General features: G+C 65.0%; 118 protein-coding genes and 1 pseudogene (2 of these 119 running past the window's edge). 65 read left to right on the forward strand and 54 right to left on the reverse strand.

Features of this window, described 5'->3' with window-relative positions; translation table 11 throughout:
• From PD284_RS01955 to PD284_RS01985, 7 genes are all read left to right on the forward strand, one after another.
• Positions 1 to 85: the 3' end of a hypothetical protein gene (locus PD284_RS01955; RefSeq protein WP_274626547.1), read on the forward strand. The gene continues 197 nt to the left of window position 1, outside the view; only the last 85 of its 282 coding nucleotides appear in the window; its start codon lies beyond the left edge, outside the window; it ends in the stop codon at positions 83 to 85.
• 73 nt (positions 86 to 158) lie between these two features.
• Positions 159 to 386: a hypothetical protein gene (locus PD284_RS01960; protein WP_274626548.1), complete on the forward strand. Its 228-nt coding sequence runs from the start codon at positions 159 to 161 to the stop codon at positions 384 to 386.
• Positions 383 to 1,240 carry a helix-turn-helix domain-containing protein gene (locus PD284_RS01965; RefSeq protein WP_274626549.1) on the forward strand — a complete coding sequence of 286 codons (858 nt, stop codon included), beginning with the start codon at positions 383 to 385 and terminating at the stop codon, positions 1,238 to 1,240. The genes PD284_RS01960 and PD284_RS01965 overlap by 4 nt, the downstream gene beginning before the upstream one ends.
• Positions 1,224 to 1,388 (forward strand): hypothetical protein, encoded by a 165-nt coding sequence (locus PD284_RS01970; RefSeq protein WP_274626550.1) that lies wholly within the window; start codon positions 1,224 to 1,226, stop codon positions 1,386 to 1,388. Before PD284_RS01965 ends, PD284_RS01970 begins: the two co-directional genes overlap by 17 nt.
• Positions 1,385 to 1,567 (forward strand): hypothetical protein, encoded by a 183-nt coding sequence (locus PD284_RS01975; protein WP_274626551.1) that lies wholly within the window; start codon positions 1,385 to 1,387, stop codon positions 1,565 to 1,567. Before PD284_RS01970 ends, PD284_RS01975 begins: the two co-directional genes overlap by 4 nt.
• On the forward strand, positions 1,564 to 2,094 hold the full coding sequence (locus PD284_RS01980; RefSeq protein WP_274626552.1) for a hypothetical protein: 531 nt from the start codon (positions 1,564 to 1,566) through the stop codon (positions 2,092 to 2,094). The genes PD284_RS01975 and PD284_RS01980 overlap by 4 nt, the downstream gene beginning before the upstream one ends.
• Complete coding sequence (locus tag PD284_RS01985; protein ID WP_274626553.1) at positions 2,091 to 2,762, forward strand: hypothetical protein; 672 nt, start codon at positions 2,091 to 2,093, stop codon at positions 2,760 to 2,762. The genes PD284_RS01980 and PD284_RS01985 overlap by 4 nt, the downstream gene beginning before the upstream one ends.
• A 116-nt stretch (positions 2,763 to 2,878) precedes the next feature.
• Here the strand turns inward: PD284_RS01985 and PD284_RS01990 are convergent, their stop codons facing one another.
• Complete coding sequence (locus PD284_RS01990) at positions 2,879 to 3,169, reverse strand: DUF982 domain-containing protein (RefSeq protein ID WP_274626554.1); 291 nt, start codon at positions 3,167 to 3,169, stop codon at positions 2,879 to 2,881.
• A 113-nt stretch (positions 3,170 to 3,282) separates the two neighbouring features.
• Here PD284_RS01990 and PD284_RS01995 point away from each other — a divergent pair, with 113 nt between their 5' ends.
• The 3 genes from PD284_RS01995 to PD284_RS02005 are packed head-to-tail and all read left to right on the forward strand — an operon-like array spanning position 3,283 to position 5,754.
• The gene (locus PD284_RS01995) at positions 3,283 to 4,269 is read left to right on the forward strand and encodes a ParB N-terminal domain-containing protein (protein WP_274626555.1); all 987 of its coding nucleotides are present in this window, start codon (positions 3,283 to 3,285) and stop codon (positions 4,267 to 4,269) included.
• The gene (locus PD284_RS02000; protein WP_274626556.1) at positions 4,266 to 5,045 is read left to right on the forward strand and encodes a ribonuclease H family protein; all 780 of its coding nucleotides are present in this window, start codon (positions 4,266 to 4,268) and stop codon (positions 5,043 to 5,045) included. Before PD284_RS01995 ends, PD284_RS02000 begins: the two co-directional genes overlap by 4 nt.
• Before the next feature lie 4 nt (positions 5,046 to 5,049).
• A complete protein-coding gene (locus PD284_RS02005) occupies positions 5,050 to 5,754 on the forward strand; it encodes a DUF6456 domain-containing protein (RefSeq protein WP_274626557.1) in 705 nt (234 codons plus the stop codon).
• A gap of 333 nt (positions 5,755 to 6,087) precedes the next feature.
• On the opposite strand, the gene PD284_RS02010 is transcribed toward PD284_RS02005, so the two are convergent.
• The 3 genes from PD284_RS02010 to PD284_RS02020 form a co-directional block, all read right to left on the reverse strand.
• Positions 6,088 to 6,297, reverse strand: a complete 210-nt coding sequence (locus PD284_RS02010; protein WP_274626558.1) for a hypothetical protein — start codon at positions 6,295 to 6,297, stop codon at positions 6,088 to 6,090.
• A 35-nt stretch (positions 6,298 to 6,332) separates the two neighbouring features.
• The gene (locus tag PD284_RS02015; protein ID WP_274626559.1) at positions 6,333 to 6,542 is read right to left on the reverse strand and encodes a hypothetical protein; all 210 of its coding nucleotides are present in this window, start codon (positions 6,540 to 6,542) and stop codon (positions 6,333 to 6,335) included.
• 145 nt (positions 6,543 to 6,687) lie between these two features.
• A complete protein-coding gene (locus tag PD284_RS02020; protein ID WP_274626560.1) occupies positions 6,688 to 6,939 on the reverse strand; it encodes a hypothetical protein in 252 nt (83 codons plus the stop codon).
• Positions 6,940 to 7,599: 660 nt separating this feature from the next.
• On the opposite strand from PD284_RS02020, the gene PD284_RS02025 reads away from it, so the two are divergent.
• A complete protein-coding gene (locus tag PD284_RS02025) occupies positions 7,600 to 8,229 on the forward strand; it encodes a hypothetical protein (RefSeq protein WP_274626561.1) in 630 nt (209 codons plus the stop codon).
• On the opposite strand, the gene PD284_RS02030 is transcribed toward PD284_RS02025, so the two are convergent.
• A complete protein-coding gene (locus PD284_RS02030) occupies positions 8,226 to 8,807 on the reverse strand; it encodes a hypothetical protein (RefSeq protein WP_274626562.1) in 582 nt (193 codons plus the stop codon). The two genes, PD284_RS02025 and PD284_RS02030, sit on opposite strands and share 4 nt — an antisense overlap.
• Positions 8,808 to 8,994: 187 nt before the next feature.
• Between PD284_RS02030 and PD284_RS02035 the strand changes: the two genes are divergently transcribed.
• The 18 genes from PD284_RS02035 to PD284_RS02120 all read left to right on the forward strand — a co-directional run bounded on the left by PD284_RS02035 (position 8,995) and on the right by PD284_RS02120 (position 23,377).
• A complete protein-coding gene (locus PD284_RS02035) occupies positions 8,995 to 9,438 on the forward strand; it encodes a hypothetical protein (protein WP_274626563.1) in 444 nt (147 codons plus the stop codon).
• Complete coding sequence (locus tag PD284_RS02040; protein WP_274626564.1) at positions 9,419 to 11,218, forward strand: phage terminase large subunit family protein; 1,800 nt, start codon at positions 9,419 to 9,421, stop codon at positions 11,216 to 11,218. The genes PD284_RS02035 and PD284_RS02040 overlap by 20 nt, the downstream gene beginning before the upstream one ends.
• Complete coding sequence (locus tag PD284_RS02045; RefSeq protein WP_274626565.1) at positions 11,215 to 11,427, forward strand: phage head-tail joining protein; 213 nt, start codon at positions 11,215 to 11,217, stop codon at positions 11,425 to 11,427. Before PD284_RS02040 ends, PD284_RS02045 begins: the two co-directional genes overlap by 4 nt.
• Positions 11,427 to 12,932, forward strand: a complete 1,506-nt coding sequence (locus PD284_RS02050) for a phage portal protein (protein ID WP_274626566.1) — start codon at positions 11,427 to 11,429, stop codon at positions 12,930 to 12,932. The genes PD284_RS02045 and PD284_RS02050 overlap by 1 nt, the downstream gene beginning before the upstream one ends.
• 15 nt (positions 12,933 to 12,947) lie before the next feature.
• On the forward strand, positions 12,948 to 14,987 hold the full coding sequence (locus tag PD284_RS02055) for a ClpP-like prohead protease/major capsid protein fusion protein (protein ID WP_274626567.1): 2,040 nt from the start codon (positions 12,948 to 12,950) through the stop codon (positions 14,985 to 14,987).
• Positions 14,988 to 15,031: 44 nt separating this feature from the next.
• The gene (locus tag PD284_RS02060; protein WP_274626568.1) at positions 15,032 to 15,367 is read left to right on the forward strand and encodes a DUF2190 family protein; all 336 of its coding nucleotides are present in this window, start codon (positions 15,032 to 15,034) and stop codon (positions 15,365 to 15,367) included.
• A gap of 4 nt (positions 15,368 to 15,371) precedes the next feature.
• Positions 15,372 to 15,746, forward strand: a complete 375-nt coding sequence (locus PD284_RS02065) for a hypothetical protein (protein WP_274626569.1) — start codon at positions 15,372 to 15,374, stop codon at positions 15,744 to 15,746.
• Positions 15,743 to 16,585 (forward strand): hypothetical protein, encoded by an 843-nt coding sequence (locus tag PD284_RS02070; RefSeq protein WP_274626570.1) that lies wholly within the window; start codon positions 15,743 to 15,745, stop codon positions 16,583 to 16,585. Before PD284_RS02065 ends, PD284_RS02070 begins: the two co-directional genes overlap by 4 nt.
• Positions 16,582 to 17,082, forward strand: a complete 501-nt coding sequence (locus PD284_RS02075) for a baseplate assembly protein (protein WP_274626571.1) — start codon at positions 16,582 to 16,584, stop codon at positions 17,080 to 17,082. The genes PD284_RS02070 and PD284_RS02075 overlap by 4 nt, the downstream gene beginning before the upstream one ends.
• Positions 17,082 to 17,459: a hypothetical protein gene (locus PD284_RS02080; protein ID WP_274626572.1), complete on the forward strand. Its 378-nt coding sequence runs from the start codon at positions 17,082 to 17,084 to the stop codon at positions 17,457 to 17,459. The genes PD284_RS02075 and PD284_RS02080 overlap by 1 nt, the downstream gene beginning before the upstream one ends.
• A gap of 235 nt (positions 17,460 to 17,694) precedes the next feature.
• On the forward strand, positions 17,695 to 18,087 hold the full coding sequence (locus PD284_RS02085) for a GPW/gp25 family protein (RefSeq protein ID WP_274626573.1): 393 nt from the start codon (positions 17,695 to 17,697) through the stop codon (positions 18,085 to 18,087).
• Positions 18,084 to 19,043 (forward strand): baseplate assembly protein, encoded by a 960-nt coding sequence (locus PD284_RS02090; RefSeq protein WP_274626574.1) that lies wholly within the window; start codon positions 18,084 to 18,086, stop codon positions 19,041 to 19,043. Before PD284_RS02085 ends, PD284_RS02090 begins: the two co-directional genes overlap by 4 nt.
• Positions 19,043 to 19,588 (forward strand): phage tail protein I, encoded by a 546-nt coding sequence (locus PD284_RS02095; RefSeq protein ID WP_274626575.1) that lies wholly within the window; start codon positions 19,043 to 19,045, stop codon positions 19,586 to 19,588. The genes PD284_RS02090 and PD284_RS02095 overlap by 1 nt, the downstream gene beginning before the upstream one ends.
• Position 19,589: 1 nt before the next feature.
• Positions 19,590 to 20,087 (forward strand): phage tail protein, encoded by a 498-nt coding sequence (locus PD284_RS02100; protein ID WP_274626576.1) that lies wholly within the window; start codon positions 19,590 to 19,592, stop codon positions 20,085 to 20,087.
• Positions 20,088 to 20,093: 6 nt separating this feature from the next.
• Entirely contained in the window at positions 20,094 to 20,420 is a 327-nt protein-coding gene (locus PD284_RS02105; protein WP_274626577.1) for a hypothetical protein, read from the forward strand.
• Positions 20,420 to 21,151, forward strand: a complete 732-nt coding sequence (locus PD284_RS02110; protein ID WP_274626578.1) for a glycine-rich domain-containing protein — start codon at positions 20,420 to 20,422, stop codon at positions 21,149 to 21,151. Before PD284_RS02105 ends, PD284_RS02110 begins: the two co-directional genes overlap by 1 nt.
• A 12-nt stretch (positions 21,152 to 21,163) precedes the next feature.
• Positions 21,164 to 22,933, forward strand: coding sequence for a hypothetical protein (locus PD284_RS02115; RefSeq protein WP_274626579.1), 1,770 nt, complete (start codon positions 21,164 to 21,166; stop codon positions 22,931 to 22,933).
• A 3-nt stretch (positions 22,934 to 22,936) separates the two neighbouring features.
• Positions 22,937 to 23,377 carry a DUF4376 domain-containing protein gene (locus PD284_RS02120; protein WP_274626580.1) on the forward strand — a complete coding sequence of 147 codons (441 nt, stop codon included), beginning with the start codon at positions 22,937 to 22,939 and terminating at the stop codon, positions 23,375 to 23,377.
• Positions 23,378 to 23,502: 125 nt separating this feature from the next.
• On the opposite strand, the gene PD284_RS02125 is transcribed toward PD284_RS02120, so the two are convergent.
• Positions 23,503 to 24,066, reverse strand: coding sequence for a hypothetical protein (locus PD284_RS02125; protein WP_274626581.1), 564 nt, complete (start codon positions 24,064 to 24,066; stop codon positions 23,503 to 23,505).
• A 233-nt stretch (positions 24,067 to 24,299) separates the two neighbouring features.
• Here PD284_RS02125 and PD284_RS02130 point away from each other — a divergent pair, with 233 nt between their 5' ends.
• From PD284_RS02130 to PD284_RS02160, 7 genes are all read left to right on the forward strand, one after another.
• On the forward strand, positions 24,300 to 25,541 hold the full coding sequence (locus PD284_RS02130) for a phage tail sheath protein (RefSeq protein ID WP_274626582.1): 1,242 nt from the start codon (positions 24,300 to 24,302) through the stop codon (positions 25,539 to 25,541).
• 27 nt (positions 25,542 to 25,568) lie between these two features.
• The gene (locus PD284_RS02135; protein WP_274626583.1) at positions 25,569 to 26,081 is read left to right on the forward strand and encodes a phage major tail tube protein; all 513 of its coding nucleotides are present in this window, start codon (positions 25,569 to 25,571) and stop codon (positions 26,079 to 26,081) included.
• A gap of 2 nt (positions 26,082 to 26,083) precedes the next feature.
• On the forward strand, positions 26,084 to 26,374 hold the full coding sequence (locus PD284_RS02140) for a phage tail assembly protein (protein ID WP_274626584.1): 291 nt from the start codon (positions 26,084 to 26,086) through the stop codon (positions 26,372 to 26,374).
• 102 nt (positions 26,375 to 26,476) lie between these two features.
• A complete protein-coding gene (locus tag PD284_RS02145; RefSeq protein ID WP_274626585.1) occupies positions 26,477 to 28,723 on the forward strand; it encodes a phage tail tape measure protein in 2,247 nt (748 codons plus the stop codon).
• Between the two features lie 6 nt (positions 28,724 to 28,729).
• Positions 28,730 to 29,170, forward strand: a complete 441-nt coding sequence (locus PD284_RS02150) for a phage tail protein (protein WP_274626586.1) — start codon at positions 28,730 to 28,732, stop codon at positions 29,168 to 29,170.
• 1 nt (position 29,171) lies between these two features.
• Positions 29,172 to 29,396 (forward strand): tail protein X, encoded by a 225-nt coding sequence (locus tag PD284_RS02155; protein ID WP_274626587.1) that lies wholly within the window; start codon positions 29,172 to 29,174, stop codon positions 29,394 to 29,396.
• 5 nt (positions 29,397 to 29,401) lie between these two features.
• On the forward strand, positions 29,402 to 30,562 hold the full coding sequence (locus tag PD284_RS02160) for a phage late control D family protein (protein WP_274626588.1): 1,161 nt from the start codon (positions 29,402 to 29,404) through the stop codon (positions 30,560 to 30,562).
• A 130-nt stretch (positions 30,563 to 30,692) separates the two neighbouring features.
• Here the strand turns inward: PD284_RS02160 and PD284_RS02165 are convergent, their stop codons facing one another.
• On the reverse strand, positions 30,693 to 30,821 hold the full coding sequence (locus PD284_RS02165; RefSeq protein WP_274626589.1) for a hypothetical protein: 129 nt from the start codon (positions 30,819 to 30,821) through the stop codon (positions 30,693 to 30,695).
• Positions 30,822 to 30,866: 45 nt separating this feature from the next.
• Here PD284_RS02165 and PD284_RS02170 point away from each other — a divergent pair, with 45 nt between their 5' ends.
• The 5 genes from PD284_RS02170 to PD284_RS02190 all read left to right on the forward strand — a co-directional run bounded on the left by PD284_RS02170 (position 30,867) and on the right by PD284_RS02190 (position 33,272).
• Positions 30,867 to 31,715 carry an N-acetylmuramidase family protein gene (locus PD284_RS02170; RefSeq protein WP_274626590.1) on the forward strand — a complete coding sequence of 283 codons (849 nt, stop codon included), beginning with the start codon at positions 30,867 to 30,869 and terminating at the stop codon, positions 31,713 to 31,715.
• Positions 31,716 to 31,727: 12 nt separating this feature from the next.
• Positions 31,728 to 32,072, forward strand: coding sequence for a hypothetical protein (locus PD284_RS02175; RefSeq protein ID WP_274626591.1), 345 nt, complete (start codon positions 31,728 to 31,730; stop codon positions 32,070 to 32,072).
• A 2-nt stretch (positions 32,073 to 32,074) separates the two neighbouring features.
• Positions 32,075 to 32,296 carry a hypothetical protein gene (locus tag PD284_RS02180; RefSeq protein WP_274626592.1) on the forward strand — a complete coding sequence of 74 codons (222 nt, stop codon included), beginning with the start codon at positions 32,075 to 32,077 and terminating at the stop codon, positions 32,294 to 32,296.
• Positions 32,296 to 32,562 carry a hypothetical protein gene (locus PD284_RS02185; protein WP_274626593.1) on the forward strand — a complete coding sequence of 89 codons (267 nt, stop codon included), beginning with the start codon at positions 32,296 to 32,298 and terminating at the stop codon, positions 32,560 to 32,562. The genes PD284_RS02180 and PD284_RS02185 overlap by 1 nt, the downstream gene beginning before the upstream one ends.
• Before the next feature lie 308 nt (positions 32,563 to 32,870).
• Positions 32,871 to 33,272 (forward strand): DUF1515 family protein, encoded by a 402-nt coding sequence (locus tag PD284_RS02190; protein WP_274626594.1) that lies wholly within the window; start codon positions 32,871 to 32,873, stop codon positions 33,270 to 33,272.
• A gap of 226 nt (positions 33,273 to 33,498) precedes the next feature.
• On the opposite strand, the gene PD284_RS02195 is transcribed toward PD284_RS02190, so the two are convergent.
• The gene (locus PD284_RS02195; protein ID WP_274626595.1) at positions 33,499 to 37,047 is read right to left on the reverse strand and encodes a beta strand repeat-containing protein; all 3,549 of its coding nucleotides are present in this window, start codon (positions 37,045 to 37,047) and stop codon (positions 33,499 to 33,501) included.
• 161 nt (positions 37,048 to 37,208) lie between these two features.
• Here PD284_RS02195 and PD284_RS02200 point away from each other — a divergent pair, with 161 nt between their 5' ends.
• Entirely contained in the window at positions 37,209 to 37,538 is a 330-nt protein-coding gene (locus tag PD284_RS02200) for a helix-turn-helix domain-containing protein (RefSeq protein WP_274626596.1), read from the forward strand.
• Between the two features lie 94 nt (positions 37,539 to 37,632).
• Here PD284_RS02200 and PD284_RS02205 read toward each other — a convergent pair whose 3' ends face one another.
• The 4 genes and pseudogenes from PD284_RS02205 to PD284_RS02220 form a co-directional block, all read right to left on the reverse strand.
• Positions 37,633 to 37,833 (reverse strand): hypothetical protein, encoded by a 201-nt coding sequence (locus PD284_RS02205; protein WP_274626597.1) that lies wholly within the window; start codon positions 37,831 to 37,833, stop codon positions 37,633 to 37,635.
• Between the two features lie 181 nt (positions 37,834 to 38,014).
• The gene (locus tag PD284_RS02210) at positions 38,015 to 38,851 is read right to left on the reverse strand and encodes a universal stress protein (RefSeq protein WP_274626598.1); all 837 of its coding nucleotides are present in this window, start codon (positions 38,849 to 38,851) and stop codon (positions 38,015 to 38,017) included.
• A 52-nt stretch (positions 38,852 to 38,903) separates the two neighbouring features.
• Positions 38,904 to 39,512 (reverse strand): pyridoxamine 5'-phosphate oxidase family protein, encoded by a 609-nt coding sequence (locus PD284_RS02215; protein WP_411956167.1) that lies wholly within the window; start codon positions 39,510 to 39,512, stop codon positions 38,904 to 38,906.
• A 328-nt stretch (positions 39,513 to 39,840) separates the two neighbouring features.
• Positions 39,841 to 40,077, reverse strand: a pseudogene (locus tag PD284_RS02220) (magnesium chelatase domain-containing protein); the annotation flags it as partial.
• 460 nt (positions 40,078 to 40,537) lie between these two features.
• Between PD284_RS02220 and PD284_RS02225 the strand changes: the two are divergent.
• The 3 genes from PD284_RS02225 to PD284_RS02235 all read left to right on the forward strand — a co-directional run bounded on the left by PD284_RS02225 (position 40,538) and on the right by PD284_RS02235 (position 43,876).
• Positions 40,538 to 41,050, forward strand: coding sequence for a MarR family winged helix-turn-helix transcriptional regulator (locus PD284_RS02225; protein ID WP_274626599.1), 513 nt, complete (start codon positions 40,538 to 40,540; stop codon positions 41,048 to 41,050).
• A 1-nt stretch (position 41,051) separates the two neighbouring features.
• The gene (locus tag PD284_RS02230; RefSeq protein WP_274626600.1) at positions 41,052 to 42,245 is read left to right on the forward strand and encodes an HlyD family secretion protein; all 1,194 of its coding nucleotides are present in this window, start codon (positions 41,052 to 41,054) and stop codon (positions 42,243 to 42,245) included.
• 92 nt (positions 42,246 to 42,337) lie between these two features.
• A complete protein-coding gene (locus PD284_RS02235; protein ID WP_274626601.1) occupies positions 42,338 to 43,876 on the forward strand; it encodes a DHA2 family efflux MFS transporter permease subunit in 1,539 nt (512 codons plus the stop codon).
• 24 nt (positions 43,877 to 43,900) lie between these two features.
• Here PD284_RS02235 and PD284_RS02240 read toward each other — a convergent pair whose 3' ends face one another.
• Together PD284_RS02240 and polA are read right to left on the reverse strand one after the other, a co-directional pair.
• Positions 43,901 to 44,527, reverse strand: coding sequence for a LysE family translocator (locus PD284_RS02240; protein WP_274626602.1), 627 nt, complete (start codon positions 44,525 to 44,527; stop codon positions 43,901 to 43,903).
• Complete coding sequence (gene polA / locus PD284_RS02245) at positions 44,528 to 47,503, reverse strand: DNA polymerase I (RefSeq protein ID WP_274626603.1); 2,976 nt, start codon at positions 47,501 to 47,503, stop codon at positions 44,528 to 44,530. It abuts the gene before it with no gap.
• A 484-nt stretch (positions 47,504 to 47,987) separates the two neighbouring features.
• Here polA and cysK point away from each other — a divergent pair, with 484 nt between their 5' ends.
• Both cysK and PD284_RS02255 read left to right on the forward strand, forming a co-directional pair.
• Positions 47,988 to 48,968 carry a cysteine synthase A gene (gene cysK / locus PD284_RS02250; RefSeq protein WP_274626604.1) on the forward strand — a complete coding sequence of 327 codons (981 nt, stop codon included), beginning with the start codon at positions 47,988 to 47,990 and terminating at the stop codon, positions 48,966 to 48,968.
• Between the two features lie 243 nt (positions 48,969 to 49,211).
• A complete protein-coding gene (locus PD284_RS02255; protein WP_274626605.1) occupies positions 49,212 to 49,829 on the forward strand; it encodes a glutathione S-transferase family protein in 618 nt (205 codons plus the stop codon).
• A 3-nt stretch (positions 49,830 to 49,832) separates the two neighbouring features.
• Here PD284_RS02255 and PD284_RS02260 read toward each other — a convergent pair whose 3' ends face one another.
• Together PD284_RS02260 and PD284_RS02265 are read right to left on the reverse strand one after the other, a co-directional pair.
• Positions 49,833 to 51,080, reverse strand: a complete 1,248-nt coding sequence (locus PD284_RS02260; RefSeq protein ID WP_274626606.1) for an RNA polymerase sigma factor — start codon at positions 51,078 to 51,080, stop codon at positions 49,833 to 49,835.
• A 2-nt stretch (positions 51,081 to 51,082) separates the two neighbouring features.
• The gene (locus PD284_RS02265; protein ID WP_274626607.1) at positions 51,083 to 51,436 is read right to left on the reverse strand and encodes a YciI family protein; all 354 of its coding nucleotides are present in this window, start codon (positions 51,434 to 51,436) and stop codon (positions 51,083 to 51,085) included.
• Between the two features lie 264 nt (positions 51,437 to 51,700).
• Here PD284_RS02265 and PD284_RS02270 point away from each other — a divergent pair, with 264 nt between their 5' ends.
• The 3 genes from PD284_RS02270 to PD284_RS02280 all read left to right on the forward strand — a co-directional run bounded on the left by PD284_RS02270 (position 51,701) and on the right by PD284_RS02280 (position 55,534).
• Entirely contained in the window at positions 51,701 to 52,654 is a 954-nt protein-coding gene (locus tag PD284_RS02270; protein ID WP_411956249.1) for a TAXI family TRAP transporter solute-binding subunit, read from the forward strand.
• Between the two features lie 194 nt (positions 52,655 to 52,848).
• Positions 52,849 to 54,939, forward strand: a complete 2,091-nt coding sequence (locus tag PD284_RS02275) for a TRAP transporter permease (RefSeq protein ID WP_274626609.1) — start codon at positions 52,849 to 52,851, stop codon at positions 54,937 to 54,939.
• Between the two features lie 214 nt (positions 54,940 to 55,153).
• Positions 55,154 to 55,534 (forward strand): DUF1850 domain-containing protein, encoded by a 381-nt coding sequence (locus tag PD284_RS02280; protein ID WP_274626610.1) that lies wholly within the window; start codon positions 55,154 to 55,156, stop codon positions 55,532 to 55,534.
• 37 nt (positions 55,535 to 55,571) lie between these two features.
• Here the strand turns inward: PD284_RS02280 and PD284_RS02285 are convergent, their stop codons facing one another.
• The 3 genes from PD284_RS02285 to PD284_RS02295 form a co-directional block, all read right to left on the reverse strand.
• Positions 55,572 to 56,039 carry a thiol-disulfide oxidoreductase DCC family protein gene (locus tag PD284_RS02285; protein ID WP_274626611.1) on the reverse strand — a complete coding sequence of 156 codons (468 nt, stop codon included), beginning with the start codon at positions 56,037 to 56,039 and terminating at the stop codon, positions 55,572 to 55,574.
• A gap of 142 nt (positions 56,040 to 56,181) precedes the next feature.
• Positions 56,182 to 56,337, reverse strand: coding sequence for a hypothetical protein (locus tag PD284_RS02290; RefSeq protein WP_274626612.1), 156 nt, complete (start codon positions 56,335 to 56,337; stop codon positions 56,182 to 56,184).
• Between the two features lie 286 nt (positions 56,338 to 56,623).
• Complete coding sequence (locus PD284_RS02295) at positions 56,624 to 57,469, reverse strand: MurR/RpiR family transcriptional regulator (RefSeq protein ID WP_274626613.1); 846 nt, start codon at positions 57,467 to 57,469, stop codon at positions 56,624 to 56,626.
• A gap of 143 nt (positions 57,470 to 57,612) precedes the next feature.
• Here PD284_RS02295 and PD284_RS02300 point away from each other — a divergent pair, with 143 nt between their 5' ends.
• Positions 57,613 to 58,731 carry a Gfo/Idh/MocA family protein gene (locus tag PD284_RS02300; RefSeq protein ID WP_274626614.1) on the forward strand — a complete coding sequence of 373 codons (1,119 nt, stop codon included), beginning with the start codon at positions 57,613 to 57,615 and terminating at the stop codon, positions 58,729 to 58,731.
• A 35-nt stretch (positions 58,732 to 58,766) separates the two neighbouring features.
• Here the strand turns inward: PD284_RS02300 and PD284_RS02305 are convergent, their stop codons facing one another.
• Positions 58,767 to 59,069 (reverse strand): hypothetical protein, encoded by a 303-nt coding sequence (locus tag PD284_RS02305; protein WP_274626615.1) that lies wholly within the window; start codon positions 59,067 to 59,069, stop codon positions 58,767 to 58,769.
• Between the two features lie 118 nt (positions 59,070 to 59,187).
• Between PD284_RS02305 and hrpB the strand changes: the two genes are divergently transcribed.
• The 3 genes from hrpB to PD284_RS02320 all read left to right on the forward strand — a co-directional run bounded on the left by hrpB (position 59,188) and on the right by PD284_RS02320 (position 63,734).
• Positions 59,188 to 61,749, forward strand: a complete 2,562-nt coding sequence (gene hrpB, locus PD284_RS02310) for an ATP-dependent helicase HrpB (RefSeq protein WP_274626616.1) — start codon at positions 59,188 to 59,190, stop codon at positions 61,747 to 61,749.
• A 37-nt stretch (positions 61,750 to 61,786) separates the two neighbouring features.
• Complete coding sequence (locus PD284_RS02315) at positions 61,787 to 63,106, forward strand: ActS/PrrB/RegB family redox-sensitive histidine kinase (protein ID WP_274626617.1); 1,320 nt, start codon at positions 61,787 to 61,789, stop codon at positions 63,104 to 63,106.
• Between the two features lie 73 nt (positions 63,107 to 63,179).
• A complete protein-coding gene (locus PD284_RS02320) occupies positions 63,180 to 63,734 on the forward strand; it encodes an ActR/PrrA/RegA family redox response regulator transcription factor (RefSeq protein ID WP_274626618.1) in 555 nt (184 codons plus the stop codon).
• Positions 63,735 to 63,839: 105 nt separating this feature from the next.
• On the opposite strand, the gene PD284_RS02325 is transcribed toward PD284_RS02320, so the two are convergent.
• Positions 63,840 to 64,340 carry an MmcB family DNA repair protein gene (locus tag PD284_RS02325; protein ID WP_274626619.1) on the reverse strand — a complete coding sequence of 167 codons (501 nt, stop codon included), beginning with the start codon at positions 64,338 to 64,340 and terminating at the stop codon, positions 63,840 to 63,842.
• 225 nt (positions 64,341 to 64,565) lie between these two features.
• On the opposite strand from PD284_RS02325, the gene PD284_RS02330 reads away from it, so the two are divergent.
• Positions 64,566 to 65,066 (forward strand): hypothetical protein, encoded by a 501-nt coding sequence (locus PD284_RS02330; RefSeq protein WP_274626620.1) that lies wholly within the window; start codon positions 64,566 to 64,568, stop codon positions 65,064 to 65,066.
• Positions 65,067 to 65,105: 39 nt separating this feature from the next.
• Here PD284_RS02330 and cueR read toward each other — a convergent pair whose 3' ends face one another.
• Positions 65,106 to 65,531, reverse strand: a complete 426-nt coding sequence (cueR, locus tag PD284_RS02335) for a Cu(I)-responsive transcriptional regulator (protein ID WP_274626621.1) — start codon at positions 65,529 to 65,531, stop codon at positions 65,106 to 65,108.
• Between the two features lie 222 nt (positions 65,532 to 65,753).
• On the opposite strand from cueR, the gene PD284_RS02340 reads away from it, so the two are divergent.
• Positions 65,754 to 66,374, forward strand: coding sequence for a L,D-transpeptidase (locus PD284_RS02340; protein WP_274626622.1), 621 nt, complete (start codon positions 65,754 to 65,756; stop codon positions 66,372 to 66,374).
• Positions 66,375 to 66,481: 107 nt separating this feature from the next.
• Here PD284_RS02340 and PD284_RS02345 read toward each other — a convergent pair whose 3' ends face one another.
• The 3 genes from PD284_RS02345 to trpS all read right to left on the reverse strand — a co-directional run bounded on the left by PD284_RS02345 (position 66,482) and on the right by trpS (position 68,856).
• Positions 66,482 to 67,054: a NifU family protein gene (locus PD284_RS02345; protein ID WP_274626623.1), complete on the reverse strand. Its 573-nt coding sequence runs from the start codon at positions 67,052 to 67,054 to the stop codon at positions 66,482 to 66,484.
• Positions 67,055 to 67,215: 161 nt separating this feature from the next.
• Entirely contained in the window at positions 67,216 to 67,707 is a 492-nt protein-coding gene (locus PD284_RS02350) for a universal stress protein (protein WP_274626624.1), read from the reverse strand.
• Between the two features lie 81 nt (positions 67,708 to 67,788).
• Entirely contained in the window at positions 67,789 to 68,856 is a 1,068-nt protein-coding gene (trpS, locus tag PD284_RS02355; protein WP_274626625.1) for a tryptophan--tRNA ligase, read from the reverse strand.
• 234 nt (positions 68,857 to 69,090) lie between these two features.
• Between trpS and PD284_RS02360 the strand changes: the two genes are divergently transcribed.
• Entirely contained in the window at positions 69,091 to 69,288 is a 198-nt protein-coding gene (locus PD284_RS02360) for a hypothetical protein (protein ID WP_274626626.1), read from the forward strand.
• A 34-nt stretch (positions 69,289 to 69,322) separates the two neighbouring features.
• Here PD284_RS02360 and PD284_RS02365 read toward each other — a convergent pair whose 3' ends face one another.
• Complete coding sequence (locus PD284_RS02365; protein WP_274626627.1) at positions 69,323 to 69,943, reverse strand: DJ-1/PfpI family protein; 621 nt, start codon at positions 69,941 to 69,943, stop codon at positions 69,323 to 69,325.
• Between the two features lie 146 nt (positions 69,944 to 70,089).
• On the opposite strand from PD284_RS02365, the gene PD284_RS02370 reads away from it, so the two are divergent.
• On the forward strand, positions 70,090 to 70,902 hold the full coding sequence (locus tag PD284_RS02370) for a class I SAM-dependent methyltransferase (RefSeq protein WP_274626628.1): 813 nt from the start codon (positions 70,090 to 70,092) through the stop codon (positions 70,900 to 70,902).
• Positions 70,903 to 70,927: 25 nt separating this feature from the next.
• Here PD284_RS02370 and PD284_RS02375 read toward each other — a convergent pair whose 3' ends face one another.
• From PD284_RS02375 to cysG, 5 genes are all read right to left on the reverse strand, one after another.
• Positions 70,928 to 71,473, reverse strand: coding sequence for a DUF934 domain-containing protein (locus tag PD284_RS02375; protein WP_274630518.1), 546 nt, complete (start codon positions 71,471 to 71,473; stop codon positions 70,928 to 70,930).
• A gap of 85 nt (positions 71,474 to 71,558) precedes the next feature.
• Positions 71,559 to 72,314 carry a phosphoadenylyl-sulfate reductase gene (locus PD284_RS02380; RefSeq protein WP_274626629.1) on the reverse strand — a complete coding sequence of 252 codons (756 nt, stop codon included), beginning with the start codon at positions 72,312 to 72,314 and terminating at the stop codon, positions 71,559 to 71,561.
• Positions 72,289 to 73,959 (reverse strand): nitrite/sulfite reductase, encoded by a 1,671-nt coding sequence (locus PD284_RS02385; RefSeq protein WP_274626630.1) that lies wholly within the window; start codon positions 73,957 to 73,959, stop codon positions 72,289 to 72,291. The genes PD284_RS02380 and PD284_RS02385 overlap by 26 nt, the downstream gene beginning before the upstream one ends.
• 21 nt (positions 73,960 to 73,980) lie before the next feature.
• Positions 73,981 to 74,289: a DUF2849 domain-containing protein gene (locus tag PD284_RS02390; RefSeq protein ID WP_274626631.1), complete on the reverse strand. Its 309-nt coding sequence runs from the start codon at positions 74,287 to 74,289 to the stop codon at positions 73,981 to 73,983.
• The gene (gene cysG / locus PD284_RS02395) at positions 74,286 to 75,728 is read right to left on the reverse strand and encodes a siroheme synthase CysG (protein ID WP_274626632.1); all 1,443 of its coding nucleotides are present in this window, start codon (positions 75,726 to 75,728) and stop codon (positions 74,286 to 74,288) included. The genes PD284_RS02390 and cysG overlap by 4 nt, the downstream gene beginning before the upstream one ends.
• A 253-nt stretch (positions 75,729 to 75,981) precedes the next feature.
• Between cysG and PD284_RS02400 the strand changes: the two genes are divergently transcribed.
• Entirely contained in the window at positions 75,982 to 76,431 is a 450-nt protein-coding gene (locus PD284_RS02400) for a host attachment family protein (RefSeq protein ID WP_274626633.1), read from the forward strand.
• A 265-nt stretch (positions 76,432 to 76,696) separates the two neighbouring features.
• Positions 76,697 to 78,526 (forward strand): cation:proton antiporter domain-containing protein, encoded by a 1,830-nt coding sequence (locus PD284_RS02405; protein ID WP_274626634.1) that lies wholly within the window; start codon positions 76,697 to 76,699, stop codon positions 78,524 to 78,526.
• A 23-nt stretch (positions 78,527 to 78,549) separates the two neighbouring features.
• On the opposite strand, the gene PD284_RS02410 is transcribed toward PD284_RS02405, so the two are convergent.
• Together PD284_RS02410 and PD284_RS02415 are read right to left on the reverse strand one after the other, a co-directional pair.
• The gene (locus tag PD284_RS02410; RefSeq protein WP_274626635.1) at positions 78,550 to 79,299 is read right to left on the reverse strand and encodes an SDR family NAD(P)-dependent oxidoreductase; all 750 of its coding nucleotides are present in this window, start codon (positions 79,297 to 79,299) and stop codon (positions 78,550 to 78,552) included.
• Between the two features lie 100 nt (positions 79,300 to 79,399).
• Positions 79,400 to 81,601: a transglycosylase domain-containing protein gene (locus PD284_RS02415; RefSeq protein ID WP_274626636.1), complete on the reverse strand. Its 2,202-nt coding sequence runs from the start codon at positions 81,599 to 81,601 to the stop codon at positions 79,400 to 79,402.
• A 182-nt stretch (positions 81,602 to 81,783) separates the two neighbouring features.
• On the opposite strand from PD284_RS02415, the gene PD284_RS02420 reads away from it, so the two are divergent.
• Positions 81,784 to 82,149, forward strand: coding sequence for an Imm8 family immunity protein (locus PD284_RS02420; RefSeq protein ID WP_274626637.1), 366 nt, complete (start codon positions 81,784 to 81,786; stop codon positions 82,147 to 82,149).
• Between the two features lie 342 nt (positions 82,150 to 82,491).
• On the opposite strand, the gene PD284_RS02425 is transcribed toward PD284_RS02420, so the two are convergent.
• From PD284_RS02425 to PD284_RS02510, 18 genes are all read right to left on the reverse strand, one after another.
• Positions 82,492 to 83,661: a porin gene (locus PD284_RS02425; protein ID WP_274626638.1), complete on the reverse strand. Its 1,170-nt coding sequence runs from the start codon at positions 83,659 to 83,661 to the stop codon at positions 82,492 to 82,494.
• Positions 83,662 to 84,323: 662 nt separating this feature from the next.
• Positions 84,324 to 84,578 (reverse strand): GlsB/YeaQ/YmgE family stress response membrane protein, encoded by a 255-nt coding sequence (locus tag PD284_RS02430; protein WP_274626639.1) that lies wholly within the window; start codon positions 84,576 to 84,578, stop codon positions 84,324 to 84,326.
• Positions 84,579 to 84,709: 131 nt separating this feature from the next.
• A complete protein-coding gene (locus tag PD284_RS02435) occupies positions 84,710 to 84,925 on the reverse strand; it encodes a hypothetical protein (protein ID WP_274626640.1) in 216 nt (71 codons plus the stop codon).
• Positions 84,926 to 85,005: 80 nt separating this feature from the next.
• Positions 85,006 to 85,623 carry a ribonuclease D gene (locus tag PD284_RS02440; protein ID WP_274626641.1) on the reverse strand — a complete coding sequence of 206 codons (618 nt, stop codon included), beginning with the start codon at positions 85,621 to 85,623 and terminating at the stop codon, positions 85,006 to 85,008.
• Between the two features lie 11 nt (positions 85,624 to 85,634).
• On the reverse strand, positions 85,635 to 87,020 hold the full coding sequence (locus PD284_RS02445; RefSeq protein ID WP_274626642.1) for a M20/M25/M40 family metallo-hydrolase: 1,386 nt from the start codon (positions 87,018 to 87,020) through the stop codon (positions 85,635 to 85,637).
• Between the two features lie 163 nt (positions 87,021 to 87,183).
• Positions 87,184 to 87,801, reverse strand: coding sequence for a LysE family translocator (locus tag PD284_RS02450; protein WP_274626643.1), 618 nt, complete (start codon positions 87,799 to 87,801; stop codon positions 87,184 to 87,186).
• Between the two features lie 127 nt (positions 87,802 to 87,928).
• Positions 87,929 to 88,930: a proline racemase family protein gene (locus tag PD284_RS02455; RefSeq protein WP_274626644.1), complete on the reverse strand. Its 1,002-nt coding sequence runs from the start codon at positions 88,928 to 88,930 to the stop codon at positions 87,929 to 87,931.
• Positions 88,927 to 89,736 (reverse strand): isocitrate lyase/PEP mutase family protein, encoded by an 810-nt coding sequence (locus tag PD284_RS02460; RefSeq protein ID WP_274626645.1) that lies wholly within the window; start codon positions 89,734 to 89,736, stop codon positions 88,927 to 88,929. Before PD284_RS02460 ends, PD284_RS02455 begins: the two co-directional genes overlap by 4 nt.
• A 70-nt stretch (positions 89,737 to 89,806) precedes the next feature.
• A complete protein-coding gene (locus PD284_RS02465; protein ID WP_274626646.1) occupies positions 89,807 to 90,463 on the reverse strand; it encodes an HAD family hydrolase in 657 nt (218 codons plus the stop codon).
• On the reverse strand, positions 90,460 to 90,921 hold the full coding sequence (gene dut, locus PD284_RS02470) for a dUTP diphosphatase (protein WP_274626647.1): 462 nt from the start codon (positions 90,919 to 90,921) through the stop codon (positions 90,460 to 90,462). The genes PD284_RS02465 and dut overlap by 4 nt, the downstream gene beginning before the upstream one ends.
• A gap of 137 nt (positions 90,922 to 91,058) precedes the next feature.
• Positions 91,059 to 92,672: a glycoside hydrolase family 43 protein gene (locus PD284_RS02475; RefSeq protein ID WP_274630519.1), complete on the reverse strand. Its 1,614-nt coding sequence runs from the start codon at positions 92,670 to 92,672 to the stop codon at positions 91,059 to 91,061.
• Positions 92,673 to 92,859: 187 nt separating this feature from the next.
• The gene (gene mgrA / locus PD284_RS02480; RefSeq protein WP_274626648.1) at positions 92,860 to 93,906 is read right to left on the reverse strand and encodes an L-glyceraldehyde 3-phosphate reductase; all 1,047 of its coding nucleotides are present in this window, start codon (positions 93,904 to 93,906) and stop codon (positions 92,860 to 92,862) included.
• A gap of 127 nt (positions 93,907 to 94,033) precedes the next feature.
• A complete protein-coding gene (locus tag PD284_RS02485; protein WP_274626649.1) occupies positions 94,034 to 95,176 on the reverse strand; it encodes a Gfo/Idh/MocA family protein in 1,143 nt (380 codons plus the stop codon).
• Between the two features lie 13 nt (positions 95,177 to 95,189).
• Positions 95,190 to 95,939: a sugar phosphate isomerase/epimerase family protein gene (locus tag PD284_RS02490; RefSeq protein ID WP_274626650.1), complete on the reverse strand. Its 750-nt coding sequence runs from the start codon at positions 95,937 to 95,939 to the stop codon at positions 95,190 to 95,192.
• A 32-nt stretch (positions 95,940 to 95,971) separates the two neighbouring features.
• The gene (locus PD284_RS02495; protein WP_274626651.1) at positions 95,972 to 97,057 is read right to left on the reverse strand and encodes an ABC transporter ATP-binding protein; all 1,086 of its coding nucleotides are present in this window, start codon (positions 97,055 to 97,057) and stop codon (positions 95,972 to 95,974) included.
• A 7-nt stretch (positions 97,058 to 97,064) separates the two neighbouring features.
• Positions 97,065 to 98,006, reverse strand: coding sequence for a carbohydrate ABC transporter permease (locus tag PD284_RS02500; RefSeq protein ID WP_274626652.1), 942 nt, complete (start codon positions 98,004 to 98,006; stop codon positions 97,065 to 97,067).
• A gap of 1 nt (position 98,007) precedes the next feature.
• Complete coding sequence (locus PD284_RS02505; RefSeq protein ID WP_274626653.1) at positions 98,008 to 98,907, reverse strand: carbohydrate ABC transporter permease; 900 nt, start codon at positions 98,905 to 98,907, stop codon at positions 98,008 to 98,010.
• A 74-nt stretch (positions 98,908 to 98,981) separates the two neighbouring features.
• On the reverse strand, positions 98,982 to 100,217 hold the full coding sequence (locus tag PD284_RS02510) for an ABC transporter substrate-binding protein (RefSeq protein WP_274626654.1): 1,236 nt from the start codon (positions 100,215 to 100,217) through the stop codon (positions 98,982 to 98,984).
• A gap of 385 nt (positions 100,218 to 100,602) precedes the next feature.
• Between PD284_RS02510 and PD284_RS02515 the strand changes: the two genes are divergently transcribed.
• Together PD284_RS02515 and PD284_RS02520 are read left to right on the forward strand one after the other, a co-directional pair.
• Positions 100,603 to 101,655 carry a LacI family transcriptional regulator gene (locus tag PD284_RS02515; protein ID WP_274626655.1) on the forward strand — a complete coding sequence of 351 codons (1,053 nt, stop codon included), beginning with the start codon at positions 100,603 to 100,605 and terminating at the stop codon, positions 101,653 to 101,655.
• A 98-nt stretch (positions 101,656 to 101,753) separates the two neighbouring features.
• A complete protein-coding gene (locus tag PD284_RS02520) occupies positions 101,754 to 102,773 on the forward strand; it encodes a LacI family DNA-binding transcriptional regulator (RefSeq protein ID WP_274626656.1) in 1,020 nt (339 codons plus the stop codon).
• A 194-nt stretch (positions 102,774 to 102,967) separates the two neighbouring features.
• Here PD284_RS02520 and gndA read toward each other — a convergent pair whose 3' ends face one another.
• The gene (gene gndA, locus PD284_RS02525; RefSeq protein ID WP_274626657.1) at positions 102,968 to 104,380 is read right to left on the reverse strand and encodes an NADP-dependent phosphogluconate dehydrogenase; all 1,413 of its coding nucleotides are present in this window, start codon (positions 104,378 to 104,380) and stop codon (positions 102,968 to 102,970) included.
• A 278-nt stretch (positions 104,381 to 104,658) separates the two neighbouring features.
• On the opposite strand from gndA, the gene PD284_RS02530 reads away from it, so the two are divergent.
• Both PD284_RS02530 and PD284_RS02535 read left to right on the forward strand, forming a co-directional pair.
• Positions 104,659 to 105,546 (forward strand): DMT family transporter, encoded by an 888-nt coding sequence (locus tag PD284_RS02530; protein ID WP_274626658.1) that lies wholly within the window; start codon positions 104,659 to 104,661, stop codon positions 105,544 to 105,546.
• Positions 105,547 to 105,603: 57 nt separating this feature from the next.
• Positions 105,604 to 107,517 (forward strand): adenylate/guanylate cyclase domain-containing protein, encoded by a 1,914-nt coding sequence (locus PD284_RS02535; protein WP_274626659.1) that lies wholly within the window; start codon positions 105,604 to 105,606, stop codon positions 107,515 to 107,517.
• A 39-nt stretch (positions 107,518 to 107,556) separates the two neighbouring features.
• Here the strand turns inward: PD284_RS02535 and kduI are convergent, their stop codons facing one another.
• Positions 107,557 to 108,387, reverse strand: a complete 831-nt coding sequence (gene kduI, locus PD284_RS02540; RefSeq protein WP_274626660.1) for a 5-dehydro-4-deoxy-D-glucuronate isomerase — start codon at positions 108,385 to 108,387, stop codon at positions 107,557 to 107,559.
• Between the two features lie 109 nt (positions 108,388 to 108,496).
• On the reverse strand, positions 108,497 to 109,195 hold the 3' portion of the coding sequence (locus tag PD284_RS02545) for an ABC transporter ATP-binding protein (protein ID WP_274626661.1). Its footprint extends 417 nt past the window's final position; 699 of the gene's 1,116 nt are visible here — the last part of the coding sequence; its start codon lies beyond the right edge, outside the window — the gene reads right to left on this strand; its stop codon occupies positions 108,497 to 108,499.

A 109,195-nucleotide genomic window follows, 5' to 3' on the forward strand; every position in this document is an offset into this window, starting at 1 on the left:
CTTCGTCTGGAATGACGTGATTGATCGCGCGATTAATCTTGAGCGCGACTTCCTGCAGGCAGCTTACGGGAAGGAGGCGGCATGACCTGGCTCCAGATCTCGCTGCTCGTGTTCGCCGTCCTCTGTCTCTGGCTCGATGTGAGCGAAGGGAGGGACGCATGACGGCCGCGGCTCGAAAAATGTCCGACGCGTCGGACAAATCGCAGCCCAACCGTCCGATAAGTTCGGACAGTTCGATCTTCGCTGCGGCGCTCTGGCTTGCCACAGGCAGCGCCGACCGCACCCGGGCGATCACTCCTCAGCTTCAGCGGAAGTTCAGCCTGACCGTCTCCGATGCGGTGCAGGCGATCCGCGAGGCGAACCTGATCCGCGCGAGGGCGATGTGAGGACCGAAGGCGGCTTCTACTGGATACCGATAATGCCGAGGGCACTGGCAGAGAAAACCAACGGCCCGCGCGTCGATTGGCCCAAGGACGTCGAGGCGGAGTACAACCGCCTTCACACCCAGTTCACAGCGTCAAAGGCTGAGTTTTCGTCATGGGTACGGAAAGACCGCGATGGCAGGATGACTGCGAATGCCAAGCTGATCCTCATCTTCCTGGTCGAGAGCCTCAACTTCAACACCGGGCGGTGCGACCCGGCCCATCAAACAATCGCCGATGAACTTGAGCTCGGGCTGCGCACCGTTCAGCGCTTGATGCCTCAGATCGCCGCCTCTGGATGGATCGAGGTGATCCGCCGCGGGAAGACGACCTCGAATTTCTACAGGCTGCGCGTTCCGTGCGAGAAGGTGCACAGCATCCTCGATCGTGTCGACGGCCTGCGGGAGCGGCGCAGGGAGGAACGGGAAGATCGTCGTCGTCGGATGAGTGAACCGCCAGTAGTGGCGGATCACCCTGACAGTGAACCGCCATTTGAGCGTAGTCATGAACCGCCAGTAGTGGCGGATCATGAACCGCCAGTAGTGGCGGATAAACCTTTGAAGAGAACCCCTGAAGAAGAACCCCTGAATTACTCAAAGGGCTCTGAGGGTGAAGGTTACACTCTACGTGCGCGTGAGGACGTGGAAAGCCCCTACGAGGCTCCAGCATCGTTGGAGGAGAGCCGCCGCTTTCTGGTGAGGATCGGCGTACCTCCACATAGGCTGGAAACGGCAATGCAGCGCCACATGCGCGAAGCGTTGTTCCCCTGCGATGTCGAGGAATGGAAGCGGGAGGCGCGCAGTGAACGAGCAGCTTGACCTTTTCGCATGGGCAGACGAACGGCCGTCGAATGTGGTCGACGCGATGCCGGCGTTGATCCGCAAGGCTGCGATCGAGACGATCTACGCAATTCCCCGGCCCAAGGGAGAGGGCAAGGTGATTGCCCTGGACCGGAGGGCCGCATGACCGTGATCCGCACAGACGATGGCCGATGGGCCGTGACGAACGGCAGCGACATCGTTGCTGGCCCCTTCAATACCAATGCCGAGGCATGGCGGGCGGCCGATCGAATGACGGGCGATCCGATCAGCAAGTCCGAAGAGCGCGGCGAGTACGTCTGGAACAGGAGCGTCGACGCACCATGACCGAAGCAAACACAACCGATCAATCGGGCTGTACTCGCCCTGAGGAGGATCGCATGACCGCCCTTGTACCGATCGAGTCCGGCCAGTGGGCGCTGGTCTATGTCGAACACTTCGGGCCCTACCCGGGCGACGGTGATTTGCGTGAGGCGGTCGAACGCCTGCAGGATAGCGGCTCCGGTTGGGACTGCCTTCGGCGTCCGGCCGACCAGTTCGACGTGGTTCAGGTTGAGCACGTCATGCGCAAGACATTTCGGACAGTGGACGGCGGCCGCCGCTGGCGCAACCAGGTGGTGGCCACGGCCGCCAGTTCGGGCGAGATGCTGGCGCTCCGAGACAAGCTCTTCGCTATCGGCTTCGCGGCGGACCGCGCGATCGAGGAAGAGACGGCCCGGCTGATCTCCGACTTCGCCGCCAAGACACGGGCCGACGCCCTCGCGAAGGTCCACGTCGCGCTGCCTCACATCTTCGGGCGGAGCGCGACCGATCCAACCCCAAGTTTTCAGACTGAACCGGGAGGTGCAGCATGACGGAGCTATCGAACAGCTTGGCGGACCTCGCCGAGCGTGTCAGGGAAGCGAACGCGGGCATCGTAGCCGCGCACCGCAGGACAGCAGAGCAGGCACTCGTCGCCGGCCGTCTCCTCATCGAGGCGAAGGAGGCATGCCGCCACGGTGAATGGCTACCGTTCCTCGATCGCGCCGGCATCGCTGAGCGGACGGCGCGCAACTACATGACGTTGGCAGATTCGGGGCTGGAAATCGGCAGCGCTGCCGATTTGGGAAGCATCCGCGCAGCGCTCGCCTTCCTGTCGCAGTGGCGGCTTCCGACCTTCGACCAGGCGCTGTTCATCTACGATCCTGAACGCGAACAAGGCGAGCAGTCCGTCGGCCGAGGCATAGCTTATGCCTGGGAAGACGAGCAGCACCGCGGGCACTACCACGTCGGCATGATCGTCGGCGCCGGCGATGAAGAGCAGTGCATCGCCACGCGTCGTCCCATGCTTCCGCGGATTGATGTCGAGGGCGACAGGCCGATCGACACGATCCTCTACTTCCTGACTAGCCAGGGGTTCGCGCTGCCGATCGCGCACTGGGAGATCGCACATGTCGATCGCCGGCTCGTCTTCCCTGTGCTGGCGCCCTTCCTCGCCGACGGATCGTTCCGGGATGTTCAATCGGCGGGAGTGACGGCATGAGTAACGACGTCGCGTTCAATCCGAAACGCCTGCCCAGGGACGCTGCCAATTTCGTGCCGAAGCTAGGCGGAGCCTGGGGCTCTGCACCTCGGAGCCCCAGCACATCCGCGTTCGCCTCAGGCGTGACTGGATTGAGGGTTAAAGCCCCTGGGAGGAAGGATGTGCTCATCGTCCTCGATGAGGATGTCCTTCTTGCGAGCGAAGGCCGCGAACACGCCGCGGGCGGTCTCGGCATCAACGTCGCCGGCGAGAGCCGCCTTGCATGCTCGGACGGCCGCTCGCTGCTCGGGGCTGTTTCCGCACCATTCCTGCGCGAACTGGTAGGCGTCGACAACGGTATTCAGCTGACGCGGGAAGCCCAGTCCGACGAATACCCGAAGCGGCTTCTCAAATGGTTTCGCAAGCATCTTGACCTCCGTGTCTCTTTGGCCGGCGCACCGGCCCGGGGCTTGGGTTCGCCGCTGCAATCGCGGCGCTCAGAAAATTTGCGACTGAGCTTGGATTTTTCAAGAGGTCTCGAATGAGCGACCTTCCCGCAATTGAGGGAACGTTTCCCGATCCCGGGGAGCTTCCAGTTGTCGACTGGGTGTCGAAGCACCTGATCGACGTCGACCATGGCTATCAGCGGCCGGAAGACGCGGCGCGAGCCGAGAAGATCGCACGGGCATTCTCGTGGTCGAAGTTCGGCGCCGTCGTACTGGTGCCCAAAGGGGACCGGTACGCGATCATCGACGGTCAGCATCGCGCCGCCGCTGCGAAGCTCCATCCGCTCGTCGACCACCTTCCGGCGGTGATCATGCCGTCGGTGCAAGGCACTGTAGCGGAGGCGGCCAGCTTCATCGGCCTCAATGCCGAACGGAAGGCGGTCAGCGGCCTCGAGCTCCATCACGCCCGCCTGGCGGCTGGCGACGAGGATGCCCAAACACTGGCGGACGTTGTTCGACGTGCCGGCGCTCGTATCCCGAAGAACCCGGGCGACCACAAGCCGGGCGACACGATCGCGGTCGCCGCGCTGCAGGCGCTGATCGGCAGACATGGGGCGATGCGCACTCGCGAATATCTGGAGATCCTGGTCAAGGCGGAATGCTGTCCGGTGCAGGCGAACCAGCTGAAGGCGGTCGAGTGCCTGATGTCGGATCCAGAGTTTCGCGGCCAGGTCGACGGCGAGGATCTGACGTCGGTGGTGAAGACCATGGGCGCAACAGCCGAGCACGAGGCGAAGCGCTTCGGCGCGACGCACTGCGTACCGTTCTGGAAGGGGCTGGCGTCGACCTGGTTCCAGAAGTGCAGGAAGCGGAGGCCGGCGGCGGGCCCTGCATCAGTTCGCATGGAGGCGACTTCCCCTCAAAAGCGGGAAGGTTCCCATTCAGCCACGGTTGCCGCTGCTCCGCAGCGCTTCCGCACAGTCGTCCCGAACGCGCTGCCGGTTCAGCGCAACGTCACCAGTGCCGTCATGGGCGACCCGCCCGCCGGCAGATCAGCACTCGATCACAAGAGGTCAGCATGAACCGAAACTGGAAGAAGCCCGCACAGTTCGATCTCCCTGGCATCGCCGGAGCCGGGCCGTCAAAGCAAGACCTGCGGCGCGAGGCCAACAGGCTCGTCGCCGCCGGCAGCGTGCCTGTGACGCGTATTCCGACCGGTGCCCGTGAGATCCCCGAGAGGCTGACAAATCAGCAACGCGGAGAGCTCAGCCGGGACATCAGGGGCTTGAAGCGTTCATCTGGGGATCGTCCCCAGATACGCGGCCCGATCGACCGCGCCGTGCCTCCTGGCCTCGTCATCTACGCCGACGGCGCATGTGAGCCGAACCCCGGCGTTGGCGGCTGGGGTTTCGCGGTCTACCGCGACGGCGTCGAGATCCATTCGGAATGTGGCGGCGAGCCGAGCACGACCAACAACGTGATGGAACTCACCGGCGTGCTGCAGGCGCTGCACTGGGTTGCGGCCAACGTCTTCGAGGATCCGCTCCCGCGCATCTTCTGCGACAGCCAGTACGTCGTGAACGGCTGCAACGACTGGCGTCACGGCTGGAAGGCGAAGGGCTGGCGACGCGGCGGGCCGAACGCCAAGCCAGAGAATTCCGCGATCGCCAACCTCGATCTCTGGAAGGCGCTTGATCAGGTGCTCACGGCCATCCCGATCAAGCTGGAGTGGTGCAAGGGGCACGCCGGCATCATTGGCAACGAGCGCGCGGACGAACTTTCGCTGATGGGTCGAGAGTCAGTCTTGCCGCGCTCCAGCACGGCCATGATCGAAGACCAGCTGCGAATGAGGGCCTGACCGAGTGAAAGCCAAGAAATCGCAAGAGCTGGTAGCCGGTGTTCGCATTGATGGCGCGCGCCGCATTGACCTCACCTCTCAGCGGGCCCGGCGCGAAGCCGCTCGAGCAGCGGCGGTCGACGCCCCGCCGGTTGAGGATGATCGCGTGGCGCGCATCTGGGAACGGGATGAGGCTCGCACACAGGCAGCGAAGCGCATGGGCGCCGAGGCGAAGCGCAGCGCGAAGCTGATGGTGGCCGACGGTGGTAAGGACGGATCCACACTGACGAAGGTGAGGATCCGTGACCTTCAGGGACAGCAATCCAGAAGCCTGGTGCAGAACATGCGCTGCCGTCCTGGATCATTCGAATGGCAGTACGGGCGGAACAAGCAGAATTCGCTCTTCCATGCGGGAAGCCACCTGGCTCGCCTCTGGGAGCAAGCGGGGATCGCCGTCGCGAGTTCGGCCGACTTCCTGAGAGGCACCGCGTCTGGATACGCCACTGGCATCTCGGCAGCGCGCCTCGCCAAGATCGAGAAGCTGGCCGCGTTCGTGAGTGAAGTTGGGCGCAAGGCCTCGGATCGGCTCGTCGCCTACTGCGTCCATGGGATGACATCCACCGAGGTGGCAAAGGCCCACGGCATCCCCGGGAGAGACATTGCCGCCGTGCTGCGCCAAGACCTGCAAGCCTGCGCGGAGCACTTCAATTTTATAGGAAAGCGGAGGTAATGGTCGTTGACTTTCAACGCGAAACCCCCTAATCACTTGTCACATTCGCAGAGATGCGCCCGACCCCGCCCAATCAGGCGGGTTTTTTGCTCTTAGCAGCCAAGGACATTCGGTCGCGCTCGCTTTCGTCGATGCGGTTTAGAATGCGGCACGCAGCTTCTGCCTGAGGACGGGATCTGCCGACGAGGGTTTCGCCCAGCTTAGCCGGCGCCTGGAGCTTGGTGTCCCAGACCGTCCAGGTCTGACCGTGATGATGAATGCAACTGTACCGCGGTGCCCCCTTCACTTTGAGGGACCTCCTTCGAACTGACGCTACTACCTGAGGCAATTGTCTCAGCCTTCTGGGAAGTCAACTATCCTGCCGAGTAGCTTCTGCAGTTTCCGGTTTAGATCACCGGCATTTTGCTCGGCCTCCGCAAACTGCCTGGAGCGGATACCGTACTCAGCGAGCATTTCGCCGGCGTAGGCTGCTGCTTTGGCAAGCAGCGCATAGAGCTTCAGGAGTTCCTCTTCTTCCTGGGGTGACAGACCTTTAGCGGTCACAGCGCTCTGCTTCGAGGTGGTGGAGAACGCGCCGCTCAGCGGTTGATATCTGCGGCCAGCGCGGTAATCGCATCCCAGCCGTACGTAGAGCCGGATTCGGTGATGATCCTCGCGTGTCGGTCTCGTTCCTCTTTCGGAATGGTGTTCGCCGCCTTGATCGCGTCCAGCAAGGTATCGAACGGCTGCCCCTCGCTGCTGTCTGTCGCGAAGAATGTCGAGCGTTCGTCGATGGTGGGGATCTTCATTGTGCCCTCCCTCAAAGGTCAATGACCGCAAGAGCAAACCACCAACACCTGATCAGGGCAAGACGTTCGTAAATTCGCGGTTTCGAAACCGAGGCGGCACTCCTGAACCGCTGTCAGCCGTCACTGCAGTGTATGGACCGCAGGCTCAGTCCTTCTTGTAAGCTCCAGGGCTACGTCCTCCCTTGGGCGCCTTGGCGTCCTTGGAATGTTCAGCCATCGCTGGTCCCGCCCCGGAGACCTTCTCCGTCGATGGATGCGGGGTCTCCCGCGGCTTCTTGGCTGGAGCGCCGTCTTTGGCCATCACTTCGCGGCTGTTCGATGGGGAGTCGTTAGAAAAGCCGTCCTGGGCGTCGGCATCGGCGCGTTGCGGAACAGACATGGGGCGGTTGGTGGGCATCAGAATAGCCTCCGGTTGAGAACCGCTAAACTGACGCAGAGGCCTTGGGTTCCTTGGCCGGTACGCCAGGAGTGGCTGGCTCGGCGCCTGTCGAGGTCAGCCAATCCCGGCGGCCAAGATCGCCGAGCGTGAAGCCCGCAAGCGAAAGCATGCGGCTTAGGGACGCTTGGGTGTGGCCTTCCGCTTCCCTGAAAACGGGCAAGTCGGACTGACGGTCACGTGCTTGAACCTTAAGGACGGCCCAAGGGAGCCATGCGGGACGACGGGACGGTTGCAGTGCAGGCAGCGGTAGACGGCCGTTTTGTGTGTCAGCGCGTCCGCGATCGAGCATTCGTGCCAACCACGCGCTGATGTCCAGCGATTTGCGCGCAGCATCGGCGCCACTGTTCGGAACTATATGCCGGGTAACGCTGCCGCTAGCTTGCTGGCCAGGGTTCGCACATCTCTTGCGTCCGCCCGGTCTTCGGGTGTCATGCTGACCTCCACAAGGTAGTGAATTTGCCGATTTAGGAATGCACTCGCCTCGACAGCTGCAAATTGGGGGAGTTCCCTTTCGGGTTAGGCAAATACCGCGGGCACTGCCCTGTCCCTGGTCATGAGGAACGAACGCTCTTCCGCCCGCGTCCGCAGCTACACCTGGGAATGGGGGAAGGAACGGGCATGATCACCATCCGCATGACCGGCAACGGCATTCGCCGCCTAGACGAGGCTGTCCGTGTCCTCGGTGAGGGAAAGGCTCGAAAAGCATTCAGCCGGGCAATCAACCGCGTCGGTAAAACGGCAGGTGTAGCTGCGGGCCGCGCACTGTCCGATCAGACGGGGCTTTCGAAGGCGACGGGCAAGCGCGCCCTTACCCGCAAGGTGGACCGCTCGACGCCGGCAACGCTGAGCTACACCATTCACGGCCAGGGCGGCGACATCGCCCTGAAGTATTTCAAGGCCCGAGAGACAAGGCCAGGCGTCAGCGCGGCACCGTGGAACCAGCGCCGGGTCTATGCCTCGAGCTTCCTGAAGGCGGGTTGGTGGCCGAGCCGCGTAGCCAAGCCGAACTGGAACGGCATGGTGTTCCGACGCGCCAGCAGCGACGGCTACTCGTACAATGTGGCTAAGGGGATCGCTGGACGGAAGCGCAGGGGCACCAGCTTCGAGGTCGTCGACTCCGGTCTGTTCATCCCGATCGAGATGGTGAAGGGGCAGACGGCAGCAGCCTGGCAGCGCGAAGGCGCCAACCGACTGCAGCCCCGCATCGAACATGAGATCAGGGCGATTACGAAGGGCGTGGTGTCTTAAGGCTCGACGCCCGCGTCTTTGAGAAAGGCCGTGACTGGAACAGTCGGATCAGCATAAGTCCCGCCGTAGCCCCATGGGCGTACACGCGGGCGGATATCCGTTGGAACCATTGTACCCTCAGACGTGAGCGCCACCTCAAATGTGGTGTGGTCGTAGGAGAGCACGTGCGACGGGGTCTTCCGTGGCTTGCCGTTCTTGAAGTGACCACGGAGACAAAGCTGCCAACCACAATCATGGGCGTGGAGGTCAACGATCCAGCCCTTTTGCCGAAGAGCCTCTTCGTATTTCGCGTGGACGTCGCGAACATCCCGGAAAGGTAGGGGTGCTGGTTTGGCCTGCCACTCTCGAGCTTCCGCGATGCGTTCACCGGAGATGATCTCGATCTTCTCGAGCATGAACGGCTTCACCGCGTTCGAGGTGTAGCACCGCGCCCGGATCTTGCCACCAGAAAGGACCGCGATCGGAGCGATCCGGCGGCGTGCGCCTGGATTTGACCCGCCATGGTAGACGATATCGAACCACTCACCGTTTGTGATCGCCGCCTCCATAAGGCGACGTACTTCAGCCACATCTCGCATGGCCTGCCCTCCCGTTCCCCGAGGCCCAATGAAGCGCAGCATGGCGGATGAGTCCAGCGATCAGGGGGTACGGTTGGGTCCTTCCGGCCGAAAATGCCGTTGCGGGGGAGACGGCCCGGGATTTCAACCTATGCAAAATTTCGCATAGTCATTTCCTTCCCTATGCAGGCGCGGAATATCAATGATCTTGAGCACTGCGCAACTCGCCGGACTGCTCGGCGTGACCGAGCGGCGCGTCAACCAACTGGCCACGGAAGGGATCACGGTTAGGAGCTCGCCGGGCAAGTACGACGCGGCGGCTTCGGTGCAGAACTACATCGCCCATGTGAGTGCACGGGCAGAGGCGAAGTCGGCCGCAACGACGCTGGAGACGGAGCGGGCAAGGCTGGCGAAGGAGCAAGCCGACGGCCAGGCGCTGAAAAACCAGATCACACGGCGCGAGGTGGTTCCTGCTGCTGAAGTCGAGCGGGCTTGGGTAGACTTGGCAAATCAACTGCGCAGTGGGGTTCTGGCGCTGCCCAGTCGCATCCTCCAGGCGATACCGCATTTGCAGCCCGACGAGTTGGCAGAGATCGATCGCGAGGTGCGTGACGTCCTGAGAGAGCTGGCGGATGACACCAGCGCTCCGTGAGGCGAGAGGCAAGGCGCTCGCCGCGCTGCGGCCGCCAGCACGCGAGAAGCTCTCGCACTGGATCGAAGGAAACATCCATCTGCCGGAGGGCGTGGCGTCGCAGCCGGGTTTGGTTCGTCTGTGGCCGTATCAGCCGGAGATCGCCGATGCGATCGGAGATCCGCTCGTAGAGAGGGTCACAATCGTCAAGTCGGTGCGCGTTGGCTTTACGACGCTGCTGACGGGAGCGATGGCATCCTATGTCGCGAACGAGCCGTCGCCGATCCTGGTGCTGCTGCCAACCGAGGCCGACTGTCGCGACTATGTGGTCTCCGACGTCGAACCGACCTTCGACGCCTCGCCGACGCTGAAAGGGCGTCTGTCCGGGGACCAGAAGGACCTGGACCGCAACACAATGCTGTCGCGCCGGTTCCCGGGCGGCTCCCTGAAAGTGGTGGCAGCGAAGGCGCCACGCAATCTGCGCCGACACAATGTGCGCATTCTGTTCGTCGATGAGGCGGACGAGATGGAGGCCGGACCGCAGGGCAACCCGATCGTCATCGCCGAGAAGCGGACGCTGTCCTTCTCTGATCGGAAGATCGTCATCGGCTCGACGCCGGTGGATGCGTCGACCAGCAATGTGTTGCGGAGTTACGAGCTTTCCGACAAGCGCATCTTCGAGGTGCCGTGTCTGGAATGCGGGGCTTTCCACGAGATCAAGTGGAGCAACATCGTCTGGCCGGAAGGTGAACCGGACAAGGCAGCCTATCAATGCCCGTCGTGCGAGGCGGTGATCGAAAGCCGACGCAAGGCTACGATGGTGCGGCAGGGACAATGGCGCATCACTGCGCCGGAGGTGAAGGGGCACGCTGGCTTCCGGCTCAATGCGCTGGTGTCGCTCCTGCCGAACGCATCCTGGGCGAAGCTGGCAGCAGAGTTCCTGCAGGCCAAGAACGACCCCGACACGCTGAAGGTCTTTGTCAACACTATCCTCGCCGAGGGCTGGGCGGATGAGGCTGACGCGGTCGACGAGCTCGATCTCGCTGGACGCGCCGAAAAGTTCGGCACCGGGAGCATCCCCGAGGAGGTGCTTTACCTGACGGCCGGTGTCGACGTGCAGGACGATCGGCTCGAGATGGTTCTGATCGGATGGGATCGGGACGGCGCGATGCTCGTGCTCGACCACATGATCTTCTTCGGCAGCCCGGACGAGGACGCGACCTGGGCCGCGCTCGACAAGGCGCTGACCACGCGGTGGAAACATCCGCTCGGCGGCGAGATCGCGGTCGACGCGGTGTGTGTCGACTCCGGTGACGGCGACTGGATGACCGCCGTATATCGGTTCTGCTTCCCGCGAGGCAAACGCGGCGTCATGGCGATCAAGGGCATGGGCGGGTCGCGGGCGGTTCTCGAAGTCTCGAAGACGAAGATTACAGGCGGCCGGCTTTTCATCGTCGGCGTTGATGTGGCGAAGACAACGATCTTCAACCGCCTGCAACGCGGCAAATCCGTTCGTTTCTCGAATGCGTTGCCGCTGGCGTGGTTCGAGCAGCTGGCGTCGGAGCACAAGGTCATACGCTACTCGCGGGGACGACCGATGCAGCGGTTCGAACGCAAGCCGGGGCGTCGGGCAGAGGCGCTCGACTGCGTCGTCTATGCCTACGCCGCTCGCCAGGCAGTTCCGTCATTGTTCGATCAGCGCGAGGCGTTCCTGCGCGGTCAAATGGAAAGCAAGCCGACGCATGCCCGGCCACAGACCTCCTGGGTGCCGCGTCGCAACAACTGGTTGGACCGCCGATGACACTGGAACAGCTGCAGCTTCGGATCGACAAGCTCGAGGCCGCGATCGCGACTGGCGCGCGGCGCGTCACATTTCGGTCCGGCGGGACTGAGGAAACGGTTGAGTATCACAGTCTGGCCGACATGCGTGTGGCGCTGTCCTATCTCAAGAGCCTGCTTCCCGACGCGCCGGGGCGGAGGACCGTGGCAGCGTTTCGGAACGGCGCCTGATGGTAAACTGGCTCGACAAGTCCATCGCGGCGATCTGGCCGCAGCGCGGCCTCGAACGGATCAAGGCTCGCGAGCGCATGTCGGCTATGTCGACTGCCCGCCAGGTCTATGAGGGAGCAACCGTCAGCCGCCGATCTCAGGGCTGGCGTGTCGTATCGTCGGACGCGAATGCCGAAATCAAGGGTGCGTCGCAGCGACTGCGGGACGTCGCCCGCGATATGGTGCGCAACAATCCGCTGGCTGCACGCGGCAAGCAGTCCATCACGGTCAACACCGTGGGAGCCGGCATCATCCCGACGATCGCGTTGCCGGCGAATATGGAGAAGCAGAGGCTCGAGTTGGAGCGCCTGTTGGTCGAGCACTTCGACACCACGTCATGCGATGCCGATGGCCGCCACGACCTCTATGGCCTGGAGAGCCTGGCCATGGGGACGATCGTGGAGTCGGGAGAAGTTCTGATCCGCATGCGTCCGCGTCGGCCGGAGGATCGGCTGCCGCTTCCGTTCCAGCTGCAGGTAATGGAGCCGGACTATCTGGACAGCTCGGTCGACGGCCCCCAGCCGAACGGCAACTTCGCCGTCCAGGGCGTCGAGTTCAACCTGATCGGCAAACGCGTCGCTTATCATCTGTTCTCTGTGCACCCGGGCGCAGCGTCCGCTTACTCACTGCCGACGAGTACCCGAATTCCGGCTGAACTGGTGGCGCATGTTTTCAGATCGGATCGCCCCGGGCAGGCGCGCGGTGTGCCGTGGTTTGCACCGGTGGTGCTGCGCCTGCGCGACTTCGCCGACTATTCCGATGCGCAGCTGATCCGCCAGAAGATCGCAGCGTGCTTCGGCGCTTTCATTACGACGGCCGACACGCACAATGTCGAGACGACGGACGGCCAAGGCACCTCGGACGGCAAGCCCGGGTACAGCGTCGAGAGCCTCGAACCGGGCATGATCGAGCGCCTTCGCCCCGGTGACAGCGTAACCTTTGGCGAGCCACCGGAAGTCGAGGGCTATGGAGACTACACCAAGGCCGTGCTGCGGGAGATCGCCGCCGGCCTAGGCATCAGCTACGAGGCGTTCACTGGCGACCTGTCGGGCGTGAACTTCTCGTCGGGCCGCATGGGCTGGCTGGAGTTCCAGCGTTCGATCGATGCCTGGCGCAACCACATGCTGATCCCGCAGATGTGCGCGCCGGTCGCGAACTGGTTTCTGGACGGTGCCGCCGCCGTGCTCGGCCGGCGCTATCCGGCGCACGTGATGTGGACGCCGCCACGTCGCGAAATGATCGACCCAACCAAGGAAATCCCGGCGGCGCGCAACGCCATCCGATCCGGTTTGTCGTCGCGGGCCTACGAGCAGCGGCGGCTGGGCTTCGATCCCGACGTCTTGGATGCGGAAATCGCGGCCTCGAACAAGCGGGCGGATGATCTCGGGCTCATCCTCGATTCCGACCCACGCAAGGTGTCGCTGGCCGGCACGATGCAGACGACCGTCGAGCTCGCAACCGACTAACTGGAGAATTCATCAATGGCACACCGGCTTTTGGTCGGCGGCGAGCTGCTGCTCTATGGCTATGTCGGCGGTTCGATCCGCTGGACCGAAGACGGCGTCGAGGAAACCGGCTTCACCGATGAAGACGTTCTCGACGCGCTTCAGGAGGTGTCCGGCGATATCGTCTGCCGGATCAACTCCGCGGGCGGCATCGCCTTCCAGGGCATCGCCATCTACAACGCGCTGAAGAGCCACGACGGCCAGGTCACGATCTATATCGACGCGCTGGCCGGCTCGGCCGCCTCGGTGATCGCGATGGCTGGCGACAGCGTCGTCATGCGGCCGGGCTCGATGATGATGGTTCACAATCCCGCCGCCGTCACGATCGGCAACGCGCGGGATCATCGCAAAACCGCCGAGGATCTCGACGAACTCGCGGCCGCGGCCGCGGAGATCTACGCGGCCAAGACCAAGCGCCCCACCAAGGACATGCTCGAGATCATGGCCGCTGAGACGTGGATGCGTGGCGCCGTCGCCAAGTCACTCGGCTTCATCGACGAGATCGCGAACGAGGGCGAAGCGGAGATGTCCATTCCGCCCTTCGACTACTCGCTTTTCAAGCATGCACCCGACGAGCTGCGTTCGTCGGCCGCAAACCGCGCCGTGGCGGCTCCCGGCATCCCTGCGGCGCCTGCCGCGCACACCATGGAGATCACCATGACGACTCCCGCGCCGGCTGCTCCGGCCATCCAACCCGATCCGGCTGCCGCTACCCTGTCGGTAAAGGACCTCACCAAGGACATCTTCTCGCGCTGCCGCGCGGCCAAGCTGTCGATCGAGGACACCGAAGCCGTCATGGACGGCGCCGCCGGCGATGTCGAGAAGGCCAAGGATCTGATCATCGCCAAGCTCGCCGCCCGCGATCCTGACCCCACGCAGATCCCGTCCGGCGGCGCGGTGACGATTACCGCCGATGCGCGCGACCGCTTCAAGGCCGGCGTCACCAAGTCGCTTCTCGCGCGCGCCGGCCTGGACGGCGGTGAGGTCAATGAGTTCTCCGGCCTTTCGCTACGCGAGATCGCCCGGGCGTCGCTGACGGCGGCCGGCGACAAGCGCTCCTTCGCCGATCCGATGGCGATGATCGGCGCGTCACTCGGCATGGACTTCCGCGCCACCATGGCGGCCGGCATGCACTCGACTTCGGATTTCCCCCAGATCCTCGCCGCAGTCGCCAGCAAATCCATGCTGAAGGGCTATGCGGAGGCCGAGGAAACCTTCCCGCGATGGACGTCGAAGGGCAACCTCACCGACTTCAAGCCGACCAAGCGCGTCGATCTCAATCTCTTCCCGAACCTGGAAGAGGTGCCCGAGGGCGGCGAGTACCACTATGGGACCATCGGCGAGCACGGCGAGACGACCCAGCTCGCGACCTACGGCAAGATGTTCGCCATCACCCGTCAGGCGATCATCAACGACGATGCCAGCGTCTTCACTCGCATTCCGACCCGGATGGGCCGGGCTGCACACCGCACGATCGGCAACCTGGTCTATGCGATCCTAACGTCCAATCCCAACATGGCCGACGGCGTTGCGCTGTTCCATGCCAACCACGGCAACCTGCTGGGGGCGGTGTCCGCGCTTGGCGTTACCTCCGTCGACGCTGCGCGCGCGGCGATGGCTCGCCAGAAGGATCCGGACGGCATCGCTTCGGGTCTCAACATCCGCATGAAGTACCTGCTGGTGCCGGTGGAGCTTGAAGGCGCCGCCCGCGTGCTGATGTCGGCCGAGTTCGATCCGTCGAAGACGCAGCGGGTGCCGAATCCGGTCGCCGGCATTGCCGAGGTGATTTCCGATGCGCGTCTGTCCGCTGGCTCGACGGCCTCCTGGTATGCGGCCGGCGACCCGAACGTCCATGACACGATCGAGGTGTCCTACCTGAACGGCAACGACAAGCCGACGCTCGAGCAGCGTGACGGCTGGAACGTCGACGGCGTGGAATTCAAGGTTCGCATCGACGCCGCGGTCAAGGCGCTCGACTTCCGCGCCCTGCTGAAGGCCACCGGCGCGGCCTCGTAAGAGACGGCCGCGCCTCTTTCCTCGAACTCCGAAGGAGATCAGTCATGAAGAACTTCATTCAGCAGGGCGATACCATTGAAGTGCTTGCGCCCTACGACGTGACCAGTGGCGGCGGAGCCCTGGTCGGCGACCTTTTTGGCGTCGCAGTTACTGATGCCGCAAGCGGCGCCAAGCTCCAGTTGAAGACGACCGGCGTCTTCGACCTGGCCAAGACCAGCGCTCAGGCCTGGACCCCAGGCGTCGTCATCTACTGGGACAACACCACCAAGAAGGCCACCACGACGGCCACCTCAAACAAGGTCATCGGCGTGGCCCTGCTCGACGCGGCAAATCCGTCCGCCAGTGGTCGCGTTCGCCTCAACGGGGCCTTCGGGCTCTAAGGCGATGGCCTCGGTCGGTGAGCTGCGGCAGATGGTGACCGCCACCATAGACACGCTCTTTGCAGAGCGGGTGCTGCTCAGCTTTCTCAACAAGGAGCGGGTCGACGAAAGCCGGCCCGCTCGCGAGATAAGCGCCAAGCTGGTGCTTGGCGTCGAGAGCGCCGACGGCCTCTTCGAGGGCAGGCGTCAGGGCGACGTTGTCGCTATCACCGGCCGGCGGAGCCAACTCTTCATCGATCGCACCGCGTATCCCGATCTCATGGTTCGAAAGGGCGACAAGGTGCGTGCCTTGGAAATGGCCGGGCAGCCATGGTTCGCCGTCTCGTCTGTCGATGGCCGGCACCCCTCCCGCCTGGTTCTGGAGCTCGGCGACACATGAGCCTCGTCCGGATCGCGCTGCGCATTGCGGCCGTGGAAGCCCTGAAAGCAGCGAACACGCTGGTCGGCAGCAATGTACTCGATAGCGAGCTTGGGGCGCTGGACGCCTCCACTGACGGAACTCCGCGGACCGACCAGGACAAGCCGTTCATCGCCGTCTACACCGACGGCGCCAAGGCTGGCACTGGGGAGGGAGCGCTCGAAAGCTCATATCTCGACGTGCGGGCTATGACGCTCAACGGCGCGACCGAGATCATCTTCATCGCCGGGATCGCCGCGGCCATGACCGAGCGTGACGAGGACACTGGTGCTACACACCTCCTCGGGGTGGGAATTCCGGCGACCGATCAGGCGCTCGAGTTCCATCTGGACCTGGTCGCAAAGCAGATCGGCGATGCGCTCACCGATCCCGACAATGACTGGGCGGACATTTTCAGGAACCTGTCTTTCCGCTTCCTGCGCATCGAGCGCGCCCGGACGAGCTCGGCGGAAGGTCAACGGATGGCAGCCCATCAGATCAAGGTCGTCGCGGAGTTGATCGACGATCCGGCGCGCGGTGTGGCGCTTGATCCGGAGACGCCCCTGGCCCGCTTCCTGGCTAAAGCTGCCACATCTCCGGATCCAGACATCGTCGAGCAGGCGACACAGATGTGCGCCGTAATTGGTGGCGCCGATGCAGACTGGAAGGCGCTTCAGCGTCATCATGGGATGGCGCAGGCTGAGTTGCTGGCGCTTGGTCTCGGGCCAATGGCGGCGGATGTCGAGCGCACTACGCCGCCGTTCACTCTTGGCACTATCGAGATCGAGGGAACCGACAATAGCGCGACGGTGGAGCCATGATCGAAGCTCTGGTCGACATGCGTATCGACATCGAGATGCTGAAGACGGCCTTCGGCAATGCCCTGGTCGTCGGACCGGTCGAGGTCATCGACGCCAAAAGGGGGTTCCGGCTCAAGCACGGCGATGGACCCGACGGACAGCCGTACCTCTCGCCCTGGTATCCTCATCCGGAGAGTGGCGGTGCGACGGGAACCTGGTTTCCCCTCTCCAAGGGGCAGATCGTCGGCGTGATCAACCCGGGCGGCGATCCGCGCCAAGGGGTGATGTTCCGCGGCGGGTTTTCGGGGATCAACCCGCAGATCTCGGAAAACCTCGGCGAAAACAAGTACACGTTCGGCGGTGTCACGATCACGGTCGCCGGCGGTGTTGTCACGATTGACGGCGACATCCGCGTCAACGGCCGGTTGCATGCGACGGAGGGGCTGCGCGGCGACGCAGGCGTCTTCAGTCCCACCGGTGTGTGGGTGCCGAGCCCGGTCTTCATTGGAGAGGTCTGATGACGACGCTTCAGTGTGACGAATTGATCATCGGCGAGATCGGCGGCGCTGGCCCTCATGCGAGGCTGTACCTCGACCAGAACTTTCTCGTCATAAAGTGCTTCAACGGTCTGGCGGGCGTCAGGATCGACTGCGCCAGGGTTGAGGTTCTTGGTTCGGATGTCGAGGTTCGCGGCTCCGACCGCGTTAGGATCGAGGGAGCCGGCATCGAGATCCACGGATCGGCGCATGTAAAGCTGGACGCCGGCGGCGTCGGGTTCACATGGACGCCGACCAGTTGGGAGGGCTGGTACAGTTCCCACGGCGCCGCCTACCGGCCGGCGCCGCCGGAGCACCCGCTGCACGGCGGCACGCCATATTCGTGGCCGTCCGAGTAGGCCGACAGGGAAAGTCTTGCCATGGCGAAAAGACTGGCTGCCCGCCCGACAGGCGGGGCATCGCAAACGGCTGTCCAGAAGAAGCTTTATCGGGTCAATCCGGGCGTGGCGTGGGTGAACGGTGTGCGCGTTCCCCCAGACCGGAAGCTTCGCCTTACGGACGCCGAGGCACGGTTCGATCTCGAGCAGGGACGTATCGCGCCGTTCAACGCCTCCAGCACTCGGAGTGTTCGCCGTGGCGGGGATTGATGGCCGAACCGGCCTTGTCATCGACAACCTGGCATCCGCCTTTCAGGGCGTCGATGTGATCCTCTCGACGAGCATCGGGACGCGGGTGATGCGCCGCGAGTTCGGCAGCGGCATCCCGGAACTGCTTGGCCGGTTGGTCAAGCCGTCGCTCTTTGCCGTCTGGCTGCAGCTGGTGGGGACCGCAATAGATCTGTGGGAGCCGAGGTTCCGTGTTCGCCGTGTCACCCCCCGCGGGTCAGTCGACGACCTTCGTCTGGGCAAGGTCAGCCTTGCCATCGAAGTCGACTATCGGCCTCGCGGACATCTCGGTGATTTCCGGGTCGAGCGCGTCCTGGCGTTCGACGTCTATTTTGGCCAGCGGGTGCGGGTGTCGACATGACGCGTTTTGCAGCGATCAATCTCGCGACGCTGCCGGCGCCCGAGGCCATCGAGCAGATCTCCTTCGAGGTCATCCTGGCGGAGATGAAGGGCGCCTTTCTCGCGGCCTACACTGAAGCCCGCGTGCGGAACCCTGAATTGCCTGTCATCGACACGCTCAATTTGGAGACGGAGCCCCTCAACATTGCCTTCCAGACGATGGCGTACCGCGAGGTGCTGGTGCGCCAGGTCGGCAACGACAAATACAAGGCGGCAAGCCTGGCGTTCGCCACCAGCAACAATCTGGAGGTGAAGGCGGCCGAACTCGGCGTCGTGCGCAAGCTGATCGACGTCGGCGACCCGAACGCATCGCCGCCGATCGCGCCCGTCTACGAAAGCGATATCGACTTCCGGTTTCGCGCTCAGCTCGCCTGGGAGGGATTGTCGGTCGCGGGATCCTACGGCGCCTATCTGTTTCAGGGGCTGACGGCACACGCGGATGTACTCGATGTGGGGGTGTTCGGCCCCGAAAGCGGCGAGGACGTGGATCCCGGCCAGGTGCGCGTGACGATCCTGTCGCGCGAGGAAGGCGGCACAGCGTCGCCGGAACTGCTGGGGGCAGTCGAAGCCTACATCTCCGGGGACTTGCGCCGGCCGCTGACCGACCATGTGCTGATCGAGAGCGCATCCATCACGAGCTATGCGGTGGAGGCGACCGTCAAGGTGCGCCCCGGCGCGAGCGCGGAAGTCGTTCGCAAGGCGGCGGAAGACGCTGTCACGCTCTACACGGAGCAGCAGTACGGCATCGGCCAGGCCATACGGCGTTCGAGGCTGGCGGCGGCGCTTTACGTCGGTGATGACGCGGGCCGCTCGCCCGTTGTGGACGTGACGATTACACAGCCAGCCGCAGACATCGTCACCGGCGCCCGCGCCGCGCCAAAATGCACCGGCGTCACGGTCACAGTCGAGGTGGTGTGATGGCTGACGACCTCCTCCCGTCAAGCGCCTCGCCTTTTCTGAAGTCGCTGTCTGTCAGCCAGGCGCGCATTCTCGACGTCGACATGGATGTGATCCGGCGCTCGGTGCTGGCGCACATCTCGCCGGCGTCACTGCTGCCGTGGCTCGCCTGGGATCGGTCGGTCGACGAGTATGTCGACAGCTGGCCCGAGGAGGTCAAGCGCGCGGTCATCGGGGGATCGTTCCCATATCACAAGATCAAGGGCACCCCCGGCGCGCTCAAGGCCGCGCTGGCAAGCCTTGGCTTCGAGACCACGGTCACCGAGTGGTTTGAGTACGGCGGAGAGCCATATCGGTTTCGCGTCAAGGTGGTCAAACACGACGGGGCCTCGTTGACGCAGACCGAATATCAGGCGCTCCGCCGCCTCATTATGTCGGCCAAGAACGTGAGGTCGATGCTCGACGCGCTGGAAACGGCCGTCACGCAGCGCGCGCCGGCCCCCTATGTCGCGGCCTGGGGCGCGCGACGCACCCGCAACGTCACGCTTTATCCAGAGGCAGCCTGACATGGCATTCAACGTCAAGGTGACGGCGCTCGGCCTCGCCGCATTCGCGAATGCGCTCATCAACTCCACGCCTGTCGTCATATCGGAAGTCGCCATTGGCGACGGTGGCGGCGCACCGATCACGCCGACCGGCAACGAGACGACACTGTACAACGAGTTGAACCGTCATCCGGTCACCGGTGCGGCGATCCACGCGGACAACGCCAACTGGATCGTCGTCGACACCATAGTGCCGGCGGAGGCGGGCGGGTTCACCATCCGCGAAGTGGGCATCTACGCCGACAACGGCGACCTGCTGGCCATCGCGTCCTACCCCGAGCAGTACAAGCCGACGTTGGCCGAGGGGTTTGGCGAAGACCTCGCCATGAAGCTGATCATGGAGGTCACCAACGCCGCCAGTGTGACCATCATCGACGGTGGCACCGTGCTCTACGCGACGCGGACTTATGTGCAGAACCTCATTCACCAGACCGTCAACTGGTACAATCAGAACTGGTAGGAGCCGATGCCAAATCCCTACGTCAAGCGAACAGCGCTCGCCGCCAACACGGCCGCACCTGTGGCCGAGGCGCCGGCCGATCGCGGCCTGCGGTTTCACGTCAACGTGGTCAATCGCGGGCCGACGGCAGTCAAGTTGCGGGCCTTCTTCGATGTCGACAACACACCGACCGACGCTGACTGGGTCGAATACGACCATGTGCTCGTGCCCGGCGTTCCCCTTCGCGAATGGCCGGTGGTGCTGACGCCAGGGCTGAAACTCTACGTGCGTGTCGACGGGCCGAACTGCAATGCGGTGGCCTGGGGCGAACTCGACTTTCCGGCGGTGACGTGATGAGCAGGTATCCTAATCTCGTAGGCGGGAACGCCCCCTTCAGCGCCCGCAACAACGGGTTCTTTCGGCGTCGGCTCTTCACCGTGCCGGGCACTTACTCTTTCCTGCTGCCGGCGGATTTGCCGACCGATCACCGCGGTCTGGTGCGCGTCAAGGGCTTCAACATTGGGGCAGGCAGCGGCGGCTCCGATGCCAACGACGCCTCAGGCATCAACGGTAGCGGCACGGGCGGCGGGTATTCGGACAAAGAGCTTTGGGTGCCGCCGGCGTCGGCAGTCTCGATTGTCGTCGGTGCTCCGGGGCCCTCATCGAATGCAAGCCCGTCCAATCGCGCCGGCGGCACGACGACCATCACCGTCAACGGGGTGACTTGGCAGGCGACGGGCGGTCAGAACTCGGAGGGCGGCGTCGGCTCTGGCGGCGACATCAACACCCGCGGCGGTGGGCGCATCACATGGCCGAACAACGAGGCGAAATTGTCAGGCGCCTCTGCTGGGTCGCCCTGGGGCGATGGCGAAGCAGGGGGCACCCCTGTTGCCGGGAAACTCTGGCGCATGCCGAGATTCTGGGATCTGGAGGACTTCGAAGCTGGCGACCTGTTTGCCGAAATCAACGGCATTGGTGGCGGCGCACATAGCGTCAACGGCAATCCGACATTCGGCGGTGGCGGCAAGGGTGGCTGGCAGAACAGCGGCCCCGGCGCCGGCGGGTTCGCCGGCTTCTACTACTAAGGAGCGCGGGCAGTGGCCGACGACCAGACCTATTGGACCGATGCGCAAATCGCCCTAGTCGAGCAGGCGCGCGACGCCGCGCAGCTTGCCGCGCAACGTGTGCAGACCGCCGAGACGCGCCTCGGCAATGTCGAGGAGCGTGTGCAGCTCGTCGACGAGCAGATTGCGCAGCGCCAACAAGAAATCGAAGATGTCATCGGCGCCAACGTGCCGGACCATGAGTGGGACGGCACGCGGGTTCGCATCAAGAACCCCGATGGTGGCTGGGGCTCGTGGGTCGACCTGAAGGGCGCGGCCGGCGACAACGGCTGGGCTCCTGTTCCGGCGGCCGAGGTAGACGGCGAGCGGCGCGTTCTGCGCGTGGTCGACTGGCTCGGCGGAACGGGCGAGAAGCCGGCTGTAGGCCTGTACGTCGGCGCTGTGGGGCTGGTTGCGGCTATCGCGGACGCGGTGGATGTGAGGGGGGCGGCAGGGTTGTCGCTGGAGATCTCCGGCGGCAGCGTCACGACGCTTGCCCCGGGCGAGCCGGCCACGGCGACGATCAACGAAACATCGCCAGGCGTATATGAACTGGAGTTGGGCATTCCGGCCGGAGCAGATGGCGGCAGCTTCGACATTCAGTCGGTGGAGGCCTCCACGTTAGCGCCGGGAAGCCCAGCGACAGCGTCTCTGACGGAACTATCGCCCGGCGTCCACAAGCTCAATCTCGGCATCCCATCAGGGGCAAACGGCGTCAGCGTCACCGGCGCGACCATCAACGGATCGGGCGAACTCGTACTGACGCTCAGCGACGCCAGCACGATCAACGCGGGCGCAGCGTCACAGTCCTCCGATATGTCGCCGGACATCATCCGTCTCGCGATGCAGGTGGCGGACCTGAAGAACACCACCGCCGGCTTGGCGAACGGCGTCTCTGACGTGTTCGATGACGCGACAGGCGTAGATGCAGTCGCGTCGACGAACGAGATTGCCGGTACCGGCTACTACACGAACCAGACGGACGCGACAGAAGCCTCCCAGTCGCTGCCGGCGATGACCGCCGCATCCGCTCCGGCAGGGCATGTCGCTTTGGCCAGTGCGGAGTTGGGCGGGGGCGAAACGTGGCGGGCTTTCAACAAGACATCTGGCGACAGATGGGTAGCCAATTTCGTCAACCCGTCTTGGGTGCAGCGAAAGACACCAACGGCCGTTCGGTGCCGCGAGTATGCAATTCAGGCGGCCGCGTCTGAACAAAACCGCGCACCGAACACATTCACCCTGCAGGGCTCGAACAACGGCTCGTCGTGGACGACGCTCGACACAAGGTCCGGCATCACATGGTCGTCGGGCGAGCGCAAGGTGTTCACGATCCCCGCCGGTAATCGAGCCGCGTTCACGTATCATCGCCTCAACGTGACGGCCATTAACGGCGACACCTTGATTGGTGTCGCCGAACTGGAGCTTCTCCAGTACGCAGCGCCCCCAGTTATGGACCTCCGCTCGGTCGCCTTCACCGCGCTTTCCGCCCCATCGAAGGCCTCGGTGACTGTCGCGGCGAAAGCAATCGCCGGCACCATCACCCCGAACACGCACCTGACGGCCTATGCATCTCGCGACGGCGGCACCACGTGGACGGCCGGCACTCTGGTGGCCAAGGAAACCTTGGGCGACGGGACCACGATCTTCGAAACCGGCGAGTTCGACATCAGCGCGCAGCCGACAAGCACGGCGATGAAATGGCGCGTCGTCACTGGCACGGCATTCGAGGTGCAGGTCCATGCAGCTTCGCTGCTCTGGAGGTAGAACATGGTCCGACTGATAGGGGCTGCGCGGCGCGCGGACGATGTGCTGACGTTCGAGGAGCGCAAGGATGCCAAAGCATCTGCCATCAACGCCCGCCGCGACGCACTCTTGACCGGCGGCTACACGGTCGAGGCCGGCGTCATGGCTGGCAAAGTGCTGCAGACGCGAGACGTTGACGACCGCAACAACTGGCTCGTCAGCCAGACCACCTACACGATAGCAGTCGGAGCCGGACACGGCGCGGTCGAGGACGCGCATTTCCGCACAGAGGACAATGTGAGCTTCACGCTGTCCTATGCGGACGGACAGGCCGTCCTGCTCGCCATGGCGGCGTGGGGTGCAGCCGTCATGCGCAATAGCTGGACCCTGAAAGACGCCGTGACCGCCGCGGCCGACGACGCCGCACTCGACGCCATCGACATCGAAATGGGCTGGCCGACGTAAGAGTCGCCACCAATTCAGCAAAGCCATGGAGCACCGCAGGATGATCACTCCACAGAGCCTAGTCCTTGCGCATGACGCCATGTGCGCCATGACCGACATGGGCGAAGGGCAATCCGATATCCCAACTATCGACGCCGTGTTGCAGATCGTAACAGTCGGTGCGGGTCTTGTGCTGTCAGAAGGCGACCAAATTCGGCTAATTCATGATGCAGAGCAGCTGCAGCGCGCACAGAAGCTTCGAGCCCTGGAACATCTACGTGCGCGTCCTTCTCGCGAGGTCGCTTGAGTCGTTGCGGCGTCTTAGCCGCCCGAAGCCCGGTGTCAGAGTTCTCGGTGACGCCTTCCGGGCCGATAGTTACGTGTCGTTGGCGCCAGAGCGCAAAGTGAGCTGCTCGGTTGCGATACTCTGAACCGTCGCCGATCTGCTTGCAAAGCTTCAACCAGCGGCTTTTGTCCGTGGGGCCGCTCAATGCTGCTTCGACTATCTCTTCTGTGAGTTTGAGTTTTGAACGGAACGCGTGGTCTCGATAGAAAATAATGGCTGCGAAGTCATCGCGAGTTGCTAGCGCCGCCGAGAAAATGGCGAAGAGCTGCATCTCAAGCTGCGCCCATTGATTGATGCATCGACCGACCGCCAGCAGATGCGCGTCGACTTGCTTCTTGGTTTCGCCTTGCTCGCCTTCGCTCATTTGCCCCCCCAGGACGGTGTGAGCCAATCACGTTGATCGTGCGGTGTCGAGAAGGGACCGCTTAGTCACCGACTTGAATTGGACCGTGGTGGCCGGCCGTCGGCGACTGTTTCGCTAACCGAACTCGCCATTGGCGGGGAGTTCTCTTCGACCAATCGACCGCAGCCCACGAAGGCCCGCGTGACTGACACGCGGCCGATCTCTCTTGCACACCCGTCAACCAGGAGACCGTCATGACGGCACCGACATTTGGAATGACCTTTACCCGGCCGCAAGACGAGCCGGTTCCTGTATTGGGCGCGGATTTTTCCAAATCGCTGCTCATCGAAACATCGGCCGATGCCGACGCCGCAGCCTTCCCGATCGGGGAGCCGGTGCGCTTCTCGTCCAGCGACACGACGAAGACGTCGAAGCTCGGCACCGGGCCGTTGGCCGACGCCGTGCGGGCCGTCAACTCGCAGCTCTCCGGCCTCAATGCCGGCGCGGACGTCACGGTCCTTCGCGTCGCCGAAAGCGCTGAGGCGGACCCGCAGGACAAGCTCGAGGAGACTTCAGCCAACATCGTCGCGGCGCTGGCGACGGTCAGCTCCATCCCGAGCCACGTCAACGCGACGCCGCGCCTGATCTGGGCGGGGCGCACCAGCTGGCGGCCGGACATGGCTACGGCCAATCCGATCGTCGCGGCCTTGCCTGCGGCGTGCGAAAAGCTGCTCGCCGTCGCGCCGGTCGATGTCGACGACACGTCGGCCGCCAATGCCATCGACGCTCGCGAGACGATGAATTCGCAGCGCCTCATCCCGATCGGCGTGGCGGCCCGGGTCTTTGAGGGGGCCAGCCTGGTCACGCGGCCGATGGGACCGCGCGTCGTCGGGCTGTTCGTGCGGAACGATAACGACCATGGTGGCAAGCCCTTCGACCCGATCGCCAACCGGCCGATCCAGGGGCTTGCCGGCCTGTCGCGCAAGCTGCCGTTCTCCTTGCTCGACGGCTCGACCGAAGGGCAACAGATGCTCGAGGCCGGGGTCTCCATCGTGGCCGAAGGCGAGGTCGGCGTCGACGGAGCGGTAGCGGATGGCGGCTTCGTGTTCATCGGCACCGACAACACCGAGACCGGCGAGCTCTGGCAGCAATTCCACCAGGTACGCGGCGCCGACTACATCACCGTCAAGCTGATGCAGATCACCCGGCAGTTCCTCGGCAGGAAGACCACGGCCGATCACGCAGAGGCCTGGCTGAATTCGCTGCGCTTCATGCTGCGCGACCACAATGCGGACGACGACATCCTTGGTTACGACGTGAAGTTCCTGGCCAGCAAGAACAGCCCCGAAGAGATCCGCCTCGGCCACCTCACTGTCAATCTGGGCATCGAGCCGGCGCCGGCCTTTAAGGTCGCAAACCACGAGATCCGCCGCTATCGCCCGGCGGTCGAAGGCCTCGTCGCCGAAATCATCGCCCGCATGAATGCGGTTTCCTGATCCGCGCCAATCTGAAAGGACACTGACATGCAGCCTCTATACCTGCTGACCGCCGTGGACGTGCGCCGCGCCACGCAGTCGGGAACCTCGCGGGCGACCACGATTTCCAAGCTCACCATCCCGGCAATCAAGATCGTCACGACGGAGCACAATCCGGGCGGCGGCGTGATGGCCGTGGATTTCGCGCAGCCGCGTATCGAAAAGGTGGAGCCCGCCTTCGAGATCAAGGGTTTCGACACCGACGTCTTCCATGGCTTCGGCCTGGTCGACCGCTGGGTGTTCGCCGGCGCCGTGCGCGACAAGAAGACCGGCAAGGCGCAGTCGGCGCGCGCTGTCATCGAAGGCGCAGTGACCGATTGGGAGCCGGACGAGGCCAGCCCGACCGAGTTCGTCGGCTGCAACCACGCGATCAAGGAGGTGACGCACTACGAGTTCTGGCTCAACGGCGAGGAGCTCTGGTACGTCGACTTCTGGGAGCGGATCATCCGCCGCAAGGGCATCGATCTCTTCGCCGACGACCGCCTGGCGCTGGGGGCGTGACCATGGAAAACCCCAAATACACGCTCTCTGCGCCGATCAGCTTCAACGGCGAGACGTATTCCGAACTGACCTTCCGCGAGCCGGACGTCGGCTGCATGGTTGACGCGGAGGCCGCAGGCGGCGGCGAGCAGACCTATATGTGCGCGTTGCTGGCGGCCATGTGCGACATGCCCTTCGATGCCTTCAGGAAGATCAGGGCGGGGGATCTTCGCCGCATCATGAAGGCGACGGCGCAGCTTGTCCGAAATTTCGATCAGGGCGGGGAGGAGACTGGCGAGACCTCGCCGTCCTGATCTCCCACTACACATCCACGCCCCGGCCGATCGTCGACCGCTATCCGCTGGCCTATGCGCTCAAGGAGCGCGACGCGATCTATCGCGTCATGAAGGTGCTGAATGGCAACGCTTGAAAGCAAACTGATCGTCTCGTTGCGGGACATGGTGTCGGGGCCAGCCCGCGGCATCATGGGCACCATGCAGCGGCTGCGCGCCACGGGGGACGGGTTTCTCGGCGCGCAGCGCGCCGCGGCAGCGCCGTTCATGGCGATGACCCGCAACCTGCTCGCGCTTGGCGCGGGCTATGTCGGCGTCAGGGAGGGGGTGAGCAGCACGATCGGCGCGGCAATCAACTTCGAGTCTGCCTTTGCCGATGTGAAGAAGGTGGTCGACGCCTCTGACGAGCAGTTCGCCAATATGGCGACGACCATCAAGAACATGTCGCGGGAGTTGCCGATCACCGCGACCGATCTCGCCGCGCTCTATGCGGCGGCGGGAGAATCGAACGTCGCGACGAAGGATTTGAAGGCCTTTGCCGAAATGGCGTCTCGTGTCGGTATCGCCTTCGACATGTCGGCTGGTGATGCCGGAGATTCTCTGGCCAAGCTGAAATCCCAGCTCGGGCTTTCGGTCGAAGAAACCGGCTACATGGCGGATGCCATAAACCATCTCTCCAACAACATGGCATCGAACGCGCGACAGATCACCGCCTATATGCTGCGCGTCGGAAAGTTTGCGGAGATGGGCGGTTTCCACCGCGACCAGGTCGCAGCGATCGGCAGTGCCATGATCTCGGCCGGCGCTGAGGCGGAAGTCGCAGGCACGTCGATGATGAATGTCGTGCGCAAGATGACGAGCGGCGAGTTCGCCAAGAAGGATCAACGTGTCGCCGCGAAAGCCCTCGGGCTCGATCTGCCGACGCTTGCCAAGCAGATGCAGAAGGACGCGCCGAAGGCGCTGAAGACCGTTCTGAGGGCGATCTCTAAAGCACCGAAGGAGAAGCAGATTTCGCTGCTCTCACAATTCTTCGGGGATGAGGCCAGGGCGTTTGCTCCACTGGTAGGCAATGTGGAATTGCTTGACCAGGCGCTGGCCAGCGTCGCGAACCGGGCAGACTATGCCGGCTCGGCCTATAAGGAGTACATCGCACGCGCCAACACGACGGCCAACGTCCTGCAGATCCTGCGAAACAAGGTCGCCCATGTGTTCGAGGGCGTCGGGGAAAAGTGGCTGCCGACTGTCCGCGCCGCGGCAGAGGGCATCGGCGACGTTCTCGACACCCTTGATCAAAGGGTCGGGGTCTTCGATCGCATCGGGAATGCGTTCAAGGGGTTCATGGATGGGTTCGGCGGCGAGGGCGGCATGCGCGCCGCCATGGGCCGGTTCGGCGACATGATCTTCGGGCCGATCACCGATGGCTCGAAGGCTGCTGACGACATGGGCCGCCTTTTCGCGGATTTCCGAGAGTGGGGTAAGTCGGTGCGGGAGTTCGGCGATTCAGTCCGAGGCAGCCCCATCGCCAGCTTCATGACCGAATTGGGCGCCGCAATCGGCGTACTGGCCATGAGCAAGTGGGGCCGGTTGTTCATTGTTGCCTGGGGCATATCCGCTCTGGTCGGCGCAGTGCAGGGATCCGAAAGCATCGGGGAGTTTGTGGAGGCCCTGAAGGGTTTGTCGGCGCTCGAATGGGCGGGTGTCGGTGCCGGCCTGCTCATCGTGGCGGGCAAGGTCAAGCGGCTGATCGACCTGTTCCGGACGCTGCGCGGCGTGATGCCGAAGCCAGAGACCAAGCTGCCGAACCGCCCGGTCACGCCGACGCCTGCACCGATGGCGGCTGGCAGTGGAGGGCTGCTGGGCGGCATCATGGGGATGCTGGGGCTCGCCGGAACAGCCGCTGCCGGTGCGGCCAGCATGAACCTGGGCAATTCGGATTGGTTCAAGACCGAATGGGAGTTGAACCGCCAGAAATATTTGAAGGACCGGCTCAAGGAACATTTCGAGAAGACGAAGAACGAGGATGGGGGCGCCTGGTGGCGCTTTCTGTTCGGCAAGGCGGCCGACTCCGACTTCAACTTCCGTGAGCACATGCGCGTGACAACGGGCCTTTCAGCTGCTGATGTCGGATCGCCCAATCAGGCAGGAGGCCCAAGCGAGGTGTCGATCCTCGGCACGCCGCCAGTCGAGATCGTGGGCACGCCGCAGGTGACTTTGACCAACCCGCCGCCGCGGCCGAACATCACCATCCATGCACCGATCACGGTCAACGGCATCACCGATCTCGACATGATCGGTCGACACCTGCGCAACTACGTCAACGAGGCAGCGTCCGGGATCCAGGCGGATATGGGTTACGCGGCGGGGATGTGAGGCGTCATGCTCTACATGATCGGAACGCTGGCGCTCGACACGCGGCCGTTCGGCGTCAACGAGATGAGCCGCGATGCCGACGCCAGCATTGTCGCCAAGCCGCTGTTCGGCGCGGCGCCGGCGAAGGAGTTTACCGGTGAGGGCGAGGACGACATCACGCTTTCCGGCCAGCTTCTGCCGACGAAGATCGGCGGGCTGACCGAACTCGAGATCCTGCACGAGATGCGTCGGTCCGGCACGCAGTTTCCGCTGATGCGCGGCGACGGCTGGCGGCCCGGCTGGTATGCGATCACCAAGATCAGCGAGCGGCACAAGGATCTCGGTCGTGATGGCGTCGGCTTCACGGTGCAGTGCTCGATCAGCATGACCAAGGTCGAGCCGAGCGTGGGGGCGGGCCAGCAGATCATTTCCGGCCTGCTCTCGCTGTTCGGCGCATTGGAGCGGTGACATGGCCGAAATCATCACCATTCGCGGCGAGGGCATCATGCTCGACCTGCTCCTGTGGCGACGCTACGGCGTCCGCGGGCAGGGGCTCGTCGAGCGGACACTCGAACTCAACCCGGGGCTTGCCGAACTGGGGCCGGTTCTGCCGATTGGTACCGTCGTGACCATTCCCGATCTGCCGCCCACGCCGTCACGGCCGGCGCGCAGGGTCGTCAGCCTGTTCGGATAGACTTCATGCCCTGGACAGTGGACTGGCGCGTCGTCGTCGATGGTGTTGACGCAACCAACAACATGCGCCCGCTCCTGATCGACATCGAGATCACGGACAAGGACGGCGCGGCCTCCGATACCTGCTCTCTCACATTCGACAACACGGACGGGCAAATCCTTCTGCCAAAGGAAGGAGCCAAGGTCCGGGTCTATCTGGAAGGGGCGCTCAAATTCTCGGGCACGGTGGACAGCGTGCGAGGCTCTGGCTCGCGCGGTGGCGGTCGCCTGCTCAAGGTCAACGCCAAGGGGTTCGACAGTCGGGGCAAGGTGAAGGAGCCGCAGGGCTTCCACAAGGACGACGCGGAGCTCGGCGACTTCTTCAAGCAGGCCGCCGATCAGGCCGGGCTCGCTGGGGTGATCGTGGGCGATAAGATCGCGGGCGTCTTGCGCGACTACTGGTCGGCCAACGGCGAGAGCTTCCTGCAGCTGGGCCAGCGGCTGGCGCGTGAATTCCATGCCACATTCAAGATCCGTACCGGCAAGGCCGGCGACGTGGCTGTTCTGATCCCGCGTGAGGAAACTCCGCTGGTCGCGGTGCGCGGCCTCGCCGGCGAGAACGGCAACGTCATCTCCTGGGACATCTCGCCCTTCACTGGCCGCAAGGTGTTCACCAAGGCCAAAGTGAACTACTTCGACCGCGAGACTGCCGCGTTCAAGACGGAAGAAGTCGAGTTCGAACTCGATCGCGATCTGCCCGAGTCCGCCAACATCTCCAGAACCACCGCGGCAGATCAGGCGCAGGCACGAGGGATCGGCGAGGCGCGCAAGAGCGAGACGAAGCGGGAAGGCGGCGAAGGGTCGGTCGAGATGGACCTGACCGTCGAGGCGCAGGCCGAGGCGCCGTACGTGCTGACGGGCGCTGGACCGGGCTTCGATGGCACCTACCGCATCGTCTCGGTGCGCCACAAGGCAAGCCGCTCCGGCGGATCGACGACCGCGCTGGAACTGAAGCAGCCCCAAGACGGAGCGGGCAAGGACGGTCGCAAGCCTGGCGGGCAGGGCGGCAGCGGCGAGGAAGGCGGCGGATCGGGCTCCGGCGGCGCTGGATCGAGCGGAGCCGGCAATGGAGCTTCGGCCGCGCCGAGCGCTCCGCCCCGCCGCTACGGCAGCACGGACATGCACTGAAGCAACCGCCGCCGCATGGGTCCTGGGAGGATTGGGCGGCGGCGGTCGGGACGCCTTGGGCAGACGTCCAGTACAACTCATACAAGAAACTGCGTTCGTGTGGGAATGACTCGGCGACGCCGACGCGCGGCTAGCGCCGCACCTCGTCGTCATACCAGACCGCAAACGCATAGACCGCCATGCAGGCGGTCACCACCAACATCGTTCCGAGCATGTAAGCCTCCAGCCGCAGATCAGCATCAATGCGGCCGGTGAACAATTCGTTCCGGCCATCAATTTCAAAGACCCTCTGAAAGGAACCGTCATGTTCGGTAAAGGCCGTGCGGAAGCCATCACGGATTCCGACATCTCAAGGCTGGCGAACGAACTCGCCTGCCATCCCGCCGACCTCGAGGCGATTGCCGAGGTCGAGAGCAACGGCTTCGGCTGGTTCAAGGACGGGCGCATCAAGATCCTGTTCGAGAAACACTGGTTCTACAAGAGCGTGAGCGGCGCGAAGCGCGACCAGGCGTTCGCGGCGGCGCTTGCCCGCAAGGAGTGGATCAGCCCGAAGAACGGCGGCTACAAGGACCAGTCGAACGCGGACGCGCGCTATCGATTGCTGGCGAAGGCCGTCGCGATCGATGAGGAAGCCGCCTTCCGGTCCGTCTCCATCGGCAAGTTCCAGATCATGGGCTTCAATCACCAGATCTGCGGCTATGCCACGGCCAAGGCGATGTGGGCGGCTTTCGTCGACAGCGAGGTGGCGCAACTTCGCGCCTTTGCCCAGTTCTTGAAGCGCAAGGGCCTGGTGCCTGCCATCCGGTCCCGCGACTTCGACCAGATCGAAGAGATCTACAACGGCGGCGGGCTCAACGGCGCCTACGCCAAGAAGATGCGCGAGGCTTCCGACAAACTCCGCGCCGGTAAGTGGAAGGGCTGGCAGCCTGCGCCGGAACGGTCTGCTGCACCGCCTCCCGAGCCCGCCAAGCCCGCTCCCGAGTACATCCCAGTCCCTGAGCCTCGGAAGACAGAAACGCCTCCAGTCCGCTCGCCCGAGACGAAACAGCCGTCGCGCATGAGCGGGCTGATCGCGGCGGCCTTGCTCGCCATCGCTGCCGCCTGGGCGTGGCTTACCTCCCTTCCCTGCAATGTCCTGGGCTTCTGGTGCTGAAAGGAAATGACGATGAGCAAGCTGATCGGCGCCTACACGACAATGGCGGAGATCTATCCCGGCTACATCAATGTCAGCCAGGAGGACGACGGAACGGTTGTTGTCACGATGCGCGGCGACCCAGCCAAGCGCGACGGCGCGTACGTCTGTGGTCACGCTTCGGACAAGGGCAAGCCCGGGCGGTGCACTCCTGGCGACGCGCACTGCAACAACTACTGCAACCTCGCGCCTCAGAAGGGGCCGATGGTTGATGCCCCCAAGCCATGCACGCAGACCTTTTCCGGCGAGACGGTGAGCGTTCGGCTCACGGCGGCCGAATGGGCGGCGTTGCTCACCGAACTCTCGAAGGGAAATTGACCATGTGGCAACGGATCAAGACGTTCTTCAAGGACAGCGAGACGATCGCCTGGGCCCGGGCTCAGGCGTTTATCGGTACGGCCGCCAACCTCATCACCTTCGTTGACCCCAATCTCGTCACCGCGGTGATCCCTGTCGAGTACGCACGGCTGATCGCCGTCTACATGCTGCTCAGCGGACTGGCGACCGAGTACCTGCGCCGGCGGCGAGCGGAGGATCTGTGATGCTGGCGTGGTTCGCCTCTCCCCTTCGACGCCTGTGGCCGTACCTTGCGGCCGCCGGCGCGGCTGTCAGCGCGCTGGGCGCCGCCTACCTGCGCGGACGCTCTGACGCCCGCGCGAAGGCCGACCTTAGAGCGACGAAGCGCGAGGCGGCCGCGCTTGAAGAGCGGCTCGAGATGAACCGCGAAGCCACCGACATCGAGCGCAAGGCCGGCGAACTGTCGGACGAGGAAGCTCAGAGGGAGGCTATGACATGGGCAAAGCGCTGATCCTATTCGCCGCGCTGGTGCTGTCTGCCTGCCAGACGAACCCGGCGCCACTCGACGACCCTCGCTCGGTCTGGTGCGGGCTGGAGACGCCGCGCCGGGACGCCACGCCTGAGACACCGCGCGCAGAACTGGACCGGATCAACGCACACAATGCCAAAGGCGTTCTCTGGTGCGGGTGGCGGCCATGATCGACCTTATCCTGTGGGGCGGCGCTGCCTTCCTCGTCGGCCTGCTCATCTACGGCGAGCTCATGCTGTGGCGCTGGCCGTGACCGGACGCAATTCATCTCGATCAATGGGGCAGGGATCGTGGCGGCTAGCCTGAATGAAATCTACAAGATGTTGGGCGAGCTCAACGGCACGGTCAGGGCAATCAACGAGAAGGTGGATGTTCTCTCGCGAGAGATGAGCGACTCCGAAGACAGGTCAGCCGACAGTCGCGCGAATGTACATCGTCGTCTCGACGAGCTGGTCGTCCGGGCAACGCACATCGAGACCGACGTGTTGTCTGCCAAGGGCCGGCTCGACGCAGTAGAGAGGGCGACCGTCGACATGAAGACGGTGACCGATGACGTCAAGATCATGCGCGAGCGGGCGTTCGGGGCTGGCACGCTCGGCGTGTGGCTGTGGCGGATCGGGGGCGGCATCCTCAGCGCGGCAGGTGGTTTCGCGGCCGCCTACACCTGGCTGACCGGCCGACCGCCGCCATAGCGCCTGAAAAGAAAACGTCGGCGCGAGGCCGGGGCAGCAGATAGGGGGCTGGATGTCACTGCTTACGAGGCCAGCCTGAAGGCGTCCTTGGGGGGCGTCGAGCGCGACTATCGAGCTGTTCGCCCAAGCAGGTTGATGTGAGGGTTTTTTGTTGGGGTTTTTGGCACCGTGCCCCTACAAAAAACGGGGGCCCGAAGGCCCCCGCGGAGAGTGATCTGCGCGCAAGTCACGCAATGACTTGGTTAGCCCAGAAGATGTCACCCGAGTCGACAAGCGTGACGGTGTAGTCGTTCGCCGCGTTGTAGACGCCGTCCTGGTTGGCATCAACGTAGAAGGTATTGTCGCCGGCCACTGCACCTGGACCACCCGCCACGAAGGACAGGATGTCGGAAACGCCGAAGGCGGCACCTTCGGCAAGAGCCGCTGCGGCATAGTTGATCACCGCGCCAGCAATGCCGAAACCGGAGAAGTCGAGCACGTCCTCAACCGCGTCGCCACCAGCAACGCTCTCAAAGTTGAGAACGGTGTCTTGGCTGCCGGCCGAGCTTGCCTGCGCGAACACTGTGTCGACCGCGCCATCGCCACGAGCCAGAGCAGGATCCCAACCCAGATCGATGGTGTCGTTCCCCGCACCACCAGTGATCTGGTCGCCACCGAAGCCGCCGGTAATGTCCAAGCTCAGGAAATGGTTGGTAACCTGAGAGGCATCAAGGACGAGCACCGTGTGGGCACCGTTGATCAGCGGATTGTCATACGCTGCAATGGTGAGCGTCTCGACACCATTCGTCGCAGACGCGGCCTGCGTATCGTTGACCAGACGATCGACAGTGGCGTTGTCGAGTTCGAGAACGGCGGTCTGCGTCGCAGCCTGATCGTTGGTGAATTCGATCGTGCCGACGTTGGACACGCCAACCAGATCACCGATGGTGACAACCGCCGAGTTGCGGACCTCAAGAACGTCGGTGTTAGCCAAGTTGCTGGCGGTGTTGCCGGCACCCAGAACCGCACCACCGTCGATAACGGCGAGGCCGTTGACGTTGGCGTCGGCCATGATGAAGCGATCGGCAGTGCGCCAGACCCCATCTTCACCATTGTAGGTGAAGTTGGACTGCGCATTTAGGCTGCGCGCATCAACCGTCACGCCGTACTGAACAGCAGCAGACCCATCGTCCGCGACACCCACACCATTGAGCACATCGTTGTCATTGACGATGTGGATCACTCGGCCGCCCGTGACAGCTTCGCCGTTATTGGCGATCAGGTCGTTGGTCAGCGTCAGGTTGTAGCTGTTCTTGCCATAGGCATCGTTGGCGCCGGCCTTGGAACCCTGATTGGTGCCGCCGCCGCCCTGGCCGACTAGGTGGATCGTCTCGATGTTGGAGACGTTGGTCCACTCCGACGCGCTAACATTGATCAGCTTGCCGTGGCCGTCGAGGTAGAGCGTGTCGTCACCTTCGCCGCCGTTCACCTTGTCGCTGATCGACAGACCGGCGGTGGTGTTGTTGAGGGCGTCGAAGATGATGTGGTCGTCGCCCGAGCCGCCCAGGATGGTCTGCCCGCCGTTGGCGACGGCCGCATTGTTCGACACGCGCACGATCAGGTCGCCGGTGTAGGCCGAGGCGTCGACCGTCTCGCCGCTGAAGCGCTCGGCCGGACTTGCGCCCGGATCCGAGATCGACTTGCCATCGACGGCGAGGCCGGACTGGTCGAGCTGCAGGGCGTTTCCGGTCGAGTCCAGGTTCAGGAAGTTGCCGGCCTGGTTCTCGCCGATCACCGTGATCGTGCCCTTGACGTCGGCGATCGAGGCGATCCTGACGCTGTTGGACTCCGAGTCGGTGTCGGTGAGGGTGATGTTCTCGACCTTGGCCGCGTTCAGCGTGAAGTTGAAGCGCGGATCGATGTTGATGCCACGGACTTCGCTGTCAGCCTGGTCGACGATGGTCACGCCGACGAGGTCGGACGCGGTGTCGGTCGCCAGATTGGCGATGATCGTCGTGTCGCCCACGCCGTTGCTGTCGGTCGTGCTGTGCTGGATGACCAGATCAGCCGCAACCTCGGCGGACAGCTTGTTCAGGGTGAAGTCGACCTGACCATTCTGCACGAACAAGCCATTGTTCGACTCGTTGCGCATGATCACGGACTCGAGGTCGGTGAACAGCGAGGTGTCGACAGTCACGTTGCCGGCCCCGAAGTCGTTTCCGCGGATATCGAGGTTCTCGACCGCCGTGACCGAACCCTTGGTGACGCTGGCGAACACCTGGACGGTGTCGTTGCCGTCGCCGCCGTCGATCTTGTCGTTGGCGCTGTCCATGCCGTTCAGCAGACGGATGGTGTCGTCATGCTTGGTGCCGGTGAACGAGAAGTCGACCTCGGTGCCCGAAGTGCCGTCCTGGTCGGCAATGACTTCCTCGCCGAGATTGATCTCGATGGCGGCGTCAAGGCCGGAGGCGTCGATGGTCGTCAGCGAGCCGGCGGCGTTGTCGATCGCGGCGTCATACGTGAACGCTTCGACCTGGCCGCTGCCGCGAATGATGTTGTTGCTCTCGCCCAGCGACAGCTCGGCATCGCCGGTGATGTTCAGGGTCCGGACGTCCTGCATCGACATCTCGTCGACCTGGTTGCCGTCGCCGGTCGAGGCCAGGTTGACGGTCTCGATGCCCTGCGAGCCGTCGTTGCTCTCCAGGCGGATGTCATCGAGGGTCACGCTGTCGAGAGTGAGGCTGACCTCATCGGCATCGCCGCTGACGGCCTTGTTCACGAAGTAGAAGTGAGCGTGGCTGTTCTCGTCGTTGGAGTTCGACACGCTGATGGCGAGGTCTGCGGCCGACTGGATGTTGTAGGCCTCGAACAGGTTGCCGTCGACGCCGTCGACGTTGAGGTTCTTCAGGCCGGTGGTGTCCTGCAGATCCAGGTAGCCATCAAAATCGAGACGCACGTTGACGTTGATCTCGTTGATGTTGTTGAGCGTCGCGTTGATGTCGTTGTCGCCGGTGTCGGCGTCGTTGACGAAGGTGAAGTTGAGCACGTTGTGGGCACCCGTGCCAGTCAGCACGTCGTCGTCGTTCAGCGTGTTCATCTGGTCGGTGCCGCCCGGCGTGAAGGCGCGCGGCGCGTTGAACACCTCACCCGACAGCGTGTCGCCGTTGACGGTCAGCGTCTTGCCCGGAGCCGGGTCATCGTTGTCGTACTTGGTGCCGTCAGCGGTCTCGATCGGGATGAAGACGTCGCTGGTCTCCGGCAGGTTGGCCGAGCCGTCATTGATGGCGGCCTTCAGGTCGTTGATGGCATCGCCGACGCCCTGGTCGTTGGCGACCAGCATCTTGAGCAGCGAGGCCAGCCCCACGACGGCAGCGCCGTCTTCGCCGGCGACGCCGCGCTCGGCAGCCACGCCCGTGAAGAACGCCTGGGCTTCCGCACGGGTGAAGAAGGCAAGGCCTTCCGCCGTCTGGTGCTCGGCCGGCACATAGGCCTCGTAGATGGCGACGAGCTGGTCCTGCAGGGTGGCGGCGCCGGCGGTGATGGCGTCGAACTTCGCCTCGGCGGCCGGGTTGCCCTGGAACAGCGCGTTGACGCTGTTGATGAAGATGTTTTCGGCGTTGAACACGATGTTCGGGTTGTTGGACCCGTAATTCGTCTCAAGCGCGTTGTTGATCAGGAACATGAAGCCGTCGACGCTGGGGACGCCGCCCAGCAAGACTTCGTAAGCGGCTGCAATGCCGGCAAAGGCATCGGGATTGCCATCAATGAGGGCATCCAATTCGGCCAGAGTTGCCATGATATCTCCTCGAGAAGGTTACAACCGGACCGATTAGGGCCCGATCCGGTCGACTCCTTTACGCGCAACCGAAGGTAACTGTCAATTACGCTGTACAAGTAAATTTCAAGGTGATAGAAAACGATCGTAGGTTGAATATTCGGCAGCGGGAGGTGTGAGAGATGAGCAGCAACACGCAGCATGTAGAGCATCAGCTGCGCCGGGAAGGTGGAGCCTGGCTGAAGAATCTGCGTGAGAACGTTGGGCTCACCCAGCGCGCCTTCTCTGTTACGGTAGGAACAGACTACTACACCTTCATTTCACAGATAGAAAACGGACGCGGCCGGGTCCCGCCGGAGCGCTACAAGGTCTGGGCCGAGGTGCTGAAGGTCGATCCGAAGGAGTTCATGCAGGGGCTCATGCGCTATTATGATCCCTATGGATATGAGATGTTGTTCGGTGAGTTTCCGCAACCTCGGGATGTCGGGGACGATAAGCGGAACGTTGCCTGAGCCAAGCTGGTTTTCCACAACCTCGCATGGCATGCTCGCGCGAGGCCAAGATTTCCGGCTACAACCGCCTGGTGAAAAGGCACTGATCTGCTGACTACTTCGATCGCCCTCGCAGATCGGGCTTGACCCCACGCTTCTGCAGGAATTCATGCGCGGCCAGAGACGCCATGTCGACGTAGTGACCTACATCGCTCATAGCGTTGGTGCGGCAGATGATTCCGATTTCGCGCAACATCTGCTCGACGTAGAGCGCCGCGCGCTTCTGTTCTTCGGACGCAAACTTAGCCTTCGGCATCGTGCCCCCCCTTTGAAATGGGGAGGATGTACCGCGACGCGCGCTGCGGCAAGGTGCGTTAAACCACACCTTCGCGTGGCGGCCGCATAGACCGCTAAATGGCCACGCGGCGTCGGCTCGGAGCGGCGCAATCCGAACTCCAATCGCCTCGAATGTGAGCACGTGAGACTTGCTTTTTCGCTCACCTTGCCATGAGAACAGGCAGCGGTAGCTCTTCCAGCATGGATTTGGTAACGCCGCCGAAAATCCGCTGGCGAAGCCTCGAGTGGCCATACGCTCCCATGACGAGCAAATCTGCTGCCATATCGATCGCGTGCTGGCGCAAGGTGGCTGCGACAGTCCTGCCCTGAGAGGGCAACCGATCAACGGTCACCTTTATGCCATGGCGCGCAAGATAGGTTGCCGCATCGGCGCCCGGTTCCGCCCCGTGGCCTTCCTCGCCTTCCCGCGGGTCCACCAACACGAGATGCACATCTTCGGCCGTGCGTAGCAACTTCAAGGAGGATGACAGCGCGTTGGATGACTCGAGACGGGAATCCCACGCAATGGCAACCCGTTTGGGCCTGAGCGACGGGGTAAAACCCCGAGGCACGAGAAGCATCGGCTTTCCCGATGAGAACAACACTCCTTCGATCGCCTTGTCTTTCAGCGCACCGCCAGACAGCATTTCTGGTCCAAGCAGGACAATATCTGCATAGCGCGCCCGTCGGCCTATAACATCGTCCCCCCAAGCCTCTTCGGGATAGTCGCTTACGACATCCGAGGAGATTTCGCGGGAGGCTAGCAGCGCGCTGACTGCTGATGTGCGCTGCTCAAGGCGATCCAGGTCGGACTGCCTCTCCTGTAGCCAAGGATCGGATACCATGGCGGCGTATTCGCCGATGGGAGGAGGAGCCGCGAGCGCCACGACGAGCACCGACAAATGAGCATCGGATTCGCTGCAAACTGCTGCTGCCAATTCAACGTCGCCGTCGCCAAGGTCGAGGCCGGTGACAGTCAGAACCGTCCTGTATGTCATAGCAGTTTGCCTCCGTTTGTTGCGCGAAAAGCTCGTCGCGAGGGGAAGTGCCTCAATCTTCTTTCGCCTCGCGTCCGGACAACTGATCGACGGTGATGCGATAGAAGACATGATCCGAATGGCCCGACAGAGCCGGGGTATCAGGCTTGAGGGCGCCGGGCTCCCACCAATCGCAGTGTCTGCTTAGCAATGACCAGGCGCGATCCCGCTCGGCCTTTGAACCAATGCGATCCGGCAGTTCCTCGTAGCGTCCCTCTACGGCGACGCTCTTCCACTCTCTGCCTCGCGCATGTTCCTCAATCACCAGCGCGACATGCGGGTTGGCTCGCATGCAAGCGATCTTCTTGCCTGGCATGGAAAACGCGTAAAGGTGGTTCTCCGCATAGGCGTAGAAGATCGGAATAACGTAAGGCCGGTCATCGAGGCAGCACGCGAGGCGTGCAAGACGATTGGCGGATAGCACCCTGGTACATTCGTGCGTGCTTAGCGATCGGATGTGCATGTCATTCACCCACCGCGGATTTTCAGTAGCTTGGGCCACTTCGATAGCGCGTCGGTGAACTCGGACACGCAAGGAGCGGCCAGCCAGTGCAGAGTCATACTCGCCTCCACGACGCCATTGTAAAGCGGTTGCTGCCAAGCCGTCGTTGATCAGGATCAAACTTGTCGTAAAGGATCTGCTGCGCGACCGAAACGCGGCGGCATGCTCGCGAAGATGCGGGTCCGGAAGCGCTGGAACACGGACGAGGAGGCGAGTGAGATCGCGATCCTCAAGAGCCTGGTGAAGGACCTGCGGGCGATCGCCCTCACATCCAACCGAGCAAGTTGAGCACCAGGAAGAACAGCGTCATCCCGAGCGCACCACTAAGGAACGCGACCTTTACGCGCCGGGGATATGGACCCTCATCGTCGTTCATGGTGAGCATGCTGTGAGTTGAAGTCCGGTCATCGCGCCAACCCCTTTGAACAGCACGCCCTGTGACCAACAAGTGGCTGCCCTCCTTCGGCAGGTCGGCGGGCGCCAGATTGACGGTCACCTTCTTGCTCGGCATCGAGAGCCCCGAGGCGTGCAGCGCCGCCTGCACACGTTCACGGCTCTCCGCCACGGCCTTGTCGGGCAGGCCGACGATGTGGATGTTCATCTTGCCGGGCGCGATCATCACCTGCACATCGACAGGCACCGCCTCGACGCCCTGGAAAGCGACCGTGCTCACACGCGAAACCATAGCTCCTCCGCCACGGAACGAGAGTGCAGAAAAACGTCTGGGAACAGACCTGCATCCAGGTAAGCACAGAAAACTGACCGGTACAAGAACATTGCAAGAACAAATGCACGTTTTCAGGGCGACCCGGTTGCACCTGGTTGCATGACCAGAACGAAACGTGGACGATCAAAGACGTTTGACGCGTACATCCAGGGCGCTGGTCGATACAACCTCGACGCATGCAACGACGACAGCGATATCCGCCATGCGCGTGTGTATCCCCTTGCGGTGGTTCTTGAAGCAGGTGACCGATGCTCGAGTTTGTCTCGCGCGCGCAGCTCCGGCAGGACGCGAAGCACCGGGGATTATCGCGCCGCGTTCCGATCCAAACATGGACATCGCGCCGGCATGCGAATTTACGCGAGCTGGCATGCGTTCAATGCACGCTCGACGGATTGATCCATGAGCATGCTTATCATATATGACGCTCATGACAGCTTCTCCCAGCCATGACGAGACCGACCGGCTCGGCTTCCTTCTGCACGACGCGGCGCGGCTGATGCGCAGGCGCTTCGAGAAGCGTGCGAGCTCCTTTGGCCTGTCCTCTGCGCAATGGCGGCTACTGGTGAGGGTCTTCAAGGATGAAGGCGTCACCCAGGCGCGGCTCGCGGAACTTCTGGAAATCGAACCGATCAGCGTCTCGCGGCTCGTCGATCGCATGGTCGAGGGCGGCTGGATCGAACGCCGCTTCGACGAAAAGGACCGTCGAGTGCGGCAGATATTCCTGACCGATCGCAGCCGGCCGATCTTCGGCGACATGCGGGCGGTCGCGATGGACGTGTTCGAACTCGCGTTGGGCGGACTTTCCGCGGAAGAGCGCCACATCACCATCAACGGATTGAAGACGATCTGCGCCAATCTTACCGATTGCGAAACAAATGTTTCCAGCGAGGAGCGTCCGGCTGCTCGATCGAACCCCGACAAGGCCGCCTGACATGAGCGTCGCAGCAAGCACCAGCGAAAAGACCGCAGCCGAAATCAAGCAGTTCCCTGCCCCGGCCCTGCCGGAGCCTGCCGCCGAAGCCCCGGCAATTGCGCCGGCGGCCTCGGCGGCCCTCACCCCGCCTGCAGCGGGGAGGAAGAGGGGCCGGACGGGACGCATCTTCATGATGGCTGTGGTGCCGCTCGCCCTGGTTGCCGGCGGATCCTACGTATGGGTGACCGGCGGCCGCATCCAGGAAACCGAGAACGCCAATTTGCGCCAGGCGCGCGTCACGATCGCGTCTGAGATCCCCGGTCGCATCGTCGATGCGAACGTCGCCGACAACGCGCAGGTGAAGGCCGGCGACGTCCTCTTCGTCGTCGATCCGGAGCCTTACCGCATTGCGCTCTCGCAAGCGGACGCAGCGCTCGCCGCGGCGCGCCTGAACGTGGAGCAGCTCCGCGCCGCCTACAGCCAGGCGGTCGCACAGGAGAAGGTGGCGGCCGGCGAGATGACCTATTTCCAGACTGAGCTGGAACGCCAGACCGCCCTGTCCGACAAGGGTGTCAGCGCCAGGTCCGCGCTGGACTCGGCGCGGCGCGACCTCATCAAGGCGCAGGACGAGCATGCCGCAGCGGTCGAGAGCGTCACTGGCGCCGCTGCTGCGCTCGGCGGCAAGCCCGACATCGAGACCGACAAGCATCCGCAGGTGCTGGCGGCGCTCGCACAGCGCGAGCGCGCCGCCTACCAGCTCGAGCAGACCACCGTGCGCGCGCCTGCAAGCGGCATCGTGAGCCAGGCTGCGTCCTTCAAGACCGGCCAGTTCGTCGGCGCCGGCGCCGCGCTCTTCTCGCTCGTCGAAACCGGCGACACCTGGGTCGAGGCGAACTTCAAGGAAACCCAGCTCACCCATATGAAGCTCGGCCAGACGGCGGAAGTGATTTTGGATACGTTTCCCGACCATCCGCTGACGGCGACGATCGAATCGATCGGCGCAGGCACCGGCGCGGAATTCTCCCTGCTGCCGGCGCAGAACGCCACCGGCAACTGGGTGAAGGTCACGCAGCGCATCCCCGTGCGGCTGAAGATCGCTGCGGAGGACGCCGACTTGCTGCTCAGGACCGGCATGAGCGCCACGGTATCGGTGGATACCGGCGTCGCCCGCGGACTGCCAAAGATCTTTGCGACGGCGGTGGCGGCGGAGTAACGCCGCCACAGGTTCCGCCGGGCGTACCTGCCCACATCCGGGCCCGGCGAAGAGGTCGGGTGAGGGGCTGACTTCACTCTCGGTTGCACTCCATGTCCCAGGCCGCCAGTTCCCATACAGAGATACCGCACCGCGGGCTGGTCACCATCTCGATCATGCTGGCGACGGTGATGCAGGTGCTGGACACCACCATCGCCAACGTCGCGCTGCCGTCGATGACGGGCGATCTCGGCGCCAGCCAGGACACCATCAACTGGGTGCTGACGTCCTACATCGTGGCCGCCGCGATCATGACGCCGCTGACGGGCTGGCTGTCGGACCGGTTCGGCCGGCGGGAGCTGTTCCTCACCTCCGTCGTCGGCTTCACCATCGCGTCGATGCTTTGCGGCATGGCGTGGAGCCTGGAATCGATGGTGGCGTTCCGCATCCTGCAGGGCGTGTTCGGCGCGGCCATCGTGCCGCTGTCGCAGACATTCCTGCTCGACATCAACCCGAAGGAGCGCCACGGCTCGGCCATGGCGATGTGGGGGGCCGGTATAATGGTCGGCCCGGTCATCGGCCCGACGCTCGGCGGCTGGCTGACCGAGGTCGCCGACTGGCGCTGGGTCTTCTTCATCAACCTGCCGGTCGGCATCGTCGCCTTCCTGGGCTCGGCCGCCTACCTGCCGCGGATCGCGAAGCGGCTGCGGGGCTTCGACTTCTTTGGATTCGCCATGCTGTCGCTCGGCGTCGGCGCGCTGCAGCTGATGCTCGACCGCGGCGCGGAAGTGGACTGGTTCTCGGCTGCCGAGATCTGGATCGAGCTCGGCCTCGCGATCGTCGGCTTCTGGGTGTTCATCGTCCACCTGGCGACCGGCAAGGACACGTTCATCGACCCGAAGATCTTCACCGACCGGAATTTTGTCACCGGCCTGATCTTCATCTTCATCATCGGCATCATCCTGCTGGCCTCGATGGCGCTGCTGCCGCCCATGCTGTCGCGGCTGTTCAACCATTCGACTACGCTCACCGGACTGGTGATGGCGCCGCGCGGCGTCGGCACCATGGTCTCGATGCTGATCGTCGGGCGGCTCGTGCAGATGGTGGACCCCCGCTATCTCGTCGTCACCGGGCTCTCGCTCACCGCCTGGTCGCTGCACATGATGACCGGCTTCACGCCGCAGATGGACGACTACGAAATCGTGCTCTCGGGCATCATCCAGGGCCTCGGCCTCGGGCTGGTGTTCGTGCCGCTGTCGACGGTGGCCTTCGCGACGCTGCCGCCGCATTTCCGCACCGATGCGACGAGCCTGTTCAGCCTGGTGCGCAATATCGGCTCGTCCATCGGCATCTCGATCGTCACCGTGCTCTTGACGCGCAACACCCAGATCAACCATGCCGAGCTGTCGGCGGCGATCAACCCGTTCAACCCGAACCTGTGGGCGGTGTCACCGTCGGCCGCGCAGGGCGACCCGGCGGCGCTCGCCCAGATGGACCTGCTCGTCAACGCCCAGTCGGCGATGATTTCCTACATCAATGATTTCAAGCTGATGATGCTGGTCACGCTGGCCGCCATCCCGCTGGCGCTCTTCCTGCGCAAGCCCAACCGGGCTCGCGCGGCAGGCGCGCCCGTTCCCGTGCATGCAGATTGAGCCGCGGCGCGGCCGGAACGCCGCTCAGCGCGCCGTCGTCGCGGCAAACCACAGCGCAACCAGCGCCAAAAGGGCCGAAAGCAAGCGCCGGGCGATGCGTTCGCGTCGCGGATCGTTGAGGACCGGCTCCAACGTCCCGGCGAGCCCGACGATCGCCGCGTGCACGAGCGTGGCCACCGCCACATAGATCGCCGACAGCGCCACGGTCTGGGGGAGCGGCGGGCGGCCCGGCTCGATGAAGGTCGGCAGCACCGCCACGTAGAACACCGCCGCCTTGGGATTGAGCAGGTTGGTGATCAGGCCGCGCCTGAAATAGCGCCGGTGGTCAACCTCGTTCGCGGCCACCGTCTCACCGCTCCCGACCCATCCTTCCCAGGCGAGATAGAACAGGAACATGACGCCTGACCAGCGCAGGCCCTCGTAGAGGAGGTCGGACGCCTGGATGACCTCGGCAACGCCCACGGCGGCCACCAGCCCCACGATGGCAAGCCCCAGGGCGACGCCGGCGACGGTCGTGAAGCCCGCGCGGCGGCCATCGCTCGCCGCGACCAGCGCCAGATAGGTCATGTTGGGGCCGGGCGTCAGCTCAATCAGGAACGAGGCGAGCGTGAAGGACAGAACTGTCCCCAGCGATAGCGGCAGCGCCTCCACTCAGTGCGCCTCGTCCCAGTTGCTCGCGGCGCGGGCGTCCACCTGCAGCGGAACCGAAAGCGAAATCGCAGGAAGCGCGGCGTTCTCCATGACTTCCCGCACCACGGGGATAGTCGCCTCGACCTCCTGATCCGTCGTCTCGAAGATCAGCTCGTCATGAACCTGGAGGAGCATACGCGCCGAAAGCCCGGCCTTCTCCAGCGCGCCGTCCATCTTGACCATGGCGCGGCGGATGATGTCGGCGGCCGTGCCCTGCAGGCGGGCATTGGTCGAGGCGCGTTCGTTGAAGGCGCGGATCTGCGGATTGGACGAGCGGATCTCCGGATAGTGCACGCGCCGGCCGAAGATGGTCTCGACATAGCCGTGCTCGCGCGCGAACTCCTTGGTCGCCTCGATGTAGGCCCGGATGCCCGGAAAACGCTCGAAGTACTTCCTGATGTAGTCCGACGCCTCCTCGCGCGGGATGGACAGCTGGTTGGCGAGGCCGAAGGCCGAGATGCCGTAGATGATGCCGAAGTTGATCGCCTTGGCGCGGTTGCGGATCTCGCGCGGCATGCCTTCCACCGGCACGCTGAACATTTCCGACGCGGTGATGGCGTGGATGTCGTCGCCGTTGGCGAAGGCGGCCTTCAGCTGCGGGATGTCGGCGACGTGGGCAAGCACCCTGAGCTCGATCTGGCTGTAGTCGGCCGAGATCAGCTTGTTGCCCTTCTCCGCGATGAAGGCGGTGCGGATCTTGCGGCCTTCCGCCGTGCGGATCGGGATGTTCTGCAGGTTCGGCTCGACGGACGACAGCCGCCCGGTCGTGGTCGCGGCCAACGCGTAGGAGGTGTGCACCCGCTTCGTCGTCGGGTTGATGTAGTCGGGAAGCGCGTCCGTATAGGTCGACTTCAGCTTGGTGAGCTGTCGCCAGCCGACGATCTTGCGCGGCAGTTCGTACCCCTCTGCCGCCAGTTCCTCCAGGATCTGGGCGGAGGTGGACCACTGGCCGGTCTTGGTCTTGGCGCCGCCCGGCAGGCCGAGCTTGCCGAACAGGATGTCGCCGAGCTGCTTGGGCGAGCCGATGGTGAACTTCTCCCCGGCGATGGCGTAAATCTCGTCCTCGAGCCGCGCCGCGCCTTGCGCCAGCTCGCCCGAGAGCCGCGACAGGATCTGCCGGTCGACTGTGACGCCACGCTCCTCCATGCGGGCCAGGACGGGCACCAGCGGCCGCTCGAGCCGCTCGTAGACCGAGACGACCCGCTTGTGGGCGAGCTGCGGCTTCAGCACATGCCAGAGCCGCAAGGAGAGATCGGCAGCTTCGGTCGAGTACACGGTGGCGCGCTCGATGTCGACGAAGTCGAAGGTGACGAGCTTCTTCCCCGAGCCGACCAGATCCTTGAACGGGATGACGGTGTGCCCCAGCCAGCGCTCCGACAGCGACGGCAGATCGTGCCCGCCGACTGTGCCCCCGTTCAGCACGTAGGACATCAGCATGGTGTCGTCGTAGGGCTCGACGCGTATACCTCCGACGGTGCGTCCGCCGAGCGCAAGCTCCTGCCGCTTCAGGACGAGCACGTCCTGCTTGAGATTGTGCCCGATCTTGAGCACGGATCTGTCTTCCAACAGTCTCTTGAGCGCGGCAAGGGCCGGCTCGAACGGGACCTGGTCCACGGCCAGCCCGGCACCGAGAAGATCGTCGCTGGCGCTGCGGTGCATGAGCGGGACATAGGCCGCCTTGCCGGGGCCGGTCGCGAGGGCAAAGCCGACGATCTCGGCCTGCATGGGATCCAGAGACGTGGTCTCGACCCGAACCGACACCTGCCCCGCATCGACAGCCTTCGCGATCCAGGCTTCAAGGGTCGCCAGGTCGCGGATGCAGGCATAATCCTTGTGGTCAATCCTGGCGTGGGCGGCCTCGGCAATCACCTTCTGCACGAGGTCGGCGGGGGTCGCCGCCACGTTGCCGCTGGCCGCCGTCGAGCCTTCGACCGGCGCCGTGACCGCGGTCCCGCGCGTCTCGGCCGGCTGGCCCGCGCCGACGTCGGGCCCGTGCACGTCGTCGGCGTCGACCCGGATGGCGGCGGCCTCCACCTCGTTGACGTTGGTGCCGGTCGCTTCCGCAACACGACGCGTCAGCGAGGTGAACTCCATCGTCTTCAGGAAGCCGATCAGCCTCGGCCCGTCGGGCGGCTGCAGAGCGAGATCCATGAGGCCTTCGGGCACCGGCACGTCGTTCTTCAGCGTGACCAGCTCCCGGGAGATCCGCGCCTTCTCGGCATTGTCGATGATCGACTGGCGGCGCTTGTCCTGCTTGATCTCGGCCGCCCGCTCGAGCAGCGTGTCGAGATCGCCGAACTGTTCGAGCAGTTGCGCGGCCGTCTTCGGCCCTATGCCGGGCACGCCCGGCACGTTGTCGACGCTGTCGCCGACCAGCGCCTGCATGTCGATCATCTTCTCCGGCGGCACGCCCCATTTCTCGATGACGTCCGCCACGCCAAGGCGCTTGTCCTTGACCGGGTCGTACATGGTGACGGTCGGCCCGACGATCTGCATCAGGTCCTTGTCGGAGGAGACGATGGTGGTGTCGCCGCCGACCTCGCAGGCGAGCCGCGCATAGGTGGCGATCAGGTCGTCGGCCTCAAAGCCTTCCATCTCGATGCAGGGCAGGTTGAAGGCGCGCGTCGCCTCGCGGATCAGGCCGAACTGCGGGATCAGGTCGTCCGGCGGGGCCGAGCGGTTCGCCTTGTACTCGGCATAGAGCTCGTTGCGGAACGTCTTCGACGAATAGTCGAAGATGACCGCGAAATGCGTGGGCGTGATGCCGACATCGGTGTTGCGCGCGTCCCGCAGCAGCTTCCACAGCATGTTGCAGAAGCCCGAAACCGCGCCGACGGGCAAACCGTCGGATTTGCGGGTCAGCGGGGGCAGTGCGTGATAGGCCCGGAAGATGTAGCCCGAGCCGTCTACGAGGAAGAGATGATCGCCTTTTTTCATGGGCAGAACGGGTAGCGCGAGGCAGGTTTTCTGTCCATTGCAAAGGGCTGAAAGGCAGGGTGTCTCCTGACGCCGCAAATCCTGACGCAATTTTCACGCCAATGTTACAAACTTGTAATCCAAGTGCCCTTGAAACGTCACTTTGTGGGAACCAAATGATGGGCATCGGCATTTTAGCCGAAGTCCGGATAAAGGCCCGTCCCCCGCCTTCCCGGACACAAGGCGGCAGCCTTATCCCCCCTCTCCGGGCTGCCGCGTCTTTGAGTAAGGCCGCCGTGGTATTCCCCTCCGCCACGGCGGCACTTTTTTGCCCCAAGCTGCCCCCCATCCCCAAAGTCACTTGCGCCGCCCGCGCAAAATCATGCTGCTTTCTGCCAAACGCAGGAATAATTTTCCGCAAAAGGCACGGCTTAGGTATTTGTCATTCTCGGAATTTCCTCGCGCCGCACCTATCTTCCGGTTTTCAGACTGAGGGAGTCGCGCGATGAATAAGGCCGTCACCGAGACGCGAGCGCCAGGCCGCGGGCGCATCTACAATTCGATCACGGAAACCATCGGCGACACGCCGATCGTTCGGCTCGACAAGTTCGCCAAGGAACAGGGCGTGGTCGCCAACCTGCTCGCCAAGCTCGAGTTCTTCAACCCGATCGCCAGCGTCAAGGACCGTATCGGCGTCGCCATGATCGAGGCGCTCGAAGCCTCCGGCAGGATCACGCCCGGCAAGTCCACGCTTGTCGAGCCCACCTCCGGCAACACCGGGATCGCGCTGGCCTTCGCGGCAGCCGCAAAGGGGTACAAGCTGATCCTGACCATGCCCGAGACCATGTCGGTGGAGCGCCGCAAGATGCTCGCGCTGCTCGGCGCCGAACTGGTGCTGACCGAGGGCGCGAAGGGCATGAAGGGCGCCATCGCCAAGGCCGAGGAACTGGCGCAGACGCTGCCCAACGCCATCATCCCCCAGCAGTTCGAGAACCCGGCCAATCCCGAGGTCCACCGCCGCACCACGGCCGAGGAAATCTGGAACGACACCCAGGGCGGCATCGACATATTCGTCTCCGGCATCGGCACCGGCGGCACGATCACCGGCGTCGGCCAGGTGCTCAAGGAGCGCAAGCCGTCGGTGCGGGTCGTGGCGGTGGAGCCGGAGGCATCGCCGGTGCTGTCCGGCGGCCAGCCCGGCCCGCACAAGATCCAGGGCATCGGCGCAGGCTTCGCGCCAAAAGTGCTCGACACGTCGGTCTATGACGAGGTCGTGCAGGTCTCGAACGAGGACGCCTTCGCCAACGCCCGTCTCGTGGCGCGGCTGGAGGGGATTCCGGTCGGCATTTCGTCGGGCGCCGCACTGGAGGCCGCCGCGGAAGTCGGACGGCGGCCGGAGAACGCCGGCAAGAACATCGTCGTGATCATTCCCTCCTTCGCCGAGCGCTACCTGTCGACCGCGCTGTTCGAGGGCCTGGGCGGCTAGCGCCGGCCGGGAGACTGCACGCCGCCGCACCTATGGCGGGCGGATCGGGACATCCTCGATCCGCCCGCATTGCATTATGATGTGGCTCTGGCGCAGCCCAAGTCTGCCCCCTCCATCGGGAGAGTATGTCTCCATACCGGGCCATCCGATGCCATCGGACCGACTGGCCTAGCCGATCGGCGACCCCGGCCGTTGACGTCCCCATCCTCGCGTTGTTCTCTCAGCGAAAAATGGGGAGGATCGATGTACACTGTCTACAGCCGGCCGGGGTCCGGCGGCTTCGTGGCCGAGGCGGCGCTGGAGCTCGCCGGCCAGCCCTATCGCACCGTCGACGAGAAGCGCGGCTCGGACAACCCCGAGTTCGTCGCGGTAAGCCCGCTGCGCCAGGTGCCGGCGCTGGTGCTGCCCGACGGCGTTTCCCTCACCGAGTCGGCCGCCATCATCCTGCTGCTCGCGGAGCGCCACCCGGAAAGCGCGATCGCGCCGCCGCCGGGATCGCCGGGCCGTGTCGACTTCCTGCGCTGGCTCCAGTTCATGACGGCCACGCTCTACCCGGCGCTGATGCGGTACTATTTCTGCCAGCGCAGCACCACCGATCCGAACGGCCGTGAGGCGGTCAAGGCCGCAGCGATCGTGGAGAGCGACCGCCACTTCGCCATCATCGACGCTGCCTTGTCCGGCCGTCCCTGGATGGCCGGCAGCGATTTCTCGATGGCCGATCCCTACCTCGCGATGCTCGCCCATTGGGTGCCCGATCTCGGCCGGCCGCGCTCCGAATGGGCCAACATCGTCGCGCATAACGAACGCACCAAGGCGCATCCCGTCGTCGCGCGCCTCAACGAGCGCCACCGTTTCTGGTGAGGTTCATTGCGGCGCCTGGCAAAGGGCCTCGCGCCTTTCTTCGAGGAACCGGCGTATCGACGGATCACGCTCGAGCCCGATCGCCCGGCGGTATGCGGCGGCAGCCGCTTCGACATCTCCCGACCGCGCCAGCAGCGCAGCGCGCGCGGCCCAGTAGGGCTGGTACTGCGCGACCCGGCGATCGCCGGCGATCCTGTCCAGCTCCGCAAGCGCCGCAGCCGGGCCATCCAGCTCCCCGATCGCGACCGCACGGTTGATGGCGACCACCGGCGAAGGCGACAGCATGGCAAGCGCGTCGTAGAGGCTGCGGATCGCCGCCCAGTCGGAACAACCGGTGCGGCAGCGGACGGCATGGGCGGACTGGATGGCCGCCTCCAACTGGTAGCGGCCGAGGGCATGCTTCCGGCCCGCCGCACGCAGCAGCGCCTCCGCTTCCGCGATCAGCCTTGCATCCCACTGCCCGACGTCCTGATCCGCCAGCGGCACGTAGTTGCCCTCAGCATCGCGGCGGGCGCTGCGCCTGGCCTCGGCGAAGAGCATCAGCGACAGCAGGCCGAGCGCCTCCGGTTCCGCAGGCATCAGCGAGGCGACGAGGTGGCCGAGCCAGATGCCCTCACCGGCGAGATTACGCCGCTGCGGATCGGTGCCGGAGGGGTCCGACCAGCCCTCGGTGAAGGTCGCGTAGATTGCGGCCAGCACCGCGCCGAGCCTTTCCGCGAGTTCGCCGCGCTCGGGGATGCTGAAGGGAATGCCGGCATCCCTGATCCGCACCTTGGCGCGGACCAGCCGCTGGCCCATCGCGGTCGGCGAGACGAGAAAGGCCGAGGCGATCGTCGCGGCGTCGAAGCCGAGGACGGTCTGCAGGATGAGCGGCGCGCGTATGCCGGGCTCGACGGCGGGGTGCGCGCAGGCAAACATGAGCCGCAGCCGCTCGTCCGGCACTTCTCCGGCGCGGTCATCGGCAGCAAGCTCGTCGGCGACCATGACCAGATGATCCTGCGACGCGAGCCGCGTGCGGCTGCGCCGCAGCGCATCGATCGCGCGACGCCGGGCAACCGCCAGCAGCCAGGCTTCGGGCCGGTCGGGCACGCCAGCCGCCGGCCAGCGCTGCAGCGCTTCCGCGAAGGCATCGCCCAGCGCGTCCTCGGCGGCCGCCACGTCGCGGGTGCGCGCCGAGAGGTAGGCGACAAGCCGGCCGTAGCTTTGCCGCGCGGCCAGCTCGGCGGCCGCGCGGGCGGCGTCGGGGGACATGCCTATCCCTGCATCGGCCAGACGGGCCGCACCTCTATCGCGCCGTGGCTGGCGCCCGGACAGCGGGCTGCCCAGCCGAGCGCCGCGTCGAGGTCCGGCGCCTCGATGATGTAGAAGCCGCCGAGCTGTTCCTTGGTGTCGGCGAACGGTCCGTCAAGCACCTCCGTCCTGTCGTTGCGCACGCGCACGACCGTCGCCGTCGACGATGGCTTCAGGCGCTCGCCGCTGACCATCGCGCCCGCTTCCACGAGCGCCTGGCTGTAGGCCGCGTAGGACGCCGACATCTTTGTGGTCATGTCGGGGGTCGCGGTGGCGAAAGGTGTCTCGTCGCCATGAATCAGGAGAATGTACTGCATGATCCGGTATCCTTCTTCGAAGCGCCGCCAAGTGCGGCTGCCCCCATGTCGCGCGACAAGCGGTGGATTCGACATGCAGCAGGAAAGATCCGCGCGCGTGCTTCCCGGCCGCGAATACTGATCCCCCCTGACACAAACGCAAGATGGACCACGGGCCGCCCGCGGCAGATTGTGGGTTGGCATTTCGCCTACACGCCCTAAACATACGCGCACCGCATGCCGGGAGGATCTGGAGCATGCGCGTCAGGAGGAGACTGCATGAACATGAGATTCACAAACTACGTCGCAGCCGGCGCGATGGCCCTTTCGATCGGGCTCGGCGCAGTACCGGCGAAGGCGCAGGAGTTCATCAACGTGCTGACCGGCGGCACCTCGGGCGTCTACTATCCGCTCGGCGTCGCCCTGTCGGAGATCTACGGCGCCGGCATCCAGGGCGCGCGCACCCAGGTGCAGGCGACCAAGGCTTCGGTCGAGAACCTCAACCTCCTGCAGCAGGGCAAGGGCGAGATCGCGTTCTCGCTTGGCGATTCCGTGCAGGAGGCAGTCAAGGGCAACAAGGAAGCGGGTTTTCCCGCGCCGCTCGACAAGCTGCGGGGCATCGCCGCAATCTATCCGAACTACATCCAGGTCGTGGCCAGCCAGGAATCCGGCATCAAGTCGCTCGCCGACCTGAAGGGCAAGAGCCTGTCGGTCGGGGCGCCCGCCTCCGGTACCGAGCTTAACGCGCGCGCCATTTTCGCTGCCGCCGGCATGAAGTACGAGGACCTCGGCAAGGTCGAATACCTGCCGTTTGCCGAATCGGTGGAGCTCATCAAGAACCGCCAGCTCGACGCGACCCTGCAGTCGGCTGGCCTCGGCGTCGCCTCGATCCGCGACCTCGCGACTTCGTTGCCCATCAACGTCGTTGCGGTGCCGAAGGCCGACGTCGACAAGATCGGCGCGCCCTACATCTCGGTCGTGATCCCGGCCGGCACCTATGATGGTCAAGCGGCGGACGTCGAGACGGCAGCCGTCGGCAACTTCCTGATCACCCATGACGGGGTGTCGGAGGAGACGGCCTACCAGATGACCAAGCTGCTGTTCGAAAACCTCGACAAGCTGTCGGCCGCGCACGCCGCCGCCAAGGCGATCGATCCGGCCAAGGCGCTCGACGGCATGCCTGTTCCGCTGCATCCCGGCGCAGAGCGCTACTACAAGGAAAAGGGACTGCTGAAGTAGGGCTCGACGACGGACCGGGTGGTGCGAGACACCCCCCTCTGTCCTGCCGGACATCTCCCCCTCAAGGGGGGAGATTGGCAATTTTCATCCCCGCGCTCCTTCAGCACCGCCGCGGGTAAGCGAAACCCTGTGCGCCAGCCGATCTCCCCCCTTGAGGGGGAGATGGCCGGCAGGCCAGAGGGGGGTACCTCCATATGAGCGCACACGATACAGTCCAGCCCCCCTCCGAGCCCCCCGTCGAAGGGCTTCCGCCCGGCTTCGGCGTCGGCCTTGCGGGAAAAGCGGCATTCCTCATCGCCGTGCTGTTCTCCGCCTTCCAGCTGGTCACCGCCATCTACCCGGTGTTGCCCAGCCAGATCATCCGCGCCATGCATGTCGGCTTCCTGCTGCTGCTCGGTTTCGCGCTGCTCGCCAACCTTCGAGCCACCAGCCGCGGTGGCAAGGTCTGGTTCTGGTCACTGGGCGTGGCCGGGTTCCTGACCGGCGTCTACAACTGGGTCGAGTATGCGCCGCTGCTCCAGCGCAGCGGCTTCCTGACCACGGCCGACCTCGCCATCGGCGTCGTCCTCATCGTGCTGGTGTTCGAGGCGGCGCGGCGGCTGATGGGCCTGCCGCTCGCCATCATCGCCGGCATCTTCCTCGCCTACTGTTTCCTCGGCAGCTACCTGCCGCCGCCGTTCATCCACCGCGGCTACGATTTCGCGCAGATCGTCGAGCATTTCGGCTTCGGCACCGAGGGCATCTACGGCACGCCGGTCTACGTCTCGGCGGCCTATATCTTCATCTTCGTCGTGTTCGCTGCATTCCTTGAACGAGCCGGCATGATTGCCCTGTTCAACGATTTTGCGCTCGGGCTGGTCGGTGCATGGCGCGGCGGCCCGGCGCAGGTGTGCGTGCTGTCCTCGGCGCTGATGGGCACGATCTCCGGCTCCGGCGTCGCCAACGTGGTCGCGTCCGGGCAGTTCACCATCCCGCTGATGAAACGCTTCGGCTTCCGCTCCGCTTTTGCCGGCGCGGTCGAGGCGACCTCGTCGATGGGCGGGCAGATCATGCCGCCGGTGATGGGCGCGGTCGCCTTCATCATGGCCGAGACGCTGAACGTGCCCTATGCCGAGGTCGTCAAGGCGGCCGTCATCCCGGCGATCCTCTATTTCGGCACCTGCTTCTGGATGGTGCATCTGGAGTCGGGCAAGCATGGGCTCAAGGGCATGCCGCGCGCCTCGCTGCCCAACCCCTGGGACGCGGTGCGCCAGCACTGGCCGCTGATCCTACCGCTCGCGGCGCTGGTCTACCTCCTCTTCGCCGGCTACACGCCGATCTTCGCCGGCACGGTGGGCCTGGCGCTTACCATCGTGCTGATCCTCGGCATGCCGCTTGCCGCGCAGATCGGTCCGTTCGCCTTCCGCATCGTCTTCTGGATCGTGCTGGGGCTCGCGGCGGCGAGCTTCATCCGGCTCGGCGTCAATGCGCTGGCAATGGTGATCGGCACGCTGGTCGCAGCATGCGTCGTCTTCAAGGGCGGCCGGGAATCACTCCGCATCTGCGTCGACTCGCTCGCCGAAGGCGCGAAGAACGCGCTGCCGGTCGGCATCGCCTGCGCCATCGTCGGCATCGTCATCGGCACGCTGACGCTTACCGGCATCGCCTCCACCTTCATCGGCTGGATCATCTCGATCGGCGAGAACAATCTGTTCCTGTCGCTGGTGCTGACCATGCTCACCTGCCTGGTGCTCGGCATGGGCATTCCCACCATCCCCAACTACATCATCACCTCGTCGCTCGCCGGACCGGCGCTGCTTGAACTCGGCGTTCCGCTGATCGTCAGCCACATGTTCGTCTTCTACTTCGGCATCATGGCCGACCTGACGCCGCCCGTCGCGCTCGCCGCCTTCGCGGCAGCCCCGATGGCCAAGGAGAGCGGCCTCAAGATCGGCATCCAGGCCACAAAACTTGCCATCGCCGGCTTCGTAGTGCCGTTCATGGCCGTCTACACGCCGGCGCTGATGCTGCAGGACGCAGGCCCGATGGCGGCCAGTCTCGGCTACCCGGTCGAGGTGGCCTACGTCTTCCTGAAAGCCTGCCTCGGCATCGTGCTGTGGGGCGCGGCGGTGGTCGGGTTCCTGTTCGGGCCGATGGCGGCATGGGAACGCATCACCGCGCTGGCCGCCGGCATATTGCTCGTCATGGCCCTGCCCCTCACCGACGAAGCGGGCTTTGCGCTCGCTGCCCTGCTGATCGGTCAGCACTGGTGGCGGGGGCGGCGGGCGCAAGGAATGGCAGCCTAGAACTTCCCATGCTTGAGGCACTCGTCACCCCCCTCTGGCCTGCCGGCCATCTCCCCCTAAGGGGGGGAGATCGGTTGGCATCGAGGCTTTCGCCAATCGCATACGTCGCAGGGCAAGCGACTACCGTCGCGCCGCCGATCTCCCCCCTTGAGGGGGAGATGGCCGGCAGGCCAGAGGGGGGTGCACTCGGGTTGCCGCATCCTTCGGCCGACCAATGACTGCCCTCTGCATCCTCGCCGCGGGCAAGGCGATCACCATTGCGGCGAGCGCCTTCACGCTTTCCTGGACCCATTCGGTCCAGAAGACGGCGTGGGCCGAGGACTGGCAGGTCACGCCCGCCGGCCTTCAGCTCGTGGAGGCCCGCATCAAGGGTTCGGGTGCAGGCATGGAGCCTCCGGAAGGCGCCGTGCTCGAAAATGGATGGTGGACGTACGCGCCCGGGCTCAAGCCGCAACCGGCTCTCAGGCTGGCGGCATCCGGCGCTACCGGCGCCGGCTGGACGCTGTGCGCCGCCGGCAGTTGCCGCGAACTTGGGACAGCGCCCGGCGAGGCGATCTCAATTCGCGCCTGCGAGGGCATCGGCCAGCCCGGGTAGCGCACGGTCAGCAGCCGCATCCGGCCGGCCGTTGGCGCTACGCCCTCATGAGATCAGGCGCTTGCGCAGTTCCTTCGACGGGATCTCGCAACTCTCCTGCCGGCCAAAGAGGCGATGCCGGTTGCGGGCGATCAGGCCGTATATACGGTCGCGCAGGCCTGCCGGCAGCAGGCGAAGCAGCCGTGCGGCGCGCCATGGCCAGTCCAGCGCGTCCATTCGCCGCGATGAACCCCTCCATGCGCAGGTGGGCAACACCGTCGACGAGCACGAGGTTGGTCTCGTAGTCGTCCACGGGCAGCCCGAAGCGGCGGAACAGCGCCTCGCCGAGGGGCGACTGCGCGGTCGTGAAGCGAAAGCGGTCGTGGCGGTCCAACCGCATGATGGTGCGAGCGAAACCGGAGCAGAGCACGCAGACCCCGTCGAAAACGACGAGATGCCGGTCGCCCAGCGCGGCCGGCAGGATGTCCGCCAGCTGCGGCTTGGTTTCTGTGTTCGAGGTGTTCATGGCCCGGGCCGCTCCTGCCAGCACGTTAGTGAGCGGAGGAAGCGCATTCCATGGACCTTGGTGTCGCGGTCAGCCCGAGTCGGGCTTTCCTCTGGACCGCGCAGCGATCCGGCGCGGCCGCGTCAGCAGCCGCCGCATTCGGTCAACGAAAGGAGGCGCGCGGTCCGGCGATGTCGCCGCCGCGACGAGCGCAAGCGGGACCGGGGCCGCGCATGTAGTGACGCTCCGGCCGGTAGGTCGGCGAAACGAACTCGCGAAGCGCCGACGCATAGCGTGCAAACTGCAGGAAGATAGTCATTGTCCCTGTCCCTGAACCCCTTTTCGGATGTCCCTTCCGATCAGGTGCGAAGCATAGACTGCGGTCGTGAATTTCAGGTGAACGCGACGTTAAGAAACCTCGTCAATCGTGACCGAAATGCGGATTCTTCGGGGCTTTTCGGTGCGGCGCCACACCTTCCCGTCCAGTGTGCTTTTTACGACACGTTTGTTTCCGCTACATGCCGCCGGAGAGACGATTGTTGCGCGATCTCGTTACCCAGCAGTCACATTCGTGCGCAGATGGTTCTGGTCCTGTCGAAAAAAGTTCAGGACGCGTCTTGCGGCGCCCGCCGCGCCGCGACCGCAACCGTCAGGCTCATCGCGAGCGCCATCGTCGCGGCGGTCGAGCGAAACCCTTCGAAATTTGCTTCGACGATCTCCACGATGACGTCGGCGGCTGGCGCGATGGGCGAGAACAGAGAGTCCGTTATTGAGACCACCTTCGCCCCCCGGCTTTCCGCACCTGCGGTCAGCGCCACGGTCTCGCTGGCGTAGGGCGTAAAACTGATGGCGAGAACGACGTCCTTGTTCGAGATGAAACCGAGTTGCTCGGCTCCCAGGCCCGCCACGCCGTTGACGAGGATGTTGCGTATGCCGGACTTGGCCATCGCGTAGCTGAGATAGGAGGCGATCGGGAACGACCGGCGCAGGCCGACCAGATAGATCGTCTCCGCGCCGGCAAGGATCTCGACGGCCGCGTCCAGCTTCTGCGGGTCGGCCTTGCTGCGGAAATCGGCGACCGAGCGCTCCGCAGCCTCCAGAAATCCATCAAGCAGCAGTCCGGCGCGGCTGGTGGCGATGCCGTGGTCGCGCATGCGCGCAAGCCGCTCGTCATAACTCAGCACCCGCTCGCGCAACCGCGACCGGAAGACCTCCTGCAGGTCCGAAAAACCCGTATAGCCGAACGCATGTGCGAACCGCACCAGCGCCGATGGCTGCACCTGCGCGGCCGCGGCGACGCTCGCCACGGTCCCGAAGGCGATTTCGTCCGGGTTCTCCAGCGCATAGGCGGCGACCTGGGCCAGCCGCTTGGGCAGCGCGTCGACGCGCTGCGCGATCGTCGCCCGCAGCGCCTGAAAATCCTTCGGCGCGCATTGCGCGGTCTCGGACATGCCCGTTCCCAGCCTGAATCCGTCTTGACGCACACAATCAGCAATGGAATAGAAATTCCATCCTGAAATGTTGATTGCGCCGTCCTTCAACCGGATTTCGCCAGAAGCGACAAACCGGCCAGGACCTCGGCGGGAGGACGTTGATGTCGAAGGATACGATTGGCGTCGGCTTGATCGGCAGCGGCTTCATGGGCAAGGCCCACGCGCTCGCCTGGAACTCGGTGGGACCGGTGTTCGGCGATGCGCCGCGCGTCAGGCTGCTTCATCTTGGCGACGCAGGCGAGGAGCTGGCCGCGAGAAAGGCCCGCGAGTTCGGCTTCGAGCGGGCGTCCGGCGACTGGCGCAAGGTGATCGCCGACCCCGAGGTCGACGTGGTTTCGATCACCACCCCGAACAAGTTCCATCTCGAAATGGCGAACGCGGCGCTCACCGCCGGAAAGCATGTCTGGTGCGAGAAGCCGATGGCTCCCACCCTCGCCGACGCGGAGATGATGCTGGCGGCGGCCCGCGCGTCGGGCAAGGTCGCGGTGCTGGGCTACAACTACATCCAGAACCCGCTCATCCGTCACATCCGCAGGCTGCTCGACGAGGGGGCGATCGGTCCGGTCAACCACGTCCGCATCGAGATGGACGAGGATTTCATGGCCGACCCGGAAGCCCCGTTCCAGCAACGCCACGAGGCCGCCAACGGCTGGGGCGCCATCGACGATTTCGCCGTCCACCCGCTGTCGCTGATCGCCATCCTGTTCGGCAAGGTCGCAAGGGTCATGTGCGACATGTCAAAACCCTATCCGACGCGCAAGACCGCCGACGGCGATCGCGACGTCGAGGTCTACGACATCGCCACCATCCTGCTTCGCCTGGAAAACGGCGCGTCAGGCTACATCGCCGCCAGCCGCACCGCCTGGGGGCGCAAGGGCCGCATCGCCATCCAGATCTTCGGCGCCAAGGGCACGATCGCCTTCGACCAGGAGCGGATGAACGAGTTCCAGCTCTACGTGACCTCGGACCGACCGACCGAGCACGGCTTTCGCTCCATCATATCGGCGCCGCACCACCCGCCCTATGATCGCTTCTGCCCGGCCCCCGGCCACAGCCTCGGCTTCAACGACCTCAAGACCATCGAATGCCGGCAGCTCATCGGCCGCATCGTGGGCGAGGACAGCGTCGGCATCACCTTCGAGGACGGCATTTTCATCGAGCGCACCGTCGCGGCGGCGGGACGATCGTTTCAGGAAGGGCGATGGATGGAGGTGGAGTAGAAGACGCTGCGCTGCGGGCGCAGGGCAACAAAGCCCTAGGGTCGCCGCTCCAGTGCGGTGCGCTCAGCCAGTTCGTCGAATTTCGCCTCGATGCGCCCGAGCGACGCGTCCAAGGACGTCTGAAGATTAGCGAAGCCGCCGCCGAATTCCATCTTGATAGTAACTTCGAGGTCGTCTCGCAGCTCTGACTGGCGGCGCTCGACACGACGTGCGAACTCAAACGTCTGAAGCGTCAATGTCCGCACCTCCGAAACATCTTTCCGCAAGAGGCGCGTTTCATCGATCAGGGTTTGAAGGTGCTTCGCGAGAAATCCGAGGTCGACTTTCGTGTCCTGCATCGCGCCTCCCACATGGCAACGATAGTCCATTTCCACAACTCTGGAAACATTGAGCGGCGGCCGGTATCAAGTGCCGATGTTGCGCCATACATGCTCGCACTGCTAATCCGCGCGTCTCATGCCGGATCTCACGCTTCCTGATCTTCCTGTCACGGCTGCGCTGCCCGAACTGACCCGCGCGCTGGGGGAACGGTCGAGCGCGGTGCTGGTCGCCCCGCCGGGCGCCGGCAAGACGACGCTCATGCCGCTCGCCCTGCTCGACCAGCCGTGGCGCAAGGACGGCCGCATCGTGCTGCTCGAGCCGCGCCGGCTGGCTGCCCGAGCAGCCGCCCGCCGGATGGCTCAGCTGCTTGGCGAGGAGGTTGGCGGCGCCGTCGGCTACGCCATGCGCATGGAGAACCGCGTGTCGGCGCGGACAAGAATCCTCGTCGTGACCGAGGGCATCCTGGCCCGCATGATCCTCGACGATCCGGAGCTGCCGGGGGTGGCGGCCGTGCTCTTCGACGAATTCCACGAGCGGTCGCTCGACGGCGACTTCGGCCTGGCGCTGGCGCTCGACGTGCAGGGCGCGCTGCGTCCTGACCTCAGGCTGCTCGTGATGTCGGCGACGCTCGACGGCGCGCGCGTCGCTGGTCTGCTTGGCGACGCGCCGGTCGTCGAGAGCCAGGGGCGCAGCTTTCCCATCGACATACGCTACCGGGAGAGGCCCGTCGGCGCGCCGATCGAGGACGAGATGGCGAAGGCGGTCCGCGAAGCGCTCGCCGGGGAACCCGGCAGCGTGCTCGCCTTCCTGCCCGGCCAGCGCGAGATCGAGCGCACCGCCGAGCGGCTCGTCGGCCGTGTCGCCGCCGACGTCGACATCGTGCCCCTCTACGGACAGCTCGACGGCAAGGCGCAGGACGCGGCGATCCGCCCTGCGCCTGCGGGACGCCGCAAGGTGGTTCTGGCCACCTCCATCGCCGAAACCTCGATCACCCTCGACGGCGTGCGCGTGGTCATCGACAGCGGCCTGTCGCGCCTGCCGAGGTTCGAGCCGGCGACCGGGTTGACGCGGCTGGAGACGGTGCGCGCCAGCAAAGCCTCGGCCGACCAGCGCGCCGGACGCGCCGGGCGCACCCAGCCGGGCGTCGCCATCCGCCTGTGGCGCGCGGAGCAGACCGCGGCGCTGCCTGCCTTCACGCCGCCCGAAATCCTCGAGGCGGATCTCTCGGGCCTGCTGCTCGACTGCGCGGCATTCGGCGTGGCCGACCCCACCACGCTGGCCTTCCTCGATCCCCCGCCCGCGTCGGCGCTGGCCGAGGCGCGCACGCTACTGCGCAACCTGGACGCGCTGGACGAGAGCGGACGCCTGACCGAGGCCGGGCAGGCCATGCGCAAGCTGGCGCTGCCGGCCAGGCTCGCGCATATGGTCGCCGAAGCGGCGCGGTCCGGACAGGCTTTGGAAGCTGCGCAGCTCGCGGTGCTGGTGACGGAGCGTGGGCTTGGCGGCGGCGGCGTGGACCTCGATCGGCGACTGAGCCGGTTCCGCGGAGAGCGTTCCCCGCGCGCCAACGCCGCCAGGCAGCTGGCGGAGCGACTGGCGCGCACTCTACCCTCCCCCCACGAAGGGAAGGCGGCGGAGGGGGTATCCTCGGAAGGCGGCCCCGGAAGGCCGCGCCTCGCTGCAGCGACCCCACCCGGCCGGACCTTGTCCGGCCACCCTCCCGTCAAGGGGGAGGCAGCCGGTTCGCTTCTCCTCCACGCCTGGCCGGACCGTGTCGCCAAGGCCCGCGGCGAGCGCGGGCGCTTCCTGCTGGCCAACGGCAGCGGCGCGATGCTCGACGCGGCCGATCCGCTCGCCGGCGAGGCGTTCCTCGTGGTGACGGACCTACAAGGCAAGGCGCAGCATGCGCGGGTCGCCTCCGCCGCAGCCGTGGACGAAGCCGCCATCCGCACACAACTGGCCGACCACATAGAACGCCGCACCGAGACACTGTTCGATGCCGGCAAGCGCGCGGTGCGTGTGCGCGAGACCGAGCGGCTTGGCGCCATCGCATTGTCCGAGCGCACGCTGCCCGCGCCTTCGGGAGAGGCAGCCGACCGCGCAATCCTCGACGCCATCAGGGCGCATGGGCTCGACCTGCTGACCTGGTCGAAGGACGCAACCGCCCTGCGCAACCGCCTCAAATGGCTGCACGAGGGCCTTGGCGCGCCGTGGCCAGATGTGTCCGACGAGGCGCTCATCGCTTCGCTGGACGACTGGTTGCTGCCCTTTCTGTCGGGCGAGGTCTCCTTCGCGCGCATAGGCGCTCATGTCTTGCATGACGGCCTGCTGTCGCTCGTGCCGCACGACCTCCAGCGCAAGCTCGGCGCGCTCGCGCCAACGCATTTCGATGCGCCGTCTGGAAGTCGCGTGCCGATTGGCTACGAGGGGGAACGGCCGGTCCTTTCCATCCGCGTGCAGGAACTCTTCGGCATGGACAGGCATCCGGCAATCGCCAACGGAACCGTGCCGCTCACCGTCGAACTTCTGTCGCCCGCCCATCGGCCGATCCAGACCACCCAGGACCTTCCCGGTTTCTGGGGCGGCTCTTGGGCGGATGTCCGCTCCGACATGCGCGGCCGCTATCCCAAGCACGTCTGGCCGGACGACCCGCTCAATACGGCGCCGACCAGCCGCGCCAAGCCGCGTGCGAAATAGGGCTTTGCGGCAGCCGTCGCGGAGCGCATAAGGGGCCATGCTGCAGGACCTCCGAAATTTCGATCCGCAACAGTCCAACCGGTTGCGACTCAACACGCTTATCCGCCTGCGCTGGCTGGCGATCATCGGGCAAAGCGTGGCCGTCATCTTCGTCGCCTACTGGCTCAAGTTCCCGCTCCCGGTTTCGTTCTGCTTCGCCCTGATCGCCTGCTCGGCGTGGATGAACCTCTTCCTGGCGCTGCGCTATCCGGCGGCGCACCGCCTCAACCCGTTTGCGGCGCTCGGCATCCTCACCTTCGACGCATTGCAGCTGGCCGGCCTGCTCTACATGACCGGCGGCCTGACCAACCCGTTTTCGTTGCTGATCTCCGTGCCGGTCGTCGTCTCCGCGACGTCGCTGCCCTTGCGGCTCACCGTGCTGCTCGGCGCGCTGGTGATCGCGATGGCGACGCTGCTCGTCTTCTACCACCTGCCCTTGCCCTGGTATGACGGCACGCAGCTGGTGATGCCGTTTCTCTATGTCGCCGGCATGTGGATGGCGGTCGTCTCCAGCATCGCCTTCACGGCCATATACGCCTGGAGGATCGCTGCGGAGGCGCGACAGCTGGGCAACGCGCTGGCCGCCACGGAACTCGTGCTGCAACGCGAGCAGCATCTGTCGGCGCTTGACGGCCTCGCCGCGGCCGCAGCCCATGAGCTCGGCACGCCGCTCGCCACCATCGCGCTGGTCGCCAAGGAAATGCAGCGTGCGTTGGGCGACGATCCGAAGTTCCAGGACGACGTCGCGCTGCTTCGCAGCCAGAGCGAGCGCTGCCGGGAGATCCTGAAGCGCCTGACCAGCCTGTCGAGCGAGAGCGAGGAGCATCTTGCGCGCCTGCCGCTCACCTCGCTTGTGGAGGAGGTAAGCGCCCCGCACCGGGAATTCGGCATCGCGATCGAGCTGGAAGCGGGCGAGACCATCGGTCCGGAGCCCATCGCACGCCGAAACCCGGGCGTTCTCTACGGTGTGGGCAACCTGGTCGAGAACGCCGTCGACTTCGCGAAGAACACAGTGCGGGTGAGCTGGTCGTGGAACGATCATCGCGTCCTCTTGCAGGTGCGCGACGACGGGCCGGGTTTCCCGGCCGACATCATCGACCGCATCGGCGAACCCTACATGTCGACGCGACAGGGGGCGGAGCCGGGTGGCGGCCTCGGGCTCGGGCTCTTCATCGCCAAGACCCTGCTTGAGCGGTCCGGCGCGACGCTGCGCTTCCAGAACGCGCCGGAACGCGGCCAGGGCGCGCTGGTCGAGGTGTCGTGGAGCCGCGACGTCTTCGTCAAACCCTCGATGGAAGCCGAAAAGAAGCTGGCTTGATGCGGCGCGAAGTTTGGATTTCCGCGACCGACATCTTATAATTGTTCAAAAGTAGATAGCGAACGGGATTGCCATGACAGAAGGTGACGCTCTGCTGACCGGCGCGGATCAGACACTGCTGATCGTCGATGACGACAAGCCATTTCTGACGCGGCTGGCGCGCGCCATGGAGCTGCGAGGCTATGAGGTCGAAACGGCCGAAAGCGTGGAAGAAGCCGTGAGCAAAGCGCGCAGCCGGCCGCCAGCCTTCGCGGTGGTCGACATGCGGCTCGGCGACGGCAATGGTCTCGACGTTGTCGCTGCCATCCGCGAGAAGCGCACCGATTCCCGCACCATCATCCTGACCGGCTACGGCAACATCGCAACGGCGGTGACCGCCGTGAAGCTCGGCGCCATCGACTACCTGTCGAAACCGGCGGACGCCGACGAGATCCACGCGGCGCTGACCCGCACCGCCGGCGAACGCGCCGCGCCGCCGGAAAATCCGATGTCGGCCGACCGCGTCCGCTGGGAGCACATCCAGCGCGTCTACGAAATGTGCGAGCGCAACGTGTCGGAAACCGCCCGACGGCTCAACATGCATCGCCGGACGCTGCAGCGGATACTGGCGAAGCGGGCGCCGCGATAGGGCGAATAGGGAATAGCGAATAGCGAGTAGCGAGTAGCGAGTAGATAGATCGGCCGCTGGCGCAGTTTCTCTATTCGGCTACTCCCTACTCGCTATTCGTTTCGACTACTCACTCTCCCCTTCCAGCGCCTGCACGGAAACGCCGGCGAGTTCCGCCGCCAGCAGCCGCGCCGCACCCGCCCGCGCTATGCGCAGCATCAGCGCCTTGCGCGTCGCCGCGGCCAGCCGGTGTTCGGGCGCATCGCGCATGATCTCGGCGCCGTAGCCGTCCGAGAGGATGAAGCCGCACTCCGCCGGGAAAATCTCGGCAGGCACCTCGGGGTGGGTCGCGAAGAAGAAGCGGTCCGAGAAGAGCCGGTACTCCGGCCATTTGCGGTCGACGCGAAAATCCTCGATCGAGGATTTTATCTCGATGATCCAGATGTCGCCGCCGCGCGTCAGCGCGACGAGGTCGGCGCGGCGACCGCTGGCCAGCGAGATCTCCGGCAGCACATGCGCGCCCATCTGCGACAGCAGCCGCTGCACGCCCCGCCTGACCACCATGGCGCGCTCGGACTGCCGGCCATCGGCCAGCGGGTTTTGGAGAATCGGGGAAACGATCGGCATGGAGATCACCATGCCAGATTTTGTTCACGGTTTGAACCCGCATCAGGCAGGCGATTTTATGTTTGGCAATCCCGTTTCGCGCAGGAGCAGGTCTGATATGACTCGGGTATGGGGGAATTTCTCGACCAACTCCAACGGGTTTGGCCGCTTGTAATGCAAGCTGGGTGGGCCTTCGCCGCTCTCGCAGTCGCGTTACTGTTCACCGGGTGGGCAGGCGGTCGCTTCATGTTTGGTGAGCGTATAGCGAACCTTAAAAGCCGAATGGAAATTCGTGATGAGAAAATCGCCGCACTAGAGGCGCGATTGCTCGAAGTCGCCATCCCCTCGAACGGCGTCGCTCAACCCGCGCCGACGTTTACGCCGCCGTCGCTTCGGCAAGTCCCACAGATTGACAAGCCAGTGGGGGAGCAAGGCGGACCTTCAAAGCCAATCCCCTCACTGCGGAATATCCTGCTAAGTCGGAAGTGGATGTTCCATTTTAGTCCCGGAGGCAACGGCGGCCGAAAGCCAATGACGTTCTTGCCAGACAGCTCTATCGGGCAGGGTCGTAACAAGAACGAGCACACATGGAGGTTGGAAGGCGCTAAGAGCGACCTCCTAGTCATCTATCGAGAAGACGGAAGCGTTCAAAACGCCTTCTACTACAGCGACAAGGCGGGAAAGTTTGATTACATCCCGGACAGTCGCGCGGTTGGCTTCCGCAACCAGTTCATTGAACCTATCTGACCTCAACCATCCTGAACGGACCAGCCGCGAACACCCAGTTCACGCGGTGTTGGCTGCCTTGCGCGCGGGCTTAACCGCATCCAGCCCGGCGATGTCGTCCAGGATCGGGCAGTCCGGTCGGTCGTCGCCATGGCAGGCGTGGATCAGCTTCTGCAGCGTCGTGCGCATCGACTGCAGCTCGCGCACCTTCTCCTCGATCGCCGACACGTGGGCGATGGCGATCTGGCGCACGTCGTGGCTGGCGCGCTCCTTGTCGCTGTAGAGAGCCATCAGCTGGCGGCATTCCTCGACCGAGAAACCGAGGCTGCGTGCCCGCCGCAGGAAAGACAGCCGATGAATGTCGTCCCGCGCGTAGTCGCGGTAGCCGTTGGCGGCTCGGGCCGGGTGGATCAGCCCGATCTCCTCGTAGTAGCGGATGGTCTTGGCGGGCAGGCCCGAGGCGCGCGCCGCTTCACCTACGTTCATTGCTTTTGCTCCATGCTCAGCGGGCCATCGACAGAAATCCGGCATGGGATTGGCCCGGGCCGCATGTGGCGAAAATGCCATACGCGGCGATTCACATACATCGGGTCACGCCAAAGTGAGTACAAGCCCTTGGCAAGAAAACTCGCGTCAAACTAGAAATGTCGCAACATCCGGTCCGAATCGGGTCGAGTTCCGACAGGGCCGACATCTCAGGGAACCTGCATGCGTCCAAGGAAAGTTCTTGCTGCTTTGAGCATCTCGGCGAGCGTTCTTCTCGCCGGCTGCACCATGGACGGAACGCTGCGCACGTTCTCCGGCAGCTACGGCTCCAAAATGGACGCCGGATACCACCTCCCCTCGATCCCGATCTACAAGGTCGACAAGAAGTATCATCGCCAGGTCGTCCGCTACGAAACCGGCGAGAAGCCCGGAACGATCATCGTCGATACCGGCGCAAAATTCCTCTACTTCGTCATGCCCGACGGCCAGGCCATGCGCTACGGCATCGGCGTCGGCCGCGAAGGGTTCGAATGGAAGGGAACGTCGCGCATCGCGATGAAGCGCGAATGGCCGGTCTGGACGCCGCCCGCGGAAATGATCAAGCGCCAGCCCGAACTCGCGAAATGGCGCGGCGGCATGCCTCCGGGCCTGGGCAACGCGCTCGGCGCGCGAGCGCTCTACCTCTACAACAAGGGCGGCGACACCGGATATCGCCTGCATGGAACGCCGGAATGGAACTCGATCGGTAAAGCGATGTCGTCGGGCTGCATTCGGCTTATCAACCAGGACATCATCGATCTCTACGACCGAGCCGAAACCGGCGCCAAGGTCATTGTCATCTAAGAGCTGTAAGCGGACCGTCTAGGCAACAACTTGACGTCCCAAAAAAACCGGGCCCCTGGCCCGGTTTTTTTCATCTGGCCCAGCCGCGAGCCCGCGCCCAGCCAGGTCTACAACGACACCTGCTCGACATGCTGCACTTCGGGGACGAAATGGCGCAGAAGATTCTGGATGCCGTGCTTCAGGGTGGCCGTCGAAGACGGGCAACCGGCGCAGGCGCCCTTCATGTTCAGGTAGACGGTGCCGTTCTCGAAGCCGCGGAAGGTGATGTCGCCGCCATCCTGCGCGACCGCCGGACGAACGCGCGTGTCGAGGAGCTCCTTAATCGTCAGCACGATCTCCTCGTCGGCCTTGTCATAAAATTCTTCGCTGGCGTCGCTTGCGGCCTGGGGCGCCGTCGACGCCATCACCGGCTGGCCGGACATGAAGTGTTCCATGATCGAGCCCAGGATCGCCGGCTTCAGATGCTGCCACTCCGGTCCGTCCTTGGTGATCGTGATGAAATCGTAGCCGAAGAAAACCCCGGTAACGCCCGGGATGTCGAAGAGCCGGCCCGCCAGCGGCGAGGCCTCCCGCGCCGACTGCGCGTCGCGGAAGTCGACGGTGCCTTCGCGAAGCACTTCCTTGCCCGGCAGGAACTTCAAGGTCGCCGGGTTCGGCGTCGCCTCGGTCTGGATGAACATCGTCGTCTCTCCACGCCCGTCGGCCGGGCTGCCATTGTTTGGAATTGTTCTAATTTAAATAGTCGTGTTCCGCACCCACATCAAGGGAAAGCAGTGGCGGCATATCCGCCGCGCCCGCCAGGGGACGCGACGGAAATGCCGACCGCATTCGGATGGTGACCTCAGGCAAGGTTCGCTATGTCCTCGTCGGTCAGGTTCTGCGGCACGACCGTCACCGGAATGGGAAATCCCGTTCCCTTGCCCGCGATCATGCTCACCAGCGGGCCCGGGCCTTCCTTGCCCATGCCGGCGGCGAGCAGCAGGATGGCAATGTCCTGGTCGTCCTCGATCAGCTTGTGGATCTGCTCCGACGGCTTGCCCTCCCGGATGACCAGTTCCGGCTCGATGCCGTGCTGTTCGCGCGCCTTGCTGGCATGATGGTCCAGCGCCGCCTTGGCGGCAGCGGTAGCCTCCTCGCGCATGATCTTTTCCACACCCAGCCAGTGCTGGAAATCGTCGGGCTCGATGACGAAGAGCAAAACGAGAACGCCGCCCGTGGACTTTGCGCGCCGGGAGCCATAGGCGACGGCGCGTTCGCATTCCGGCGTATCGTCGATGATGGCAAGGAATTTGCGGCGGTGACCGGCTTCACTGCTGAGACGTTTTGAAACCATCGCGATATCCTGGCTTCGATGTTGGCGCACAATCTGCCACTCGCCCGAAGCACGGGCAAGCGGCGCCTTTCGCGCAGGATCCTAGTCCTGCAGCAGGCCGATGATGTCGCGAACGGACCTCATCGTCTGCTCAGCCAGCGCTCCGGCGCGCTGTCCACCGTCTTTCAACACGTTATCCACATGGGTGGTGTCGGCCATGATGCGGCGCATCTCGTCCGCGATCGGCGCCAGCTTCTCCACCGCCAGGTCGGCGAGCGCCGGCTTGAAGGCGGAAAACTGCTGCCCGCCGAATTCCCGGAGCACCGCTTCCTTGGAGGTTTCGGCAAGGCCGGCATAGATGCCGACCAGGTTCTCCGCTTCCGGCCGCTTGGCAAGGCCGTCGAGTTCCGAGGGCAGCGCATCCGGATCGGTCTTCGCCTTCTTGATCTTTTTCGAGATCGTATCGGCGTCGTCGGTCAGGTTGATGCGCGACAGGTCCGAGGGATCGGACTTCGACATCTTCTTCGAGCCGTCGCGCAACGACATGATGCGCGCCGCCGGCCCACCGATCACCGGCTCCGTGATCGGGAAGAATCCGTGCACGGTCTCGTCGCCGACGTTCATCGCGACGCCCAGCCCGAGTTCCCGGATGCGGTCGGAAAAATCGTTGTTGAACTTTTGCGCGATGTCGCGGGTCAGTTCCAAGTGCTGCTTCTGGTCCTCGCCGACCGGCACATGGGTCGCCCGGTAGACCAGGATGTCCGCCGCCATAAGGCTCGGATAGGCAAGCAGGCCGAGCGAGGCGTTCTCGCGATCCTTGCCGGCCTTATCCTTGAACTGCGTCATCCGGTTCATCCACCCGATACGCGCAACGCAATTGAATATCCATGCGAGTTCTGCGTGCTGCATGACCCGCGACTGGTTGAACACAATGTGTTTCCTGGGGTCGATGCCTGACGCCAGGAAGGCCGCAGTGATGGCCCGGGTCTGGTCCTTGAGGTCTTCGTGGACCAACTGGGCGGTCAGGGAGTGCAGGTCGACCACGCAATAAATGCAGTCATTGTTCTCCTGCAGCGCGACGAATTTTTTGATCGCGCCAAGATAGTTGCCGAGATGGAGATTGCCGGTCGGCTGGACGCCGGAAAAGACCAGTTCCTTGAATGCGGACATGTTGTTCCTCGTGGCTTGTGGAGGGCCGTTTCGCGCGCGGCGAAAATCGAGAGGCGCTTATGAACGAGGCCGTGACCCGGATCAAGAGCGGCGCACGCGCGCATCGAGGCGGAATTGCGCAAATTATCTAAAACTTTACCAAACCATCGGCTTTCCCTTTACCCGCCGGCCCGGAAGCGGAACTATCCCCGTCATAGCGGCGTTGGACGGGCAAGATTTAGGACCGATTCAATGATGGCGAAGAACAGAAATTGCGCCCCGGACGCGCTCGCCAAGGATATCAGGCGGCAAATCAAGACCCAGGCGAACGCCCGGTTCCTGCGACGCATGCCCTTGTTCTCGGTCGACCACGCGACGCCGTCGGACATGTGGCAGCTGCTCGACGAGATGGACAAGGCGGAAGAAGACCAGCGCCGGACTTCCCGGAGCTGACCGTTCCGCCATCGTCCCATGCTTGCGGGACCAGTTACGCGGCCTGCGCCTTCCCCGTCATCTGCAGCTCTCCGTGCCGGATCTCGGTGCCAAGCACCTTCAGGCATTCGCGCATGAAAGCCGCGAGGCCGGGCCAGCCCTTGGCCGACACCAGATTGCCGTCGACATGCGCGCCCGTCGGCGGAACGTCGACATAGATGCCGCCGGCCAGGGTCACCTCGGGCTCGCAATATTGCAGCGCGGCCACTTCGCGTCCCCGCACGACGCCGTCGACGGCGATCAGGATCTGTACGCCGTGGCAGATGGTGAAGATCGGCTTGCCGGTCTCATGAAAGTGGCGGACGATCGCCTGCACGCGCTTGTCGATGCGGATATATTCGGGCCCCCGGCCGCCGGCGCAGTAGACGGCGTCATAGTCTTCCGGCCGCACTTCCGAGAAAGTCTTGCTGGCGAAATGGTCGTGGCCCGGCTTTTCTGTGTAGGTCTGGTGGCCTTCAAAGTCGTGCAGCGAGGTCTTGATCACCTCGCCAGCCTTCTTGTCGGGGCAAACGACATGAACCGTATGCCCTACCGCCTGCATCGCCTGCTCGAAGACGAATATCTCGTACTCCTCGCTGAACTCGCCGGTAAGCATCAGGATCTTCTTGGCAGCCATTCCTTCCTCCCTTGCCGATTTATTTCGGATTTCAAAATAATAACCCAATCCTAGGGCTCGATTTCTCTTCCGGGAAGCCTGAAAATACAAGCTGGTCGGACCAGTCTCGTGTATTCTTGAATGCGCGGGGCAGGAGGAGACCGTTCATGCCTGATGCCGACCGTGAATTCGTCGGGTCGATCCCCGAACTCTACGACAGTTTCCTGGTGCCGCTCATCTTCGACGCCTACGCCAGCGATCTCGCCGATCGGGTCGCGGCCCTCCGTCCGCACGAGATACTGGAAACCGCCGCCGGGACCGGCGCGCTGACGCGCGCCATGGCGTCAAGGCTTCCGGCAGACGTGCAGATCGTGGCGACCGACCTCAACCAGCCGATGCTCGACCACGCCGCCATCCGGACGCCGACGAGCGCCAACGTCGTGTGGCGGCAGGCAGACGCGCTTGCCCTGCCCTTCGTGGACCAGAGCTTCGACGTGGTCGCGTGCCAGTTCGGCGTGATGTTCTTTCCCGACAGGGTGGCGGGCTACCAGGAAGCGCGCCGGGTGCTGCGCCCCGGTGCGCCCTTTCTGTTCAGTGCCTGGGACCGCCTGTCCGAGAATGCGTTCGTGACCGTCATCCAGGAGGCGCTCTCCCGGATGTTCCCCGACAACCCGCCGACCTTCATGGAGCGGACGCCGCACGGCTACCACAGCGGCGACGCCATACGCGGCGATCTGCAGGCGGCGGGCTTCACCTCGATCGCCATCGACAGCGTGCGGCATACCGCGCGGGCCGCCACGCCGCGCGACGCGGCAATCGGCTATTGTCAAGGCTCGCCGCTTCGAGCCGAGATCGAGGCGCGGGGACCGGCGCGACTGGAGGAAGCAACGCAGGCGGCAGCCGATGCGCTCCAAAAGGAATTCGGCAGCGGGCCCATAGAGGGCCCGATCCGCGCCAACGTGGTCTCGGCCGTTGGCTAACCTCCGGCGAGCCGGAGCGTTAAGGCTAGAGCGCGCGCCGCCACGAATAGGCTGCGCCCCTGACCGGCGAGCCCGCCGGCTTGGCTGCCGGCTGGTAGTAGAGCGGCAAGCCGCCTGTCTCGCCGGCTTCCAAGCGCTTGATCAGAACCGGGTGCGACACCTCGAATTCGTCGAAGCCGAGACGCAGCATGTGGGGAAGCTGGTCGATCAGCACCTGGCCGACGGCACGCACGGCGCCCGTGAACCCGTACCGCGAGCGCAGCAGTTCCGCCTTGGAGAAGCTGCGACCATCGTTGAAGGCCGGGAACGACAGCGCCACCAGCGAAAGCTGATCCAGCAGGCCGACGATCTTGTCGAGCTGATCGCCGGGCAAAAGCAGGACGCCGAGACGCTCACTGGAGGACTTGCGAAGCTCTGGATCAAGATCGAGAAAGGCCTGCAGCGAAAGGATCACCCGGCCGTTGCCGGCCAGCGCCTCGGCGCTCTCGCCGTGGGTCCACTCGTCCTCGCTGAAGCCTTGCGGCGTCCACAGGCGTGAATCTGATGTCGTGTCTGGTTTCGCCTCGGTCATGGTCGCGAGCATATGACGTCTTCTTCGCTTCTTTCCAGTGAGATCGCAGCCTTGCAGCTGGGTGGCGGCGCCGGCCGGCGGCCTGTTATTGCGTCGCTCCTGCCAGCGACCGGTCGAGCCCGGGCAGATGTATCCCGCACTCGGTCTTGGCGTCGCCGGCCCACCTGCCGCTGCGCGCGTCCTCGCCCGGCTTCACCGGCCGCGTGCACGGGAAGCAGCCGATCGACAGATAGCCGTAGGCCACCAGCGGGTTCTCCCGCAGATGGTGCCGGCGCATGTAGTCGGCGAGGTCGGCCGTGGTCCAGCGGGCGAGCGGGTTGATGCGGAGCCTCGGTCCGACGGTTTCGAAGACGGGCAGCGCCGTGCGCGTCGCGGCCTGGAAGCGCTTGCGCCCGGTGAGCCACGCGCCGAACGGCTCGACGCCGCGCGCCATCGGCTCAACCTTGCGCACCCCGCAGCAGCCATCGGTGTCGGTCTGGTGCAGCACGCCCTTCGGGTCGAGGCGTTCCAGCGCGACTGCGTCCGGCCTGACGACGCGGATGTCGGTCAGTCCGAGATCGGCCGCAAGGGCGTCGCGATAGTCGAGCGTCTCCCCAAAATGCTTTCCGGTGTCGAGGAAGATCACCGGCAGGTTGCGGTCGATCTCCGCCACCATGTGGAGAAGCACGGCCGAGTCCGCGCCGAAGGACGACACCGCCGCCAGCCCGCCGTCAAAACCCTCCTCCAGCGCCGCCGCGATCACCGCCTGGGGCGACAGCGCGCCGTGGCGCGCCTCCAGGGCTGCGGCGCGGGCGGTCGCGGGCTCCGCGCCCGCGTCAAGCGGCCTTGGCTTCGACGCCATAGAGCGCCTCCTTGAAGGGAGCCGGACCGACCCGCCGATAGGCGTCGAGGAATTTTTCCTCCCGGTTCAGCCGAAGGCCAAGATAGGTCTCCACGATCGTCTCGATGGCGTCGGTGATCTCTTCCGGTCCAAAACCGCGGCCGATGATGTCGCCGATCGAGGTGTTCTCGTCGCCGGAACCGCCGAGGGTGACCTGATACAGCTCGGCGCCCTTCTTCTCGACGCCCAGGATGCCGATGTGGCCGACATGATGGTGCCCGCAGGCGTTGATGCAGCCGGAGATCTTGAGCTTCAGTTCGCCGATGTCGCGCTGGCGCTCGAGCGAGGCGAAGCGCGTCGAAATCTCCTGCGCGACCGGAATCGAGCGCGCGTTGGCGAGCGCGCAATAGTCGAGGCCGGGGCAGGCGATGATATCGGTGATGAGGTTCGAGTTGGCGGTCGCCAGCTCGATTTCGACCAGCGCGTCATAGACCTTCCTGAGATCGGCGCGCGCCACATGCGGCAGGATCAGGTTCTGCTCGTGGCTGACCCGCAGTTCATCGAAGGCATAGGTTTCGGCGATGTCGGCGATGGCCTCCATCTGGCTGTCGGTCGCGTCGCCGGGCACCTCGCCGATGCCCTTGAGCGAGATCGTCACTGACGCGTAGTCGGGATTGTGGTGCGTGGTGACGTTCTGATCCAGCCACTCGCCGAACGAGCGCGAGTCGAGACGGCCCTGCTTGACGATGTCGTCGCCCTCGGGACGGGCCGGCAGGTCGGGCGGCGCGAAGTAGCGATCGATGGCGCGGATGTCGCTCTCGGGTAGCCGCAGCTCCGTCGACTTCAGCTCTTCCCATTCGGCCTCGACCTGACGGGTGAATTCCTCGACGCCGGTCTCGTGGACCAGGATCTTGATGCGCGCCTTGTACTTGTTGTCGCGGCGTCCGTAGAGATTGTACACCCGCATTATCGCCGTCACGTAGGAAAGCAGATCCTGCTCCGGCAGGAACTCCCTGACCTTCTTGGCGATGATCGGGGTGCGGCCCTGGCCGCCGCCGACATAGACCGTAAAGCCCAGTCCGCCATCCGGCCCGCGCTTGAGATGCAGGCCGATATCGTGGGTCTGGATCGCCGCGCGGTCGCGCTCGGCGCCCGTCAGCGCAATCTTGAACTTGCGCGGCAGGTAGGAAAACTCCGGATGCACCGACGACCATTGCCGCAGGATCTCGGCATAAGGCCGCGGATCGGCTGCCTCGTCGGCGGCCGCCCCCGCCAGGTGGTCGGCCGTCACGTTGCGGATGCAGTTGCCGCTGGACTGGATCGCGTGCATCTCGACCGAGGCGAGGTCGTCGAGGATCGCCGGGATGTCGGAGAGAGCGGGCCAGTTGAACTGGATGTTCTGCCTGGTCGTGAAGTGGCCGTAGCCCTTGTCGTAGGTGCGCGCGATATGGCCCAGCATGCGCAGCTGGCTCGAACTCAGCGTGCCGTAGGGGATGGAGATCCGCAGCATGTAGGCGTGGAGCTGGAGATAGACGCCGTTCATCAGCCTGAGCGGTCGGAACTGGTCCTCCGTGATCTCGCCGGCCAGCCTGCGCTCCACCTGGTCGCGGAACTGGGCGACGCGGGCCTTCACGAACTCATGGTCGAATTCATCGTAGCGGTACATGGCGTTCTCGTCCGATTGCGGTCAGGCGGCGTGGGTGACGCCCGGCCGCGCCTGCTTGCCGAGGTCATGTCGAATGGTGGGGCCGGCGGCGCGGATGCGCTCGCGCAGCCGGTTCGGTACGATCGCGCCGTCCTGCACCTCGACGTCGATCAGCTCGACGTCCAGCACCTGGTTCGCGGCGAAGGCGGCCTTGCCGATGGCGTCGAGCGCCTCCTCGGCAGCCTTGTCGCCGGCCACCTCGGCGTCGGCGATGGCTTCCGACCAGCGCTGCCCGCCTGCGTACCAGACGGCTTCGCCGTCGATCAGCCGGTTGGCGGTGAGAACCTTCATGCGCGCACCTCGGCGACTTGCGTCGACGCACCGATGCGGGCGGCGAGCGGCTGTGAATGGGTGAAATCGGCACCGGCGACGGCGTCGCCGATGATCGTCATCACCGGCCCCGTCAGGTCGGCCCGCTCTTGCAGCGAAGGCAGGTCGGCCAGCGTGCCATGCAGCTTGCGCCGGTTGCCGAGACTGGCGTTCTCGACCACCGCCACTGCGGTGTCGGGCGAAAGGCCGGCGTCGATCAGACGGTCGGCGACATCGGCGGCCACCGAGCGCCCCATGTAGACGGCGACGGTTGCGCCGGAGATGGCGAGCTTCGCCCAGTCGGGCAGCACGCCGCCCTTGAGGTCGTGGCCGGTGGTGAACACCATCGAGGAGGTGACGCCGCGCAGCGTCAGCGGCAGCTCGAAATCGGCGGCGGCCGCGAAGGCGGCGGTGACGCCCGGCACCACCTCATAGGAGATGCCCGCGTCGCGCAGCGCCTGCATCTCCTCGCCGGCGCGGCCGAAGACGAGCGGATCGCCCGACTTCAGGCGCACGACGCGCCTGCCCGCGCGCCCGAGAGAGACGAGCAGCGCGTTGATCTCGTCCTGGCTCTTGGAATGGCAGCCCTTGCGCTTGCCGACGGAGACGCGCTCGGCGTCGCGGCGGCCCATCGAGACCACGGCCTCCGGCACCAGCGCGTCGTAGAGGATGACGTCGGCCTGCATCAGCAGACGCTGCGCACGCAGGGTCAGCAGGTCCTCGGCGCCGGGACCGGCGCCGACCAGCGCCACATGGCCCTGCGCCGCAGTGCGCCGCAGCAGCAGCTCGGCGGCGGCTTCGCGCGCCTCCTCGATATGGCCGATCTCCAGCGCACGCGCCGGCGCGCCAGTGAAGAAGTCGTTCCAGAAGCCGCGGCGCTGACTACCCTTGGGAAGCAGCCGCTCGGCCGCCTCGCGCAGCGAGCTTGCCAGCGTCGCCAGCCGGCCGAGAGACGGCGACAGCAGCTGGTCGATCTTCTCGCGGATCATCTGGGCGAGCACGGGACCCGCACCCTCGGTGCCGATCGCCACGCACACTGGCGCGCGATTGACCAATGCGGGCGTGAAGAAATCGCACAGCTCGGGTCGGTCCACCGCATTCACCGGGATGCCCAGCTTGCGGGCATCCTCCGAAACAGTGCGATCGAGCGCCTCCTCGCCAGTCGCAGCAAAGATCAGCCTGGCGCCGGCGAGCAGCGAGGGCTCGTAGGCGGCATGCACCAGCGTCGCACCGCCGGATGCCGCAAAGGACGCCAGCTCAGCGCCGGGGGCTTCCGCAACGATGCGGATCTCGGCGCTGGACTGTGACAGCAGCCGCGCCTTGGCCAGCGCCTCGTCGCCGCCGCCGACGATGACGACGACGCAACCCTCGACCTTCATGAAGACGGGAAATGCGTTCAGCCTGCTTTCGGTACTGGTCATGACAAATAGACTTCGCCCAATTCTCGCGAAGCTTTTTAGGCGCAAGTCATTGTAACCAGAAGGAATGCAGTCGCGCGCAAAAGCGGGACGGGCAATCGGTTTTGCGAAGAGTCCGACTGCGCGAGGAAAAAATTTCGGCACTGCCTTCGGCGCGCTCCCTGCCTGCGCAAGCAGGTCGGTCCGGAACATCTCGCGCCGGCAACACGTTGATGGGCTGCACTAGAATTATCAGCGAAGAGAAGGGAGTTCATCCATGTCCGACATCAGGCTGAAGCACGGGATCTGGGTCGTCGTCGCCGACGGCGAGAACGCGCTCTTCCTTCGAAACGAGGGCGACGCGACCTATCCGAACCTGAGCGTGGTGAAGGAGATCCACGAGGAAAATCCGCCGACGCGGCAGCAGGGCACCGACCGGCCCGGCCGCTACAATGACGGGCCGACCGTGCATCGCAGCGCCGTCGAAGAGGTCGACTGGCATCGCCTGGCCAAGGAACGCTTCGCGGACGATCTCGCCGAGCGGCTGTACCGGATGGCGCACCGCGGCGACTTCGACGAACTGGTGCTGGTCGCCCCGCCCCTGGTGCTCGGCGAGATGCGCAAGAAACTGCACAAGGAGGTGGAGGACAAAATCGTCGCCGAAGTGCCGAAGACCCTAACGAACCATACTGTCCCTGATATCGAGAAGCTCCTGAGCGCAGCGTGAAGTGACCCTTCAGCCTGTCGATCGAGCGTGACGCCGCTTCGCGGAGTCACGCTACGGTTTCCGCGCCATTGCTACCCGGCGCGCCTGCCTCCCGGCCCCACCACTGGGCCTGGCGTCGGGCGCTCCGCGCACGTGTTTCTTCCAAAACGAAGCAAATTGCGCCTGAGGGCCTTGCGGCCGCAGCAGCCTCGCCCCCATAGTGGGGACATCCAGCGCCGCCGCGCTCCCCCACAATTCGAACCGTCCGGGAAAGCACCGCCAGCCGATGCCGCACAGCACGCCCCTGATCGCCACGCTTGTCGCCGGCCTCGGGCTCGCGTTCATCTTCGGCGCCTTGGCTGCCCGCTTCCGCATACCTCCATTGGTCGGCTATCTCATCGCCGGCGTGCTGGTAGGCCCCCACACACCGGGCTTCGTCGCCGATGGAGAACTCGCACTGCAACTGGCGGAGATCGGCGTCATCCTGCTGATGTTCGGAGTCGGCCTGCATTTCTCGCTGAAAGACCTGCTCTCGGTACGGGCCATCGCGGTTCCCGGCGCCATCGTCCAGATCGCCTTCGCCACGGCGCTCGGCGCCGCCCTCGCCTGGGCGCTCGGGTGGTCGACCTCGGCGGGACTGGTCTTCGGCCTTGCGCTTTCGGTCGCCAGCACGGTGGTGCTGCTGCGCGCGCTGCAGGAGCGGCGGCTCATCGAGACGGAGCGCGGCCGCATCGCGGTCGGCTGGCTCATCGTCGAGGATCTGGCCATGGTGCTGGCGCTCGTCCTCCTGCCGGCCGTGGCGGGCGCGATGGGGGGAACCGAGCAGACGACATCTGTTTCGCCATCGGCGTTCGGCCATTGGTTCGGCTCCGGGGTGTGGGGCATCATCGGCATGACGCTTGCCAAGGTGGCCGCCTTCGTCGCGGTCATGCTTGTGGTCGGACGCCGCGTCATTCCCTGGGTCCTTCACTATGTCGCGCACACCGGCTCGCGCGAACTCTTCCGCCTCGCCGTGCTCGCCATCGCGCTTGGCGTCGCCTTCGGCGCGGCGCATCTCTTCGGCGTGTCGCTCGCGCTCGGCGCCTTCTTCGCCGGCATGGTGATGAGCGAATCCGAACTCAGCCACCGCGCCGCCGAAGAATCGCTTCCATTGCGCGACGCCTTCTCCGTGCTCTTCTTCGTCTCGGTCGGAATGCTGTTCGATCCGGCGAGCCTTATGGACAGCCCATGGCTGATCCTTGCCGTGCTGCTCATCATCGTGGTCGGCAAGTCGGCTGCGGCCTTCCTGATCGTCGTCGCCTTCCGCTATCCCGTCGGCACGGCCCTGATGATCTCGGCCAGCCTCGCGCAGATCGGCGAGTTTTCCTTCATCCTGGCCGATCTCGGGGTCGGCCTCGGGCTGTTGCCGGAGCAGGGGCGCGACCTGATCCTCGCAGGAGCGATCCTGTCGATCGTGCTCAATCCGTTGGCTTTCGCCGCAGCCAGCAGGATGAAGCCCTGGGTCGAGGCGCGCATGGGCCTGCCAGCCTCGAGTGGCCCGACGGCCGCCGCCCCGGCAGTCGAGCCCGGTCAGGCCTTCACGCCCGGCGCGGCGACGGAGCCTTCGGTCGCCGAGGAGAAGCTCGAACCGACAAAGCTGACGGGCCACGCCATCCTGATCGGCTACGGGCGCGTGGGCGCCCTGGTCGCCGCATCGATGAAGGAAGAGGGACTGCCCTTCCTGGTCATCGAGGATTCGGACAAGATGCGGGCGAAGCTCCAGGCCCAGGGCATCGAGACGATCGCCGGCAACGGGGCCAGCCGCGAGACTTTCGCCGCAGCCAACCCGGCTGGGGCGACGCGCCTGATCCTCGCCATCCCGAACGCCTTCGAAGCCGGCCGCATCATCGGACAGGCAAAGGCCGCGAACCCGCAGATTTCAATCGTCGCGCGGGCTCACTCCGATGCCGAGGTGGACCATCTGGTGAACCTGGGAGCCCACGAGGTCATCATGGGCGAGCGCGAGATTGCGCGCGGAATGGTCGAGGCCGTGCTCAGCGGCAAACTGGCGCCAAGGCTGGCCGACGAGGTTGCCGTCGGTTTCGGGCCGCTGGCGGAAGCGACCGCAACGGGCTAACTGGAGGCTGTCGGCGGCCGGGCCTACACGTGCTGGCCGCCGTTGATGTGGATCTCGGACCCCGTCACGTAGGACGCCTGGCCAGAGCAGAGGAAGAATATGATGTCGGCCACTTCCGACGTCGCGCCGAGCCTGCGCAGCGGAATCGTCTCCACCAGCTTTTCCGTTCCCGGCGAGAGGATCGCGGTGTCGATCTCGCCTGGCGCTATCGCGTTGACGCGGATGCCGTGCGGGCCGAAATCATGCGCCATCTCGCGCGTGAGCGAGCCGAGGGCAGCCTTGGACGTTGCATAGGCGGTGCCTGCAAACGGATGCACCCGGGTGCCGGCGATCGAGGTGACGTTGACGATAGCCCCCTTGGCGGCCGAAAGTTCCTTGAACAGCCCGCGCGCGAGCATGATCGGCGCGAAGAAATTCACCTGGAACACGTCGCGCCAGACATGCATCGGCGTGTCGATCGAGTTCATGCGGCGGTTGTCTTTGAGTTTTGGCGAAATTCCGGCATTGTTGACCAGCGCATGCAGCTGGCCGCCATGCGGCTCCAGCCGGTGACGGATCTCCGCCACGGCGATGCCGACATCTTCCTGATCGGACAAATCGACCTTGATGTGATCCTCAGGCCCTGCCGGCCACGGGCAGTTTTCGGCAAAATCCTGCCGCGAGCAGGTGATCACCCGCCAGCCCTCGCGCGAAAAGCGCTTCACGGTCGCGTGCCCGATGCCCCGGCTGGCGCCGGTCAGCACAATCGTTTTTCTGGTATCGGGTTCGGTCATGCGCTGCTTCTCCTGCCGGGCTATGTAGCCGAGCGGGAGGGCGATGGCGAGGGGCGAAGGCCGATTGCCGCTTCAGCCGTCGGGAGCGGCGCTTACCAGCCTACTGCCGGTTCCCCAAAATGACGTCCAGGATCGACGCCTCGCTCTTCCCCTTCTCGCCGACGCCGACCGATGGACGGCGGATCGACGCGGTCTCGTCGACATCGCCCCGATCAGACTGCCCCGCATCCGCCACCGCCTTGCGCGGCCGCGGCGCCGCGGCCGGCGCATCCTCGCCCGCATCGCCGACATCGACTGCGGGGACGGGCAGTTCTCCGACGCCGACGCCCCAGCCGCCCGGCAGGCGCGCCACCGGGACGCCCTCGTGCGCGGCCACCATGAATTCGTGCCAGGCCGCCGCCGGCAACGCTCCGCCTGTCACCTTCTTCATCGCGGCGCCATCGTCGTTGCCGAACCAGACGCCGGTGGTGAGGTTGGCCGTGTAGCCGACGAACCAGGCGTCGCGCGAGTTCTGGCTGGTGCCGGTCTTGCCCGCCGCCGGCCACGCGAAGGAGGCCTTGCGCGCGGTGCCGGCCGCAAGCGTTTCCCGCATCATCGCGTTCATCATGCCGACGACCTCGGGCCGCAGAACGCGCGGCACGCTGCCGCCTTCATGTTCGTAGAGCACTTCGCCCTTCACCGTGGTGACGCGCCTGATGAAATGCACGTCCGGACGGTAGCCGCCATTGGCGAAGGGCACATAGGCGGCAGTCAGCTCCAGCGGCGTCACTTCCGACGTGCCCAGCGAGATCGAGGTGTTGGCCTGGAGGTTGGACTCGATGCCCATCCGGTGCGCCGCCTCGACGACGGCCTCGGGACCGACCTCCATGGCGAGCTGCGCGGCAACCGAGTTCAGCGACTTGGCCAGCGCCGTCGTCAGCGTCACCTTGCCGTAGTACTTGCCGTTGTAGTTCTCCGGCGTCCACTTGCCGATGCGCACCGGCGCGTCGTTGCGCACGCTGTCCGGCGTGCGGCCCTGCTCGAGGGCGGCCAGGAAGACGAAGGGCTTGAAGGCGGATCCCGGCTGCCGCCGCGCCTCCGATGCCCGATCGAACTGGCTGGTGGCGTAGTCGACGCCGCCGACCATCGCCCTCACCGCCCCGGAATTGTCGATCGACACCAGCGCGCCCTGGCTGACATTGAGCTTGGCCCCCTGCTCGTCGATCAGCCGGCGGATGGATTTTTCCGCCAGCTTCTGCAGAGTCAGGTCGACCGTGGTGTCTACGACGATGTCGGAACGCACCTCGCCGATGAGCTGCGGCAGCTCCTCCATGACCCGGTCGGCGACATAGTGCTCGGAGCCTGTCCAGTAGGCGGTGGCGCGGGTCGCCGGCGCGCTGATCGCGGTCTTCAGCTCCCTGGCGCCGATCATGTCTTCGTCGCGCATGGCGCCGAGCACGAGCTGCGCGCGGTCGTCGGCCGCCTTGGGATCGCGGGCCGGCGACAGCCGCGACGGCGCCTTCAGCAAGCCGGCGAGCATCGCCGCTTCCGACAGCGTCACGTCGCGCGCGGGCTTGCCGAAGTAGCGGCGCGAAGCCGCCTCGACGCCATAGGAGCCCGAGCCGAAATAGACCCGGTTCAGGTACATTTCGAGGATCTGGTCCTTGCTGTGCTTGTGCTCCAGCCACAGCGCCAAGAGCACTTCCTGCACCTTGCGCTCCAGGGTGCGGTCGGGCTTCAGGAACAGGTTCTTCGCCAGCTGCTGCGTCAGCGTGGAGCCGCCCTGCGAGAAGCGCCCCGTGGTGATGTTCTCGACGAGGGCCCGGGCAAGGCCGATCGGGTCGATGCCGAAATGCGAGTAGAAGCGCCGGTCCTCGATGGCGATGACGGCCTGCGGGATGTAGGGCGACATCTCGTGCAGCCCGACCGCCTCGCCGCCGGTCATGCCGCGATTGGCGATCTGGGCGCCGTCGACGGAGACGATCTTGATGTTGGGGGAGCGGTCGGGGATCGACCAGGTGGTCGCGCTCGGCATCTTGGCGCCGTAATAGGCCACGACGCCGGCCCCCGCGATGCCGATCCACAGGCAAAGGACAAAGCCCCAGTAGACGAGGCGGCCAAGACCCCTGAGCCAGCCGCCGCCAGACTTCCGGCGTCTGCGGCGCGGCGCGGCCGCCGCGGAAGACTTTCGCTTGGGGCCAGTCTTGCGTCGAGACGGCACTGCGCGGTCCTCCTCGCTTACGGAAAAGTCGTCGGAACGCCGCTCGAGGGACGGCGCGTCGAAGGTCGGCTCGATGCGCCGGTTGCTGTCTCGCCTGGCCATGTCGCTCGCAAATGTCCCCGCGCTGTCCCGGCGCGTCGGGTGAAGAGTAAATGCGGCGATTTAAGGGGGCGTTAAGCAGGACGTCGCGATGTAAGCCTTGAGGACAGCCGGCTCGGTCCCTGTGCCGCCACCTCTTCCATCAGCGGGAACTTGTAGTCCTCACAGACAATGCATCGACGTAAATGATCAAAATCAGGGACATATTCAGCATGGACCTAGCCTCTCCGAAGGGAGAGCTTATCGAGATATGGGATCTACCAGATCAAGAAAGTGTTGAACTGAACGTAAGGGTTGTCATTGGCTTTGATGGCACGAATTACGAAGAGGTTTTCGATACCTGCGTGATAACAGGCCTCTGCATCAGAAAGTATGATGCAGAGCTACAGTCGATCCCCTATGATGGAAAGGTGTTCAGGTTCCATCGCTTCGCTTCGGGCGAAATCAAGCATGCGATGGTGTCCGCGATACAGGCCTGCCATAGACCGACGGTAGATGAATGCATACACGAGCTCCGAAAGATAATGTTTTGGGACTTCGAGGGGCTATAGCCAGCCAAGGGGATTTAAGGGGGCGTTAAGTTGCCGGTTCCGCACGCGCATCGGCAAAGCGATCCGCTGCCTCTAGCACGGATCGAGCACAGACTTTTGCAATGGCGGCTCGCTAGTTGGGCGAGATTGGCGGACTCGAGTGCAAGCCGGCTCGCGCGTGGCCCATCCGCCACCCAGATCAGTGACGGACCGCTCACCAGCTTCGGCCATTTTAGGCCCGGCGCCTTGAGTGTTCCATTCTCCTCGTCCACCGCCGCCCGGCAGCGCTCGGCCATCTGCCAGCAAGGTCAGGTGGTCGCGTAAACAACCGGCGCTGGCCGGCCGTCCGTACGGGCCTGACGGTCAGAAATTGCGCTGGAAGCGGATGATGCCGCCCCAGGCGTCGTCGTCGCCGTTGTCGAAGTAGTCGACTTCAGGCGTGATCGTGAAACCCGGCACGAGCTCATAGGCGACATCCAACGCAGCGGCGAATTCCTCGCCATCGTCGTAGGAGAGCTGGAGGTTCACCTCAGCCTTGTCCGAGACCCGAGCGGTCGCGCCGCCCCAGACGGCCCACTCGCCGGCCCATGGCTTGTAGAAATTGGCGCCCGTGTCAGCGAAGATCAGGAGACCCGTATCCGGATCGACACCGACCACCTCGTTGGCGTCATCGTCACCCCAGCCGCCCATCAGGAAGAACGACAGGGCTTCGGTTGCCTTGATGTCCAGGCGGGCCTTGACGGTCCAGGCCTCGTGGATGCTGTCGTAGCCGCCAAGGATGCCGATGCCGCCCCAGCCCTGCGTGAACTTGGCGCCGGCGACCACGTGCGGGACGTAGCTGTCGATCGAGTAGTCATGGCCGAAGGAATCATCCGAGCCGGTTTCGAGCGAGATGATCGCTGAGAAGCCGTTGCTGCCGTTGAACGTATAGCTGATCAGGCCGGTATCGTAGGGACCGAAGCCTATCATGTCGTCGGCGATGACGCCGCCGGCATAGTCGAGGAAGGTCACGAAGGCGGATTCGTCCTTGCCGACGCGGAACCCGCCAAGCTCGATCCAGCCGAAGTTCAGCGAAACGGAGGTGCCGTCATAGCCGTTGGTGCCGCCAGCCGAGTCGACGAACCCGTCACCGTCGGTGTCGAAGATCACCGGGCCGCTCGGGGAGCCGTTGCCCCACTGGAAGCGGGTCTCGGTGAAGGTCCTCAGGGTGCCGAGCTCGGTCTCGGTGCCGGTCCAGGTCTGCAGCGTCAGACGTGCATATTTGTTCCAGGTCTCGTTGATGTCGCCGTCTTCATGATCGACCGCAGAACGCTCCCAGAGGTCTCCGCCCGAGGCCTCGTACCGAACGTAGCCGCCGATGCGCAGGCAGGTCTCGGTGCCCGGGATGTAGAAGTAGCCGGTGCCGTAGACGTCGCAGACCCGAACATACTCAACCGGCTCCGGCTCAGGGAGGACGACGGCGTCAGCGGCGTACGCGCAGCTGGAGATCGCAATCGACGCGGCGCCAGCGAGAAGCAGCATTCGTGTGTTCATCTTCGAATCTCCAGCGGAAACGGACTCGGTCGTCCGGCTGAAAGCAGCGCCCCCGCCTGATCCTCAATTGAAGTCGAATTGCCAAATTGCGTAGCTGCAGAGGATTCCTGAATTGACCTCAGTCGGCAACCTCTCAAGACCAAGGAACAGCACGGCAGGCTTCTGATTATCCGCAGGTCGTTGCGAAAATGATACTAACGCGCTCATGCTCATGCACCAACGTCCACCGACGTAGTTAAATCCAATACTTATGATTTCGAACTGACGTCATTTCTCGAACGAAAGTGTGCTTTCCCCGCACCCTCCGCCTCACGAGCCAAATGCGCGGCCTCGATCCTCACGATATGTTGGTCGTCCTAGCAGAGCCCGTTGAAAGTTCGCGCGGTCGCAGAACAGGCGGCGATCACCCCTGTGCGGTCGACGATCAGGCCAGCCTGGCGCAGGTTCGTCTCCGATGCGCCGTCCAAGTGCATCGTGCCCGAACTGGGCCATCAGTGCGAGGCACCTCACGCAGACGCGACAATGCGCTTCTTCTCCCTGTACCTGTAGCCGCGTTGTCGCGCGGAGAGGCGTCAAACCCGGCCGAATCGACCTGCTCTGGAGGCAAGTTGGACGTCGCGGGGCCAAGCCGCCGCGACGTCACGGTCAAGCGGTGGCTGCCGTCAGGCGGATTTTACGAGCCGCACCAGCACGAGCAGGATCACCGCGCCGATGGTGGCGTGGATCACCGCGGCGACCGTGCCGCTACCAAGCGAAATTCCCAGGGCCGGAAATATCCAGCCGGCCAGGAATGCGCCGACGATGCCGACAACGATGTTGCCCAGGAGGCCGAAGCCGTATCCCTTGACAATCAACCCTGCCAGCCAGCCGGCAACCGCGCCTATGATAAGAAAGACGATCAAACTCGTGGGTTCCATGTGCCTCTCCCTCTCTCCCGCCAGAGCGTCGACCATCGACGATGGCAGTCAAGGCATAACGCAACTTCGCGCGAGTCGCCACGGGCCGCCATGAAGCGCGCGCGCCGGCCTTGCTGCGAGACCCACTAAGGCTATTCGTCTTCGTCCTCGCTGCCGGGAGGCGACCAGCTGTGCGGTTGGATGCGCTTCTGCGTCTCGCTGTCGATGAAGGTCCACCAGCCGGCTTCAGCCGCGTCGGGGCTGGAGCGGTACTGCGCGATGGACGTGTTCTCGACGCCGTCGCGATCCCGCCACTGAACCCTGACCTTGCTTCCGTCCATCGGCGCGGTGGAAATCGGCTGCGTCATGTCGTTCACTCCCGTCATGCAATCGGATGGCGCCACCTGAACGGCGCCATCCGCAACGCGCAACCCTCGCCTGCGTTGCGTCAGCTATGGGCGAAGATGTCTTCCTCGTCCCAGCCCATCAGGTCGAGTTTGGCGCGGGTGGGCAGGAAGGTGAAGCAGGCTTCCGCCTCCTCCGCTCTTCCGTCGCGATCGAGCCGTTTCTGCAGGGCCTCGCGCAGCCGGTGGAGATGCAGCACGTCGGAGGCCGCATATTCCAGCTGTTCAGGCGACAGCGTGTCCGCCGCCCAGTCGGAGGACTGCTGCGCCTTGGAAAGCGAAATGCCCAGAAGTTCCGACGTGATGTCCTTCAGGCCGTGACGGTCGGTGTAGGTGCGCGTCAGCCGCGACGCGATCTTGGTGCAGAACACCGGTTCCGGCATCACGCCGAACGTGTGGTAGAGCACGGCAAGGTCGAAGCGTCCGAAATGGAAGATTTTCGTCACGTTCGGGTTGGCGAGCAGGCTCGTCAGATTCGGTGCGCTTGTCTGACCGGGCGCGATCTGGATGACGTCGGCCGAACCGTCGCCCGGCGAGATCTGCACGACGCAGAGCCGGTCGCGATGCGGCTTCAGCCCCAGCGTCTCGGTATCGATGCCGATCGCATCGACGTCGTAGTGGGAAAGGTCCGGTAGGTCGTTCTTGTGAAAACGGATTGTCATCTTGGAGGCCATCACTTCGTCAGCGCGTCGAGGATGCGCGCCCAGGACCGCTGGCCCTTGTGGAACGACGACAGCTCGTACTTCTCATTTGGCGAATGAATGCGGTCGTCCGGCAAGCCGAAGCCGACCATCAGCGACTCCATGTCGAGGAAATTCTGGAAATCCCCGACGATTGGAATCGAGCCGCCCATGGCCAGCGTCAGCGCCGGCTTGCCCCACTCGTCGGTGAGCGCATCCTTCGCCTTGATCAGGAAGGGCGAGTCGTAGGAGAGCTGGATCGCCGGCGAGCCGCCGTGCGGATGGAACTCGACCGAGCAGTCGGCAGGAATGCGGCTGCGCACGAACTCCCGGAACGCCTCGCGGATCTTGACCGGGTCCTGCTTGTGGACCAGGCGGAACGACACCTTGGCGGATGCCTGCGCGGCGATGACGGTCTTGAACCCCTTGCCCTCGTAGCCGCCGGAAATGCCGTTGAACTCGGCGGTCGGGCGGGCCCACGTCAGTTCCAGCACCGAGCGGCCCTTCTCGCCGGACGGGATGGAGAGCCCGATCGGGCCGAGGAAGGTCTCGGTCGTCTCGCCCAGCGCCTCCCAGGATTTCAGCACCTGCGAAGGCGTCTCCTCGACGCCCTCGTAGAAGCCTGGAATGGTGACGCTGCCGTTCTCATCATGGATGTCGGCCAGGATCTTCGCCAGGATGCGGATCGGGTTGGCGGCAGCACCACCGTACTCGCCCGAGTGCAGGTCGCGGTTGGCGGCGTGGATGACGATCTCCTCGCCAACCAGCCCGCGCAGGCCGACGCAGATCGCCGGCGTCTCTGCGTCCCACATCGACGTGTCGCAGACCAGCGCGAAGTCGGCCTTCAGCTCCTGCGCATGGGATTCGAGGAAGGGTTTTAGGGACGGCGAGCCTGACTCCTCCTCGCCCTCGAACAGGATGCTGATGCGGCAGGGCAGCGAGCCATGCACCGCCTTCCAGGCGCGACAGGCCTCGACGAAGGTCATCAGCTGGCCCTTGTCGTCAGACGAACCGCGGCCGGTGATGATCTTCGTTCCCCTCTCGCCGGTCTTCACGGCGGGCGCGAACGGATCGTCCTCCCAAAGGTCCAGCGGATCGACCGGCTGCACGTCGTAGTGGCCGTAGAAGAGCAGGTGCGGCGAGCCGGCCGGGCCTTCGTGGTGCGCGACGACCATCGGGTGGCCGGGCGTGTCGCGCGTGCTGGCGTCGAAACCGATCGACTTGAGGTCCGCCACCAGCCAGTCCGCCGCCTGGCGGCAGTCGGCCTTGAAGGCAGGATCGGTCGAGATGGACTTGATCCGGAGGAGGTCGAACAGCCGGTCGAGGCTCTGGTCGAGGTTCTTGTCGAGCGTGTCGAGAACGGGAGCGAGTGCGGTCATTGCTGCGTCTAGGCGCCTTTCGTTTGCGAGCGCGCACCCTAGAGCATCAAACGCCCGAGTTGAACAGTGTTTGACGGGCGAGGCTTGGACCAGTCCGGCTCCCGGGACAATAGAGGCCCCCTCCTGGAACCGCAGCCATGCCTGGCTACATCGACCACCCTGCCTACTGCCGCGCCGCTATTGCCGCTGCCGCGCCCATCATGAAGGCCGCGGCCGTACGGTTCATCGCCTTGAGCGCCCGCGGCGTCGCAAGGAACCATCTCGCCTTCGCCGCCAGCGCCAGATAGGGAACCAGCACCACGAGCAGCACCACGACCGTCAGTCCGGCGAGCACGGCATAGTCGGACACGGTGATGGTGCGCAGGTCGACCAGCGTCGGCGTCAGCGCCAGGTAGAAAACCATCGTCTTCGGATTGCCGATGGTCACCGCATAGCCGGCCAGAAAGTTCGGAACCAGGCCGTCGCGTCCCTTCTGCGCCTCCACCTTCTCCGCCGTGATGCCGCTCGTCCAGAACTGCCAGCCGAGCCAAGCGAGATAGGCGACGCCCAGCCACTTGATGACGAGGAACACGGCACCGAAGGTCTGCGCGATGACCGCAAGGCCGAGCATCACCGCCGTCAGGTAGGTGAGGTCGCCGGCGATGAGGCCGATCGACATGAACAGCGACGAGCGGAACCCGGAGCCGAGCGCACGCGCCACCAGCGCGGTCACGCCAGGCCCGGGAATGGCGGCGGCCAAGGCCAGCGCGCCGCTATAGGCGATGAAGCCCGAAAGGGTCATGTCTGTGGCTCCGAAGGAACGGCAGCCTCTACCTCACCACGGCGATGGATGGAAATTCGGATTTGGGATGGAATGATCAAGGATGTTGATGGTTGGCGTGTGGGGGGCGATGCCAGGAAGCCAGCACCTACCTCACCAGAAAACCCCGCCCCAGCTCATCCCCCTCCTCCAGCCAGAACTCGGCCCTGCCGGTGTAGTGCGCACGTCCGCCGACGCGCGCCGCGATGCCCGGCCTGCCGTCCGCCAGCACCAGCGTGCGCGCGACCGAACCGGTGAAGCGCGAGCCGACGATGCTCTCGAAGAGACGCGTTTCGCCGGGTGCGATCCCGCCCCTGGCATGCATCGCGGCAAGCCGCGCAGTCACGCCCGATCCGGTCGGCGAGCGATCCACTTCGGCGTCGGCGAAGACGCAGACGTTCCTGGTCGGCACGCCGCCCGAGCCGTCGCCGCCGTCGGTGAGTATCGTCCCGTAGAGGAAGCCGAGGTCCTCGGCATCCGGATGCGCGGGCGGGTGTTCCCGCTTTACCCGATCGGTCAGCGCAGTCGCCGCGTCGACAAAATCCCGAACCCGGTTCCGCCCGAACTCCAGCCCGAACTGGCGGCACTCCGCCAGCGCGTAGAAGGCGCCGCCATAGGCGATGTCAAACACTATCCGCCCGTAGGGCTCGAGGTCGACGGCGAGATCGCGCGCGAAGAGGAAGGACGGCACGCTCTCGAAGGACACCGCGCCAGCCCGACCGTCCTTCACCTCCACCGATGCCACGACCATGCCGCAGGGGCACTCGATATTGACGGTGGTGACCGGTTCGACGCGGGCCACCAGCCCTTCATCGACCGCATAGCGGCCGAGCGCGATCACCGCGTGACCGCACATGGTCGAATAGCCCTCGTTGTGCATGAAGAGCACGGCGAGGTCGCCGCCCGGCAGGTCGGGTTCGACCAGCAGGGCGCCATACATGTCGAAATGGCCGCGGGGCTCGTAGATCAGCAGCCGGCGCAGGTGGTCGAGGGTGTCGCGCACATGGGCGCGCTTTTCGAGGATCGTCCCCTTCGGCAGGGGCGGATAGCCGCCGGTGACGATCCGCACCGGCTCGCCGCCGGTGTGCATGTCGACGACGGTCAGGCTCACGCCTTGCCACCCAGGATCTCGGCGATCCGGCCAGACGGCATCGCCAGGCTGGTGAACTGGAAGGTGCCCCGTTCCAGGATTTCCTTCGCCGCCCGCTCGACGACCCCGAAGGCGGCGGCGCTGAGGCGCGGACCGAGCGAGATGCGCTTGACCCCGGCCTCCGCCAGCCCCGCCACCGTGAAGGCCGGCCCGCCGGCCAGCACGCTGACCGGCTTCGTCACGGCCGAGCAGATCTGCCGGATCATGCCGAGGTCGGAGATGCCCGGAGCGAACAGCACGTCGGCGCCCGCCCGCTCGAACGCCTGAAGGCGGCGGATGGTGTCGTCGATGTCGTTGCGCCCCCACAGGAAATTCTCCGCCCGGGCGGTGAAGACGAAGCCGCGCTTCAGCGCGCGTGCAGCCTCGGCCGCGGCGGCGACGCGCTCGACCGCGTGCGAGAACTCGTAGATCGGATCGGACGGATCGCCGGTGTGATCCTCGAGCGAGCATCCGGCCAGTCCCGCGGCGTCCGCGGCGAAGATCGTCTCGCCCGCGCTGTCGGGGCTGTCGCCCTTGCCCTTTTCCAGGTCGCCCGAGACCGGGATCTGCACCGCGGCGGCCATGTCCCTGCAATGGGCGATCATCGCCTCGAAGCCAACCGCCCCGTCCTGCAGGCCGCGCGTCCAGGCGTAGCCGGCGCTCGACGTCGCCAGCGCCTTGAAGCCGCAATGCTCGATCAGCTTGGCGGTGCCCACGTCCCAGGGGTTGGGCATGACGAAGATGTCGGGACCCTGATGAAGCGCGCTAAAGACGCCGCCCTTGTCCATGGCAAACCTCCCGTCCAGTCTGAACCGGGAGAATCTACCGACGACGACGCTGCGCGGCAATCACATACGATCAGGCCAGGCCGATCAGCCTCGACAGCGCGCGCATGTCGTCGAAGACGACGCCGCCGGCCGCCTCCAGCGCCGCGGGGTCGGCGAAGGGATCGCCAGCATAGGAATAGACCTTCATGCCAGCCGCGCGCCCGGCGGTGGTCCCGGCCACGCTGTCCTCGATGACGACGCAGTCAGCCGGGGCGATGCCCATGGTCGCCGCGGCATGCAGGAAGAGGTCCGGGAACGGCTTGCCGCGTTCCACCATCGTCGAGGAGAACATCGCGTGCTCGAACAGCGGCAGGAGGCCGGTGACGCCCAGCGTGATGTGCATCTTGGACACCCGCGCCGACGAGGCGACACAATAGGGAATGTCCGCCGCGCGCACCGTCTCGATGACATCGCGCACATGCGGCACGGCCGGCACCCCGTTGGCGAAGAGCTCGGGCAGGCCGAGGTTCCAGCGCTCGACGAAGTCTTCGCCGAGCACCACGCCGGCAGCCTCCACCTCGGCTTGCACGAGCTTCATGCTGGTGCCTTCGAAGCGCCTGCGGCAGGCCTCGTATTCGATCGGATAGCCCAGCTCGGTAAGCCAGGCCGACAGGCGCCGGTTGCTCATGCCCTCGGTGTCGACCAGCACCCCGTCGCAGTCGAAGATGACCAGCTTCGGCGTCATCACGCCGTGCCCGTCGAGCCGAACCCGCCCGCGCCGCGCGCGGTGCCGGTGGCAAGGCTGCGCTCCTCGACGGTCGCACGCGTCACCGGCGCGAACACGATCTGCGCGATGCGCAGGCCGCGCGTCACGCGGAATTCTTCCTCGCCGTGATTGATGAGCAGCACCTGCACTTCGCCGCGATAGTCGCTGTCGATGGTGCCGGGGGTGTTGAGACAGGTGACGCCGTGCTTGAAGGCCAGTCCCGAGCGCGGGCGCACCTGGCCTTCGAAGCCTTCCGGGATCTCGAGGATCAGCCCGGTCGGAATCAGCGCGCGCTTGCCGGGAAGCAGCACGAACATGCGGTCCTCTGGCACCGCGGCGCGCAGGTCCATGCCGGCGGCGCCCTCCGTCTCATAGGCGGGCAGCGGCAGGTCGTGGCTGTGGGGGAGGCGGACAACGCCGATCGCAGGGGAGTTCGTCATGGCGGCGATGCTATCGGCCGCCTGCCCTTCGGCGTCAAGCTCGGCAGGCGCGGGTGAGTGTGATTTCGCAGGGCAGCGGCAGCATGTCGCCGGCGCCCTCGCGCGGACCTGCCGCTGCGGCCTGCGGACCGAGGGCCCTACGCCTCGCCCGGCGCATAGGTGAAATGCGCGAAATCGGCCGGAAGCGCCCTGCCCGAGACGTCGAACGCGATCATGCCGACGAAGGCGCCGGTGAAGGAAGCGTGCTCGCCCCGTCCGCCCTCGTCCGAAATCACGCCGGCGTCGAGCACCGGCCCGACCGGCCGCCATCCCCCTTCTCCCTTCCAGGAAAACTGCAACGCGGCGCCCCGGACGTCGGCCGCCAGCTCCACGGGGCCCGCGTCCCGAAGCACGATGGGCTCGGCGAGCGGGAACTCAAGCTTGCCTTCCGGCCAGACGCCCGGGCACGACAGTATGGTCAACACGCGCCCGCGCCGGGCGTCATGGGTCACGCCGAGGAAATGGAACTTGTGGCGATTGTAGTAGAGCGTCAGGCCGGCGGCCTGCTGGAAGGTTTCCGGCGCGAAATCGACAAGCGTCTCGGCGCGGAAGGCGTGATGCTCCTGCCGGCGAGCGACAAGCGCCTGCTCGAACCAGCTTCCGATCGATTCGCGGCCGTGGAGGCGCAGGTGGCCGGGGCGTTCGGCGAGCGAGAAGAGGCGTTCCGGAAAGGGCGTGCGCAGCCACTGGAAGTCGAGCGGCAGGTCCGGCGTGTCGAACGCGTAGCGCATTGGCCGGGCGGCTTCGGGCTCGGCATCTGCCGTCGGCGCAGGCACGTCGACGGCTGGCACCGGCCCGCCATGCTCGAGCCGCAGCCAGCCGTCCTCGCCCCAGACGCATCTCTGGATCGCCGTCTCGCGCCCGAGCGGCGAGCGTCGAAGGCCGGGTAGCGGCCGCGAGCAGAGGTGCGTGTGATAGAACGCGCCCTCCGGCGTCTCCACGATCTGCCCGTGCCCGGCACGCTGCAGCACGGCGTCGGGCGCATCCTTCGACGTGATGAGATGGGTGTCGGGATGCAGTTCGTACGGCCCCTCGATGCTGCGAGAACGCGCCATCGTAACCGCGTGGTCGTATCCCGTGCCGCCTTCTGCCGTCGTGAGATAGTACCAGCCGTCGCGCTTGAAGATATGCGGCCCCTCGACCAGACCATGCGGGCTGCCGGCAAAAATGTTCTTCACCGGGCCGACGAGCCTGCCCGCCGCCGCGTCGTACTCCTGCAGCAGGATGCCGGCGAAGGACGGATGCTTCGGGCTGCCGCCGACGCCATGCGAGATGTGGTTCCACAGCATGTTGAGGAACCATTTGCGGCCGTCGTCGTCATGGAAGAGCGAGGGGTCGAAGCCGCTGGAATTCACGTAGACAGGGTCCGACCAGGGCCCCTCGATCGATTTCGCGGTGACGATGTAGTTGTGCGTGTCCTTGAAGTTGCCGTCCATCCGCTTGACGTCGGTATAGACCAGCCAGAACAAGCCGTCCGCATGGGACAGGCAGGGCGCCCAGATGCCGCCCGAGTCCGGATTGCCGCGCATGTCGAGCTGGCTGGCGCGATCGAGCGGCCGCTTCACCAGCCGCCAGTTCACCAGGTCTGTCGAATGGTGGATCTGGACGCCGGGATACCATTCGAAGGTCGAGGTGGCGATGTAGTAGTCGGAGCCGACCCTGCAGATCGACGGGTCGGCGTTGAAGCCGGGCAGGATGGGATTGCGGATCATCGGCTCTCCTTGCGTATCACGCATCTGTCTGCCCCCTCCACCACGCTTCGCGTGGTCCCCCTCCCCCGCTTCGCAGGGGAGGGTCCAACATTGCGAGGAGTCGCCAGCGCGGATCCTCCCCCGTTTACGGGGGAGGGGGACCGCCGCAGGCGGTGAAGGGGGCGTGATGCCTTACGGCGATCCTTTCCTACTTCCTCGGCGGTCCCTTCCGCTCGGCCGACGCCGCCCACAGGTTGATGTCGGCTTCGCGGGCGTACTTGTCGATCTCGGCAAGCTCGGCATCCGAGAACTCGGGGTTCTTGAGCGCGCCGACGCAGTCGTCCACCTGCTCAGGACGGCTGGCGCCGATCAGCGCCGAGGTCACCCGGCCCTTCCGCAGCACCCAGGCGATCGCCATCTGGGCGAGCGTCTGGCCGCGCTTCTGGGCGATGCCGTTCAACGCAGCGATGTTCTTGATCGTCGTCTCGTTGATGAAGCCCTGGCGCAGCGACTTGCCCTGCGACGCGCGGCTGCCCTCCGGGATGCCCTTGAGGTACTTCGAGGTTAGCATGCCCTGCGCCAGCGGCGAGAACACGATGGAACCGATGCCGAGCCCGTCCAGCGTGTCGAGCAGGCCGTCGTCCTCGACCCAGCGGTTCAGCATCGAATAGCTCGGCTGGTGGATCACGCAGGGCGTACCGAGCGATTTCAGTATGTCGGCCGCTTCCCGCGTCCGCTGCGAATTGTAGGACGAGATGCCGACATAGAGCGCGCGTCCCGACCGCACGATGTGGTCCAGCGCCATCATCGTCTCCTCGAGCGGCGTGTCCGGGTCGAAGCGGTGCGAATAGAAGATATCGACGTAGTCGAGACCCATGCGCTTCAGGCTCTGATCACAGGACGCGATCAGGTACTTGCGGCTGCCCCATTCGCCATAGGGCCCCGGCCACATGTCGTAGCCGGCCTTCGAGGAGACGATCAGCTGGTCACGGTAGCCCAAAAAATCCGTCCGCAAAATTTCGCCGAACGCGGTCTCGGCGGATCCGGGCGGCGGGCCGTAGTTGTTGGCGAGGTCGAAATGGGTGATGCCGAGATCGAAGGCGCGCTGGCAGATCGCCCGCTTGGTCTGGTGCGGGGTGTCGCCGCCGAAGTTGTGCCACAGCCCCAGCGAGATTGCCGGCAGCTTCAGGCCCGACTGGCCGCAGCGGTTGTACTTCATCGACTGATAGCGTTTGTCGGCGAGGGTGTAGCTCATCTCAATTCTCACGTTTCAACCCGGGACACAAAGGGCGAGGCACCCTACGCGCGCAAGCGTCCTGGCGCGACCCCTTTGCCGGCGCCTCAGGCCACCCCTTTCCCCGCTGCGCGGGGGCCGCCCCCGCCTACTTCTTCCTCGCCATCAGCGCCTTGGCTTCCTTGACGCCGAGCGCGGCAGGCCGTTCGCACGTGGTCTGCATGGCGACGAACTTTCCGGTCTCGCCCGATTTCAGGATACCGGTCATGACCTCAATCGCGTGCAGCGCCGCCTCCATCGAGCAGCGATGCGGCCGGCCCTCGCCGATCGCCAGCGCCATGTCGGCAAGGCCTGCCGTCCGGTAGTTGGCCATCATGCCGACCGAGTGCTTCTGGTTCGGCACAGAGAACGGATGGTCCCACTTCGGCGACCGCTTCACGTCGTCGCCGCGCCTGGTGTAGCGCACGTCGCCGCCGAAGAAGTTCGGGTCCGGCACGAAGATCGTGCCCTCCTCGCCATAGAGCTCGATCGGCGCGTGGCCGTGCTTCCAGACGTCCCAGCTCGTATTGAGGGTGACAACCGCGCCATTGGCGAATTCGAGGATGGCGTGGATGGTCGTCGGCGTGTTGACGGGGATCTTCTCGCCCGCCCTCGGCTTCGACGAGATCGTCCGTTCCTTGGCCGGCGTGGTCGTGATCGCCGCGACCTGCCGCACCGGTCCGATCAGATTGATGAGGTCGGAGACATAATAAGGCCCGATGTCCAGAACCGGCCCGGCCCCCGGCTGGAAGAAGAAGTCCGGGTTGGGATGCCAGTGCTCCATGCCGTGGCTCATCACGTAGCAGGTGCCGCTGGTGATGTTGCCGAGCTTGCCGCTGTCGATGAGGTTGCGCGCGAGCTGGTGCGCGCCGCCGAGGAAGGTGTCGGGCGCCGAGCCGATGCGCAGGTTCTTCTTCTCCGCCCGCTTCCTGAGGTCGAGGCCCTCCTTCACCGAAAGCACGAACGGCTTCTCGGAATAGACATGCTTGCCGGCGTCGAGCGCCTGTTTCGACACCTCGTAGTGCACGGCCGGGATCGTCAGGTTGACGACGATGTCGACGTCCTTCGCCTTGAGCAGGTCGTCGACCGTCTCCGCCCGGACGCCGAACTCCTTTGCGCGGGCACGCGCGGCATCCATGTTGATGTCCGCGCAGGCGCGCATCTCGATCCCCTTGAACAGCGGGGCGAGCTTGAAATAGGTGGTCGAGATGTTGCCGCAGCCGATCACGCCCACGCCAAGTTTCTTTGCCATTCTTTTGAGACTCCTAGAAGCGCTGGGCGGCGGCGAAGGACAGGCGCGCGAAGCGGGTCGCGTCGCTCGGATTGTCGTGTTCCATGACGAAATATTTCGCGGCGGACTTGTCGCGGAGCAGCTGGCAGAGGCCCTTCCAGTCGACGGTGCCGTGGCCGACATCGGCCCAGCCGTCCTCGTCGGTGTTCTGGCCCTTCGGCGCGATGTCCTTGACGTGGACCGCTAGGATGCGGGAACCGTATTTCTCGATCCAGGGTTTTGGGTCGGCGCCGCCGCGGATGACCCAGGCGACGTCCATCTCCCAGCCGAGCTCGGGAGCTGCGTCGAGGATGTGCGTCATCGGAACCGACCCGTCGCCGAGCGGCTGGAACTCGAAGTCGTGGTTGTGCCAGGCGAAGTCGTAGCCCTCGTCACGGTAGGGCTTGCCGACCTCGGCCAGCATCTTGCCGAAGTCGCGCCAGCCCGCAGCGTCGTTGGGGCGGCGGTCGGCGGCGATGTGCGGGCAGGCCACCAGCTTCATGCGCAGGGTCTTGGCCGTACGCAGGCCGGTGTTCGAATCCTTGAGCTGGTCGAGCGAGAAATGCCCGCTCGGCATGGCGAGGCCGTTCTTGTCGAGCATGTCCCAAAGCGCGTCGGCACCGGGCGTATCGTACATCCCGCCAAAACCCTCGACGTTCTTGTAGCCGATCATCTTCAGCGTCTCGAGAACCTTGTCCCAAGGCTGGAAATTGCGCGCGCTGTAGAGTTGGAACGACCATGTCATCGCGGTTTTCCTTGTGTGTCAGAAGCGGCCGGTCAGAGCCGCGATCCGGAAGAGGCATCGAAGAGGGAGGCGCGCATCGGATCGAAGCCGATCGTCACCTTGTCGCCCACATTGGGGCTGCGCTCGCTCGGCAGGCGCATGGCGAAATTCTGTCCGCCGAGCTTCGCCCAGATCAGCGTGTCGGAGCCCATCGGCTCGACCACTTCGATCTCGACCGTCCGCGAGAACGGCCAGCCTGAGCCCGAGTTGACCCCAACATGCTCCGGCCGGACGCCAAGCTCGGCCGGGCCTTGCGGCGCGCCGCCGTTCTCGAAGGCGTAGGTGCCGAGCGGCACCTCGAGGTCGCCGGCGACGAACCACGGGGCGCCGTCACGTGCTTTCACGGCGCCGCCGAGGAAGTTCATGCCCGGCGAGCCGATGAAGCCGGCGACGAAGCGGTTCACCGGGTGGCTGTAGATCGCCTGCGGTGAATCCAGCTGCTGGATCAGGCCGCCGCGCATGACGGCGATGCGGTCGGCCAGCGTCATCGCCTCGATCTGGTCGTGGGTCACGTAGATCATGGTGTTGCCGAGGCGCTGGTGCAGCCGCTTGATCTCGACGCGCAGTTCCGAGCGTAGCTTGGCGTCGAGGTTCGACAGCGGCTCGTCGAAGAGGAACACGTCGACGTCGCGGACCAGCGCGCGGCCGATGGCGACGCGCTGGCGCTGGCCGCCGGAGAGAGCCGACGGCTTTCTCTGCAGCAGCGGCTCGATCTGCAGGATCGACGCCGCGCGCGCCACCCGCTTGGCGATCTCGTCCTTGGCCAGCCCCGCGTTCTTCAGCCCGAACGACAGGTTCCCCTCGACGCTCATCTGCGGGTAGAGCGCGTAGGACTGGAACACCATGCCGATGCCGCGGTCCTTGGGCTCCTCCCAGGTGACGTTCTTGCCGTTGATGAAGATCTGTCCGGCCGACACGTCGAGCAGGCCGGCGATGCAGTTGAGCAGCGTGGACTTGCCGCAGCCGGACGGGCCGAGCAGCACGATGAACTCGCCCTCGGCGACTTCGATGTTGAGGTTCTTCAGCACCTCGACTGCGCCGAAATTGAGCGAGAGATCACGGACAAGAACGCTCGTCATCGCCTGGTCACCCCTTCACCGCGCCGGCGGCGATGCCACGCACGAACAGTTTTCCGGAAACGAAATAGACGATCAGCGGCACGAGGCCCGTGATGAGCGTCGCCGCCATGTTGACGTTGTACTCCTTCACGCCCTGAACCGAATTGACGATGTTGTTGAGCTGGACGGTCATCGGATAGGTGTCCGGTTTGGTGTAGACGATGCCGAACAGGAAATCGTTCCAGATGCCGGTGACCTGCAGGATGATGGCAACGACGAAGATCGGCATCGACATCGGCATCATGATCTTGAAATAGATGGACCAGAAGCCGGCGCCGTCGACCCGGGCCGCCTTGAACAGCTCCTCCGGCAGCGAAGCGAAATAATTGCGGAACAATAGCGTCAGGATCGGCATGCCGAAGATGGAATGCACGATGACCAGGCCGGTCAGGCTGCCGTAGAGCCCGATCTCCCGCAGCACGATGACGATCGGATAGATCATCACCTGATACGGAATGAAGGCCCCCACGATCAGGATGGTGAAGAAGATCTCGGCGCCCTTGAAGCGCCAGTTGGCCAGCGCGTAGCCGTTCACCGACGCGATCGCGATCGACAGGATGACGCTGGGCACGGTGATGCGCACCGAGTTCCAGAAACCGCGGCTGAGCCCGTCGCAATTCAGGCCCGTGCAGGCGGTCGCCCAGGCCTTGACCCATGGCTCGAAGGTGATCTCGAGCGGTGGCGCAAAGATGTTGCCCACACGGATTTCCGGCATGCCTTTCAGCGAGGTCACCACCATCACGTAGAGGGGGATGAGATAGTAGATCGCGACGAAGATCAGCGTGCCGTAGATGAAGATGTTGCGGCGCGAGAAGGTCACACGCGGCTTCGGCCCATGTGGGCCGCTGAGTTCGCCGGCGACGGCGCCTGCACCGGCAACGGTCATGGCGAGGGTGCCGGGATTCGACATCTCAGCGCCTCCGCCCGAATTCCAGATATGCCCATGGCACGACGACGATCGCCACCGTCAGGAGCATCATGGTGGAGGCGGCAAAACCCTGGCCGAGGTTCTGCGCGGCAAACATGTAGTCGTAGACGTATTTCGCGGGCACCTCGGAGGCCAGCGCCGGGCCGCCGCTGGTCTGCGCCACCACGAGGTCGTAGAGCCGCACGATGCCGCTGGCGATGATGACCAGGGTAGTGATGAACACCGGTCGCATCATCGGGATGATGATGAAGAGATACGTCTTCCACATCGGGATGCCGTCGACCCGCGCCGCCTTCCAGATGTCCTCGTCGATGCCGCGCAGGCCGGCGAGCATCAGGCACATGACGAGACCCGTGCCCTGCCACAGTCCGGCGAACAGGATGCCGAAGATGACGATTTCCTTGGTGTAGAGCGGATTGAAGGAGAAGCTCTCCCAGCCCATGCTGCGCACCACGTGCTGCACGCCGAAATCCGGATTGAGGATCCACTGCCACACCAGCCCGGTGACGATGAAGGACAGCGCGAACGGATAGAGATAGATCGTCCGGAACGCGCTTTCGAAGCGGATCTTCTGGTCGAGCAGGGCGGCGAGCACGAAACCGATGACCAGGGAGAAGATCAGCGACAGGGCGCCGTAGGTCACCAGGTTCTCGATGGCGATCAGCCAGCGCGGCGTCGACCACAGTCGCTCATACTGGTCGAGGCCGACGAAGGTCAGCCTGGGCAGAAGCCGCGAATTGGTGAAGGAGTAGACGACCGTCCACAACGTGCCGCCGGCGAAAATGACCGTGGCGGTCAGGATCATCGGGATCGACGCGATCTTCGCGTTGAGATTGTGGAAGATCCGGTTGGGGCGCTTGGTCGGGCTTTCGCTGATGCTCATGTCTCGGCCGAGTTCGAGATAGGCTTAAAGGGCCGGCCCCGCTGGGGGGCCGGCCTGCAATGCCTCATCCGCCGTCAGTCGGCGGCCGCGATGATGTCGGCGAAGCGCTTCTGCGCCTCCTCGGGCGTGAGCGACGGCGTCTTCCAGAACTCCACGAACAGGTCGTTGAGCTGGTTGTTCGTGTCCTCGGTGTTCAACTGGTTGGTGTCGGGAATGATGTTGCCCTTGGCCAGTATGTCGAGGCCCTTCTTCATGCAGTCATTCGCGGCGGAGACGTCGACATCGCCGCGCACCGGCACGGAGCCCTTCTTGAGGTTGAAGGCGACCTGCGTGGCGGGGCTGAGCATGGTCGAAGCCAGCACCTCCTGGGCGGCCGTCTTGTCGGCATCGTCGAGCTTCGGGAAGTAGAAGGAATCGCCGCCCGTGGAGATCAGCTCATTGACGCCGAGACCCGGCAGGCAAGAGTAGTCCTTGCCGGCCACCTGGCCGGCGACCTGGAACTCGCCCTGCGCCCAGTCGCCCATGATCTGCCCGCCGGCCTGGCCGGTGATGACGAGATTGGTCGCCTGGTTCCAGTCCTGCACGTTCGACTTGGCCGACAGCTTGCGAGCCTCGTCGGCTGCCTTGAACACCTTGGCGATCTCCGGCCCGGCAGCGGCTTCGGCGTCGTGGTCCTTGTAGACCTTCAGGAAGACGTCCTTGCCGGCGATCGCCGGGATCAGCACGTTGAAGGCGCCGGTCGTCTGCCACGGCTGTCCGCCGATGGCCAACGGGATCTTGCCGGCCTTCTCGAGCGCCGGCGCCGCGGCGACGAACTCGTCCCAGTTCTTCGGGACCGGCACGCCGGCGTCGGCGAACGCCTTGTGCGACAGCCACAGCCACTGCCAGGAATGGATGTTGACGACCACGCAATAGACCTTGCCGTCGACCGTGCAGCCCTCGAGCAGGCTGGCGGGGCGAATGACCTCGGACCACTTCTCCTTGGTGGCGATATCGGTGAGGTCACGCAGGAGACCGGCAGCGATCAGTTCCTCGGCCTGGCGACCGGTGTTGAATTGAAAAGCGGCCATCGGGTCGCCGCCGGTGATGCGGCTGACCATGACCGGACGCGCCGTGTTGCCGCCGCCGGCGATGGCGCCGTCGACCCACTTGTTGCCCGTCGCATCGAAAGCCTTGGCGAATTCGGCGACCGCCGCGGCCTCGCCGCCCGACGTCCACCAGTGCGTGACCTCGAGGTCGGTTGCCCCGGCGACACTGGAGAAGCCGAATGCAACGCCCGCCGCAAGCGCGGCCTTAAGTACTGAACGCATGAATTTCCTCCCAGAAACTGTAACGTTTCAGATCGAAGGTTATGCGAAGTGCAAAAGGGGCGCAACGGTGAAGTCGGGCGCGCAGCGATATTTTTTTTGAGCGCCGCAAATAATGATCCTGCCACGGCTGGGCGGCTAGCCGGGGATGAAGCGATGCTGCAGCGCGGTATCGTCGCCGCCTTCCGGCCTGTAGCGCGCTGATTCTGCTCGATTTCGCGCTGCACCATCAATGAGGGATTCTGATACATTGCTCGCTTCGAACGCACTGTCGATACTCCCGTCCGCATAAGAACCGCACCGTTTCTGTAACGTTACAGCTTTGCATTCATTTCTTGCCAGTCGTCCGCGCCGGTGCGATAGGTGCGCGAATCGCAGGTATTCCCACATGGACGAGAAAGCTCCGACCGATGCACGTGCGGCCGCGCAGGCCGGCGAGCAGGGTCGCCCGACGCTCAAGACGATCGCCTTCATGACCGGTCTCGGCGTGACGACGGTGTCGCGCGCGCTCAAGGACGCGCCCGAGATCGGCGTCGAGACGAAGCGGCGCGTGCAGCTCGTGGCGCAGCAGGTCGGCTACCGGCCGAACCGCGCCGGCGTGCGCCTGCGCACCGGCAAGACCAACGTCATCAGCCTTATCCTCGATACGCAGGAACAGGTCGGCGGCTTCGTCTCCGACATCATCTACGGGATCTCCGAGCAGCTCGCCCAGACACCCTACCACCTGGTCGTGACGCCCTACTCGCGCAACAACGATCCGATGGAGCCCGTCCGCTACGTCGTCGAAACCGGATCGGCCGACGCCATCATCATCTCGCGCACGCAGCCCAACGACCCGCGCGTCCGCTACATGGCCGAGCGCGGCTTCCCCTTCGCCGCGCACGGCCGCACAGCCATGAATGTCGACCATCCGTTCCACGACTTCGACAACCACGCCTTCGCCGGCATCGCGGTGAAGCGGCTGGCCGAGATCGGGCGCAAGCGGCTGGCGCTTCTCGCACCGCCTGCGGCGCTGAGCTACCATCACCACATGCGGAGCGGTTTCCTGGACGGGCTGGCGGAGGCGGGACTGAACGAGATCCCGTTCTCCTCGGTGACGAACGACGACTCGATCGAGCGCATCCGGCTGGCGACGATCGAACTGATGCAGCGCGCCACGCCGCCGGACGGCATCGTCAGCAGCGCCGGCGCCGCGACCTTCGCGCTGGTCGCCGGAATCGAGGCCGCCGGGCTGAAGCTCGGGCGCGACATCGACGTCGTCTCGAAGCAGTCGTTCCGGCTGCTGCCGATGTTCCGTCGGGAGCTCCATGTGGTCGATGAGGACGTCCGGCTTGCCGGCCGCGAGCTCGCCCGCGCCGCCACGGGCAGCATCAACGGGGTTCCGGTGGAGAATATCCAGAGCCTTGTGGTGCCGACGGACGTGAAGTCGCCGCCGCATTAGATCGCCTTTCGGCGCGCGCGACCGGCCACGAAAAACAGAAAAGCCGAGCGTTTCGCGAACAGACGTGGTTAGTAGAAGCGCGGAGGGCACCCATCAGCTTGCGCAAACAGATCCCCACCATTCAGGACGTCGCACGCGCGGCGAACGTGTCGACGGCGACCGTCAGCCGCGCCCTGTCGCTGCCGGGCCGCGTGTCGGAAGATACACGGCGCGCCGTCATCGAGGCGGTCGAACGCACCGGCTATGCCGTGAACCAGACGGCGCGCAACCTGCGGCGCAAGCAGACCAGTTCCATCGTCGTCCTGGTGCCGAACCTCGGCAACCCGTTCTTCTCGCAGATCCTCGCCGGCATCGAGGCGCGCCTGTCCAGGGCCGGCTACAACGTGCTGGTCGCCGACACCAAGCATCCGGGGGTGCAGGAGGAGCGGCTGATCGACTATCTTCACGCCAACCGGGCGGACGGCATCATCGTGCTCGACGGCACGTTGCCGCTGCGACTGCTGAAGTCCGCGGGGGCATCCGCGCCGCCGACGATCTTCTGCTGCGAATGGGAAGACGCCGCGGGGCTGCCGTCGATCCGCTTCGACAATGCGGGCGGCGAGGCGCTGGCGGTGCGCCATCTCGTCGAGCGCGGCCACTCCCGGATCGGCCACATACTCGGCCCTCATGGCAACGTCCTGACACAGGAGCGGCTTGCGGGTTTCCGCCGCGGCCTCGCCGAGAGTGGCCTTGAGGAGCGGGCCGACTGGATTCTCGAGGGGGACTTCTCGCTGCGGTCCGGCGCGCAGGCGGCGCGCCGCTGGCTCGCCATGTCGGACCGGCCGTCCGCGATCACCACGTCGAGCGACGTCATGGCCTGCGGCTTCATCTCCGAGCTGCACCGGAACGGCTGCGAGGTGCCGCGGGACGTCTCCGTCATCGGATTTGACGACATCGACATCGCCGAAATATTCATTCCGGCGCTGACCACCATCCGCCAGCCGCGCAACGAGATCGGCGACAGCGCGGCCGAGGCCCTGCTGCGCATTGTGCAAGGCTCCGGCGAGGATGCGGGCGGGCGGGTGCTGAAGCTGTGGCCGCCGGAACTGGTCGAGCGGGAGAGCGTGCAGCGCCTCTAGTAAGGGCCGCGCAGCCTCAAGACTGACGCTGCCCCCACTCCGTCTCGCCTTCGGCTCGCCACCTCTCCCCCACTACGTGAGGGAGAGGAAGGGAGCGCGGCTGGCGTTCCTCTCCCCCGTCGACCGGGGGATAGGTGGCGAGCGCAGCGAGCCGGAGTGGGGGTCGATTGTCTGGCTGTCCCGCGCGCCGCAGTTCACTCCGCGCCGCTGCCCCACGGCCCGTGGTGGGCGCCCTCGGCGTCGATGCGCTCGAAGCCATGGGCGCCGAAGAAGTCGCGCTGGCCCTGGATGAGGTTGGAGGTGCCCCGGCCCTGCCGGTAGGCGTCGAAATAGGCCAGAGCCGAAGCGAGCGCCGGCACGGGAAGCCCCGCCTCGGCAGCCCGGGCGACGACCCGGCGGAGCGCCGGGCTCGCCTCCTTCATCATCCCGATGAAGGCGGGCGCCATCAAAAGGTTCGGCACAGACGCGTCCTTGCCGAAGGCCTCGGCGATGGTGCCGAGGAACTGCGAGCGGATGATGCAGCCGGCGCGCCAGATTTTTGCGATGGTCGGCAGCGGCAGGTTCCAGTTGAACTCGCGCGAGGCTGCCGACATGACCGCAAAACCCTGCGCATAGGCAGATATTTTGCCGGCAAAGAGCGCCAGTTCCAGATCCGCGACGACCTCCTTCCCAAGCTTCGGCGCGGCTATCCCGTAGGCTGCTTCCGCCTTCAGCCGCTCGTCCTTCATCGAGGAGATGACGCGGGCCGCCACTGCCGCCTCGATGGCCGTCGCGGGCACGCCCAGCGTCTGCGCCTCGATCACCGACCACTTGCCGGTGCCCTTCTGGCCGGCGCGGTCGAGGATGACGTCGACGACCGGTCTGCCCGTCTTCGGATCTTCGGCGGCGAGCACGTTTGCCGTGATCTCGATCAGGTAGGAGTTCAGCCGTCCCTTGTTCCAGCCATGGAAGATCTCGCCGATCTCCTTCGCCTTCATGCCGAGCCCGTCGCGCAGGATACCGTAGATCTCGGCGATCATCTGCATGTCGGCATATTCGATGCCGTTGTGGATGGTCTTGACGAAGTGACCGGCGCCGTCCGGGCCGAGCCAGGCTGAGCACGGCTCGCCATTGTACTTTGCGGAGATGGCCGTCAGCGTCGGCTCGACGCGGGCGTAGGACTCCTCGGCGCCGCCCACCATGATGGACGGGCCGTGGCGCGCGCCCTCCTCGCCCCCCGACACGCCCATGCCGATGAACGTCAGCCCGGTGCCTTCCAGCTCCTTGAACCGCCGCACGGTGTCGCGGAAATTGGCGTTGCCGGCGTCGATGATGATGTCGTTGGCCTGGAGCACCGGCTTCAGGTGCGCGATCTGCTCGTCGACGGCGGCACCCGCCTGCACCATGAGGATGATCGGCCTGGGCGGCCGGATGGCCTTGGCCAGTTCTTCGATCGTCTCGCACGGGACGATCATGTCGGACAGCGCGCCGGCGTCCTTCGCGAAGGCTGTCGTCCGCGAGGTGGTGCGATTGAAGACGGCGATCTTCTGTCCCTTCTCGGCGATGTTGAGCGCGAGATTGGAGCCCATGACTCCGAGGCCGATCAGGCCGATTTCGGCTTTGGTCATTTCCGTCCCATACCGCTGTTTTCTGTTCGACTGGCCTGACGCATCGAGGCGCTGGCGCGACAATCATCCGCCGCGCGACGGCCTCCGTCAACCTGCGGCGAGCCCGCGTCTCGTGCGCCGCACTCTCCAGATGGGAATTGCCGGGCATGGGCCTTTGGTCAAATCAGCACGCAATCGGCGCCCGGGCCGCTTGCATGCCGCCCCCGCCGCGGCTACCGAGATGGGCGACACATGCCCCTTCGGCCTCAGCCGCCGAACCTCCGAGAAGGCTTCCAGAATTGAAAAGCGGCGTCCTGCTGGCCCTTGCGGCCTATGCCATCTATGCCTGGGGCGACGGGTTCATCAAAGCACTTGGCGGCCATCTCTCGGTTTTCGAGATCGGCTTCTTCAACATCCTTTTCGCCGGCATCTTCCTTGTCTTCCTGACACCTGACGGCGAGCGCTGGCATGGTTTCTGGCGCATGCAGCGACCTTGGGCGGTCCATGCGCGGGCCTTGTCGGGCCTGGCGTCGGGGGTGCTCAGCGTCTACGCCTTCACGACCATACCGCTGGCCGAGACCTATGCGCTGATCTTCCTGGCGCCGCTCTTCGTGACGCTGCTGTCGATCGTCGTGCTGAAGGAGCATGTCGGGCCGTGGCGGTGGGCGGCAGTGGTCGCCGGCTTCTGCGGCATCCTGCTCGTGGTAAGGCCGGGCTTCCGGGCGCTCGAACTCGGTCACTTCGCCGCGCTCGCCGTCGCCTTCCTCGCCGCCGTCACCATCGTTCTCATGCGGTCGCTGGCGCAGGAGAAGCAGACCACGATGCTCGGCGTTCTCGTTGGCTACGGCCTGATCTTCAACGGCGTCGCTGCGGCCGCCACATCCTTCACGCTGCCAGACTGGCCAATTCTCGTCCTGCTTGCGATCTCCGGCGTCTGCACGGCCGTGGGACACCGCCTCCAGCTGCTGGCGACGCGGCTCAGCCCGGCCAACCAGATCGCGCCGACGCACTATTCGCAGATCGTCTGGGCGGTGATCATCGGCGCAGCGTTCTTTGCGGAGTATCCCGACTGGCTGAGCCTCGTCGGCCTGGTCGTCGTCGGCGGTTCCGGCCTGCTGACGCTGGTGCGCGAAAAGGTCAGGCTCGGCACCGTGCGCTGGAACCCGTTCTCTCGCAACCGCCTGTAAAAGCGCCCGCATCACACCCGCACTTGCAATTCGGCGCGGCGTCGCGACACTGGCGACATGAGCAGGTCCACCGAACCGGTACGTCTTGTCCGTCCTGCGGCGAAGCGGCGGCGCATACCGGTCGGCCTGTTGATGGCGCTCAGCTTCGGAACGCTCGTGTTCGTCTCCGTCGGCGGCGTGCTGGCGCTCTCGGTCGGCGCAAATTTCCGCAACACCCTCGATTTGCTGGGCGCCCAGTCGAGCCTGCTCGTCGACGCCATGGAGGATGCGCTGCGGGCAGAGATGGGCAACGCCGAGAGCGCAGTGGAGGGCGTTGCCGAACTCTATGCGCAAGGCGACTTCCGGATCGACGATGCCGCGATGCCGGCCACCGTCGCCGGCGCGCTTGCGGCGGCGCCGGGAACCACGGCGATGCTGATCTGCACGCCCGACCTGGTTTGCCGGGCCACGGCGCACGAAACAGACGACAACGCAGCGGACACGATCCAGCATTTTCCGGCGGAGCCCGAGAAATCGCCGCAGGTCCGTGCAGCCCTCGAGCAACGCCGCCTGATCGAAGGCAAGCAATGGGGCGCGATCGTGGCCAATGAGTTCGGCCTGTTCGCGCACGTCTCCATGCCGCTGATCCGCGACGGAGCGACCGGCGGATGGGTGATCGCGGCAGTCAAACTGCAGAAACTCTCCGAAATCACACAGGAGCTGTCCGCACGCTTCGGCACCCACGCCTTCATACTCGATGGAGAGGACAAGGTGCTCGCCGACCAGCGCCTAGCCGATCCCCAGGCGCCCCAGCACGGCATCGTCCCGCTGATGCCGGCTGCCCAGTTCGGCGATCCCGTCATTGCCGCCTACGGCTCTCGCCGTCCCGAGGAGGAATTCAACAACGAACGGTTCCGCGATGTCGAAGTCGCTGAAGTGGAGCTCGGCGGCGACGAGGATACATGGAGTGATGGAAACACCTATGTCGTCATCAGCCGCAAGATCACCGGCTATGGCGACAGGCCCTGGACGCTCGGCGCCTATTTCAGGGCGAGCGATGTGGCGGACGAGCTGCAGCGCGTGCTCGCCTCTGCGCTGCTTGGCCTGGGCGCGCTGATCTGCGCCGTCCTGGTCGCCGTCCTGCTCGGCCGACGGCTGTCCCGCCCCATCCGCGCCATAGCCGACCAGGCCAGCCGCATCGCCGACTTTGACCTCGACGGCATCGCGCCGTTGCCGCCCAGCCGGGTGAGAGAGATCGACAACCAGGCCACGGCCTTCAACGCCATGCTGATAGGGCTGCGTGCCTTCTCCACCTATATCCCGCGTTCGCTCGTCGCCAAGCTGGTGCGCACGGGAGAGATCGGCGTAGCCGAGCCGCGCGCGGCGAGCGTCACCGTCATGTTCACCGACATCGCCGCCTTCACGACACTCTCCGAGCACATGAGCGCGGCCGAGATCGCCCGGGCGCTCAACCACCATTTCGAGATCCTGTGTCGCGCGGTCGACGTCGAGGGCGGCACCGTCGACAAGTTTCTCGGCGACGGGATGATGGCTTTCTTCGGCGCGCCGGACCGGCTGGAGGGTCACGCCGCCGCGGCGGTGCGGGCGGCAGCGGCGATCCGCGATGAACTGGAGGAGGACAACCGCAAGGCGCCCGCGGAAGGCCGCCCACCCTTGCGCATCAGGATCGGCATCCACACCGGACCGGTCATCGTCGGCAACATCGGCGCAGCCGACCGCGTCAACTACACCATCATCGGCGACACGGTGAACGTGAGCCAGCGCCTCCAGGGGCTGGCAAAGGAACTTGTCCCTGAGGAGACGGTCGCCATCGTCATCTCCGGCGAGACGGCCGCCAGGCTCGACGAACGGTTCATGATCACCCCGGCAGGCGAACACAGGTTGCGCGGACGCGGCGAAGCGACCGAAGTCTATCTCGTCGAGGGGATTGCGCCGGCGGCCCCTGTCAGCCAGACGGCGCGGGCCGGATAGTGAAACCGGGCGCGCGGCGACGTCCTTGCCGGGTCTGCCTTACCGAAGCATCGCCATCGCCACGGACTCGATATCTCCCGGATCGACATTGTCGCCGGCGGAGGCCCAGACCATTGCGTAGTTCTGGGTGCCGACCGATGCCCGGATCGACCATGCCGGCGACAGTATCGCCTGTTCATTCGCCACCACGAGATGCCGCGTCTGCTCGGGCTCACCCATGAAATGGATGATGCGCTGCTCCGGCCGCATCCCGAAATAGAGGCAGGCTTCCGACCGCCGGCCGTGCAGGTTTCCCGACACGCTGTTCCAAACGGCGCCCTCGGTCAGGATCGTGATGCCGACGACCAGCTGGCAGGTTTCGACGATTTCAGGATGAACGTAGTCGAACGAGACGCGCGTGCTGGCGGTGGCGGCGTCGCCGAGATCGGAACGCCTGGCGTCGCCGCTGCCGACGAGACGCACCGGCAGATCCTTATGGGCGGGCGCGCTCACCAGGTAGAATCTTGCCGGACGGGTGCGGTCGGCGCTGGAGAAGGAAACCGGGCCAATTCCACGGCCGAGATAGAGCATGTCACGGCGCGCCAGCATGTAGGTGCCGGTCAGCGTCACGACCTGGCCCTCGCCGCCGATATTGACGACCACCATCTCGCGGCGGTCGAGGAAGTGCTCGGTCCCGGTTTCCCTGGCGACTGGGAGGAAGACCTCGCGGTCGACCGGCTGTGCGCCGCCGACGATCAGGCGGTCGTAATGCGAATAGATCAGGCGGATCTCGTTGGCGGGGAACAGGCCTTCTGCCAGAAAGGCTTCGCGTAGCTGCTCGGTATCGAAGGTCTTCGCTTCGCGCGGACTGACCGCGTGGCGGATCTCCATTGACGTTCCCCTCTCCGATGCTGCGCCGCGCCCACGGCCCGTCATGCTCTCATCGCAGCCTTTTTAGGGGAAAACTTTTCAGATTGTTCTAACGTTTCAAGCGAGAAAATCACGCCGCCCTTGCCGCCGCAGGCGCCTCTGCCGCGAACGAACGCCCGTCGCCGTCGAAGATGTGTAGGTCGCCCGGCTTGGCGTCAAGGCGGATGATGTCGCCGCGCTTGACCTCCGCGCTTCCCGGCAGCTTCGCCGTGAGCGGCTGGTCGGGACGGCCGATGTCGACATAGACCAGTTGCACCTCGCCAAGCTGCTCGATGTAATCCATCGGCCCCTCGAAGAGCGCGTTCTGGCTGGTCGAGACGAACAGGTCCTCGGGCCGCACGCCGAAGCTGATGGCCGCGCCCTGCGCGGAGGCCGGCGTGGCGATCGGCACGTCGGTGTTGTGGCCGCCGATGTGGCTCACCGTCGTCATCGGCCCCGCCTTCTCGACCTTGCCCGGCAGGATGTTCATCGCCGGCGAGCCGATGAACTGGGCCACGAAGAGATTGCCCGGGTTCTTGTAGAGCTCCATCGGCGAGCCGATCTGCTCGACCTTGCCCTCCTTGAGCACGACGATGCGGTCCGCCAGCGTCATCGCCTCGACCTGGTCGTGGGTGACGTAGATCATCGTCGTGTTCGGCATGGATTCCTTGAGCTTGGCGATCTCGATCCGGGTCGCCACACGCAGCGCCGCGTCGAGGTTCGACAGCGGCTCATCGAACAGGAACACCTTCGGGTTGCGCACGATGGCGCGGCCGATGGCGACGCGCTG

This window comes from Mesorhizobium shangrilense (assembly GCF_028826155.1).
GTDB lineage: Bacteria > Pseudomonadota > Alphaproteobacteria > Rhizobiales > Rhizobiaceae > Arvimicrobium > Arvimicrobium flavum.

What these genes read in the sequence shown, in the direction of transcription:
- PD284_RS01960 (WP_274626548.1), top strand. Translation starts at nt 159, where the DNA reads ATGACGGCCGCGGCTCGAAAAATGTCCGACGCGTCGGACAAATCGCAG.
- PD284_RS01975 (WP_274626551.1), top strand. Translation starts at nt 1,385, where the DNA reads ATGACCGTGATCCGCACAGACGATGGCCGATGGGCCGTGACGAACGGC.
- PD284_RS01980 (WP_274626552.1), top strand. Translation starts at nt 1,564, where the DNA reads ATGACCGAAGCAAACACAACCGATCAATCGGGCTGTACTCGCCCTGAG.
- PD284_RS01985 (WP_274626553.1), top strand. Translation starts at nt 2,091, where the DNA reads ATGACGGAGCTATCGAACAGCTTGGCGGACCTCGCCGAGCGTGTCAGG.
- PD284_RS01990 (WP_274626554.1), bottom strand. Translation starts at nt 3,169, where the DNA reads ATGCTTGCGAAACCATTTGAGAAGCCGCTTCGGGTATTCGTCGGACTG.
- PD284_RS01995 (WP_274626555.1), top strand. Translation starts at nt 3,283, where the DNA reads ATGAGCGACCTTCCCGCAATTGAGGGAACGTTTCCCGATCCCGGGGAG.
- PD284_RS02000 (WP_274626556.1), top strand. Translation starts at nt 4,266, where the DNA reads ATGAACCGAAACTGGAAGAAGCCCGCACAGTTCGATCTCCCTGGCATC.
- PD284_RS02015 (WP_274626559.1), bottom strand. Translation starts at nt 6,542, where the DNA reads ATGAAGATCCCCACCATCGACGAACGCTCGACATTCTTCGCGACAGAC.
- PD284_RS02020 (WP_274626560.1), bottom strand. Translation starts at nt 6,939, where the DNA reads ATGCCCACCAACCGCCCCATGTCTGTTCCGCAACGCGCCGATGCCGAC.
- PD284_RS02025 (WP_274626561.1), top strand. Translation starts at nt 7,600, where the DNA reads ATGATCACCATCCGCATGACCGGCAACGGCATTCGCCGCCTAGACGAG.
- PD284_RS02030 (WP_274626562.1), bottom strand. Translation starts at nt 8,807, where the DNA reads ATGCGAGATGTGGCTGAAGTACGTCGCCTTATGGAGGCGGCGATCACA.
- PD284_RS02040 (WP_274626564.1), top strand. Translation starts at nt 9,419, where the DNA reads ATGACACCAGCGCTCCGTGAGGCGAGAGGCAAGGCGCTCGCCGCGCTG.
- PD284_RS02045 (WP_274626565.1), top strand. Translation starts at nt 11,215, where the DNA reads ATGACACTGGAACAGCTGCAGCTTCGGATCGACAAGCTCGAGGCCGCG.
- PD284_RS02050 (WP_274626566.1), top strand. Translation starts at nt 11,427, where the DNA reads ATGGTAAACTGGCTCGACAAGTCCATCGCGGCGATCTGGCCGCAGCGC.
- PD284_RS02055 (WP_274626567.1), top strand. Translation starts at nt 12,948, where the DNA reads ATGGCACACCGGCTTTTGGTCGGCGGCGAGCTGCTGCTCTATGGCTAT.
- PD284_RS02060 (WP_274626568.1), top strand. Translation starts at nt 15,032, where the DNA reads ATGAAGAACTTCATTCAGCAGGGCGATACCATTGAAGTGCTTGCGCCC.
- PD284_RS02065 (WP_274626569.1), top strand. Translation starts at nt 15,372, where the DNA reads ATGGCCTCGGTCGGTGAGCTGCGGCAGATGGTGACCGCCACCATAGAC.
- PD284_RS02070 (WP_274626570.1), top strand. Translation starts at nt 15,743, where the DNA reads ATGAGCCTCGTCCGGATCGCGCTGCGCATTGCGGCCGTGGAAGCCCTG.
- PD284_RS02075 (WP_274626571.1), top strand. Translation starts at nt 16,582, where the DNA reads ATGATCGAAGCTCTGGTCGACATGCGTATCGACATCGAGATGCTGAAG.
- PD284_RS02080 (WP_274626572.1), top strand. Translation starts at nt 17,082, where the DNA reads ATGACGACGCTTCAGTGTGACGAATTGATCATCGGCGAGATCGGCGGC.
- PD284_RS02090 (WP_274626574.1), top strand. Translation starts at nt 18,084, where the DNA reads ATGACGCGTTTTGCAGCGATCAATCTCGCGACGCTGCCGGCGCCCGAG.
- PD284_RS02095 (WP_274626575.1), top strand. Translation starts at nt 19,043, where the DNA reads ATGGCTGACGACCTCCTCCCGTCAAGCGCCTCGCCTTTTCTGAAGTCG.
- PD284_RS02100 (WP_274626576.1), top strand. Translation starts at nt 19,590, where the DNA reads ATGGCATTCAACGTCAAGGTGACGGCGCTCGGCCTCGCCGCATTCGCG.
- PD284_RS02105 (WP_274626577.1), top strand. Translation starts at nt 20,094, where the DNA reads ATGCCAAATCCCTACGTCAAGCGAACAGCGCTCGCCGCCAACACGGCC.
- PD284_RS02110 (WP_274626578.1), top strand. Translation starts at nt 20,420, where the DNA reads ATGAGCAGGTATCCTAATCTCGTAGGCGGGAACGCCCCCTTCAGCGCC.
- PD284_RS02120 (WP_274626580.1), top strand. Translation starts at nt 22,937, where the DNA reads ATGGTCCGACTGATAGGGGCTGCGCGGCGCGCGGACGATGTGCTGACG.
- PD284_RS02125 (WP_274626581.1), bottom strand. Translation starts at nt 24,066, where the DNA reads ATGAGCGAAGGCGAGCAAGGCGAAACCAAGAAGCAAGTCGACGCGCAT.
- PD284_RS02130 (WP_274626582.1), top strand. Translation starts at nt 24,300, where the DNA reads ATGACGGCACCGACATTTGGAATGACCTTTACCCGGCCGCAAGACGAG.
- PD284_RS02135 (WP_274626583.1), top strand. Translation starts at nt 25,569, where the DNA reads ATGCAGCCTCTATACCTGCTGACCGCCGTGGACGTGCGCCGCGCCACG.
- PD284_RS02140 (WP_274626584.1), top strand. Translation starts at nt 26,084, where the DNA reads ATGGAAAACCCCAAATACACGCTCTCTGCGCCGATCAGCTTCAACGGC.
- PD284_RS02145 (WP_274626585.1), top strand. Translation starts at nt 26,477, where the DNA reads ATGGCAACGCTTGAAAGCAAACTGATCGTCTCGTTGCGGGACATGGTG.
- PD284_RS02150 (WP_274626586.1), top strand. Translation starts at nt 28,730, where the DNA reads ATGCTCTACATGATCGGAACGCTGGCGCTCGACACGCGGCCGTTCGGC.
- PD284_RS02155 (WP_274626587.1), top strand. Translation starts at nt 29,172, where the DNA reads ATGGCCGAAATCATCACCATTCGCGGCGAGGGCATCATGCTCGACCTG.
- PD284_RS02160 (WP_274626588.1), top strand. Translation starts at nt 29,402, where the DNA reads ATGCCCTGGACAGTGGACTGGCGCGTCGTCGTCGATGGTGTTGACGCA.
- PD284_RS02170 (WP_274626590.1), top strand. Translation starts at nt 30,867, where the DNA reads ATGTTCGGTAAAGGCCGTGCGGAAGCCATCACGGATTCCGACATCTCA.
- PD284_RS02175 (WP_274626591.1), top strand. Translation starts at nt 31,728, where the DNA reads ATGAGCAAGCTGATCGGCGCCTACACGACAATGGCGGAGATCTATCCC.
- PD284_RS02180 (WP_274626592.1), top strand. Translation starts at nt 32,075, where the DNA reads ATGTGGCAACGGATCAAGACGTTCTTCAAGGACAGCGAGACGATCGCC.
- PD284_RS02185 (WP_274626593.1), top strand. Translation starts at nt 32,296, where the DNA reads ATGCTGGCGTGGTTCGCCTCTCCCCTTCGACGCCTGTGGCCGTACCTT.
- PD284_RS02195 (WP_274626595.1), bottom strand. Translation starts at nt 37,047, where the DNA reads ATGGCAACTCTGGCCGAATTGGATGCCCTCATTGATGGCAATCCCGAT.
- PD284_RS02200 (WP_274626596.1), top strand. Translation starts at nt 37,209, where the DNA reads ATGAGCAGCAACACGCAGCATGTAGAGCATCAGCTGCGCCGGGAAGGT.
- PD284_RS02205 (WP_274626597.1), bottom strand. Translation starts at nt 37,833, where the DNA reads ATGCCGAAGGCTAAGTTTGCGTCCGAAGAACAGAAGCGCGCGGCGCTC.
- PD284_RS02210 (WP_274626598.1), bottom strand. Translation starts at nt 38,851, where the DNA reads ATGACATACAGGACGGTTCTGACTGTCACCGGCCTCGACCTTGGCGAC.
- PD284_RS02225 (WP_274626599.1), top strand. Translation starts at nt 40,538, where the DNA reads ATGACGCTCATGACAGCTTCTCCCAGCCATGACGAGACCGACCGGCTC.
- PD284_RS02230 (WP_274626600.1), top strand. Translation starts at nt 41,052, where the DNA reads ATGAGCGTCGCAGCAAGCACCAGCGAAAAGACCGCAGCCGAAATCAAG.
- PD284_RS02235 (WP_274626601.1), top strand. Translation starts at nt 42,338, where the DNA reads ATGTCCCAGGCCGCCAGTTCCCATACAGAGATACCGCACCGCGGGCTG.
- polA (WP_274626603.1), bottom strand. Translation starts at nt 47,503, where the DNA reads ATGAAAAAAGGCGATCATCTCTTCCTCGTAGACGGCTCGGGCTACATC.
- cysK (WP_274626604.1), top strand. Translation starts at nt 47,988, where the DNA reads ATGAATAAGGCCGTCACCGAGACGCGAGCGCCAGGCCGCGGGCGCATC.
- PD284_RS02255 (WP_274626605.1), top strand. Translation starts at nt 49,212, where the DNA reads ATGTACACTGTCTACAGCCGGCCGGGGTCCGGCGGCTTCGTGGCCGAG.
- PD284_RS02260 (WP_274626606.1), bottom strand. Translation starts at nt 51,080, where the DNA reads ATGTCCCCCGACGCCGCCCGCGCGGCCGCCGAGCTGGCCGCGCGGCAA.
- PD284_RS02265 (WP_274626607.1), bottom strand. Translation starts at nt 51,436, where the DNA reads ATGCAGTACATTCTCCTGATTCATGGCGACGAGACACCTTTCGCCACC.
- PD284_RS02270 (WP_411956249.1), top strand. Translation starts at nt 51,701, where the DNA reads ATGAGATTCACAAACTACGTCGCAGCCGGCGCGATGGCCCTTTCGATC.
- PD284_RS02275 (WP_274626609.1), top strand. Translation starts at nt 52,849, where the DNA reads ATGAGCGCACACGATACAGTCCAGCCCCCCTCCGAGCCCCCCGTCGAA.
- PD284_RS02280 (WP_274626610.1), top strand. Translation starts at nt 55,154, where the DNA reads ATGACTGCCCTCTGCATCCTCGCCGCGGGCAAGGCGATCACCATTGCG.
- PD284_RS02285 (WP_274626611.1), bottom strand. Translation starts at nt 56,039, where the DNA reads ATGAACACCTCGAACACAGAAACCAAGCCGCAGCTGGCGGACATCCTG.
- PD284_RS02290 (WP_274626612.1), bottom strand. Translation starts at nt 56,337, where the DNA reads ATGACTATCTTCCTGCAGTTTGCACGCTATGCGTCGGCGCTTCGCGAG.
- PD284_RS02295 (WP_274626613.1), bottom strand. Translation starts at nt 57,469, where the DNA reads ATGTCCGAGACCGCGCAATGCGCGCCGAAGGATTTTCAGGCGCTGCGG.
- PD284_RS02300 (WP_274626614.1), top strand. Translation starts at nt 57,613, where the DNA reads ATGTCGAAGGATACGATTGGCGTCGGCTTGATCGGCAGCGGCTTCATG.
- PD284_RS02305 (WP_274626615.1), bottom strand. Translation starts at nt 59,069, where the DNA reads ATGCAGGACACGAAAGTCGACCTCGGATTTCTCGCGAAGCACCTTCAA.
- hrpB (WP_274626616.1), top strand. Translation starts at nt 59,188, where the DNA reads ATGCCGGATCTCACGCTTCCTGATCTTCCTGTCACGGCTGCGCTGCCC.
- PD284_RS02315 (WP_274626617.1), top strand. Translation starts at nt 61,787, where the DNA reads ATGCTGCAGGACCTCCGAAATTTCGATCCGCAACAGTCCAACCGGTTG.
- PD284_RS02320 (WP_274626618.1), top strand. Translation starts at nt 63,180, where the DNA reads ATGACAGAAGGTGACGCTCTGCTGACCGGCGCGGATCAGACACTGCTG.
- PD284_RS02325 (WP_274626619.1), bottom strand. Translation starts at nt 64,340, where the DNA reads ATGCCGATCGTTTCCCCGATTCTCCAAAACCCGCTGGCCGATGGCCGG.
- PD284_RS02330 (WP_274626620.1), top strand. Translation starts at nt 64,566, where the DNA reads ATGTTTGGTGAGCGTATAGCGAACCTTAAAAGCCGAATGGAAATTCGT.
- cueR (WP_274626621.1), bottom strand. Translation starts at nt 65,531, where the DNA reads ATGAACGTAGGTGAAGCGGCGCGCGCCTCGGGCCTGCCCGCCAAGACC.
- PD284_RS02340 (WP_274626622.1), top strand. Translation starts at nt 65,754, where the DNA reads ATGCGTCCAAGGAAAGTTCTTGCTGCTTTGAGCATCTCGGCGAGCGTT.
- PD284_RS02345 (WP_274626623.1), bottom strand. Translation starts at nt 67,054, where the DNA reads ATGTTCATCCAGACCGAGGCGACGCCGAACCCGGCGACCTTGAAGTTC.
- PD284_RS02350 (WP_274626624.1), bottom strand. Translation starts at nt 67,707, where the DNA reads ATGGTTTCAAAACGTCTCAGCAGTGAAGCCGGTCACCGCCGCAAATTC.
- trpS (WP_274626625.1), bottom strand. Translation starts at nt 68,856, where the DNA reads ATGTCCGCATTCAAGGAACTGGTCTTTTCCGGCGTCCAGCCGACCGGC.
- PD284_RS02360 (WP_274626626.1), top strand. Translation starts at nt 69,091, where the DNA reads ATGGCGAAGAACAGAAATTGCGCCCCGGACGCGCTCGCCAAGGATATC.
- PD284_RS02365 (WP_274626627.1), bottom strand. Translation starts at nt 69,943, where the DNA reads ATGGCTGCCAAGAAGATCCTGATGCTTACCGGCGAGTTCAGCGAGGAG.
- PD284_RS02370 (WP_274626628.1), top strand. Translation starts at nt 70,090, where the DNA reads ATGCCTGATGCCGACCGTGAATTCGTCGGGTCGATCCCCGAACTCTAC.
- PD284_RS02375 (WP_274630518.1), bottom strand. Translation starts at nt 71,473, where the DNA reads ATGACCGAGGCGAAACCAGACACGACATCAGATTCACGCCTGTGGACG.
- PD284_RS02380 (WP_274626629.1), bottom strand. Translation starts at nt 72,314, where the DNA reads ATGGCGTCGAAGCCAAGGCCGCTTGACGCGGGCGCGGAGCCCGCGACC.
- PD284_RS02385 (WP_274626630.1), bottom strand. Translation starts at nt 73,959, where the DNA reads ATGTACCGCTACGATGAATTCGACCATGAGTTCGTGAAGGCCCGCGTC.
- PD284_RS02390 (WP_274626631.1), bottom strand. Translation starts at nt 74,289, where the DNA reads ATGAAGGTTCTCACCGCCAACCGGCTGATCGACGGCGAAGCCGTCTGG.
- cysG (WP_274626632.1), bottom strand. Translation starts at nt 75,728, where the DNA reads ATGACCAGTACCGAAAGCAGGCTGAACGCATTTCCCGTCTTCATGAAG.
- PD284_RS02400 (WP_274626633.1), top strand. Translation starts at nt 75,982, where the DNA reads ATGTCCGACATCAGGCTGAAGCACGGGATCTGGGTCGTCGTCGCCGAC.
- PD284_RS02405 (WP_274626634.1), top strand. Translation starts at nt 76,697, where the DNA reads ATGCCGCACAGCACGCCCCTGATCGCCACGCTTGTCGCCGGCCTCGGG.
- PD284_RS02410 (WP_274626635.1), bottom strand. Translation starts at nt 79,299, where the DNA reads ATGACCGAACCCGATACCAGAAAAACGATTGTGCTGACCGGCGCCAGC.
- PD284_RS02415 (WP_274626636.1), bottom strand. Translation starts at nt 81,601, where the DNA reads ATGGCCAGGCGAGACAGCAACCGGCGCATCGAGCCGACCTTCGACGCG.
- PD284_RS02420 (WP_274626637.1), top strand. Translation starts at nt 81,784, where the DNA reads ATGATCAAAATCAGGGACATATTCAGCATGGACCTAGCCTCTCCGAAG.
- PD284_RS02425 (WP_274626638.1), bottom strand. Translation starts at nt 83,661, where the DNA reads ATGAACACACGAATGCTGCTTCTCGCTGGCGCCGCGTCGATTGCGATC.
- PD284_RS02430 (WP_274626639.1), bottom strand. Translation starts at nt 84,578, where the DNA reads ATGGAACCCACGAGTTTGATCGTCTTTCTTATCATAGGCGCGGTTGCC.
- PD284_RS02435 (WP_274626640.1), bottom strand. Translation starts at nt 84,925, where the DNA reads ATGACGCAGCCGATTTCCACCGCGCCGATGGACGGAAGCAAGGTCAGG.
- PD284_RS02440 (WP_274626641.1), bottom strand. Translation starts at nt 85,623, where the DNA reads ATGACAATCCGTTTTCACAAGAACGACCTACCGGACCTTTCCCACTAC.
- PD284_RS02445 (WP_274626642.1), bottom strand. Translation starts at nt 87,020, where the DNA reads ATGACCGCACTCGCTCCCGTTCTCGACACGCTCGACAAGAACCTCGAC.
- PD284_RS02450 (WP_274626643.1), bottom strand. Translation starts at nt 87,801, where the DNA reads ATGACCCTTTCGGGCTTCATCGCCTATAGCGGCGCGCTGGCCTTGGCC.
- PD284_RS02460 (WP_274626645.1), bottom strand. Translation starts at nt 89,736, where the DNA reads ATGGACAAGGGCGGCGTCTTTAGCGCGCTTCATCAGGGTCCCGACATC.
- dut (WP_274626647.1), bottom strand. Translation starts at nt 90,921, where the DNA reads ATGACGAACTCCCCTGCGATCGGCGTTGTCCGCCTCCCCCACAGCCAC.
- PD284_RS02475 (WP_274630519.1), bottom strand. Translation starts at nt 92,672, where the DNA reads ATGATCCGCAATCCCATCCTGCCCGGCTTCAACGCCGACCCGTCGATC.
- mgrA (WP_274626648.1), bottom strand. Translation starts at nt 93,906, where the DNA reads ATGAGCTACACCCTCGCCGACAAACGCTATCAGTCGATGAAGTACAAC.
- PD284_RS02485 (WP_274626649.1), bottom strand. Translation starts at nt 95,176, where the DNA reads ATGGCAAAGAAACTTGGCGTGGGCGTGATCGGCTGCGGCAACATCTCG.
- PD284_RS02490 (WP_274626650.1), bottom strand. Translation starts at nt 95,939, where the DNA reads ATGACATGGTCGTTCCAACTCTACAGCGCGCGCAATTTCCAGCCTTGG.
- PD284_RS02495 (WP_274626651.1), bottom strand. Translation starts at nt 97,057, where the DNA reads ATGACGAGCGTTCTTGTCCGTGATCTCTCGCTCAATTTCGGCGCAGTC.
- PD284_RS02500 (WP_274626652.1), bottom strand. Translation starts at nt 98,006, where the DNA reads ATGTCGAATCCCGGCACCCTCGCCATGACCGTTGCCGGTGCAGGCGCC.
- PD284_RS02505 (WP_274626653.1), bottom strand. Translation starts at nt 98,907, where the DNA reads ATGAGCATCAGCGAAAGCCCGACCAAGCGCCCCAACCGGATCTTCCAC.
- PD284_RS02510 (WP_274626654.1), bottom strand. Translation starts at nt 100,217, where the DNA reads ATGCGTTCAGTACTTAAGGCCGCGCTTGCGGCGGGCGTTGCATTCGGC.
- PD284_RS02515 (WP_274626655.1), top strand. Translation starts at nt 100,603, where the DNA reads ATGGACGAGAAAGCTCCGACCGATGCACGTGCGGCCGCGCAGGCCGGC.
- gndA (WP_274626657.1), bottom strand. Translation starts at nt 104,380, where the DNA reads ATGACCAAAGCCGAAATCGGCCTGATCGGCCTCGGAGTCATGGGCTCC.
- PD284_RS02535 (WP_274626659.1), top strand. Translation starts at nt 105,604, where the DNA reads ATGAGCAGGTCCACCGAACCGGTACGTCTTGTCCGTCCTGCGGCGAAG.
- kduI (WP_274626660.1), bottom strand. Translation starts at nt 108,387, where the DNA reads ATGGAGATCCGCCACGCGGTCAGTCCGCGCGAAGCGAAGACCTTCGAT.